The following is a 115,343-nucleotide window of genomic DNA, read 5'->3' on the forward strand; positions in this document are numbered from 1 at the left end:
CGGGATTCGAACCTGCGACCAATTGATTAAAAGTCAACTGCTCTACCAACTGAGCTAACGACCCATTATGTTTACTACGGACCATAATTTCCTGTTGCTTTAACGTTTTACAAGTTGTCTTGGCAACGGCGGCATATATTACTAATTTCTCTTCACAGTGCAACTTAAATTTCTGTAAAGACGTCTAACTGCTTGTTCTTCGTTCGCCAAAGCCCAGAAATTAGTCAATAAGACCGGTTCCTGGGCTCGAAAAAGGCTAAAGAGCAGATAAACGTTTCTGTGCCTGTTTAGCAGCATCAGTGTTGGGATATTGCTTGATCACTTGTTGATAAACCGCCTTCGCTTTATCGCTTTGGCCTTTATCCTGCATGATCACCCCAACTTTAAACATCGCTTCTGAACTTTTTGGAGACTTTGGATAATTTTTTACTACAACAGCATAATAATACGCAGCATCGTCTTTCTTACCTTTGTTGTAATACAACTGTCCTAACCAATAATTGGCGTTAGGTTGGTAAGTCGACTTTGGATACTGTTTCACAAAGCCTTGGAAAGCAGTGATCGCTTGATCGTATTGCTTTTTTTCAAGAGCCAGAGAAACGGCTGCATTATAATCGCTGTTTTCATCACCAGTACTGGCTGCAGGTGCCGCTGTAGCTGCTGCTGCGCCTGCTGCGGCAGTATCAGAACTTCCAGTCGCTGCATTATCCGTCGCAGCGCCAGCAGCCGCAGGCGTTGAAGTAGACGCCCCCTGACCACCGCTCAGACTATCCATCTGCTGGTAGATCTGTTTTTGCCGCTCAACAATTTGATTGAGCTGATACTGATTTTCTTGGATCTGACCGCGTAAACTATCTACATCGCGTTGCGAATCTGACAGTTGTTGCTGAAGTTGAGTTAATAGTTGGCTGTGAGCGTTGGAAATACGCTCAAGTTGAGTGACTCGATCTTCTACCGAGCCGGAGCCGACATTACTGATTGGCGCTTGGGCAGTAGCGGCCCATGGGACCGCTACGCCAACCAGTAACGACAGACCCACTAAGTGACGTCTGAAGTTACTGTTCATGCGATTCTCTTAGTAAACCAGAACTGCACGACGGTTTTTAGCAAATGCGGCTTCGTCATGGCCCAGTACTGCTGGTTTCTCTTTACCGTAAGAAACGATAGAGATTTGGTCAGCAGAAACGCCTTTGCCTTGCAGATACATTTTCACTGCGTTTGCACGACGCTCGCCCAACGCGATGTTGTATTCTGGCGTACCGCGTTCATCCGCGTGGCCTTCAACAACAACTTTGTAAGATGGGTTGCTACGCAGGAATGCAGCATGTGCATCCAGCATTTGAGCGAAGTCAGAACCGATATCGTATTTATCGAAACCGAAGTAAACGATATTGTTCTTTTGCAGTTCTTGCATCTGAAGACGCGCTTGCTCTTCGGAAGACAGGTTGCTGCCGTTTTCTGTACCAGTGCCAGCGCCCATGCCAGATTGGTCATTATTTGCGCTTTTGTTGGAACTACAAGCCGCTACAGCCAGAACTGGCAAAGCCAACATTAGCCCTTTTAGCACTTTGTTCAGTTGCATCTCTTTGATCCTTTTTTATAGTTTGCCATACATACGTATTTACACATGCATCACAGATACGGCGACCAGGCAGGAAATTTGACCTGTCCATCAGTTGCCGGAAGACGCGCTTTGAAACGCCCATCAGTCGAGACCAGCTGTAACACGGCTCCCAGCCCTTGTGTCGAGCTATAGATAACCATGGTGCCGTTAGGCGCGATACTAGGCGTTTCATCCAGGAACGTGTCCGTTAATACTTGAACGGCTCCCGTTACCAGATCCTGTTTGGCGATGTGTTGTGCCCCACCATTGGAACTAACCAATACCAGGAATTTACCATCAGGACTCACATCTGCGTTCTGGTTCTGAGAACCTTCCCACGTGATTCGCTGTGGCGCACCGCCATTAATATTCACTTTATACACTTGTGGACGACCGCCCTGATCCGAGGTATAGGCCAGATTCTGGCTATCCGGGAACCAGCTTGGTTCAGTGTTATTGCTACGGCCATCAGTCACCTGGCTAATTTGGCCAGAACCTAAGTCCATAACATACAAGTTCAAGCTACCGCTTTTAGACAAAGCGAAGGCCAATTTGGTACCGTCTGGTGAGAAGGCTGGTGCACCATTATGACGAGGGAATGAAGCCACTTGTCTGATTGCACCATTTGCCAGCGTCTGAATAACCAGTGCTGATTTGCCACTCTCAAAAGTTACATAAGCAATTTTGCTACCATCTGGAGACCAGGCTGGTGACATCAAAGGCTCTGGAGAACGGTGAACCACAAACTGGTTGTAGCCATCGTAATCAGAAACCCGCAATTCGTGTGGGAACTTGCCGCCATTGGTTTGCACAACATAAGCAATACGGGTACGGAAAGCACCTTTAATCCCAGTCAGTTTTTCAAATACTTCATCACTGGCGGTATGCGCGGCATAACGTAACCACTGTTTGGTCACTTTATACTGATTTTGCGCCAAAACGCTACCGGCGGCACCAGAAGTATCGACTAACTGGTAAGAAACCACATAGCTGCCATCAGCACTCGGCTGAACCTGACCCACCACCACGGCATCAATACCGAGCGCAGTCCAGGCAGCAGGGGTGACTTCAGCTGCTGTAGAAGGTTGTTGTGGCATACGCGCCGCATCAATTGGGTTAAATTTGCCACTATTGCGCAAATCCGCGCCAACGATCGCACCAATCTCTTCCGGTGGTGTACCTGGCCCCATCCATTTGAATGGAACAACGCCAATTGGACGAGCAGAGTCTACCCCTTGGGTAATCTCAATTCGAACTTCTGCGTGTAAAACAGAAGCCCATAATACTAAAAAGCCTAGCGCAACTCGAAATGCCTGCTTCATCTTATCTCCCTTATCCGAGCGGGATGCCCGCGATAATTAGCAGAATTTTAACAAACCAACGCAAACAAAACTACATAATCCACGGTTGATTAACAGAATTATACCCTGTCAATCAAACCTTATTGAGGCTTAAATACAAGCGGAGCATTCTTAAACACCTCATACACGTCCTGACTTGGCGGTTTAGGTATTTTAGCGAGTTTCGCCGCAGCGATAGCCGCCTGGCACAATGCCGGATCGCCCCCTTCCTGTGTAACATCAATTAATAGACCATCTGGTGCCAGTTTAATTCGCAGATTACAGGTGCGACCTTTGTAAAGATCGGCATCATAAAATTTACTTTGGATTGCAGCAGTGACCTGGCCTAAATAGCCGCTGATATCACCTGCTGACGCCCCACTCTTCTTGCCACCACCTTTACCGGCAGCAGCAGCGCCTGCACCGGAACCACTTTTCGGTGCATTCTTGGAATTTGCCAGCCCACCGAACAAATCATCAACATCTGTTGCTGCTGAGGCTTCTGCGGCAGCCTTCTTCTTGGCCTCAGCGGCAGCGGCTTTTTTAGCATCTGCGGCCGCTTTCTTCTCAGCATCAGCTGCTGCTTTCTTTTCAGCTGCGGCTGTTGCAGCCTTTTCGGCAGCATCTGCGGCTTTCTTCGCATCTGCATCAGCTTGTTTCTTCGCAGCAGCGGCTACAGCGGCCTCTTTTTTGGCCTCCGCTTCAGCTTTTTTCTGTGCTTCTGCCTGTGCTTTCACCAACTTATCCGCTTCTGCTTTAGCTTGCGCGGCAGCGGCCTCGGCCTGCTTTTGCTCTTCTTTCGCTTTTGCAGCGGCGGCAGCGGCAGCTTTCTGTTGCTCAGCGGCCTCTTTCTGCTGTTCAGCTGCTTGTTTTTTCTGTTCTTCAGCCGCCTGTTTCGCATCTTCCTGTGCTTGCAGACGCTCTTTTTCTAATTCCTTCAAGCGTTGTTGTTCTGCTGCCTGCTTTTGCTGTAATTCTTCAGCTTGCTGTTCAGCTTTCTTCTGGCGTTGCTGCTCCGCGCGTTTAGCGTCCGTCTGCTGCTGTTGCTGACGGTTATACTGCTCTGTCACTGCGCCCGGATCGACCATGACGGCGTCAATAACTTCACCGCCAGCACCGCCACCGCCCATTTCAGTCGTCTGCGTCAGAGAGCCCCAAATCAACAGGGCAATCAATATGATGTGCAGAACCACCGACACTATAACAGCGCGATTCAGCTTATCATTTTGCTCGGTTGCCTTACCCACGCTCGATTTCCACACTCGATGTCCGCGATCTATTGCTAAAAAACGGAACTGCCAAAAACAGGGTATCTACTGGCCAGACTGATTATTAGTCCAACCAATATCAACGCAAATTTATATCGGTTGAGTCATTAAACCCACCGATGTCACTCCAGCCTGATGCAGCATATTAAGGGCCTTAATGATTTCATCATAAGGAACCTCTTTCGCGCCGCCGATCAGAAATACAGTTTTCGGATTCGATTTCAACCTTGCCTGAGCCTCTGCCACCACTTGTTCTGAAGGCAATTGCTCCATCCGATTATGGTCAATAACCAACGAATATTGACCGACGCCGGATACTTCGACAATCACCGGAGGATTATCATCGCTGGAGACCGTTTTGGAATCCGTCGCGTCAGGTAAGTCCACCTCAACGCTTTGCGTGATAATCGGTGCTGTCGCCATAAAGATCAGCAATAGCACCAGCAGCACATCAAGCAAGGGAACAATATTAATTTCAGACTTAAGCTCGCGCCGTTTACGACCACGTACTCGCGCCATATAACCCCCTACTTATTTGCTCTCGGCGCTGGCAAAAGCCTGGCGATGCAGAATAGCAATGAACTCTTCCATGAAATTGTCATAGTTTTGTTCAAGTTTATTCACACGCTGATTCAGGCGGTTATAAGCCATAACAGCAGGGATAGCGGCAAACAGACCGATTGCTGTGGCAATCAGTGCTTCAGCAATACCCGGTGCGACCATTTGCAATGTCGCCTGTTTGACTGCACCCAGAGAAATAAAGGCATGCATAATCCCCCATACTGTACCAAACAGGCCGATATACGGGCTGATGGAACCAACAGTACCAAGGAAAGGAATATGAGTTTCCAGCGCTTCTAATTCACGGTTCATCGAGATGCGCATGGCACGGGAAGCACCATCAATCACGGCTTCAGGTGCATGGCTGTTTGCGCGATGTAAACGAGCAAACTCTTTAAACCCAGAATGGAAGATTTGCTCAGAGCCACCCAGCGTATCACGGCGAGCCTGACTTTCTTGATACAGGCGAGACAGCTCGATGCCGGACCAAAATTTGTCTTCGAAAGCTTCAGCATCGCGGGTGGCAGCATTCAGAATACGCGTTCGCTGAATGATGATCGCCCATGAAGCAATAGAAAAGCCCATCAATACCAGCATGATAAGCTTAACGAATAGGCTTGCCTGCAGGAATAAATCCAGAATGTTCATGTCAGCCACTACTTAAACTCCGCGACAATAGACTTAGGAAGCGCTCTTGGCTTCATTTGGTGTGGATCGATACATGCGATCAATACTTCTGCACTACTCAGAAGATTGCCATGTGAGTCGAGAATTCGTTGAGCAAACGTGAGAGAAGCCCCACGCATTGCGGTAATTTCACTCTGAACTTCCAGCATATCATCTAGACGTGCAGGCGCCAGGTATTCTACCGTCATGCGGCGGACAGCGAAAGCGACATGCTCACTGAGCAATTGCTGCTGGTGAAAATTGCGTTGGCGCAACATTTCAGTGCGCGCCCTTTCGTAAAAGGCAACGTAGCGTGCATGGTAAACCACGCCACCTGCATCAGTGTCTTCAAAATAGACACGAACCGGCCATCGAAACAACGTATTACTCACTCTACTTCCCAGTAATGCAGTTAACGGACACACTATACTGAAGAGCGTTAAGCTTTGGAATCACTTGCGAGAATAGAACGAAAATAATTATGGGCCAGGCGGCCCATAAGGAGAGATTGTGTTCAGATTAGGCGAAACATGACCAGATTAGACAAAAAAGTAGAATAATCCCGCGCCCAAGATCACAATTGCTGGAAGTGGTGAGAAAAAAGCACGCAACCACATCCGTTTTGGGCGAAAACCTACGCCATGAATCACACCGGTACAGACGGCCCACACAATAAAGGCCTCTTGCCAGACTTCAAGTGAACTGGTGGCCGCCGCAAAACGCGAAGGGTCCCAGAACACACAGAAAGCCACAGCAAATGCGAGTACCAGTGAAAGGGCCCGTAACGGGCCCTTGTCCATGAGATCGTATAGCTTATCGGACAACATCATCTTTGCCATTATTAGCAGCTTTCGCTGCTGCATTGGCTTCACTCTGCTCCAGCGCCAGAGCAGTAATGATACCAAAGGAGCAGGCCAGAAGTGTCCCTAGAATCCAGGCAAAATACCACATGCTTTATGCTCCTTAGTACAGTGAGTGCTTGTTGTTTTCGATAAAGTCTTTATCAATACGCCCGAACATCTTGTAGTAACACCAACTAGTGTAAATCAGGATGAGAGGAACAAAGATTATCGCAACAACGGTCATCACTTTCAGCGTTAACAGGCTAGATGTCGCATCCCACATTGTCAGGCTGACATTTGGCACTGTGCTTGACGGCATGACGAATGGGAACATCGTTACCCCAGCAGTCAGGATCACACAGGCAATAGTCAGTGATGAGAATACGAAGGCCCAAGCCCCTTTTTCAAAGCGCGACAACAAGATGGTGAACAATGGCAGAATCACGCCAAGTGCTGGCAGCGCCCATAAGCTTGGATACTTGTTGAAGTTAATCAACCATGCACCTGCCTGATGAGCAACTTCTTTACGCATCGGGTTAGATTCAGCTGCTGTATCCAATACTGAAGTCACTACAAAACCATCAATACCTTTAACTAACCAGATACCGGCCAGCAGGAAGGCGACGCCCATCACCAAAGCAGAAATCTGCGCGGCAGCACGAGAGCGCAAGTGCAGCTCACCACGGGTACGCATTTGCAGATAAGTTGCACCTTGAGTCACCAGCATGGTTAAGCTGACCACCCCCGCCAGTAAGCCAAACGGATTCAGCAACTGGAAGAAGTTACCGGTGTAGAACAGGCGCATATAGCTGTCCATATGGAACGGCACACCTTGCAACAAGTTGCCGAACGCCACACCGAACACCACCGCAGGCACGAAGCTACCGACAAAAATGCCCCAGTCCCACATGTTGCGCCAGCGGTTGTTCTCCAGCTTAGAGCGGTAATCGAAACCGACCGGGCGGAAGAACAACGCAGCCAACACCAGAATCATCGCAATATAGAAGCCGGAGAATGCCGCTGCATACACCATTGGCCAGGCAGCAAACAGCGCCCCACCCGCAGTTATCAGCCAAACCTGATTACCATCCCAGTGGGGGGCAATCGAGTTAATCATAATACGACGTTCTGTATCATTCTTACCGATGATACGCAGCAAGATACCGACACCCATATCGAAACCATCGGTGACTGCGAAACCAATCAGCAGCACACCGATCAGCAGCCACCAGATAAATCGTAATACTTCATAATCAAACATAAGTGGACTCCTGTTTACCGTGCTTCCTGCACTGGTGCAGTCGGCTGTTCAAAATGATAGCGGCCAGTTTTCAGGCTGCTAGGCCCAAGGCGCGCAAATTTGAACATCAGGTACATTTCTGCCACCAGGAACAGCGTGTACAAACCACAAATCAACCCCATGGAGAATAGAATATCCCCGGCGGTAACCGATGAGTTTGCAATTGCTGTCGGCAGCACTTCACCGATGGCCCATGGTTGGCGGCCATACTCTGCCACAAACCAACCTGCTTCCACTGCAATCCACGGTAATGGAATACCGAACAAGGCAGCGCGTAATAGCCATTTCTTCTGACCAATCCGACCACGAACCACGTTATAGAACGACAGGCCGATGATCAGTAACATCAGGAAGCCACAAGCCACCATGATGCGGAAGGCGAAGTACAGCGGCAGAACACGTGGAATAGAGTCTTTGGCGGCTAACTGAATTTGCTCTTCAGTAGCATCCGTTACGTTTTGCGTATAACGCTTCAACAACAGACCGTAGCCCAAATCTTGCTTAGCCTTACTGAATGCTTCACGTACTGCGGGATCAGTATTACCTGAACGTAATTTTTCCAGCAGACTGTAAGCCTGGATACCATTACGGATACGGACTTCGTGCTGAGACATCAAGTCACGCAAGCCGATAACAGGGGTATCCAATGAACGCGTCGCAATTATTCCCAAAGCGAATGGAATCTGAACCGCAAACCGGTTCTCCATAGTTTCCTGATTTGGGATGGCAAACAGCGTAAATGCAGCTGGAGGTGGCTGAGTTTCCCATTCGGCTTCAATTGCAGCCAGTTTAGTTTTCTGCACGTCACCCATCTCATAACCGGATTCATCACCCAGCACGATAACAGACAAGACGGCAGCCAAACCAAAGCTTGCAGCAATAGCAAAGGAACGTTTGGCGAACGGAATATCACGGCCTTTCAACAGATAGTAAGAACTGATACCCAGAACAAACATCGCGCCAGTGACGTAACCTGCTGCAACGGTGTGAACAAATTTCACCTGAGCAACTGGGTTTAGCACTAACTCTGAGAAGCTCAGCATTTCCATACGCATGGTTTCAAAGTTGAAGTCAGATGCAATCGGGTTTTGCATCCAGCCGTTCGCAACCAAGATCCACAGCGCAGAGAAGTTAGAGCCTAACGCCACCAGCCAGGTTACGGCCAAATGCTGGTGTTTACTCAGACGATCCCAACCGAAGAAGAAGAGACCAACGAAAGTAGATTCTAAGAAGAACGCCATTAAACCTTCGATTGCCAGAGGGGCACCGAAGATATCACCGACGTAATGAGAGAAATATGACCAGTTAGTCCCGAATTGGAACTCCATAGTCAGACCAGTGGCAACACCCAGGGCAAAGTTAATCGCGAATAACTTACCCCAGAACTTGGTCATATCTTTATAGATTTGTTTGCCAGACAGCACATAAACCGATTCCATAATTGCCAACATAAACGCCATACCCAGCGTTAGTGGGACAAATAAGAAATGGTACATTGCCGTTAAGGCAAACTGTAACCGTGACAGTTCGACAATATCAAACATCTTGACTCCTTGCTCCTCGCAGGAAGACTCCGACTTGCGGCAACTTGACCTCCGCTATATTGGAAGTTTAGTAATTACCCGCAGTGAATGCCCAAAAAAACACAACAAAAATAACAATATCAACTACCCAGTATTACACCGCGGTAATAGTACGCTTCTAATCCCACACAATAAATAGGATTTTACGTGACCCAGCTTCGAGTTCTGGATACAGGTCAATAAATAGGCCGTTCGCCTATCATGCCGTAATTTGATCCAGAACAATTTAAGCCCATATGAACATTATTGCCATATTCAAAAGTTGATTTAGAACAATTAATTCTTTTTCATGTTAATTAAAAGTTCGATTGTTTTTATATAATCCATTGCTGTTAATAAAATGTAATTTTATAGTTTAGTTAATGCTTTATTACATCGTTATTATGCGATCCAGGTTAACTTTTAAATTTATTATTTTCAGAGTGAGTTAAATCACATTTCCAAGTTTTATATCAATATAGTAGTTCATATAGTAGTTCATCCTGAGGGAAGCGTTCGCAAGTGTTGCCATTTTGTTGCATGATGAAGTGCTATGACATTATAAAAGATTGAATCCTCTACAATGAAAAAAATAGCACTCACCACTTTACTCTGTATCAGTACCCCCGTTCTCGCCGCTCAACAAGTTGATATCACCATCTTGGGAACCTCTGACCTGCACGGCACTTTTGTGCCGTGGGACTACGCCAGTGACAGTGAAAACTTGGCTGGCAGCTTGAGCCAAATTGCCACCAAAGTGCATAAAATACGCGCCGAACAGCCGAATATTATTTTGGTCGATGCCGGAGATACCATTCAGGGTAACTTTGTCGAAACTTTTAAAAATGAACCTATTAGCCCGATGATATTGGGCTTCAATGCCTTAAAATATGATGCATGGGTGATGGGAAATCACGAATTTGATTTTGGCTTAAAAGCCCTTTCTACCTCGCTCAAGCAATTTGATGGCGCTGCGCTGGCGGGTAATATCTTCTGGGATTCAGGCAAACCCTACCTCCCCTCTTATAAAATCATTGAACGCCAAGGGGTTAAAATCGGCATTATCGGCATGGATACACCCATGACTGCCGAGTTTGCCCAAGGCACGGATCGCATCAATGGCATCCATTTCACGGATCCGGTGCAGGAAGTGAAAAAAGTCATTCAGCAGATCCAGCCACAGGTCGATGCCATTGTTCTGGTCGCGCATATGGGGATCGATAATGAAAATCAGCGCCCTGGAACCGGTGTTGGTGATATTGCCCAGGCTAACCCCGAGCTTGCCGCCATCGTCGCCGGTCATATGCACGTGAAGATTGATAAGGCCGTGGTGAATGGTGTCATTATCACTGAACCGGATAAATATGGCCGCGCACTGTCACGTATTGACCTGAAATTTGAGCAACGAGACGGGAAATATCACCTGATAGAGAAAGACAGCTACACCTACCCCATCAAGGGCATTGAGTCCGATAAGTCACTGGAATCACTCTATCAGCCTTACCACGATATTTTACGCGCCAATGCTAATCGTGTGATTGCGACACTAAGTGGCACGAATTTAGTCCCGCCGGATGAGATTAAAGGCATTCCGCAAGTCCATGTGCAAGACACTGGTATCAGCGCACTGTATCAAGAAGCGGCCCATTATTACGCTCCGCTGGCGCAAGTCATTGCCTTACAAATTGATAATGACCGGCCAAAAATGGATGTAGGTAATATCACGGCTAAAGACATTGCATTTAACTATCAATATGCCGGTGGGGAAATTACCGTTTATGCTCTGATGGGCAAAGAACTGAAGCAATATATGGAATGGTCGGCTGATTACTTTAACCAGGTTAAACCAGGGGATGTGACCTACAGTTTTAACCCACAGCGCCGTGCCTCTAAATATTCCACCAATGATTTCTTTGACGGTGTGACTTACACCATTGATTTACGTCAGCCAGTCGGCTCACGTATCACCGACCTGCGCCTCAATGACGGCACACCCGTTACGGATACCACGCCGATTCATCTGGGCATGAACAGCTATCGAATGGGTCATTTGACGCAAAAAGGTGGCGTGCTCGAGGGACAAACATTCCCAGTGCTGTCAGACAGTAAAGTCCAATATGGAGAAGAAGCAGGCACTATCCGTAATTTGACCATTCGTTATCTGACTGATGTTAAGGCGGGTAAATATGAGGGCAAACTGCAACAGCGCTGGCATTTAGTGGGATTGGAAGGCTACGAGAAAGAGCGGCAAATTGTTAAACAGCTGATTAATAACGGCACCCTTGCTGTGCCCGCGACGGCTGATGGCCGCTATACCAACATCGCGTCTATCAATGTCAAAGATAAGATATTTAATGATAAAGCCAGCTACCAGGCTGCTTTAGCAACATTGCAACAGCAAGCCACCGCAGCAAGCAGTGAGCTGGCTAAACAACAGGCTCAAACTGATATTGCATTAATTACCGCGTTAAATAAGTTCTGATTAGATATTAAAAAGGCCACCGCAAGGTGGCCTGAGGAGTCGAACTAACACTGAAACCAGTGCACTCGATGTTATTTATTACTTTGGTAAACAGCTTTCACGGCATTGCCGATTTCAGCCAGGCTACGGACGGTTTTCACGCCAGCAGCTTCCAGCGCAGCAAATTTATCATCCGCCGTTCCTTTACCACCGGCAATAATGGCACCTGCGTGGCCCATACGTTTACCTTTTGGTGCAGTTACACCGGCGATATAACCCACCACAGGTTTGGTTACATGCTCTTTAATATAAGCAGCCGCTTCTTCTTCTGCGTTACCACCGATCTCACCGATCATTACGATGACTTCAGTTTGTGGATCTTCCTGGAATAACTTCAGGATATCGATAAAGTTAGAACCCGGGATCGGGTCACCACCGATACCAACACAAGTTGACTGACCGAAACCGATATCAGTAGTCTGTTTTACTGCTTCATAGGTCAGTGTGCCGGAGCGGGAAACGATACCTACTTTGCCAGGCAAGTGGATGTGACCTGGCATGATACCAATCTTACATTCACCTGGGGTGATAACACCTGGGCAGTTCGGACCGATCATTCGCGCATCAGACTGTTCCAGTTTGACTTTGACCACCAGCATATCCAGAGTCGGGATGCCTTCGGTAATACAGATAATCAATTTGATACCTGCGTCGATAGCTTCCAGAATCGAGTCTTTACAGAACGGCGCAGGAACGTAGATAACAGATGCAGTCGCACCGGTCGTTTCTACTGCTTCGCGTACGGTATTGAATACTGGCAGGCCCAAATGCTGGGTTCCGCCTTTACCTGGCGTCACACCACCAACCATCTTTGTGCCATAAGCAATAGCTTGTTCGGAGTGGAAAGTCCCTTGGCTACCGGTAAAACCCTGGCAAATAACTTTGGTGTTTTTATCAATTAAAATAGACATTATTTAGCCCCCACTGCCGCTACAACTTGCTGAGCCGCATCTGTCAGGCTGGTCGCAGCAATGATATTCAAACCGCTGTCTGCCAGTTTCTTGGCACCCAGCTCGGCGTTATTCCCTTCCAGACGCACTACAACTGGCACGTTGACACCCACTTCTTCAACTGCACCAATAATGCCGTCAGCAATCAGGTCACAGCGCACAATCCCGCCGAAGATATTAACGAAAACTGCTTTCACTTTGTCATCAGACAAAATGATTTTGAACGCTTCAGTCACGCGCTCTTTAGTGGCACCGCCCCCCACATCAAGGAAGTTAGCGGGTTCACCACCGTGCAGTTTCACGATATCCATAGTACCCATTGCCAAGCCGGCACCGTTTACCATGCAACCAATGTTGCCATCCAAGGCGACATAGTTCAGTTCCCACTGTGCAGCCTGTGCTTCGCGCTCATCTTCCTGAGATTTATCACGCATTTCACGCAGTTCTGGTTGACGGAACAAAGCGTTGCCATCGGCACCCAGTTTGCCATCCAAACAAACCAGATCACCCTGTTTGGTGATAACCAGCGGGTTTATCTCAACCATCGCCAAGTCACGTTCCAGGAACAGAGTCGCCAGCCCCATAAAGATCTTGGTGAACTGAGCCACTTGCTTCCCAGTTAGACCCAGTTTGAATGCCAATTCGCGACCTTGATAAGGCTGCGGGCCAGTCAATGGATCCAATGCGACCTTATGGATCAGTTCTGGTGTTTCTTCGGCCACTTTTTCAATTTCAACGCCACCTTCGGTGGATGCCATAAACACCACACGACGGGAGCTACGGTCAATAACCGCACCCAGATATAGCTCTTTGTCGATATCAGTCGCCGCTTCAACCAAGATTTGGTGAACCGGTTGACCATGCGCATCTGTCTGATAAGTAACCAGCTTTTTACCCAACCACTGTTCAGCGAAAGCACGAATATCTTCTTTGCTGTTAACCAGTTTCACGCCGCCCGCTTTACCGCGACCACCAGCATGTACCTGACATTTAACCACCCACGGGCCAGCACCGATTTTAGATGCGGCTTCTTCTGCTTCACGCGGTGTGGTACAAGCGTAGCCAGTTGGTGCTGGCATGCCATACCGAGCAAACAGTTGTTTTGCCTGATATTCGTGTAAATTCATGATGTTCTATCCATATAAGGTCTGAGTTGGGCCGAAGCCTACCAGGTAGCCTGATTGCGCGGAGGCAGGTTATCAACACCTTGCAATCAGGCTGGCCTTGTTATTTATCTTTTTTATACATCCAGCAGTAAGCGAGCTGGATCTTCCAGCATCTCTTTCACCGTCACCAGATAGCCAACGGATTCGCGGCCATCGATCAACCGGTGGTCGTAAGACAGTGCCAGATACATCATTGGCAGAATCACTACCTGACCATTGACCGCCATAGGCCTGTCTTTGATAGCATGCATACCAAGGATCGCGCTTTGTGGTGGGTTAATGATCGGAGTCGACATTAATGAGCCGAATACGCCGCCATTGGTAATAGTGAAATTACCGCCAGTCAGTTCTTCAACCTTCAGTTTGCCGTCACGGCCTTTTACAGCCAGTTCTTTGATTTTCTTCTCAATATCAGCCATACCCATAGTATCTACATCACGTAATACAGGGGTAACCAGGCCGCGTGGGGTAGAAACAGCAATGCTGACATCAAAGTAATTATGGTAAACCACATCTTCGCCATCGATAGAAGCATTCACTTCTGGATAGCGTTTCAGCGCTTCAACCACGGCCTTGATATAGAAGGACATAAAGCCCAGACGCACACCGTGACGCTTCTCGAAAGCCTCACCGTACTGCTTGCGCAGATCCATGATTGGCTTCATGTTGATTTCGTTAAACGTAGTCAACATTGCGGTGCTGTTTTTAGCTTCCAGCAGGCGCTCGGCAACACGTTTACGTAGACGCGTCATCGGAACACGTTTTTCGCTGCGACCAGCAAGTGCGGCAACCGGTGCGGCGGCTTCAACTTTGTTTTCCACGGCAGCGGGTGCTGATTTACGCGTTGCCAAATGGTTATCAATATCTTCACGCGTGATACGACCACCCACACCACTGCCTTTAATGGCGGAAGCATCAAGAGAGTGTTCTGCAATCAGACGACGGATCGCCGGGCTGAGAGTATCGTTGCTTTCTTCTTCCAGGCTGGCAGTTTGGCGCTGAGCAGGGGTGGACTCGGTGCTTTGGCTTTTTTCTTCGGTCGGCAAGCCAGAGCTGTCACTTGGACGAATACGACCCAACACTTGACGCGAAGTCACAGTGGCACCTTCGTCTTCCAAAATGGCATCCAAAATACCGTCCTGGCTGGCCGGAACTTCCAGAATCACTTTGTCTGTTTCAATCTCAACCAGCACTTCATCGCGTTTGACGCTATCACCCGGTTTTTTGTGCCAGGTTGCTACCGAGCCATCGGCGACAGACTCAGGGAGGTCAGGAACATTAATATCTACGCTACTCATTCTCTATCCTTTATGTGTTAACCGGTCGCTATTCAACAGTCAGCGCGTCATTAACCAGAGCTTGTTGTTGTTTCTGGTGCACGGAAATGTATCCCACTGCCGGTGAAGCTGAGGCTGGGCGACCTGCGTAACGCAAGGAAGCACCAAATGGAATCACTTCACGGAAGTTGTGTTGGCTGCAATACCAGGCACCCTGGTTGAGCGGCTCTTCCTGACACCATACGAAATCATGAACATGCGCAAATTGTTCCAACACCGCTTGTACCGCGTGGTGTGGGAATGGATAAAGCTGCTCGATACGCACGATGGCGACATCGGTTTGCCCGTTTTTGCGGCGCTGTTCCAGCAGGTCATAATAAACTTTGCCTGAACACATCACGACACGTTTGACGCCTTTCGGGTCCAGCTCATCAATTTCACCAATGGCTGGCAAGAAGCTGCCATTGGCCAATTCATCCAATGACGATACTGCTAATGGATGACGCAACAATGACTTAGGTGACATCACCACCAGAGGGCGGCGCATACCACGTAATGCCTGACGGCGAATCATGTGGTAAACCTGTGCTGGTGTTGACGGAATACACACCTGCATGTTTTGTTCAGCACAAAGTTGCAGATAGCGCTCCAACCGAGCGGAGGAGTGCTCCGGGCCTTGACCTTCATAACCGTGCGGCAGCAGCATAACCAGACCACACATGCGGCCCCATTTCTGCTCGCCGGAGCTGATGAATTGGTCGATAACCACTTGAGCACCGTTGGCAAAGTCACCAAACTGCGCTTCCCAGATAGTCAGAGTGCGCGGTTCTGCGGTAGCGTAACCATATTCAAAGGCCAAAACAGCTTCTTCCGACAGTACCGAGTCCCATACCTGGAAATCGCCCTGCCCGCTGTGAATATTCGCCAGTGGCACATAGACAGAGCCATTTTTCTGGTTATGAATCACAGCATGACGATGGAAGAAAGTCCCGCGCCCGGCATCTTCACCCGACAAGCGAATGGGGATTCCTTCATCTACCAGTGTGGCGTAAGCCAGTGTCTCAGCTCCGCCCCAGTCAAATGGCTTCTCGCCGCTTGCCATTAAGGCGCGATCGCCATAGATCTTGGCAACACGGGATTGCATTTCAATGGCATCTGGTGCGTGGCTGATACGGCGCGCCAAATCTTGCAGGCGTTTCATATCAACTTTGCTTGGATATTCTTCATCCCATTCATGGTTCAGATACGGTGACCAGGTGAAGGATTGCAGATTCATCGGACGCCACTCTTCCACCACACAGTCACCGCGATCCAATGCATCGCGATACAGGTTGACCATTTCCGTGGCATCTTCCAAGCTGGCGATATTTTGCTCGGTCAGCTTGTCAGCATAGATCTTGCGCGGCGTCGGGTGTTTTTTGATCTTCTGATACATCACTGGCTGTGTTGCACTTGGCTCATCGGCTTCGTTATGCCCATGGCGACGGTAGCAAACCAGATCGATCATCACGTCACGTTTAAAGGTGTTACGGAAATCCAACGCCAGACGGGTTACAAACGCCACAGCTTCAGGATCATCAGCATTCACATGGAAAATAGGAGCCTGTACCATTTTGGCGATATCAGTACAGTATTGAGTAGAGCGCGCATCCAGTGGGTTCGAGGTGGTGAAGCCAATCTGGTTGTTGATAACAATACGCACTGTCCCGCCCACTTCATAACCACGGGCTTGAGACATGTTCAACGTCTCTTGCACTACGCCCTGCCCGGCAATCGCCGCATCACCATGAATGGTGATTGGCAGTACCATATTGCTGCGCGCTTCATCCAGGCGGTCACGGCGTGCCCGCACAGAACCGATAACCACTGGGCTAACAATTTCCAGATGCGATGGGTTAAAGGCTAACGCCAGGTGAACCAGGCCGCCTTCGGTTTCTACATCAGAAGAGAAACCTTGGTGATATTTAACGTCACCAGTACCCAAATGCTCTTTATGCTTACCAGCAAATTCATCGAACAAATCTTCCGGTTTCTTACCCAACACGTTTATCAATACGTTCAGGCGGCCACGGTGCGCCATACCCAAAACCACTTCACGTGTGCCATTTTTACCGGCATGGCGAATCATTTCTTTCAACATGGTGACCAGCGAATCGCCGCCCTCCAGTGAGAAACGCTTGGCACCAGGGAATTTAGCCCCTAAATAACGCTCCAAACCTTCAGCGGCAGTCAGTTCGCTCAGGAAGCGGCGCTTCTCTTCATCGCTGAAAGTGGGTTTCCCAACTACCGACTCAATACGCTGCTGAAGCCAACGTTTTTCTTCGGTGTTGGTGATGTGCATATATTCAGCGCCAATCGAACCACAGTAGGTTTGTTTCAGGGCTGCATATAGGTCAGACAGCTTCATGGTTTCTTTGCCAATAGCAAAAGAACCAACATTGAAGGTGTTCTGGAAATCGGCTTCAGTCAGATGGTGATAGGCAGGGTCAAGGTCAGGAACAGACTCCTGCTTCCACAAACCGAGTGGGTCAAGATTGGCATGTTGATGGCCGCGGAAGCGGAAGGCGTTGATTAACTGCAACACCTTAACTTGCTTGGCATCATTTTCAGGATCGCTGATGGATGAGTTATAACGAGAGGGATCCTTCGCCAGGCGACGGAAATACTCGCGTGTTTGAGAGTGGAACTGATCAGGTTTTACACCCGTTGTAGGTAGTTGTAGAAAAATTGAACGCCAACTATCATCAACGGAACCAGGATCGGTTAAAAAGTCTTCATAGAGCTGCTCTATGTAGGACTGGTTCGCGCCCGCCAGATAGGAGGAATCCAGCCAGGCCTTCATTGCGCCGTTCTGCATCATGATCCCTTAAGCTTTGAAGCTTCAGTTTTCGCCGTGGTTAACATATACACCGTAATATCAACGGTTTGCCGTAAAAACGGTTCACTCGACGTGCTCAATGCACGTTCTGTTATGGACCTTAACGGTCCCGTTCAAGGAACCTCTAAAAACGGACAGCTTGCCGGTTTTTAGAGATTCCCTACCTTTAAGCAACCCGGGGGAAACATTCCCCGGGTTAATAAACTCACATCATCCACTATGTTGCAACTATGATCTGTTGTGAAGCGCTTATCATGCGCTACGCTGTAACTATCATGCACTACGCTGCAACTATCATGCGCTACGCTGTAACAACATAGACTTAATGTGGCCGATTGCTTTGGTCGGGTTAAGGCCTTTAGGACACACACTGACACAATTCATAATGCTATGGCAGCGGAAAACACTAAAAGCGTCGTCCAGATCATCCAAACGTGCTGTTGTTTCCGTATCACGGCTATCTATCAGGAAGCGATAGGCAGCCAGTAACCCTGCCGGCCCCACAAATTTATCCGGATTCCACCAGAATGACGGGCAAGATGTGGAACAACAAGCACATAGGATGCATTCATACAGGCCATCCAATTTCTCGCGTTGTTCTGGCGATTGCAAATGCTCGCGTGCTGGCGGATTTTTGCCGTCGTTCAACAGGTAAGGTTTAATTTTCTCGTACTGAGTATAAAACTGCCCCATATCGACCACTAAATCCCGCACCACCGGTAAGCCCGGCAATGGGCGAATCACAATCTTCTTATTGCCTTTTTGCAAAGCTGAAACTGGCGTAATACAAGCCAACCCATTTTTGCCATTCATATTCAAACCGTCGGAGCCACAAACCCCTTCACGGCATGAACGACGAAACGACAACGTCGGATCTTTTTCTTTTAACTGGATAAGTGCATCCAGCAACATCATATCCCGACCTTCTTCCGCTTCTAACGTGTAATCCTGCATATGCGGCGCGTTATCGACGTCCGGGTTATAGCGATAAATTGAGAACTCAAGTTTCATGACCTTTTCCTCCGCAGCGGGTTAGGTTTAACCCTATCAACACGACACATGCATTAATAAGAACGCACTTTCGGCGGGAATGCCGCGCGTAACTTAGGTTGCATGTTTACCTCACGGCGGGTCATGCTTTCAGTGCCTGGCAAATAGAGCGAATGGCACAGCCAGTTGGCATCATCACGTTCCGGGAAATCGAAGCGGCTATGCGCGCCACGGCTTTCGGTACGGAAGTTTGCTGACACGGCAGTGGAAAACGCAGTTTCCATCAGGTTATCCAATTCCAGACATTCAATACGCTGGGTATTGAACTCGCTAGAAGTGTCATCCAGACGGGCATTTTGCAGACGTTCGCGGATAGTTCTCAGTTCTTCTAACCCTTTAGCCATTGCATCACCTTCGCGGAATACCGAGAAGTTATGCTGCATGCAGGATTGTAATGCTTTGCGGATCTCAACCGGATCTTCACCTGAGCGAGTGTTATTCCAGCGGTTCATTCGATCCAGTGATGCTTCAATATCAGAATCACTGGCATCGCGACTCGCGCCCTGCTCCATCAAAGACTCTTGCAGATGCATACCGGCTGCGCGACCAAAGACCACCAAGTCCAGCAATGAGTTCCCCCCCAAACGGTTGGCACCGTGGACGGAAACACAAGCAATTTCACCCACAGCAAACAGACCTGGGATGACAACATCTTCACCCTTTTCATTTACTGTGATGGCCTGACCGGTCACCTTGGTTGGGATCCCGCCCATCATGTAATGGCAAGTTGGAATCACCGGGATAGGTTCTTTAATGGGGTCAACATGTGCAAAGGTGCGAGATAACTCAAGAATACCCGGCAGACGGGATTCCAGCACATCTTTACCCAAGTGATCCAATTTCAGTTTGGCATGCGGACCCCAAGGGCCATCGCAACCACGGCCTTCACGGATTTCAATCATAATAGAACGCGCAACCACATCACGACCGGCCAAATCTTTGGCGTTCGGTGCATAGCGTTCCATAAAGCGCTCGCCGTGTTTATTCAGCAAGTACCCGCCTTCACCACGGCAACCCTCGGTAACCAACACGCCCGCCCCGGCAATACCTGTCGGGTGGAACTGCCACATTTCCATGTCCTGCACCGGTACACCGGCACGCAAGGCCATGCCAACACCGTCACCGGTATTAATGTGCGCATTGGTTGTTGATTGGTAAATACGACCGGCACCACCAGTGGCCAGCACGGTGGCCCGCGCTTTGAAATAGACCACTTCGCCGGTTTCAATGCAGATAGCCGTACAGCCCACAAAAGCGCCATCCTGATTCTTCACTAAATCCAGTGCATACCACTCAGAGAATATAGTGGTGTGGTTTTTCAGGTTTTGCTGATAAAGGGTGTGTAACAGCGCATGCCCGGTACGGTCAGCCGCAGCCGCAGTACGCGCCGCTTGCTCGCCGCCAAAGTTGAGCGACTGCCCACCGAATGGTCGCTGATAAATGCTGCCATCTTCTAAACGGGAGAACGGTAACCCCATGTGTTCCAATTCAAGCACCGCTTCAGGGCCTGTTTTACACATATATTCGATGGCATCCTGGTCACCGATATAATCGGAACCCTTTACCGTGTCATACATATGCCATTCCCAGTTATCTTCATGGGTATTACCCAGTGCGACAGTAATACCACCCTGCGCAGATACGGTATGGGAACGGGTTGGGAATACTTTTGATATCAGGGCGCAAGACAGCCCCATTTGTGAAATTTGCAGTGCCGCGCGCATACCTGCGCCACCCGCACCAATAACAACAGCATCAAACTCTCTGACCGGCAGTTTCATTTAAGCACCCCACACCACAATTGTTCCATACAAGAGGTAGACCAGCAGCGTAATCACCACGGCCAGTTGTAACACCAGTCGTACCGCTAGCGGCTTGATATAGTCCGTTAATACCTGCCATAGACCAATCCAGGCATGAGCCAGAATCGACAGCAATGTCAGCAGGGTAAATACTTTTGTGATGTGCGAAGCAAAGAAGCCACGCCAGATTTCGTAGGTGATGTCTGGGACAATAACAACGAAGCCCAGAATATAAAGAATATATAGAGTGATGACGATTGCAGAAGCACGCAGTAACAGCCAGTCGTGTACTCCATTACGCCCTAACGCAGAAGCATTGCTTACCATACAAGGACTCCAGCTAAAACTGACAGCACCAGGGTTAACACCATTACGACTTGGGCGGAGCGGGTCCCCGCAGCCAAGCTCTCTTCGACATAGCCAAAATCCATCAGCAAGTGGCGGATGCCACCGCAAACGTGATAGGCCAGTGCGGTGAGTATTCCCCAGAAGATGAATTTAACAAAAAAGCTATTCATGACAGCCGCTGCTTGCATGAACCCTTCTTGCGAGGATACAGACAAACCTAACAGCCAGAGGAGGATACCAACAGCAACGAAAGTCATTACGCCAGAGACTCGGTGTAAAATGGACGCTATCGCAGTAACAGGAAATCGAATCGTTTGCAGATCCAAATTGACAGGTCTTTGTTTTTTCACGGTTTTGCCCACACAGCTCTTATTATTTTCCTTCCTCCGGGCCTGGGCGTGGATCAGACAGCGTTAAGAGCCGAAACCCTTCACATCGCACATTTAGACATAACATCCTGAATGCTTAAATGGCGTGTTCTGTATAACGCTGGGTGCTCCTACTTCAGGGTAATCCGGAGACCTGGCGGCAGTATAGGTGGTTCACATTCTTATTACAATTCCCACACAAACTGATTGGTAACATTTCCCCTGAACAGTGATTAGGATCACGATTTACACAATTTATATAAAATTAATTATCTGATTTGACAAAGAATAAACATTTCCATTACAACTAGGGTAGAAATAAGCCCTATGATGCACTAAAGGTCTGCGGATACACTTCCCCATAAGCTTAAGTTATGCAACAGTGTAGTGAGTGAATATCCCCATAGATATCGTAGGCAATGAACCATAAACGATAAGTATCCGACAAATCGTTAACAACTCTGTAACGTTGACATCAATCCGACCCCACGGATTGTTGGCCGCATTGGCGAGACACTCTGTACCCTAAATCATGTTTTTATAGTGAATAAAACAGAGCAGTGCTGGTGAGGAGATGGCCCCAGGGGCATCTAAGACATTTCAGTTGTTAAGGGTTTTATAATAAGCGCTAAGGAGACTGTAAATGGCTGACAAAAAAGCGACGCTGAACATAGGCGAAGCTACGATCGAACTGGGGGTTAAATCCCCAACCATCGGCACTGATGTGATTGACGTCAGTACCTTAGGTTCCAAAGGGTATTTTACCTTTGACCCTGGGTTTACCTCTACCGCGTCCTGCGAATCAAAAATCACTTTTATCGATGGTGATAAAGGGATACTGCTACATCGTGGCTATCCGATTGATCAACTAGCAAAAAATTCTACTTATCTGGAAGTTTGCTACATCCTGCTATACGGCGAAACGCCAACCGCAGAAGAGTATGAAACTTTCAAAGCAACAGTCACACGCCACACTATGATCCACGAGCAGATAACCAGTCTGTTCCGCGGGTTCCGCCGCGACTCACATCCTATGGCGGTTCTCTGCGGTGTGACAGGCGCGCTGGCTGCTTTCTACCATGATGCGCTGGATGTCAACAATGTGCGGCATCGTGAAATCACCGCCTTCCGTCTGCTGTCGAAAATGCCGACGGTCGCCGCAATGTGCTACAAATACTCCATCGGCCAGCCGTTTGTTTATCCGCGCAACGACCTGTCCTATGCCGGTAACTTCCTGCGCATGATGTTCTCTACACCCTGTGAAGAGTATGAAGTTAACCCAGTGCTGGAACGCGCGATGGATCGTATTTTCATCTTGCATGCCGACCACGAACAGAACGCCTCAACCTCGACCGTGCGTACTGCCGGCTCATCGGGCGCTAACCCGTTTGCGTGTATTGCCGCAGGGATCGCTTCTCTATGGGGGCCAGCTCACGGCGGTGCGAACGAAGCCTGCCTGAAGATGCTGGAAGAGATTAAAACCGTTGAACACATTCCAGAATTTATCCGCCGCGCCAAAGATAAAAATGACTCGTTCCGCCTGATGGGCTTTGGTCACCGCGTGTATAAAAATCATGACCCGCGCGCGACTGTCATGCGTGAAACCTGCCATGAAGTATTGAAAGAACTGAAACTAGAAGATGATCTGCTGAAAGTGGCGATGGAGTTAGAGCATATTGCGCTGAACGACCCGTACTTCATCGAGAGAAAACTGTATCCAAACGTTGATTTCTACTCAGGTATCATCTTGAAAGCGTTGGGTATTCCTTCTTCCATGTTCACCGTAATCTTTGCCATTGCCCGTACTATCGGCTGGATTGCTCACTGGAATGAAATGCACGATGAAGGCATCAAAATCGCGCGTCCGCGTCAGCTTTACACCGGTTACGCCGAACGTGATTTCAACAGTCAGTTGAAGAAATAAGTAGATTTTCTTTTCTGTTTAATCAAAAAACGCCACCTTAACGGTGGCGTTTTTTATAGTAGAATCAGTGGATTGCGCCACCGGCAATGTGCGAATCATGATCAATTTGTAAGGCGATGGAAATGGCCAGTTCCAACGCTATCACTACCGAATGCGCTGACATACTGGGCGCACCAGGATGATTGACTGCCTGCTCAGGTAAATAAGGGATATGAATGAAACCGCCCTTAATTTCGTCATTTGTCTGATGTAACCGATGCAATAACCCGTACATAACATGATTACAAACATAGGTTCCGGCAGTTTGGGATACGGAGGCCGGGATACCCGCTTCACGAATGCCCTGCACCATGGCTTTGATGGGCAAACGGGTGAAATAAGCCGCCGGGCCATTTTCGACAATAGGCTGATCGATTGGCTGATTCCCTAGATTATCCGCAATACGCGCATCATCGACATTAATAGCAACCCGCTCGATGCTGATATCAGCACGCCCCCCAGCCTGACCAATGGCTAACACCAGCACTGGCTGAATTTCATCTATCGCGGCATTCAGCGCTGTCAGCGCTTCGCCAAAAGCACAAGGTAATTGACGGGCCACCACTTTGACCCCACCTAGCATGAGATCATTTAATTGTTTAACCACTTCCCAGGAAGGATTAACCCGCTCGCCACCAAATGGCTCAAACCCGGTGATTAATACACTTTTCATCGCCTCTCCTAGAGGAACATCAGGAAATACAGTAAAAATACGTTAACAATCAAAAGAGTGATCCCGGTTGGGATCTGGGCTTTGATCACTGCATTTTTATCTGGCAGTTCCAATAATGCAGCAGGAACAATGTTAAAGTTGGCTGCCATTGGGGTCATTAGCGTACCGCAATAACCAGAGAACATGCCGATAGCGGCCATCACTGCTGGGTTACCACCATGTTGCAACACTAAAATAGGGATACCAATACCGGCGGTGACAATAGGGAAAGCCGCAAACGCATTCCCCATAATCATGGTGAGTACCGCCATGCCAATAGCATAGACTGCCACTGCAATAAAGCGATGATCTACCGCCAGATATTCCTGTGTCAGATGGGCAATCGCCGTCCCGACACCCGCAGTGGTAAATAGCAGGCCAAGTGTCGCCAGGATCTGCGGCAAGATAAATGCCCAACCGATAGAATCCAGTAACCGACGCGCTTCCTGCACCGGCTGAGCGGCAGTTTCGCGGGTCAGGAACACCGCAATCAGCAAGCCGAGCACACAGCCGACCGTCATCGAGAATAAAGTCACCAGAGTGGCATGGTTACCGGCACCAAATAACCACAGATCCAGAGCTGGAATATTATTAAACAGCAGCACGCCGATAACAGTAACAACCGGAATGGTCAGTGCCGGCAGGAATAATCGGTTACCGAGGCGCTTGGCGCTCACTTCGCGCTCTTGCTCGGTGCGCTGGTGATAACTCCCCAGTTTTACCCCACCGAAACCAGCAATTAACGCCATGATAATGACCACTACACCGACAGTGATATTCAGAACCCGTTTCTCATCTGGCCCTTCGCCCGCCAAGGTATTTGCCAGGCGATATGTCCAATCTCCGACCAGGAAAATCAGCCCGTACAACCCCCAAAACAGCCCGGTTGTTATACGGCGCGGGTTGGCTTTATCGCGAAATGACATCACGGCAACTATCAGCAATACGGCGCCAGCCAGCCAATATAAATATTGTTGTTGGAAAATCATTTGGCGTCCCCCTTGGTAGCCAGGGCAGACTGATTCAGTGCGGTTAATTCAGCAGCGAGATGTTTATCTAAACGTTGTAACCGGTATGCATGGATAAGGAAGGCACAGATAGCCGTCGGAATCCCCCACAAGGCAATATGCAGCGGTTCGGTTTGGATACCACCGGACTCCAGCATAAAGTTATGCATAAAAATGATGGCACCAAAGGCGACAAAAATATCTTCACCAAAGAACAGGCCAACGTTATCGGTTGCCGCTGACATGGCGCGCAGGCGATAGCGCACTTTCTCCGGCAACTCACCATAACGTGTCTTGGCAGCACCTTCTGCCATCGGGGCCAATAGCGGCCGGACCATCTGTGCATGACCACCAAGGCTGGTTAAACCCAGCGCTGCCGTGGCTTCACGAACAAACAGATACACAATCAATAAACGACCAGAAGTGGCACTTTTAATTTGTGAAATCCACGCCTGCGCCCGCTCTTTCAAGCCATGACGTTCAAGTAAGCCAATAACCGCCAGTGGCAGTAACAAAATCAAGGGCAGATTACGGGTATTCAGAAATCCTTCACCCAGTTTTTCTAAAATAGTGGCCATTGGCATCAGTGCCGCCAGACCGGTGATAACACCAGCGCTAATAACCACTAAGACTGCGTTTATGCGCAGTAAAAATCCTATTACAATCGCCGCGATCCCAATCAGCGGCCAAAGGTTTACCGTTTGTTCCAAGGTGACTCTCCTGTCCTAAAATAGAGTTATAAGTATCTAACTTATGATGCATTCCACCTGGGCCAGGCGGTTATGGTTTTTACTACCCAGTTATTGCGCCGTAACGGTGATATTTTCCTGCTGAAAACTGTCACGCAAACGGCGGGCAAAATTCAAAGCATGCACACCATCACCATGCACACAAACCGTGTCCGCCTGCACTGGCACCCAACTGCCATCACGCGCCTGCACCTGATGATGCTGCACCATCGCTAAGGTTTGTGACAAAGCCAAGTCGTCACTTTCAATTAATGCATCAGACTGACTACGGGGTACCAGCGTGCCATCGGATTGATAGCGGCGATCGGCAAACACTTCCTGGCGCGTCACCAAACCCGCTCGTTCACCCGCACGAATCAATGCGCTGCCAGCTAGCCCCACCAACCGTAATGTCGGGTCGACAGCCTTGACCGCTTGGGCAATAGCATCTGCCAGTAGCGGGTCTAGCGCCGCCTGGTTGTACAACATACCGTGAGGTTTCACATGCTGCATGATCCCCCCTTCTGCTTTCACGATGGCGGCCAGCGCACCGAGTTGGTAAACCACTTGGGCGTAAACTGTCTCAGGAGGTAACTGCATGGCCGTGCGGCCAAAGTTTTCGCGATCCGGGAAGCTCGGGTGTGCACCAATCGCAACGCCATACTCAATGGCCCAGCGCACCGACTGGCGCATGGTTTGAGCGTCGCCGGCATGAAAACCACAAGCAATATTGGCTGAACTGACCAATTGCAGCAGCGCCTGATCATTGGCACAGCCTTCACCTAAATCTGCGTTTAAATCCACCTTCATTTGGCCTCCGTGCATTTAGCCTCCACAGTATCGAACCCTTGCTGTAAGCCCCATTCAATCTGTTGCAGAAAATGTTGTTGTTCTGACTTGGCACGAAGTGCTTCTTCTACAGTACAGGGCACAAAATGCACCGATTCTCCGAGGCGAAGTTGTGCCAAATGGTAGAGATCAGCTTCAATCACACAGGCAATTCGCGGGTAACCGCCAGTAGTTTGCGCGTCAGCCATCAGCACAATGGGCTGGCCGTTATGCGGCACTTGCACCACTCCGGGCAATAAGCCGTGGGATAACATCTCGCGAGAAGTAGTACGCGTTAACTCGCGCCCGGTCAGGCGATACCCCATCCGGTTACTTTGCGGGCTGAGTTGCCAGGCTTCACGCCAAAAAGCGCCCTGAGAAACAGGGTCAAATTCATGATATTCCGGCCCTGGCACGGCACGCACACGGTTACCAAATAGCATTTGTTTAATGCCGACAGATTCACGCGGTAAACGTGTCGGTTTGCCTAATGGCAGACAGTCGCCTTCTTTAATAAGTCGCCCCTGATAACCACCAAAGCCCGCTTTCAGGTCTGTGCTGCGTGATCCCAGCATTTCCGGTACATCAATACCGCCAGAAATCGCCAGATAACTGCGCATGCCACGGTGCGGCACACTGAGTTTTAACTGCTGGCCCGGCTTGACCGGATAGCGCCACCCAGTCCAGAGCAGTTGATCACCCAACATCGCTTCACAACCCGCACCCGTTACCGCAATCCAGCCCGGTTGGGTAAACTCGGCGGTAAATTGGCCCAATGTAATTTCCAGACCAGCGGCCCCCGCCTCATTGCCCACCAGCATATTCGCCATACTCAGCGCCGGTAAATCGAGAGCTCCGCCCTGGCTGATGCCTAAGCGACGAAAACCACCACGGCCACTGTCTTGCACCGTGGTATAAATCCCTGAACGAATAATCTTCAGCATACGCCCTCCTTTGAAGGCAAGAAGCGCACATTATCACCAGGCCGCAACAAGGTTGGCGGCATCTCTAATGGATTAAACAATGCCAGCGATGTGCGGCCAATGAGTTGCCAGCCACCCGGCGTTGCCAGCGGATAGATACCGGTTTGGCTGCCCCCAATCCCGACAGAACCCGCAGGAACTACCAGACGTGGCTCAGCGCGCCGTGGTGTTGCCAGTTGTTCCGGCATGCCACCCAGATAGGAAAAACCCGGTTGGAAGCCAAGGAAATAGACGATATAACTCGCCCCTGCGTGGCACTCAACCACCTGACGTTCAGTCATACCGGTATGACGCGCCACCTCTGCCAAATCTGGCCCGGCTTCACCGCCATAAATCACCGGGATAGTGACATCACGCGATTCAGGCACTAATGACTCGCTCTCTTCCCACCAACGTTGCAGCCGTTCAATAGCATCCAACGCAGTATTGTCTGGATCTGCCAGCAATAGCGTCAGGTTATTCATTCCGGGGATGGCTTCAAGTACATCGGGATGATGAATCAGGCGATCAGCTAACCCCCAAATCCGTTGCTGACTTGCTAATGTAACCGGCGGTTCCAGCTCCAGAACTACCGCACTTTCTCCCAGTAAATAGCATCGAGCTCGTTGCACTCCCGTCCCCCTGATTAATTTCTAGCTTTCATTTTTTATATAAATACTCGTTATAAGTTTATATTTATGCGTTAGCGTCTGGTCGCTGTCAATAGAACTGAATTATCTAATAGCTATGAGCAATCACTAAACCTGGCGGAAAGGTCAATATTAACGTCTGAAAATGCTTATTTTTATAGTTTTTTCACCATAATAGGAGGGTTGATGCGATTTTTTTCTTATTTAGAATCAGAGTACAGCGAGAAGATATTCTTAAAAATCGTCGTCTTATCATTCATCCATAACCAGATGATGATTTTAAAAGGCCAGCAAGAGAATAAGACCTTGTTTTAAGTATGGTTTAATGATGCTTTGAGAAGGAGATATCAGGAGCAGGTTACGCACCGATACTGATTACCGGTGCATAATGTCACATTGGGTCAGGCTGGATTAGGGATATCGATAAAGATAACGTCAAGTTGATGATGGTTCGCGAGCCATTCACCTAATGCTTTAATACCGTAACGTTCCGTCGCATGGTGTCCTGCCGCATAAAAATTCACCCCCATCTCACGGGCAATATGAATTGTCTGCTCAGAAACCTCGCCAGTGATAAATGCATCAACACCAAATTCAGCCGCTTGCTGAATATATCCTTGCCCACCTCCGGTGCACCAGGCAATACGGCGTACATCTGTTGGTGCACGATCACCACAATGTAAGACCGGACGCTCCAGCAACTTTTCCAACCGTTCACGCAAAATGATCGCATTTAAGGGTGTATCAAATTCACCATAGGGTAATAGGGACTCAATTTCTCCCCGCACCCGAATCTCCAGTAACTTCGCCAACTGCGCGTTATTGCCCAATTCTGGATGTGCATCTAACGGCAAATGGTAACCATACAGATTAATATCGTTGGTCAGTAACGTTTTCAGTCGGTTACGTTTCATTCCCCGCACAACCGCCGGTTCGTTTTTCCAGAAATAACCGTGATGAACCAAGATAGCATCGGCCTGTTGCCCAACCGCCGCATCCAGCAATGCCTGACTGGCCGTCACGCCAGTCACTATGCGCCGAACCTCCTCACGCCCCTCAACCTGCAATCCATTGGGTGCATAATCCTGAAATGCCGAGGTATTCAGCTGGTTGTTGAGTAAAGCTTCCAGTTCTATATTGCGCATTTTATCAATCTCATTAAATACCCGTCATCTTTCAAGCTTCAGGTGTGTTGGCCGCTCTCGCTCGCCCGAATCACTTACCTGTGTAAGCTCATCGGGACTCCCTCCTTTGCCGCCTTCCTGCATCTTGAAATCTATAGGGTATGTCAAAAATATAAACGGGCAGTTAAAAACGACGACTATCACCTTGATCCATCAAGATAAAATCAACCCCCGTATCATTACCTTGAACTAGCTCGGTCGCAATCACTTTTCGCACATCCTGACCCTGTTGGAATGAGGGTTTGATATGGCTGATAATCACTGGCAAGCCTTTTAACGGTTGCCCTTCACCGCTGTATTTCTCAAGATTTTTCAATTCCTTCAGCAACCACTTGGGAGTCATGTGGCCGTACAACTTGCCATCATCCACCTCGTTCGGATAAGAAACTTCAATAATCATCCCTTTCAACTGCTGCTGTTTGACCTTTTCTGCTAATTTACGCCACACCGTGTCCAGATTTTTCGACTGCTCTACCTCATCCGGGCCCGTATCCCCAAAATAGGCAAAGGCCTCATTATTACGGGTGATAAGCAACATTGAAGAAGGCGATTTGTCATGGCTCAAAGGATACATCTCGCCGGTTAAACGGGTCAGTCCCAGGCTTAATGATTGAGCCGGACGTAGCAGTTGCATCCGGTAGGTGCCTAAACGCGTGCCACTGCCACTGTCGGTAAAATTGGGCCAGACGCGCCAGTTAAAATAGTAGTTTCTCAGTACATCGATAGTATCAGCTGAGGCATAAATGGTTTTTTTGCTGTCTTCTGGTGAGCCGATAATCAGGCCAGATACATGATCAAGATGGGCATGACTGATGAAATAGCTGTTAATACGCTGACGAAAAATATAGCCCTGCCGTGTCAACGGCGCAGCGATTTCATCCGTAATATCAGAGAAATTGCCTTTATCTAATGCCTTGGCTATCCCCGGCAGCACCGAACCGGCATCCAGCGCCAAATACACTGGCTGGCTATCATCACGTATCAGGTAAGACGTCAGGTTGCCATCACTGACGCCACCATCCACACCAAGTGCCACCACTTCAAACCCTGCCGCAGCCAGAGTACTATAAAGGCTAATCGAGAGAACCAACCCGGCGTTAAACAGCCTGTTACTGCGCTTATTAGTGCTGGTTTTACTGGCTGCCAATACTGGTTGAGTCGAAATATAGGTCAAAAACATGAAGGCTCCTTGTTGTTAGGGATCCTTGCTGCCATCCCGCTTAGCGGCTTCAAACGCCGCGAGTGTCGCCAATCTGGCTTGCTTATGGTCCACCAGCGGTGGGGGGTAATCCAATGATTGCTGTTGCCGCTCGGCCCAACGCCACGGCTGATGGATATCACTGTCTGGTACTGCCGCCAATTCAGGCAACCAGCGGCGAATAAACACGCCGTCTTGGTCAAAACGCTCACCCTGGGTAGTGGGGTTAAAGATACGAAAGTAAGGTGCGGCATCGGTCCCGGTAGAAGCAGCCCATTGCCAGCCGCCATTATTCGCAGCCAGATCACCGTCCAGCAGTTGCGACATAAAATAGCGTTCGCCTTGTCGCCAGTCGATAAGCAAATCTTTAACCAGAAAACTGGCGCTGATCATTCGCAGGCGGTTATGCATCCAACCGGTTTCATTGAGTTGCCGCATGGCTGCATCGACAATAGGATAACCTGTTCGCCCTTGCTGCCAGGCGATTAATTGCTGTTTGGAGTGATTCCATAGTACTGCATCAGTCCAACCAATAAAGGGATGATGCTGGCATAATCGTGGATAAGCTACCAATAAATGGCGATAAAATTCACGCCAGATCAATTCATTAAGCCAAATAAAAGCCCCGCCATCGGCATTTTCCAACACCTCCGGACACTCAGTACGCAGGCGATTAACACATTGACGGGGTGAGAGTATTCCCAGCGCAAGATAAGGTGACAAGCAACTGGTGCCCGCCACAGCGGGAAAATCACGTTGCTGTTGATAGTCCTGAACATCTTCGCGACAAAAACTACGCAAGCGCTGTAACGCCGCTTCTTCACCCGCCGGAAATAGCTGGCTGTCTACTGGTTGTTGCGGGTAATCAAACGGAGCCAAGAGCTGTGAGGGGATCACCGCTGCGGTGGTACGAGCTTTCGGGGCAGGGACACTGCGGCAATCACTCATCATTAAACGCTGGATAAAAGCACGGCGAAACGGAGTGAACACTTTATACATTTCATTATTACCCGTCAGGACACTGCCCGGCGGCAATAACACACTGTCATGAAAACCATGACAAGCAATCGCACGATGACTCAGCTTTGTCATCAATGCCTCATCGCGCATCCGCTCATTCAGCTCATACTGATGGTTATAAAATAGTGCATCCACTTGCTGTTGCTGACAAAAATCATCCAACCAGGTAATCGAATCCTTAAAATCATCACACTGATGATAGTGCAGTGGGATCGCCCGCGCAGCGAGTGCATCCTGTAGCAATTGCAGGTTTTGCAGCAAAAATGCGGCCTGCCGCGGTGCCATATCATGCGCAGCCCATTGTGCGGGGGTCGCAATAAACACCGCAATCACCGTCGCTTGTGGGTCCTGACACGCCGTATGCAATGCTAAGTTATCAGTGACGCGTAAGTCATTACGAAACCAGACCAGATGCGTTGCCATTGCTTATCCTTGCTCTGAGTAAAAAGTAAAATAGTGCTGACTGGCCAGATAGTCATTTGGAAACTCAATCATATAAGCTGTTATCTGGGCGATAGGCGCACTCAGGGGCAATTCACCTAAGCGATATTGGTCAATCAGTTGCGCTAGCGCCTGACGCTGAGTAGAGGTGAGATAAGGTCGGAAATAGCCCTGCACATGCATCAATACATTGGTATGGTTCGCCACTGTTGGAGAATGAGAGAGTAGCTGTAGCAAACGCTGGCGATACTCAGCGGTAAATTCAATCAGTGATGACCATTTATCCATTGACGCAATAAAAGGTCCAATTTCACGGTATTCCGGTTGTGAATGTGCCAATAACACTAATTTATAGCGACTATGAAACGCCATCAATTGGCCTCGAGTGATACCTGCTGCGCATAGTGCATCAAGTTCATCGCGCGCATGGCAATATGCAACACTCTGTTTCATCTGATTGTTTTGCGCCATCTCATTCTCCAGCAACTTTGCCATGTCGAACAATTTATTTCATCATAACAGCTGTCACTGAAAAGCCGTGGTATTGGTTGATATCTTTATATAAAAGTACCTTGTATGAGTCATAAACAGCTGGGCAATAAAAATGCCACTCAGAGTTAACTGAATGGCATGGTGAATTTATCTACCGCGCACTATCAATAGGCTTTATCACTACCCCGCATGCTGAATCGTGTTAGCCCACAGCCCGGCTATCTGCTGTTGCATTCGGTTATCCATCTGCCCAACCAAGCTGGATGTTCCATCGGAAACAGAGAAATTGTTCATATTATCAATCAAACCATCAACGGCCGAGTCTGTCAGGGCCTCATAACCACCAGGTGAGCCATTGCTCCCTTTATCACTGACGACAATCGCGGCACGTTTGTCATTAAAGTAATCATTAAAGGTGACTGAACCGACGCGCTCAAAATCGCCCTGTGCCGAATCATCAGCCACTGGCCGCCTGACCAAAATGGTTAAATTATTTTCACTGCGCTGGAGCCACAGGTCACGCCAACTGACATTATTAATCAGAATCTTATCTTCGCGGCTGATATCGGTAACTGCACAATCAATCACTGAGGTGCTGACGACAAAGCTATCAACCCCGTCCTGGCCTTGGAAGTTGTTCTTATAGCCGCCGAGCTCAAGAGTATCCTCACCGCCGCCGCCATAGAAATCACTGTATTTTGAAATAACATCGGCAATCAGATGATCATTCCCATCTCTGCCCATAATGATGCTCGAGTAGCCCATCAGTTTTATCGTATCGTTACCTTCATCTCCTGACGCGGTATTTTCATTCCCCAAAACGACACAGTGGTCATCGCCTTGCCCTAACTCAGCAACGTTAGCATTGCCCATCAGAACAACGTAATCCTGCCCTTGATCACCATTAACCTGATTATAGTTACCCGCCATGACGGCATAGTCGTCCCCAGCCCCCATGTTGGCAGTTCCAGCCTCGCCAAAGAGGAATGCTTTATCATTACCCGATCCCAGCTCGGCATGATTAATCCGCCCGGCAAGAACCGCAGTGTCTTCACCAGCCCCGCCAAACATCGTATTTTCACGGCCCATCAAAACGCCAGCATCATTGCCCTGACCACCGGTGAAGACATTGGAAATTCCGGTGCCATAGAAGGTATCGTCTCCCTGCCCCCCCCAGAAATTATTATTGTCGCCCAGATAGGCACCTAAGTCGTTACCATGCCCGCCGAAGGTGAAATTGTAATTCCCCAAGGACCAATTCAGGTCGCCATCGCCACGTAAAAATCCACTATTACGCAAGAAATCGAAAGTTTTTTCCTCCATATTAAGCAGATCTTGAGCCATATTCTGTTTCAGATTATCGACCATATCCACCATTTCAGTTTGCTTGTCTTTATTGAAGAGCGTGGCAAACAAGTTAGGTAAATTAAGGGAATTGAAACCAAATGGCTGATCTTTATTTCCCGCAGGTTGGGTAGTTGTGGATCCTAATCTATTAACAGTCGCTGTCTCATCGACTTCGGTTGGTGCCTTATCTTGCAAACCATGCGCTTGGGCGAAAGAGGTAATCGCATTTTCGCCCATATTTAAATTCGCTTTTAAGCCATTGAGTAATTTCTGCGGATCACTCAATACTTTCAGTTTCTCACCACCAAACTCAGCCACCACCTCGAGGATTTCTTTTAATATTTTTTCTCCATCGATAGCTTCGCCAGTACGGGAAATAATATTTCCCTCAGCATCATAATCAACGCCAAAAATATCACCTAACGTCATATCACTTTCGACTAACGATAATTTATGGAGTAACTTATTTTTAATCTGCCGTGGCAGATCCGTAGGGCTATAAGTCATCGTCGTTTTAACCCTGCCCGATTGGGTAACCTGCTGAGTACTGATAGCAAACAACGAACCCAAATTAATATCCATGATCGACTGGATATTATCGCCAAAAGTAAAGTTCCAGTTACTGTTGGTGACAATAATATCGGCCCCTTGGCCAGCGATAGCAATATTAAACACCATGGTGTCATTTAACTTGCGTAATTTATCTGCTTTAGTAGTTTTTGCTTGATTGCTATTTGTTGTAGCAGCTGGCTTGCTAATATATTCATTATATTTTTTGTTAAACATCATAGTAAAATCATGCTGCAAGCCACGACTACTACGAAAATCAATAGATCTATTAATCAGTTCAGGATCTATTTCAATCAGATTATTATAATCTACACTGCTGCTACTGTCTAACAGCGATAAATCGTTGAGATACTGCCTGGCGCTAGAGGGGGTCCATTGCTGATACTGGGCTTTCAGCCAATTATCACCATGCCCTTCATTGGCAATATCTTCAAGTGTTACGCAGATTCGTGTCGCACCATCAAATGGATTAACCAATGGCGGAGATAGCACAGTTTTTTCCGTCATAAATATCAGATCATTACTGTGACCATGGTTAAAGCTAATATTGCGGGTACCCATAAACACTTGTACGCCTTCAAAGGCCTGATAACCGCCAATATTAACGCTGTGTTTACTCATACCATCACCAATATGGACCATGATATTATTATCACCAAATACTAAGGTTTTAAATCCGCCATTGCCGACTTTTATCCCTAGATTTGAGGTGCCCCAATTGATCGAGGTAAATTCATCATCACCAATCTGAATATTGATATTACCAGAGTAACTTACCGCCTGATCTTTATCCGTTGATTGAGGGGCAGTTTCAATCCTTGGTTTTGTTTCCGGCGGGGTAAACTCTTCAGTATTACGGCCAATAGCCCCCGTCGCGGGTAAATCAACGGCCTTGGCCCCAATGCGATGAAGATCAATTTCAGATTCATTCACATTGTTATTGACGCTTTCGGAACGAGTCACTATCTCCCCATCTTGATTAAAGCTAAATTTAACTTTATCTTCGCTTGCTTTATGCCTGAAATTACCATCAGTATCCTCGGTTAATTTACGCCCTTGCGCATCAATAAGAATACGAGAACTGCGTGCGGCAACTTCAGTATGGATATCTCTATTATCTAATTCTCTCAGCAACGATTGGGCAAAGCCTTGCTGTTTATCCTTATTGACCAGTGAGCACCCTACCAGGCTAATATAATTTGGCGAACTTTTGATGCGATAATCACTATCTATTTTATCTTTAAAAGATTTAACTCTTGTGGCTAAGCCAGAAGCAGAGTCATTAGCCATGGTTTGATTACCTTGACCATTATTGTTATCACGCCCATGGCCAACTAACTGCCAGCGGATATTACCTTGTAATGAAGTCGGATCACCCGATATCACTCGGTACTGCCCATCGGAATCAAGCTGAACCAAAATAGAACCTGGGTGTTTAGCCGCTAAATTAGCCGCCGCTTCAGCAACAACAGGGTCATTTTCTAATTGGACAATAATTTGGGAATGGTAGCGAGTGGTACTGTTCGTCTGACCATCCTTCACTGTACTATTATCCCATTCATTGACTTTTAGGGGGTTATAAACATCATCACCCAAAGTTTTTAAGCGGGATAATGGTATAGTTAATACTTCTTCAGCTTGCCCCTGAGGATGATTATTAACGAACCGAACACTGTCTTGGTTCGCAATCATAAGCAAATGTCTATTGCCCTTTAATTTATTTATATTACCAATGTAGGGGGTTAGTTTATTGGTGGCGCTAGCAATATCAGATTCCTGCACCTGAATACGGTGCGTGAAACTATTTTTTTTATCTGATAATTCAATCGTCACTGAGTCTACATTTAAATTATTATCAGCATCTTTACGTGTGGTAAAGTCAACTACCTTGCCATTGGTTTTTTTATCAAACTTAAATACAGCCCCGGAATTCTTAAACTCATTGACTATAAACGCGTTCTTACCTTTGTGCCGTAAATCCCAAACACCTTCAATTTTTTGAATTTCTTCATTTGATGTAAATATATTATATTCCATAGAAATACGCTCATTTTTCGTATTTTTCAACGTATACGAGTTTCTATTCTTCGTAAAACTATCCATAAATTTTTTAAATGACTCATAATCATGAAATGAAACACCACCATAATTAGGTTCGAAGAAAGACCAAACATGCCCACCTTCTTTTTTATTAATAACAATAGACATAGCATGATCTGTAGATATCATTGAAACAAATGTATCTTCTTGCGGTTTTTTTAGCTTCCCCATCGTGTATTCATAACCACCTTCAAATGCATCAAGAGCATCACCTATATTCAGAGATTTTAATCCATACTTTGCTAACTCCCCACCATAATCCTTATTAGCTTCGATATTTTGAAGTGTAAACTGCTTAGCCATCTGTGCACAGATATCTCCAGAACTCGCTGTCTCACCTAAATGGCTTAATAGTCTCTCATCAAAACCTGGCTTTTTTGTTAAACCATATGAGGCCATATATTTATTCAAACCACTAAGGTAGATTTTAGTATTAACTTTGTCTTTCTTATTGCTAACCTCGTAATTATATATATCATCAATAATATCTTTATGCGTGTAAAAAAACTGACTATATTGCAATTTTAAAGTACTTATTAAATCTATCTCTCTTGTTTTTTTATCATAATCACGGGAAATGCTATCATACAGTTTTCTAACATCACCATTAACAATACTTTTAGTATTTTTAGTATTCGACTCACTCAGACTTTCAATATAAGAAAAATATTTTTTCGCGCCCCCTAGGCCATAATTACGAGCTACAATCATATTTTGGGCTGACAATCCGAAACAAATGCCAGAGAGCAGATCTACTGCACCTTTGCCGCTTCCATTCGTCACATGCTGCTTACTTAGATTATAAATATCCACCTTTCTCGGCCATATTATTGCACTTCCTTGCGTGAAACCGAAAGATAGCTCTTTATCATGTTTGTTATAAACATATTTACCCATCATTTTCTTACGTGCCAAATTCATCAAATAAGATGAATGGTGAGCTGTAGGGAGTGGCGAGTTAGATATGCTTACATAGTCAGTATTGCTGTTTGCAGTAGCCCTTAACGGCGAGATACTTGCTATATTCGATTTACCCGTAGCAAGACCGTTTGCCGCCGAACTATTGGATATTTTATTGGTGATTCTCCCATCAGCCACAGCCATAGGATGGCTGTCAGATATAATACTTTCATCTGGAGAGATAGCAGCATCAGAGACGACTTTAACATCGGTGTGGTAAGCTTTTTGGCCTTGCTTCAGACCGCTGCCCTTAGCTTCCTTTCTATCATTTGGCGTATCACCTTCACTGCGTTGAACGCTTTTGGCTTTTTTTGACGCCTTTTCTGCCTCGTTATTAGCATTATTAAGATGGTCATCACCACGACGTTGAGCGCTATCGACGCCTTTTAGCGCTTTTCTATGCGCTTCATACGCCTCGTTATTCTGTTGCTGAGCGTCTTTTTTTCTTTTGCCGGCCTCTAACTGAGCAGTAGCTTGTTCAGTATTAGCTCTCTCTTTATCCTGCTCACCTTTTGCCAGGGCAGATTCAGACCGAGCAACCGCTTCATTCACCCTGGATGTGTACTCATTAACTTTAGCTTGGGAGTTATATATATTTTCATGCGCGCTGTTAACTGATTTATTCAGTTTTTCGTTGATATCCTGCAAAAATTTTCCGGCAAAGTATTGTCGGTAGCCTTCGCCCGTTTCTGTATTTTCATCAGCAGAAATATTACTAATACTCTGAGCTATTTTTTGTTGCTCAGTTAATAACTCATTTGCCTGTTGCTCCATTTGTTTCTGGTATTCTGCACCGGTGGTTGCCAATTCTGCTTTATCCGTGCTCTCTAGTTGCGACTGGATAACAGATGCATTTGCCGTGTGTTTTTCCTGATGGCGTTGAAGCTGCCGACTATCCTCCTCTGCCCGCTTTTTATCGCCATCAACTTTATTCTCAATATCAGAATGCGCAGTAGAACCCTGAATATCATTGCGTATTTCCGTATTATCAGAACCACCTAATGCCTTTGATGCATTATTTTTTACACTCTCTAAGTTGGGTGCATCTATATTAGTAACATTATCGCTTTTAGCATTAAAATCATAAGACGCACTCCCAGAATCAAACTTTCCACTGACCGCAGTCTCATTTAAGTTGAAACCATTAATATTATTGACCTCTGGTAAATTAAAGCCACCATGGCCATTACTGAATCCCGTCGTCTGCCCTTCATTACCATTAACCAGATAGTCAATTGCCTGACTACCAGTCCGGCCCAGTAGATTTTGTTTTATATTACCAAATAGTGCTGATAACTTATTACTCTGAGTGTTACTGGAGGCCACAGATAAATTATAATAATCTCCATTACCCACTTTAACAGAAACATTATTACGCCCATAGGTTGCCACAACAGACAAGCCATCACCAATATTAATATTAACATTAGCTTTACCCTTCATCACGGCAACATGTAACCCATCACCCACCTTGGTGTTAATATTATATTTACCCCAGGCGGCATTCACTGAAGTGCCATCGCCGACTTTAGTGTTGATATTGGTATCACCATAAACAGCGGTAACATTCAATCCATCACCAACATCTGTTGTTACATTCACTTTCCCTTTAGCTACCGTTATTTTTTGCCCCTTACCGACGGTAGTAACAATATTGTTATCTGCCAATAATATATTATAAGCATCTCCATCCCCCACTTTCGTCACAACATTATTATCGGCCTTTGCCACAACCACATTTCTGCCGCTACCAACCGCAGTAATAACATTCTGTTTACCCCATGCGAAGGTATAATTATCAATATCCCCCACAGCACTGATAATATTAGCATCACCTTTTGCCACGGTGACTTCCTGCCCCTTTCCTACTCGGGTAATAATATTGCCTTTACCTTTGGCGAAATTATAGCGTTCCCCATCACCAACCTGTGTAATGATATTAAACTCTCCCCATACCGCGTTGATACCAACACCATCCCCCACCTTACTAATAATATTCCCTTTTCCTTTAGCAATACCAATGGTCAAACCATTACCAACATGGGTCATAATATTGCCGGTTTGGGAAATTAATAAACCGATAGTGGTATCATCACCCACCTTAGTGAGAATATTACCTTTTCCGTGCAAGGCAACGGCGGTGACGCCAGTGCCCACATGTGTGATCACATTTCCTTCAGCTTTTGCCAAAACTCCCATAAAACCATCACCGACTTTAGTAATGATATTCCCTTTCGCTAAAGCTATTCCACCAGTCACACCGTTACCAATATGGGTCATAATGTTGGCTTTGCCGACCATAATAGCGAGTGCAGTGCCATCGCCAACCTTGGTCATTACATTCAACTTACCAATGAATATACCAATACCTATAGCTTCATTTTTATGATTATTTATCTGAGAATAAATATTAGCATTGCCAACCATGACGCCAACCGTTAAGCCAGAACCTACTTTGGTAAATATATTCGCCTTTCCGATCATTAACGCAAAAGTTTTCCCATTACCAATATGGGTCATCACATTGGCAACACTGATCATAGCTGCTAATGTCGTGCCATTACCCACTTTAGTGAGAATATTCCCCCCTTTAGCCAGCATTAAAGCAAAGGTTTGGCCATCACCTACTTGGGTTAAAATATTTCCTTTGGCAATCATTAAGGCTAAAAGATCACCGTCACCAACCTTCGTTATCACATTCCCCAAAGCAGCCATTAATGCATAGGTATCACCATTGCCAATCTGGGTCATAATATTACCGGCGGCAAGCATAGCTGCAATCGTGGTTCCATCACCTACTTTAGTATAGATATTTCCACCGCCAGCCATCACACCTAAAGTCTGACCATCCCCCACATGAGTAAATATATTCCCTAAGCCAAACATAATACCGTTAGTGTTGCCATCACCGACTTTGGTTAGAATATTGCCACCACCTAACATGATTGCATCGGTCTTACCGTTACCAACATGGGTTAATACATTCAAGCCACCGGCTAGAATAGCCTGCATATCGCCGCGGCCTTTCTTAGTCACAATATTGGCCGCAGCTACAGTAATAACCATTGTCCTGGCAGAATGTTCATCATCGCTAATATGGGTGATGATATTCCCCAAGCCAAGGGCCACGATGGTCAAATCGCCCTGGCCAATGCTGGTTACCACATTGCCGCCGCCACCAACAACAGAAAACAGTGATCCCTGCCCTTTTTTGGTCAGCACATTTAAACCACCAGCAGCAATCCAGAAAGCTTCTCCATCGCCAATTTGAGTATGCGTATTTAATCCACCTAGCATCTTCACAATACTATTTCCAGCACCACTGTGGACAGAAATATTACCCAAAGCGATCAGTGTTACATCATATTGACCACTGCCGATACGCACCATGACATTAACCGCACCGCCAGCGTTAACTTTCATATCCCCTTTTTGACTTTTATGCACTAATACATTAGCCAACCCACCGCCGTTAAATGTCAGGTTACCTTCACCGCCACTCTTAACAATAATATTGGCTATCCCGTCACCGGTAAAATCGGTATTACCTTTAACTGCTGCATGGGTGATGATATTTGCTGCACCGCAACCTTTAAAAGTAACATTTCCAGTAAAAACATCAGACTCGATAACATTGGCAATACCGCCGCCGTCAAAGTTTATATCATCACTTGAGTTAATTAAGTTCATATTTGTGATATTTGATACTGCATTAGGTTCTAGTCTATTTAATTTTTTATCTACCATAACCTCTTTATCAATGTTATATGAAACACTGTCAATACTCGGTACATTGGCTATGTCCACAACGCGTTTATACCGACCAATATCAGTAGAGCCAGTACGTTCTACTAATCCATCAGGAATTTTATTTATTTTAGCGTTGCGCCTAAAAAACCGTCCTCTTGGTACGGAACCTTGATGTTGATAAGGTATAATTTTCATTCCCTGACAGGGTGTCAATATCGTCTCACCGTCAATATTGACACGCGTATAAGCATCACTTATTATAATTTCATAAATATAATTTTTACTCACAAAATAATAAGCACCTGGCTTGCCTATTGATTTGATTGCCGAGAGTGAGTTACCATCTGAAAGCTTAATTGCATTTAATGTTAAATTATCCTTTTTTAAAAGTAGTTCATCTTCATATTTCAACAGTATGCTGTCTCCTCCAAACCATTCTTTCGGCAGTTCACATGAATAATAACTTACTATCTTTGTTTCTTTAACCTTATAATTAATATCAACCAACTCAGGCTTTTCGTTACTAATAACATTACGCCATTTTTTACGGGTATAATCATAAGCTTTTGAAAAATTATTCATTTCAGCCTTGATGTCTCCTGTTTCTTTATCAACAAACAGGGTCACTCTAATGGTATCAGTATATTCTCTACCATTATGGGTATACCATCTTTTATAGACATATTTGCCATTCTCTTTTGTAGCCGATACTGGATCTGATATAAAACTATTAGAGATATTTTTAATGCGGGCACTACCTAATACAATATCGTCTAATATTAACTTGCCATTAGTACCATAGCCTTTTGATTTACGAGTAATTTTATTATATGCACCTATAGCAAAAATATTCATGCTGCCACTGTTTCCAGTGTGGTTTATAATATTAGCACCAGCAACTACAGTGGCATCAATATCACCGTCTCCCTCCTTATTAATATTCATTGCCCCTGCTGCACCTTGCACGGTTAATGCCCCAGTAGTATCTAAAACTTCCAGATATGCGGCTCCTCCTTTTATCGTATCATCACCGCTCCCAGCTTCGACCTTTGCAGCAATAGATCCGACCAAAATATCATCATCTCCGCCACGGGCATATATCATTCCACCAAGGCCGATCGCATCAATATCATTATTACTATCATCGCCATTATAAACACCGGTAAAAAAATACTCTGCACTTCGATTAGATGCTTTACTCATGATATATCCTTATTAAGTTAAATTTTAAACCACTGAACCCTGGGTTTAGCTAAAGAATTTTGTTTATTAGGTTGCCCCCGGATAGCACACACCCTTTCTCCCTTTCTGGAAGAAAGTATATTCCTGCGCAAATCAGTTGCCATCATCTTTGCATGACCATAGGGCGCGATCATTTCTGGGAAAAACATATTACTGCCAGACTGCCAATCTTCTTTTCTAATATCACGCTCACCTGACAGTATTTCGTTCATGTTTTTTTTAGATAAAAATGCCCAATTGCAAAATGCAAGTGGATTGCCATGTTCGTCTGTATAATAACGAAATTGGTTTAACGTAATTGCTGGATAAATTTGCTGATACCACTCCGAAACCAAATAAGCTCTATGCAACGGAGAACGCTGTGTTAACAGCATTACTCCGCCCATTATTTCTTGTATTTCGGATGATTCTAGCAATAGGACTTTATTATCACCTTGAATCACCAACTTACATCTCCATTGATTGATATTTTATTTTTTGTTTTTTTCTCCATTGCTTTCAATTACCAGCTGCCCCTCCTCATTTCTTTCCTCATTACAACCAGTCGGTAATAAATTGGCATTCATCATATTCTCAATTTCCTGCTGCATTCGCGGATCTTCCAGCATATTTTTTACCATTGAGACCATATACATGAAGCCCGATGCTGGCATATGAATAACCTGTTTTAATTCAAGCTCGTTATCGTTTTCAGCCGCAATACCCTTTGCCATTTGCTGCTGATTTTGACTAACAAAGTAGAGAGAAAAAATACCTTTGTTATAGTTGACTAACGATGTTGTTTGTACGTAAGTTTCCATATTTCATCCATATCAGATTAATTAATAATATTAATGTTAATTAGCTAACCATACCTAGCAAGGTTATGATGCATGATAAGGGGGCCTGGCTGAATGGATGAAAAATAGATAATAATGATATTAATTAAATCAAATCATATTAGTTTGATATTTAAATCGATATTTAAATCGATATTTAATATGGATATTTCAATACTCACGGGCCAATCAAAAAAAGCCCGTGAGCACATGATGCTCACGGGCCTTGCGTTAACTTATTTTTACCAATACCGTTCAGCTATTCCTCTAAACGGGTAATTGCATTTTATCTCAGTAAAAATATTGTGGTGCCGTTTCTGACTGTGCTAACCACACCGGTTTATCACTGGTTTTGACCCAGACACGGTGCAAATAGCTATAAAAACGGGCGCGATCCTTGCGAAATAGCATGACAGGCAGCGCCAATAACCCCACCAGAATCACAGCGATACGACGCAAGATCACTTGATGTAATGGGTATGCGTTGTAAATGGACATGATAACCCTCCTTTAAAACGCCTTTGTGTAACAGCTAACCCTATTAACCGCAGGCCTATTACCGCTTGGCGTTGAAAGTAAAATAAACAAATTGGAAACTGAACAAAATTTTACCGCATTGGTTGAAACTTTACCACTCATCCGACCACTCAATCGCACAAAAAAAGAAAAAAAATACCCATTCTGTAATTTTGTTACAGCAAAGTTAATCGCAATTTATAATTTGTTGCACTGGCGTTACTGGCAATTTATCAATTAGAAAACTGGGTGTATTTACCCAAGGAATATCTACTCCGCTAACTCAATTGAATACTGCACACCGCCATTGAGTAATTTACACTCTTTTTTCGGTTATTTTTTGCTCGTTTTTATACTTTTTTTACACGCCTTCCCATTTTTTTATCAAGAACTTTTCTTACAACTTCCTAAGCTGTTGTTATCAAAAACTGAGTTATCAAAAAACTGAGTTATCAAAAACTGGGTTATCAAAAACAAGACCTGTGGAGGTATATCGTGAGTGTCAGCATCATTTGTGGTGGATTGCTGGTTCTGCTGCTACTGGGCTATCTGGTTTATGCCTTATTTAATGCGGAGGACTTTTAAATGGCGGCATCAGGATTTCTGCTTATCGCCAGCTTTATGCTGGTGTTGTTGGTGCTAGCCCGTCCATTGGGAAGTTTTCTGGCACGCCTTATTGAAGGCGACCCCTTTATGCCATTGCAAAAAATTGAGGCCGGTTTATGGCGTTGTAGTGGTGTAAAAAATGTCGAGATGAACGGCTGGCAATATGCGCTGGCTATTCTCCTGTTTAATATTCTGGGCATTGCGCTGCTGTTCGCATTGTTAATGATGCAAGGTTCATTACCCCTGAATCCGGAAAATATGCCGGGGATGTCGTGGCATCTGGCACTGAATACGGCGGTCAGTTTTGTGACTAACACCAACTGGCAAGCCTATAGCGGTGAAAATACCCTCAGCTATCTCAGCCAAATGGCCGGCCTGACCGTACAGAACTTCCTCTCTGCCGCCACCGGTATTGCGGTTGCTTTTGCACTGATTCGTGCATTTGCCCGTCATTCGGCAGCCACCTTAGGTAATGCCTGGGTCGATTTGGTGCGCATCACGTTATATGTCTTATTGCCGATTGCACTGATCATCGCTCTGATTTTTGTCAGTCAGGGAGTATTACAAAATCTGGATGGCTACCTGCATATCACCACATTGGAAGGCGTAAAACAGACCTTACCGATGGGGCCAGTGGCCTCACAAGAAGCAATAAAAATGCTGGGAACCAATGGGGGGGGCTTCTTTGGTGCCAACTCTGCCCATCCGTTTGAGAACCCGACGGCATTTAGCAACTTTGTCCAGATGCTGGCTATCTTCCTCATCCCCTGTGCCCTGTGCTTCGCTTTCGGCCAGGTGGTTGGGGATACCCGCCAAGGCCATGCGCTTATCTGGGCTATGTCACTGATTTTTGTGGTGGCGGTAGTGGTGGTGATGTACGCCGAGCTGGCCGGTAACCCCCATCTCATCAAGCTGGGCGCGGACAGCAATATCAATATGGAAGGTAAGGAATCACGCTTCGGTATTCTCGCCACCAGCATGTATGCCGTAGTCACCACCGCAGCATCTTGTGGTGCGGTTAACGCCATGCACGACTCCTTTACCGCGCTAGGTGGCATGGTGCCGATGTGGCTGATGCAGATTGGCGAAGTGGTGTTTGGCGGCGTCGGTTCTGGTTTATACGGCATGCTGTTATTCGTGCTACTGACGGTGTTTATTGCCGGACTGATGATTGGCCGCACCCCAGAATACCTTGGTAAAAAAATTGACGTTTTTGATATGAAAATGACCGCGCTGGCGATTCTGGTCACGCCCGCAGTTGTGCTGCTTGGCACCGCACTGGCACTTTGCACCGATGCTGGCCGCGCAGGCATTCTGAACCCCGGCGCACATGGCTTTAGTGAAGTGCTCTACGCCCTCTCCTCAGCAGCCAACAACAACGGCAGCGCCTTCGCGGGCCTGAGTGTCAACACACCGTTTTATAACCTGTTGCTGGCTGCGGCGATGTTTCTGGGGCGATTCGGGGTGATTTTGCCAGTGTTGGCAATTGCCAGCTCCTTGGTGGCGAAGAAACGCCAACCGGCGGGCAACGGCACCCTACCGACTTCGGGGCCACTGTTTATCGGCTTGCTGGTGGGCACCGTGTTATTGGTGGGCGCATTGACCTTTATTCCAGCACTGGCCTTAGGCCCGGTCGCCGAACATCTTCAAGTTTGGTTAACACGTTAATTATTTTAACAAAAAGAGAGAATGACGATGACCCGCAAACAACGTGCAATTTTTGAGCCTGCACTGGTTCGCACTGCACTGCTTGATGCCGTGAAGAAACTGGATCCTCGGGTTCAGTGGCGTAACCCGGTGATGTTCGTGGTGTATCTGGGCAGTGGGCTGACCACCCTGATTTGGCTGGCTATTTTAAGCGGACAAACCACCGGCAACGCCCTGTTTACCGGCAGTGTTGCCTTGTGGCTGTGGTTTACCGTACTGTTTGCCAACTTTGCTGAAGCACTGGCCGAGGGGCGCAGTAAAGCGCAAGCCGAAAGCCTGCGTGGTGTGAAAAAAACCAGTTGGGCGAAAAAACTGTCCGCAGCTCGCTTCGATGCGCCACAAGAGAAAGTCTCTGCCGACAGTCTGCGCAAAGGCGATGTGGTACTGATTGAAGCGGGCGACACCGTGCCCTGCGATGGTGAAGTGCTGGAAGGCGGTGCTTCAGTCGATGAAAGCGCCATTACCGGTGAATCTGCGCCGGTTATCCGCGAATCCGGCGGCGACTTCTCCTCCGTCACCGGCGGCACTCGCGTACTGTCAGACTGGCTGGTGGTCGAGTGCAGCGTTAACCCCGGCGAGACTTTCCTCGACAGAATGATTGCCATGGTTGAAGGCGCGAAACGGCGCAAAACACCAAACGAAGTGGCATTGACCATTCTGCTGGTGGCACTGACCATCGTCTTCTTACTGGCTACCGCGACGTTGTATCCATTCTCAGTCTTTAGTGTTGAGGCTAATCAAGCTGGCTCACCGGTCACTATCACCGTGTTGGTGGCACTGTTGGTTTGCCTGATCCCAACCACCATCGGCGGTTTGCTCTCTGCCATTGGTGTCGCCGGGATGAGCCGCATGCTCGGGGCTAACGTCATCGCCACCAGCGGGCGCGCCGTTGAAGCGGCAGGAGATGTTGATGTGCTGCTGCTGGATAAAACCGGCACCATCACTTTGGGTAACCGCCAGGCATCCGAGTTTTTACCGGCACCAGGTGTGACCGAGCAACAACTCGCGGATGCCGCGCAACTCTCATCTCTGGCCGACGAAACACCGGAAGGCCGCAGTATTGTGGTGCTGGCGAAACAGCGCTTTAACTTGCGCGAACGCGACTTACACAGTCTAAATGCCACCTTTGTGCCCTTCTCCGCGCAAACACGGATGAGTGGTGTCAATGTTCAGGATCGGATGATTCGCAAAGGGGCTGTCGATGCTATCCGCCGTCATGTGGAATCCAATCAAGGCCACTTCCCACGCGCAGTAGAAGATGCCGTAGAAAGTATCGCGCGCACCGGGGGGACGCCATTGGTGGTTGCTGATGGCCCTCGCGTGCTGGGTGTGGTTGCACTAAAAGATATTGTTAAAGGTGGCATTAAAGAACGTTTTGCGGAACTACGTAAAATGGGCATTAAAACCGTGATGATCACCGGCGATAACCGGCTAACAGCAGCTGCCATTGCTGCTGAAGCGGGAGTAGATGATTTTCTGGCCGAAGCTACGCCAGAAGCCAAATTGGCATTGATTCGTCAATATCAAGCAGAAGGCCGACTGGTAGCAATGACCGGCGATGGCACCAACGACGCCCCCGCGCTGGCACAAGCTGACGTGGCGGTTGCGATGAACTCGGGGACTCAAGCCGCCAAAGAGGCGGGCAATATGGTGGATTTGGACTCTAATCCGACCAAGTTGATTGAAGTGGTTCATATCGGCAAGCAGATGTTGATGACCCGTGGTTCATTGACCACCTTTAGTATTGCCAACGACGTCGCCAAATATTTTGCCATTATTCCGGCTGCATTTGCGGCGACTTACCCGCAGCTCAACGCCCTGAATGTGATGCAGTTGCACTCACCGGCCTCAGCAATATTGTCGGCGGTTATCTTTAATGCGCTGATTATCGTGTTCTTGATTCCGTTGGCCCTAAAAGGGGTCAGTTATAAGGCGATGAGCGCCGCCGCCCTACTGCGCCGTAATCTGTGGATTTATGGTTTGGGTGGCTTATTGGTGCCATTTGTCGGTATCAAACTCATCGACCTGGTGCTAACCGCCTTGATAATGAGTTAACTGCCCGACTCACCCTATTTTGCAATGGCCACCGCGCTTTGACGGTGGCCGGTTATAAGACTCAAATTGAGGTAATAGAAGATGTCATCGACTAACAATATGTCATCCACCACCCGCATGTCATACCTGCGCCCAGCTCTGGTTTTACTGATATTACTGACACTTATCACCGGAATAGCTTATCCTCTGCTGACCACCGGGCTGGCCAAACTGATGTTTTCACAGCAAGCAAACGGATCACGGGTTATGCTGGGTGATGAAGTGGTCGGCTCCAGTTTGATCGGCCAAAACTTTACCCAACCGGGGTATTTCTCTGGTCGCCCATCAGCGACAGCAGATATGCCTTATAATCCAATGGCATCTGGTGGCAGCAATCTGGCTATCAGCAACCCAGAGTTGGATAAAGCCATCACTGAGCGCGTGAAATCACTGCGTCAGGCAAACCCGACGCAAACAGGGCCGGTGCCGGTTGATCTGGTGACCGCCTCCGCCAGTGGCCTCGATCCGCAAATTTCACTGGAAGCGGCCTATTATCAAGCGCCGCGCATTGCCAGCATTCGCCAGATGCCGCTGTCTGAGGTGAAACAGTTGATTGATAACAATGTACAAAAAGCGACACCTAATTTCTTTGGTGAATCCGTGGTCAACGTACTGAACCTGAATATGGCGCTGGATGCCCAAAGCCATGTGAAAGTCCCGGCGACTTCGACAAAATCTTAAGGACATAACATGGTGGATGCAGAACCAACCCGCCCAAACCCTGACAGCCTGCTTGCCGTTGCGAATGAAAAGTCTCGCGGTCGGCTAAAAGTCTTTTTTGGGGCTTGCGCGGGGGTAGGCAAAACCTACGCCATGCTACAAGAAGCCCAGCGCCTGCGTGCTCAGGGGCTGGATGTGTTGGTCGGCGTGGTAGAAACTCACGGACGCAGCGAAACGGCCGCATTACTGGCGGGGCTGGATATCCTGCCACAAAAGCGGATTCATCATCGCAATCGCCAGGTGCGCGAGTTTGATTTGGATGCTGCCCTCGCCCGCCACCCAGCCTTGATCCTGATGGATGAACTGGCACACAGTAATGCTCATGGCTCGCGCCACCCAAAGCGCTGGCAAGATGTGGAAGAGCTGTTGGATGCCGGTATTGATGTGCTCACCACTGTCAATGTGCAGCACTTGGAAAGCCTGAATGATGTGGTTGGGGGGGTAACGGGTATTCGGGTACGGGAAACTGTACCTGACCATATGTTTGATGAAGCCACGGAAGTGGTTTTAGTCGATCTTCCCCCCGATGACCTGCGCCAGCGCCTCAATGAAGGCAAAGTGTACATCCCTGGGCAGGCGGAACGGGCGATTGAGCATTTCTTTCGCAAAGGCAACTTGATTGCATTACGTGAACTGGCCCTGCGCCGTACTGCTGATCGGGTTGACGACCAGATGCGCGCCTTTCGCGACACACAAGGGCGCGAGCGTGTTTGGCACACCCGCGATGCCATCTTATTGTGTATCGGCCATAATAGCGGTAATGAAAAACTGGTGCGCACTGCTGCCAGATTGGCAGCGCGGTTAGGATGTATCTGGCATGCGGTCTATGTTGAAACGCCTCGTTTGCATCGCCTGCCCGAAGCTAAGCGCCGTGCCATTCTGCGCACCCTCAAACTGGCACAAGAACTCGGAGCTGAAACAGCAACCTTATCTGAGGCCGGTGAAGAACAGGCGATATTACGTTACGCCCGCGAACATAATTTGGGCAAAATCATTATTGGCCGCCGCACGGAAAAACACTGGAAATTACGTGGCAGTTTTGCCGATCGCTTGGGGAAACTCGGGCCAGATTTAGATCTGGTGATTATTGCGCTGGAGGGCGATAACCCGACCAATACAGTGAAAGAGACGGACTCGCGTACTTTCACTGAAAAGTGGCGTATGCAATTACGCGGCTGTGCCGCCGCCATCGGCTTGTGCGCACTGATCACTGTATTATCGCAATGGCTAATACCGGGATTCGACCAAGCCAACCTGGTGATGGTTTACTTGCTGGGTGTGGTCATTATTGCGCTGTTCTATGGCCGTTGGCCTTCGGTATTGGCGGCTGTTATCAATGTTGCCAGTTTCGATCTGTTCTTTGTCCAGCCACACTGGTCACTGGCGGTCACTGACGTGCAATATCTGCTGACTTTTGCTGTCATGCTGATTGTCGGTATCGTGGTGGGGAACTTGACTGCTGGCGTGCGTTATCAAGCCAGAATTGCCCGTTACCGCGAGCAACGCGCGCGACATCTGTATGAAATGTCTCGTGGATTAAGCCGCGCCCTGACCCCGGCGGATATTGCTAAAACCAGCCGTCATTTTCTTTCCAGCAGTTTTCAGGCCAAAACGGACTTGTTACTGCCACAAGAGGATGGGCGTTTGCAACAAATCACTACCGACGAAGGTGCGGCACTTTCCGTTGATGAGGCCATTGCCCGCTGGAGCTTTAATAAAGGTGCTCCCGCCGGTGCCGGCACCGATACCTTGCCGGGAGTGCCTTATCAATTACTGCCACTCACCGCAGCTAAACAAACTTATGGTGTACTGGCGATTGAACCGGCCAACCTGCGCCAACTCATGGTGCCGGAGCAACAGCGTTTGCTGCAAACGTTTACCAGCCTGATTGCCAACGCATTAGAAAGGTTGCATCTGGCCCGCAGCGCCGAATTGGCCAAGCTGGATGCGGAACGCGAGCAACTGCGTAATTCTCTGCTCGCCGCGCTTTCTCATGATTTACGTACGCCACTGACAGTGCTATTTGGTCAGGCGGAAATCCTGACACTCGATCTGGCAGCTGAAGGCTCACGCCACGCGCCGCAAGCGAACCAAATCCGTCAACAAGTGCTGAGCACCACCCGACTGGTCAATAATTTGCTCGATATGGCCCGCATCCAATCAGGTGGATTCAATCTGCGTAAAGAGTGGCAGTCACTGGAAGAGATCGTCGGTAGCGCGCTACATATGCTGGAAACCACCTTGAATCATCACCACATTCGTGTCGAGTTACCGGATGAAATGGTGTTGATCAATTGCGATGGTAGCTTGCTGGAGCGGGTATTTATCAACCTATTGGAAAATGCCCATAAATACGCCGGTTACGACGCATTGCTGGGTATTCGTGCCACAGTGCAAGGTGAGTGGCTCAATGTCGAAGTCTGGGATAATGGCCCTGGGGTCACCGCTGGGCAGGAACAGCTAATTTTTGATAAATTTTCTCGCGGTAACAAAGAGTCAGCGATTCCAGGGGTGGGCTTGGGTTTAGCCATTTGTCGTGCCATTATTGATGTACATGGTGGGCGTATCTGGGTTGAGAAGAGTCAAGAAGGTGGTGCGAGTTTCCACTTTACCTTGCCACTAGAGAAAGCACCGGAAATTGAAGGTGAAAATATTGATGCTGAAAAATGACTATATCGCCGACTAACATCCTCATCGTCGAAGATGAAAAAGAGATCCGCCGCTTTGTCCGCATTGCGCTGGAGAGTGAAGGCTGGCGCGTATTTGAAAGCGATACCCTACAACGGGGTCTGATTGAGGCTGGCACACGCAAACCGGATCTGATCATTTTGGATTTGGGTCTACCGGATGGCGATGGCCTGACTTATATTCAGGATCTGCGCCAGTGGAGCGCCATCCCAATTATTGTGTTATCGGCCCGTAGCAGCGAAGAAGACAAAGTCGCAGCGCTGGATGCTGGTGCTGATGACTATCTCAGCAAACCTTTTGGTATCAGTGAATTACTTGCGCGAGTACGGGTGGCTTTGCGCCGTCATAGTGGCGGCAGCCAGGAAAGCCCGTTGGTGAATTTTGCCGATATCAGTGTGGATTTAATTAACCGCCAGGTCACACGAGCCGGTGTTGACCTCCACTTGACCCCCATCGAATTTCGCTTACTTTCAGCATTATTGGCTAATGCGGGTAAAGTCATTACCCAGCGCCAATTACTCAACCAAGTCTGGGGGCCTAATTATGTCGAGCACAACCACTATCTGCGCATTTATATGGGTCACTTGCGCCAGAAATTAGAAAGCGATCCTACCCGACCGCAGCACTTAATTACGGAGACCGGTGTCGGCTATCGCTTTATACCATAACGATTTATTCACTATAAAATGCCTTTATGGCTGTTAATAATAAACCTAACGGCGTAGCATCAGGATTTTAATGATGATAGGTCTTATTTATTATGAGCACTTGGTTGATTTACGCCCTGCTGTCTGCCCTCTCCGCTTCTCTGGTCGCTATCTTCGGTAAAATAGGTTTGCAGCATTTGGATGCCAATACCGCAACCGCGGTTCGGGCTGTGGTAATGGCACTATTCTTAGTTGGCGTGGTGGTTATTCAAGGAAAATTCAATCTGGTCGGCACCGTATTAGCAGATAAAAAAGCGCTCTTGTTTGTGGTGTTAAGCGGTGTTGCTGGCGCATTATCCTGGCTGTTCTACTTTATGGCTATCAAAAATGGCAATGTCTCGCAAGTCGCGCCAATAGACAAACTCAGTGTGGTCTTCGCGGTTATTCTGGCGTTTATTCTGTTTGGCGAGAAAATTTCGTTAATTGCCGGACTAGGCGTGGCACTGATTACTGCTGGCGCTTTGATGGTCGCATTGGGATAACGCATTATTTTTCGCTCATATAAATAATCTTTATTAGCTTGTTATACAGGCATGGCTAATGTTAGTGGATAAGAACACAGGAATACTTAAATATATTTAATTAAAGAGCAGAACATGAATTTTAATGTTATATAACTTCATCCGCCCCCAACAGTTCATTAAAATCCCACAGGAGCACTATCACCCACATCTCGACAAGAGGAAATGACCTTGCCACAACATAAAATTAGCAATAAAAATAAAAGAAAATCGACTATTGGTGAAATATTAGAAATCTACACTGGTGAAACTAAATCAATTGCAATTTATGGTATATCCCTCAAACGAATTTTTTTTCAAAACTCAAAGTCTGGATTTAAAGTAAACATACTCAATAATAAAAACAAAATCATCAACAGAAAAATTTATAAAATTATAGAAAATGAAAAATTAACCATTAAATCCATAATCATTCATGATAAAGAAAATGAAAAACATGAATTATTTTTAGCTTTAAAGGAAGATAAAAGAAAAGGAAAATCATACGATGGATTAAGTAAAGAACTCCTCCTCACCAGAAAAGATTTAAAATTCACTTCTGCATATCATTTAATTCAAAATACTACCCCATCAGAAAAATTCCATCTGAGTAAAAATGATAGCTTCATCGGAAATAAATGTATTAAAAATAATGTTATTGGCGGGAGTGGTAACAATCTTATTACTGGTAGTGATAAAAATGATAATTTAGCCGGAGGTGACGGTAACGATGTTATTATTGGTCATCGATCTTTTGATGCCATTTTTGGCCAGGCGGGTAATGATATATTGATTGGCGGAGAAGGTGATGATGGACTGGCAGGAGGTGCGGGCAATGATATTCTTGACGGCGGTGATGGTAACGATGAATTGCATGGCGATGCAGATGGCTTTGGCCCTTATGCCTGTGAAAGTAACTGGCGCGGCAATGATATAATATTTGGTGGTCGTGGTGATGACCGAATCGAAGGTGGCAAAAACCATGACTATTTGGCTGGAGGACTGGGTAATGATCGTTATATATTCTCCGAGTATGATGGCATTAATCTAATTGTAGAATATGGGGGGGAGGAAAATACCATTTACATTAATGATTATTTTTTCTATCAGCTAACTTTTGAACGTTATGGTAATCACCTGGTCATTTCTAGCAAGGAACAACATGCGAATAATCTGGTTGTCGTTATTAAAGATCAATATACTGAGGATGGCTATAAAGTTAAATACTTACAGACCAAACCATATCTTAGCGATGATAAAGATAGTTATAAAAACCATGAAGCCATGATTAAGAATATTATAAAAACACACGCCCAAAACCCTGAAGAAATGTTAAATAAATTGAGTTATATAAAAGATATTTGTAATGACTATCAAGTTGATTTATCAGACATTTTTTGTGAAAAAATACCGGATAGTGAAAAGCTGACAGGAAAAAAACTCAGTGACCTGCTAATTGAAAAACATAATGCATTACACGAGATGTATGCAAACAACATGCATTATTTTGGTGAAAACTTACCTGATATAACTCATATTATTGACGCTCTATCATCTTTTTCTCCGAAAGAAGCATTACAAACCAATATTCCCTATTTAAAGAAAGCATTATCCATAGATAGCTTTTCTGGCCCCCTAGCCCCAATAGTAAATTAACCGCAGGAGTAACTTAATTGCAAATAAGAAATAGCGCCATCAGGCGCTATTTCTTACCCATTGTTATGACTTACCTGCCAATACGTCGCTGACAATATCGACGGCTTCCTGCTCTATCTTTTCGCGATGCTCTGCGCCGAGGAAGCTTTCACAGTAAATCTTGTAGGCGTCTTCGGTACCCGATGGGCGCGCCGCAAACCAGCCATTTTCCGTCATCACTTTCAGACCACCAATGGATGCGCCATTACCCGGTGCGGTAGTTAAACGCGCGGTGATAGCGTCACCCGCCAGGGTATTGGCTTTCACCATTTCAGGGGACAATTTGGACAAGGCATTTTTCTGTGCCTGTGTTGCCGGAGCCTGAATGCGGTTATAGCTTGGCGCACCAAAGCGTTGCGCTAAACCATCATAGTGTTGTTGTGGATTTTTACCAGTCACCGCGGTGATTTCAGCCGCTAGCAAGCACATGATAATGCCGTCTTTATCCGTCGACCAAGGTGTGCCATTAAAGCGCAGGAAGGATGCCCCAGCGCTCTCTTCACCACCAAATCCGAAGCTGCCATCGAATAAACCATCAACAAACCATTTGAAACCCACCGGCACTTCCACCAGCTTACGGCCCAAATCAGCAACTACTCTATCTATCATCGCACTGGATACCAACGTCTTACCCACCGCCACATTTGCACCCCATTGTGGGCGATGCTGGAACAGGTAATTGATTGATACCGCTAGATAATGGTTCGGATTCATCAAACCGGCAGGGGTGACGATACCGTGACGGTCGTAATCGGGATCGTTGGCAAAGGCCAAATCGAATTTATCACGCAAAGCCAGCAAACCCGCCATCGCGCATTCTGATGAACAATCCATACGGATCACGCCATCATGATCCAGATGCATAAAGCGGAATGTCTGATCAATGGAATCATTAACCAGTGTCAGATCTAACTTATAATGCTCAGCAATACGTTGCCAATAAGCAATACCGGAGCCACCAAGCGGATCAACGCCTAGCTTCAAGCCAGCATTTTGAATAGCAGGAATATCAACGACATCGACCAAACCCTCGACATACGGCGTAATCAAATCCTGCGCATGCAAATAACCAGAGTCCCAGGCTTGATCCAGTGTCTGGCGTTTAACGCCCTCTAATTTCAGGCTGAGCAACTGATTGGCGCGTTTTTCAATCACCGAGGTAAGATTGGTATCGGCCGGGCCGCCATTGGGTGGATTATACTTGATACCGCCATCTTCCGGCGGGTTGTGCGACGGAGTGATAACAATGCCGTCAGCCAGATCTTTGCCTTGCGCGTTATAGCACAAAATCGCGTGGGAAATAGCTGGGGTTGGCGTGAAACCATTATCTTGCTGCACCACCACATCCACGCCATTAGCGGTCAACACTTCCAATACGGAAATAAAGGCGGGTTCAGACAGCGCATGAGTATCTTTACCCACATAGCACGGGCCGGTAATGCCCTGCTGGTGACGAACTTCAGCTATCGCCTGAGCGATTGCCAAAATATGGGCTTCATTAAAACTGTGGCGCAATGAGCTGCCACGATGGCCTGACGTCCCAAATTTGACCGCATGGGCCTGATTTTCAGCATCAGGTTGCAACACATAATATTGCGACGTCAACTGAGCAACATTAATCAAATCGCTTTGCTGGGTCGCTTGCCCGGCACGAGGGTGATTAGCCACAGTTACTACTCCCTATCTATCCATCATTGTGCAAATTGCAGGAGTATTCGCGGCCTGCAACTCCAACTTCTTGGGTATCGTTTCAACGAAATTAGATAGTTCCACACACCTTGTCAGTCAAATCCGGCGGGAACTGCATCGCCAGCATGATATGTTGCACCATGCTGCGTTTACGCTCGGTATTGGTATTGGTAATAACCCAGTATGGCGTACCAGGTACGTGTTTAGGTTTGGTGTGTGTCCCGTTTTGCAACAAAGTCTGTTGGTCACCGGCAAAATAGACCCGGGTGCGACCATGTAAAGACTCCGTTGCCTCGGCAAATGCCTGAGCATCTAAGGTATATAAGGTGGAAAGCACCAACATAAAACGGTTAACCGCCCGATTTTGCTCAGCATACTCATCAGATAACAGTAATTCACGTACCGCGCGAACCCTATCCTTTGGTGCTGGAGCCGTCGCTGTCTTGGCGACATCATGACCGGCAACATTATGGGTAGATAAGCCAGGTACCGGCTGACCGGCCGTAAACTTCAACATGCGCCGTAAAATGTCGGACGCACTCTCACCAATGTGTTGCGTATGGCTGGCAATATAGCGATAAAGTTCTTCGTCGAGTTCAATAGTTTTCATCTTTATCCAGTACGGTTTTCTACTTTCTTATGCATATCTTAGGATTATAAAGTCAAAGCGCGCTAACGAGTACCTTTATCATGGCTTTATCCGCGATAAATCCCTAATACATCAGCCACGACTGAATAATCCACATGAACCCTAATCGTGAGCAGCACACCCTCGCGTAGTCATGATACCCTAACCACAATATCTCTCAGTATGAACTTCGCCATGAAATTAAACTTCCGCCAACAAAACGCACTTTCTCCCACTTCTTCCCTGCCGATCATCTTGATTCATGGGTTATTTGGTAACCTCGATAACCTCGGTGTATTAGCTCGCGACTTACATAAAGACCATGATGTTATCCAGGTCGATTTGCGCGATCACGGTTTATCCCCGCGATCACCCGAAGTGAATTACCCCGATATGGCACAGGATGTGCTGGAACTGATGGATAGGCTTGAGATAAAAAAAGCGATTATTATTGGGCATTCCATGGGGGGAAAAGTGGCGATGGCCATGACAGCAATTGCGCCCGACCGCATCGAAAAACTGATAGCCATAGATGTCGCACCCATCGATTATCAAGTGCGCCGCCATGATCAAATTTTCACCGCTATCAATGCAGTAAGTGCTGCGGGTGTGACTCAACGCCAGGAAGCCGCTCAACTGATGCGCGAATCAATAAAAGAAGAAGGTGTTATTCAGTTCTTATTGAAATCATTCCATAACGGTGAGTGGCGGTTTAACGTGCCCGCATTGTGGGATCAATACGAAAATATTGTTGGCTGGCAACCCATTCCCCCCTGGCCACATCCCATTTTGTTTATTCGCGGTGAACTGTCACCTTATATTCAAGACAGCTATCGCGATGAGATTGCCCGTCAATTCCCACAAGCACGCGCCCATGTTGTCGCCGGAACCGGACACTGGGTGCATGCAGAAAAACCAGATTCTGTCTTACGCGCCATTCACCGCTTTATTGATGAAGAGAGTGACGAAGATAGCACTGGCGAAAAATAGCGCTGAGCAAAAAACGAACCGCGCGCGATGGATGTTGATTAAAAATCATACCCTGGGGAAAAGAAATGTATTTCCTGTGGAAAAATTGTGCAAAAAAGAGTGAATTAGCCCAATCTAATCACAGTAAGGCATTGTCGTTGCTCGGTTGGCTAGGGTATTATGGCGCGCTATAAATTTGCTCCGATATTGGGTAGCAAATGCAAATTCAGGCTGTTGGTTCATACCCAACTGAAGGGTTGTTGTGGTGTTATAAGCAGCATCAACTCAGAAAGGTATCGGCCTGAAACGTGTAAACCGAATCGTCAGAAATTTCTGATGTAAATCCCTTGTAGTACCGCTACCTATGGCAAAAGAACAAACGGATCGCACGACGCTGGATCTGTTCGCAGATGAACGCCGTCCGGGGCGCCCGAAAACAAACCCATTATCGCGTGATGAACAGCTTAGAATTAATAAGCGAAATCAACTACGGCGCGATAAAGTACGTGGTTTACGGCGCGTGGAACTGAAAATTAATGCCGATGCCGTCGACGCTCTCAATAGTCTTGCAGAGCAACGCAACATCAGCCGTAGTGAACTGATTGAACAGATGTTGTTGGCTCAATTGGCACATTCACAAGAAGGGTTTTAACCCTATCGGTTATCACGACGGCGTGGCGTAAGTGATTACGCCACGCCAATATCCCTACCCCAAATTTTAGAAAGTTTCCCAGTTTGCGTTGTTGTCTACCTTGGCAATAGGCGCTGTCGTTAATACCGTAGCCCGAGGTTTAGCTACCGATTTTGTCCGCACATCATCTGATTGTAATTTAAACACTGCCACTGCTTGGTTTAACTGAGTCGCCTGTTCCTCTAGCGCGGCAGCCGCGCGTGAGGCTTGCTGCACCAACGCGGCATTTTGCTGAGTCACACAGTCCATTTCAGCCACTGCCTGCCCGACCTGAGTGATACCTTTGCTTTGCTCATCTGACGCCGATGCTATCTCACCCATTAAATCGGTGACATTGGTGATGGAACGAACAATTTCATCCATAGTTATCCCGGCACTTTCAACCAAAGCCGAACCACTACTCACCCGGCTAACGGACTCGGTTATCAAGCTATCAATCTCTTTTGCCGCTTGAGCACTGCGCTGGGCCAAATTACGGACTTCACTGGCAACCACCGCGAAACCGCGACCTTGTTCACCTGCTCTGGCCGCTTCGACGGCAGCATTCAGTGCCAGAATATTGGTCTGGAAAGCGATACTGTTAATCACTGTTGTAATTTCAGCTATCTTGCGTGAACTGGCTGAAATCTCATCCATGGTATGAACCACATCAGCTACTAGCGCCCCGCCTTTTTTGGCGGTAATAGAAGCATTAGCTGCCAGTTGGCTGGCATGATGCGCATTATCTGCATTATGTTTCACCGTTGCCGTCAACTGCTCCATACTGGCGGCCGTCTCTTCCAATGCGGCTGCCTGCTGCTCAGTTCGCGATGATAAATCCGTATTACCGGCTGAAATTTCTGCCGCTCCGTGATAAATCCCATCAGTGCTACTGCGGATAGCTTTTACCGTATTGGCCAAACTGGCTTGCACATCACGTAGCAGCGGAAACAATTTCCCAACGCAATTACGACCAAAATCGGTAATAGGCTGGCCCAGTTGGCCGGAAGCAATCACGCGAAAATGTGCACGAATATCATCCAATGGGCGAACCAGGTTAGCCAACAGGTAACGATCGGTTGCCAGTAAAATCACTAATCCGGCCACTAAAGCAGAAATTAATGTCATGCTGCTCACTTTTGTCAGGTGAGCAAACTGCTCTTTAGCCACCCCGATAGCCTTGGATGCTGCTTGATTAAAATTCTCTGCAACAGAGCCATATTGCCGGCTCAGCGCTGGCACTGTCTTTTTGGCTAAATCCTGATAGGCCGCGCTATTGTTCGCCATTGCCGCCTGATACAGCGGAGTGACACCCTGATCAATTAACCCACTCCACCCATCAATCACCCCATTTACCAATGTGGGATCAATCTGTGCATGGTCAATGGCTTTAAACTGCGCCAACTTCTGTTTCAGATTTTCAAGTGCTGCATTGGATGATTTGAGTTCCTTATCTGCATCCGCAATGTTGCCGTTCTGACGGTAATCGACTGAGCGAGCAAGACGTGTCACCATCCGAAAATATTGATCCGTCCCCTGATTGACCAAATTCATGTTTTCAACCAACACACTATTAGCATTAGAGGATTGAGTCAGTTGATTCAGCGATAGCAACGTATAACCAGATACACCGCCCCATAACAGGCAAAATGCCCCAAGCACCCAAAGTAACGCGGCTCTGATAGAAATATTTCTTAAAAACTGCATGTTTGTTCTCCTTCACTGCAAATTGCAACCATTCGGTTACATCGCTGTTATCGGCAATGAGGTTATAAGGTTGAGCCACTCACAAAAATTTAATATCGCATAATCTTGATATCGGCCGGACGAGGTTTTCTGGCATTATATGGCCCTATACATGTGTTATATTATTGGGCCAAACGCTCAGTAATTTGCATAACAATTTGAATTTAAAAGGTATTAAGTTATATGGCAACTGTAGGCATTTTCTTTGGCAGCGATACTGGCAATACCGAAAACATTGCCAAGATGATCCAAAAGCAACTGGGTAAAGATGTTGCTGAGGTTCACGACATTGCCAAAAGCACTAAAGAAGATTTAGAAGGCTTTGATATTCTGCTCATCGGCATCCCAACCTGGTATTACGGTGAAGCTCAATGTGATTGGGATGATTTCTTCCCGACACTGGAAGAAATTGATTTCAACGGCAAATTGGTGGCTATATTTGGCTGTGGCGATCAGGAAGATTATGCAGAATATTTCTGTGATGCGATGGGAACCGTGCGCGATATCATCGAACCACGCGGTGCTGCTATCGTCGGTCACTGGCCAACCGCTGGCTACCACTTTGAAGCGTCCAAAGGCTTGGCGGATGACGATCACTTTATTGGTTTAGCCATTGATGAAGATCGTCAGCCAGAATTGACAAATGAGCGCGTTGAAGCTTGGGTAAAACAGATCAGCGAAGAACTGAATCTGGCCGAAATTACCGGTTAATTTGTCATGTCGGAAACGCGAGGATGAAATTTAATATTGCCCCGCGTTTCCGTTGCTTCTATCCCTCTGGTTATACTCTGTTAAGCCACCCACAAATCCGCACTTTCATCCGTGCAAAATGAAAATAAACTGCTACAAATTTGTAACCTTATACTTTGCAGTCATATACTTAAATTATGCAACAATCCCATTCATCAATACATTGCATGATTAATCGGGCAAAGTGTGCAATTATATCTTTGTTAACAACCACGGTTTTCATTTGGGGCTAGCAGTTCTATAATGAGACGCAATTGAGAATATTGCGCCACGGATGTCATAGGCTGAACAGCCTTAATTTGAATCGATAGTAACAGGACTGAATCCGCATGACTGACAACAACAAAGCCTTAAAAAACGCAGGCCTTAAAGTAACACTGCCACGGCTTAAAATTCTGGAAGTGTTGCAAGATCCGGTGTGCCATCACGTCAGCGCGGAAGATCTTTATAAAAAGCTGATCGATATCGGTGAAGAAATTGGTTTAGCAACGGTTTACCGTGTACTGAACCAGTTTGATGATGCCGGTATTGTTACCCGCCATAATTTCGAAGGCGGCAAATCAGTCTTTGAGCTGACGCAGCAACATCATCACGATCACCTGATTTGCCTGGATTGCGGCAAAGTGATCGAATTTAGTAATGAATCCATTGAATCGCTTCAACGTGAAATTGCTAAACAACATGGTATCAAGCTGACCAATCACAGTCTGTATCTGTATGGCCACTGTGAAAGCGGCGATTGCCGTGAAAATGAATCTGCGCACGATAAAAGATAATGTAGTTTTATCGCGTTGACTTATAAAGATTTTAAGCGCTGCTGAAATAAATAATCCGCAAGATGGCCGCCTTTCCCGCTCAGTCACTCAAGTGCAACTCGGTTGGGAGTCAGGTGGTCATTCTTATTTATGCCCTTCACCCTTGAAGCCACAGGGTTGTTAGTTACTCTCATTCACCCGAATCACTGACGTACGTGATTTATTCGCTTGCCACCTATCTGCAACTCCAATGACCTTGGGTATACACCCTATTGCTACCTCCATAAATTTAAAGCAAAAAAAACCCCGGACTTGCCGGGGGAAAACCATCAACTCAACTTCACTTAATAGTGTTTACCTAAACCTCAGCAAACAGGGGTTAACATCAGACACAGCACTTTGACAGCAATAATCAAACCTTAACCGGCTCCGCACGACTACTACGTTTACCATCCGGACTGGTGGAACGAATCAATACGTCGCCACTGACTTTCGGTTGTGCTTTGGCATCATATTTCTGCCATTGCTTACCGCCATCGGTGGAATACTCAATTATCAACCCCGGCAAGGAGATGTTAGCTTCCAACGCCCCAGCGACAACACGAGCTCCCGGAATCGGTAAGCGGTAAGCCACACCCGCTTTATCCAGTTTTGCTAATTCACGTTGGCCCATGATGTTGGCAAAGCGCTGCCAATCGGTACTCAACGCCTTAGTGTCAACCCTATGCGTTTCACCACCTTTGTACTCACGACCGGCTTTATAATCCTGCTCCCAAGACGCACGATGCCAGGCACGTTCGGCCAGTGGTAATACTCGAGGGAAAATCATGTATTCCATTTGTTCATCAGTTCGTACTGTTTCATTCCATGATTGACCGGAAATACCGTGCACACCCGGCCAAGGTTTATCACTTTTAGCACTGAAATGATTACCGTCACGGTCAACCGATGTTTCCGCGTTTTGTGGCATGTTATCCGGCGCGAAACTAAAGACTTTAGCTTCGTCGCTGAAGCGAGTTGCCCAGTAATAACCGCGCTCATTTGGGTTAACTTCATATGGCATGTCGAAGTAGACATAATCCGGATTCGACGCGACCACTTCATAGCCTTTATTGGCCCAATCATTGATTGAATCAGCACCGCCCCAATAGAGGGTATCCCAGAAGTTAACGCCCACCCGTTTCGTGGCAAAGTCTTTCGACGACTGGGCATCTTTAAGACCGTCTTGCCAGGCTTGCATTTTTTCAATGCCATGAGCATTCACCAGTTTGCTGACTTCAATAGCAAAGTGGCTGGAAAGGTGCTCAACATCCTGAATTTTTCCTTGCTTGACCATATCCTGACAAACTTGTGATTTGGCCCACGGCTTATCTTCAATACTCTTATCAATAATGCCTTTGCCCGGCTCAATCGTGCCATTTTTGTCCTGGAAGCCTGCACCCAGGCGGATATTTTTCGCCTCATCACCGCCAAAATGCCAAGTTTTCAGCGGCATACCCGCTTCTTTGTGCATTTGAGCCATTTCGCCGATCACTTTGTCGACAAAGCGTTTAGACGAATCCAGACACGGGTTGAGATAACTTTTGCGTTCATAGAACTGAACAGAAGTCGTGTTGGAATCATCTGTCGGGTCAACCAGGCGGAATTCGTTGGCTTCTTTTTCTTTACCCTGCTTCATCAAATTGTTGTAACGAGCTTCCATCGAGACCACGGCTGCACGCGCGTGGGCGGGCATATCAATCTCAGGAATAACCTCAATTTGGCGGGCTTTAGCGTATTTCAAAATGTCGATGTAATCATCACGGGTAAAGTGACCCGAGCCCAAATTATTGCTATCCGGGCCAGAGCCCAATTGTGGCAGTAAGCAGGTGTTTTCCGTTAAATCGTGGCAACGCTTGCTACCCACATCGGTCAGTTCTGGCAGGCCGGGTATCTCAATACGCCAGCCTTCATCATCACTCAGATGGAAGTGGAATTTGTTCAGTTTGTAAGCGGCCATCTGATCGAGCAAACGCAATACTGCATCTTTAGTTTTGAAGTTGCGCCCGACATCCAGGAAAACACCACGGTATTCAAAGCGTGGCGCATCTTTGGCATCCAATGTCGCAATCTTCTTGCTACCATCGGTCGGAACTAAAGAAAGAATGGATTGCAGGCCGTAAAACACACCGGTTGGGTCAAAACCAATGACTTGCGCGCCCTTTTCACCAATTTTCAGCTCATATGCTCCTGAAACGGCTAAGTCACCTTTAAAGGCAGACGGCTGAATTGAGGTTTTAATCGGGAACCCAGTTGAACCCACCTTCAAGCCAAGTAATTCAAAACGCTGCGCCGCCGCCTCTGCAGCTGACTTTGGTAAAGTACTCAGATCAAGCGCCACACCTTGACTCAAGTCGGCATCTTGTCGGTGAACCTGCACTTCCATTGGGGTCGGGATAATCTGCCCGCGCAGGTTAGCCGCCGCTAATGTTTTCACGGCCTCATTTTTGACGAAGCGAGATTCCGGCGTCATTAATACGTTATTGTCGTCTCTAGTGCGTTTCCACTGATCGCCCGTAAACTGAGTCAGATATTCATTAATATCTTCAGTATCAGTGCTTTTCAGAACTTTTGGTTTTGCATCACCCGAAGTGGCATACCAGCGCGGCATAAAATCGGTGGCAAATAACTGCCAGTATTCGCCGGTGATCGGGATTTCAACCGCCTGATTAGCAGGGAAACCAGTAAATTTGGCGGTAGGTTCAATTTTATGTAGATCACCCGTCAGGTGAGTAATTTTAAACTGATCATTATCTACGGTGAGAATTTGACGAATACTATGGAAGTAAATAGCCCAGTCCTGGCCTTTGATCTCATCCCCAGTGTTGGTCAGAGTAATCAATACTTTATTACATGATGCCCAGTCAGCTCCCAACTTGGCACAATCTACGCCATTCTCAGCAGCGCGGTTATCCAACACTTTATAATTAACTTTCAAAGCGCTGAGTTGATCAACAATCTGTTGATTGGTGGCATCGGCATGGGCAGCGCCCATCAAGCCAAAGGTGGCGGTGATTGCCGCTAACGCATTTAATCTGAATTTGTTCATCACTAACCTCATCCATAATGAATAACCGCTGCCAAAGTCGCTACTGAAGTATTGCCGCTGACAGAATTATTGTTAGATCAATTTGTTGTTAAATAACTTACTGTTAAATCAATTATTGCTGCGAATTTCTTGCCAAAGTTTGCCGCACTGCGCGTCATAGGCTTGGCCATTGCCAGTGTGGGCCGCATCAATACAGCGCTGGTAATCCAGTACCCGTACTGTTTCTTTGTCGGTAAAGGCTTGATGCGCCTTCTCTTGTTTCAAAACGTTCAGTACCGCTTTGCAAGGGATCAGCCTTTCTGGTTGACCTTCGCTGGCATTGATACAAGCGCTGTATGCTTGCTTAAGTTTGCTGTCTTCCGGCTGAACGGGAGTTTGTGGGGCACAAGCACTTAATCCCATGACTGCGGTGATGATAAAAAGGATTTTTTTCATGGTGGCACTCCATTATGTCCCCGGCACAGCGGCCGGGGATGGCAATCAAAAGGGGAAAAATCAGAAGATGGTAAAGGGTGCAATCACGATGAATTTAACGTCTTTTTCATCCTGGAATACGTTGCCGAAACCGCCACCATAGCTTGGGATATTGGTGTGGTTGTCGTACATGGTGTAATGCAGTTTGAATAATGTGCCTTTCGCACGGCCTTCTTGCAGGGTGTAAAGAATGTCAAAGTTCCATGCAGATTCTTTCAAACGGGTATTTTGGTCATAAATTGGATTGGTGCTCGGTTTGGCATCCCAACCATAAGCATAGGAAGTCCCGACTGACCAACCGGCCAAATTCCAGTTTTTCAGGTCATACATCACACCACCGAATAACGCTTTTTCACCGTTAGCGTTAAAGTCAGAGCGCGAATCCCACCACACGTCTAAGCGGCCATTGGAGGTGGCGTAGCCCGGAGTCATACGTTGCAAGAAGTAGCCTTGGTTGCCGTCAGCTTTGGCCCAGGTACCTTCCAGACGCAAATCAAATGGTCCGGTGGTGTAACCCAGAGTCAATGCTTGCAACCAGGCAAGACCGTCATAGACGTCATTAACATCTTTGAAGCCGCCATCAACTTTGTCTTTTGCGCCATAGAACTGATAAGACGTCCGCAGATCATTACCCGCAACCGGGAAAGCATAAGAGGCTTTCGCAAAGTATTGGTCCATGTAATCTTTGGCTTGACCGAATGCTGCTTCCAGTACTAGCTTGTTTTTAAAGTCATATTTTGCGCCAATTGAGTGCAGATAACTGATACCAGTTTTGCCATCAGCTTGACGGAAGTTGTACATGTTCTGATACCACGGCGCTTTATATTCATCAGTCCACATGTATGACATGGACAGTGCGCCCGCCGTATCAAAATCAAATTTCGCACCACCTTCAGCACCGCGGTAGGTACCCGGCATAAAGCTCCAGTGTGGGGCTAGCAGGGTCTGGCCCGTGGGTTGGATATAACCACCACGCGCCCAGAAATCACCTAATTTGAATTTGGCTGCGGCTTTGTAAATACTCACACCACTCTTATCGCCGGTCCATTTTTCGTCCCAACGGGTTTTGGCATCACTGAAACCAATTTCGTTTGGTGCAGCAGGGCCACTGTTGGTCATTTCAACTGCGCCGAAAGCGGCTAAATCGATACCGAACATATCTGCGGCATAACCGGAAGAGAAGTCCAGGTTGGCGTTAAATGTGGAGTGATGCAGGTTAGCGACATACTTGCCATACTCTGCGCTACCTGGCGTTAAATCCTTACGGTCACGCTGACGCTGCCAATAGTAAATACCACCCGTCAGTGATGAATCATCAACAAAGCCTTCTGCCTTGGCCTCTGGGGCTGCCATAAACCCCGTTCCTAACAATGCACCCGCGACTGCGAGCGCTAATGTTTTACGTTTAGCACCGTGCGTAACCATATGAAAAAATTCCTCTTTGACATCACATTTAAAGTGCCGCCCCTGTGTCCACCACAGCTCACAGGTTTAGCCTCAAAAAACCCTAGTGGGTAAAGTTTTGCTGGGAAGAAATCTCCACCAGCAGTTGTTCATAAAAAAACCAACTTTGCTGTCGAAATACATACTGGCGAAGATTGCTGCTGGAATACAGACTATTTTTCGCGACGCGAATTATCAATCAAAAATAAAGCTAATTATTCAAAGTATGACAACGAGCACATAACTGTGAAAAAATATTACAGAGTTCACAAAAGCTTAAAAAACAATGCATAACATGATATTTTAAAAGGGAAATAGTCTCATATTGACATCTTGAATGGTTTCAGCTGAAGCAATAAAACAGAAGATTTATCCAGGATAAATAGCGTTATTTCTTTAGTTAATTCGTAAAGCGAATATTTAAGAAAGACTTACAGACAGCCACTCAAAGCAGAGAAAAGAATGCAATCTGTTGAGATTGACCAAAGAATAGGAGGGGATGGAGAGAAAACTGCAAGGATAGGGCCGTGTTTAGTAAAACTAACAATAGCTGTTCGACAGAGATAAAAAAGGCGTGGACTAAGCCACGCCAATTAAGGTAAATCCAGCAACTAGATTAGTTAGTCGCTTTAGCAGCCCAGGTATCACGCAGACCCACAGTGCGGTTAAACACCAACGCATCGGGGCGTGAGTAGTGGCTATCAGCACAGAAATAACCTTCACGTTCAAACTGATAAGTTTTTTCTGGCACCGCATCAGCCAGGCTTGGCTCAACAAAGCCCTGACGGATAATCAAAGACTCTGGGTTGATGGTAGACAAGAAGTCTTCCGCCGCCGCTGGGTTTGGTACACTAAACAAACGGTCATATAAACGGATTTCAGCAGGCAATGCATGCTTAACAGAAACCCAATGGATAACCCCTTTCACTTTACGGCCGTCGGCAGGATCTTTGTTTAAAGTTTCTGCGTCATAGCTGCAATAAAGTGTCGTGACATTACCTTCGGCGTCTTTCTCAACACGCTCGGCTTTGATGACATAAGCATTACGCAGGCGCACTTCTTTACCCAGCACCAGACGCTTGTATTGCTTATTGGCTTCTTCACGAAAATCAGCGCGATCGATATAAATCTCACTGTCGAAAGGTACCTGACGGGTGCCCATATCCGGATTATTCGGGTGATTTGGCATGGTCAGCCACTCTTCCCCTGCCGCACGATTCTCGATAACCACTTTAATTGGATCCAGAACAGCCATAGCCCGTGGCGCATTTTCGTTCAGATCATCACGGATACAGGATTCCAGTGCCATCATCTCAACGTTGTTATCCTGCTTGGTTACACCGATACGGCGGCAGAATTCACGAATTGATGCTGCGGTGTAACCACGGCGACGTAAACCAGAAATGGTTGGCATACGCGGGTCATCCCAGCCCTCGACGACCTTCTCGGTCACCAATAGGTTCAGCTTACGCTTAGACATAATGGAATATTCGAGATTCAGACGAGAGAACTCATACTGACGTGGATGGCATTCAATCGAGATATTATCCAGCACCCAATCATACAAGCGACGGTTATCCTGGAACTCCAAAGTACAAAGTGAATGCGTAATCCCTTCAATCGCATCAGAAATGCAATGGGTGAAGTCATACATCGGGTAGATGCACCACTTGTTACCAGACTGGTGATGTTCGGCAAATTTAATGCGGTACAACACCGGATCACGCATCACAATGAACGGTGACGCCATGTCAATTTTTGCGCGCAAGCATGCGGTGCCTTCAGCAAAGCCACCGGCACGCATTTTTTCAAACAGCGCCAGGTTCTCTTCCACACTGCGGTCGCGATACGGGCTATTTTTACCCGGCGCAGTCAGTGTGCCGCGATATTCGCGCATCTGCTCAGGCGTTAATTCATCAACATACGCCAGGCCCTTGTTAATCAGCTCTACAGCGTACTGGTACAATTGGTCAAAATAGTCTGAGGAGTAACGTACATCACCGCTCCAGGTGAAGCCCAGCCACTCTACGTCGTGTTTAATTGACTCCACAAACTCCACGTCTTCTTTCACTGGGTTGGTGTCGTCGAAACGCAGATTGCATTGCCCCTGGTAGTCTTGGGCAATACCAAAGTTCAGGCAAATAGACTTCGCATGGCCAATATGCAAGTAACCATTTGGCTCCGGCGGGAAGCGGGTATGAACCGACGTGTGTTTGCCGCTGGCTAAATCTTCGTCAATGATCTGACGGATAAAATTACTTGGGCGGGCTTCTGCCTCACTCATTGTTCTATTCCTCAATGCAAACGCAACAAATATAACCGCATATAATCCAACAAGCCCGGCCCGGAAACAACCGTTTGTTACAGTAAATAAAACAAAAAAACGGGAAGAGATCACTCTCTTCCCGTTGGTTCAGCTAAAAGTTAAATCGGTTATTCAGGACAGCCGTCCCTTTTCGCCGTCAGGCTTAAGCCGATTATTTGCTTTGAATCTCAAACAGCTGGCTTTGACCGGCAACCACCGAACCACCCGCCAACACCGAGATACCGGCATAGTCATCAATATTACTGACAACAACTGGGCTAATCATTGAGCGCGCATTAGCGTTCAGGTAGGCCAAGTCCAGCTCAAGCACCGGTTGACCAGCAACTACAGTGGCACCTTCTTCAACCAGACGTGCAAAGCCCTGGCCGTTCAGTTTCACCGTATCAATCCCGATATGTACCACAATTTCAGCGCCGGTTTCAGTTTCCAGGCAGAAAGCATGGTCAGTGTTGAAGATTTTTACGATGGTGCCGTTTGCCGGAGCAACCACAGTTTTATCCGTTGGACGGATGGCAATACCCTCACCGACAGCTTTGCTGGCAAAGGCTTCATCAGGAACCTCTTCCAAAGCAACCACATCACCGGTAATCGGAGAAACCAATACCAAAGAGGCGGCTTTCGCGGTGTTAATGACAGCCTGAGGCTTGGCCGCAGCAGGAGCAGTGGTGCTACTTGCCGCAGGAACCGGGCCACCGGCCAACACGTTACGCATTGCCGAAGCAATCAGTTCCGCACGGGTACCAACAATCACTTGCACACTTTGTTTGTTCAGGCGAATAACACCAGAAGCGCCTAAGCGCTTGGCAACACCGTCATTCACCAAGGCAGAATCTTTAACGTTCAAACGCAGACGGGTGATACATGCATCAATCCCTGTCAGGTTGTCTGAGCCGCCGATGGCTCCAATGTAACGACGCGCCAGACCATTGATTTCGCTTTCGTTAACTTCTGGAGTTTTATCAACATTGACGTCATAACCATCTTCTTCACTACCTTCAACTGCCAGTTCACGACCTGGAGTCAGCAAGTTGAATTTCTTGATGGTGAAACGGAATACCACGTAGTAAATCGCGAAGAATACCAGACCTTGTGGGATCAACATGTACCAGTGTGTCGCCAGCGGGTTGCGGGAAGACAACACCATATCCACCAGACCGGCACTGAAACCAAAGCCTGCAATCCAATGCATACTGGCTGCAATGAACACAGAAATCCCGGTCAGCACGGCATGGATAAAGTACAACACAGGGGCAACGAACATGAAGGAGAATTCAAGTGGTTCAGTGATACCGGTGAAGAAGGCTGCAAATGCCCCCGCCAACATGATACCGGCCACTTTTGCTCTGTTTTCCGGACGCGCACAGTGATAAATCGCCAGCGCAGCACCAGGTAAACCAAACATCATGATTGGGAAGAAACCAGCCTGATAACGACCCGTGATACCGACAACAGCTTTACCGCTATCGATGGACTGTTGGCCACCCAGGAAGTTAGGGATATCGTTAATACCGGCAACGTCAAACCAGAACACAGAGTTCAAGGCGTGATGCAGGCCGACTGGGATCAGTAAGCGGTTGAAGAAGGCATAAATACCTGCACCCACAGACCCCATATCTTTGATGTATTCGCCGAAAGTCACCAATGCGTTATAAATCAGTGGCCAAACGTACATCAGGATGAAGGCAACCACGATCATCAGGAAAGACGTCAGAATCGGAACCAGACGGCGACCACTGAAGAAGGAAAGTGCTTTTGGCAATTCAACGCTGCTGAAGCGGTTGTACAACTCAGCTGAGATGATACCCACAAGGATACCCACGAACTGGTTGTTAATTTTGCCGAAGGCAGCTGGAACCTGATCAACCGGAATCTTTTGAATCATCGAAACCGCGGCTGGCGAACACAGCGTCGTCAACACCAGGAAGCCGACAAAGCCGGTCAGTGCAGCAGCACCGTCTTTATCTTTTGACATACCATAAGCCACACCAATGGCGAACAGCACGGACATATTATCGATGATGGCGGCACCGGACTTGATAAACAATGCCGCTAGCGCATTATCACCACCCCAGCTGACTGGGTCTATCCAGTAGCCCACACCCATCAATATCGCGGCTGCAGGCAGTGTGGCCACTGGGACCATCAAAGCCCGACCCACTTTTTGCAAGTAACTAAGAATATTCACCTTTCCCCCTATTCGTCCGATATCGGACCCTTTAAGTAGTTTATTTATTTGATTCACTACCTTTTAGAAAAACGCATGGCACATCTTTATTTATTCACGGCACGTATTACTCACTCGGAGTGTAAAAAAATTATTTCGTAACGCAAATTAAAACCCCCTATTTTGTGATAAATGTCACCAAAAACCAGTCAAAAAGCACCAATAGACTAGCCATGACACAAAACTTATTTTATCATTCGAAAAATGAACAAAGCATTGTACCAACGCATGAGTCAAAATCTGAGTTACGCTTAGCTGAATGATTCAATCCGCGTAGAGTATAGCCACTATTAGCAATCAAAGAGGTGCAAGATGAGACTTATCCCACTGAAAAACACCACAGAAGTTGGTAAATGGGCCGCACGTTATATCGTTAACCGCATCAATGCATTTAAACCGACCGCTGATCGCCCATTTGTTCTGGGGCTGCCAACTGGCGGCACACCGATGGAAGCGTATAAGCACTTGGTTGCGCTGTATAAAGCCGGTGAAGTGAGTTTCAAAAATGTGGTCACTTTCAACATGGATGAATATGTTGGGCTGCCGCAAGAGCACCCGGAAAGCTACTACACCTTCATGCACAGCAATTTCTTTGATCATGTGGATATCCCTGCTGAAAACATCAATCTTCTTAATGGTAATGCGCCTGATATCGATGAAGAATGTCGCCGTTACGAAGAAAAGATTAAGTCTTATGGCAAAATTCACCTGTTCATGGGTGGCGTAGGCGTTGACGGCCACATTGCCTTTAATGAACCGGCGTCCTCTTTAGCTTCTCGAACTCGCATCAAAACGCTGACCGAAGAAACTCGCGAAGCAAACTCACGTTTCTTTGGTGGTGATGCAAACCTCGTGCCGAAATATGCACTTACTGTGGGTGTGGGCACTCTGTTGGATGCAGAAGAAGTGATGATTCTGGTGACTGGCCGTGGCAAAGCACAAGCCTTGCAAGCCGCAGTTGAAGGCAGCATCAACCACATGTGGACCATCAGTTGCCTGCAACTGCATGCGAAAGCCATCATGGTGTGCGATGAACCTTCGACTATGGAATTGAAGGTTAAAACTGTAAAATATTTCAGCGAATTAGAAGCTGAAAACATCAAGAATCTGTAACAGTTATTAGGGGGTTAAGATGTACGCTTTAACTCACGGCCGTATTTATACCAGCCATGAAGTACTGGATAATCACGCTGTTATCGTGGCTAACGGATTGATCGAACGTATCTGTCCTGCCGATGAACTTCCGGCTGGCATTGAGGTACGCGACTTGGGTGGCGCCATCCTGGCCCCCGGTTTTATTGATGTTCAGCTTAATGGCTGCGGTGGTGTGCAATTCAATGATTCGCTTGATGCCATCTCCGAAAAGACGCTGGAAATTATGCAGCGCGCGAATGAAAAGTCAGGCTGCACCAGTTTCCTGCCGACACTCATTACTTGCAGTGATGAATACATGAAGCACGGCATTGATGTCATGCGTTCATATCTGCAAAAAAACCAGCATCAGGCTTTGGGTCTGCATCTGGAAGGGCCTTATATCAGCCCTCAGAAGAAAGGGACTCATAACCCAGCGTTTATTCGTAAACCTAGCGCTGAAATGATTGATTACCTGTGCGCCAATGCCGATGTGATCACTAAAGTGACCTTGGCACCTGAAATGGTTGATGCCAAATATATTCGTCAACTAACAGAAGCCGGTATTTTGGTTTCCTCCGGCCATTCAAATGCGACGTATCAGCAAGCTCGTCAAGGTTTTGCTGCCGGTATCCGCTTTGCAACGCACCTATATAATGCAATGCCTTACATTTCCGGACGCGAACCGGGCCTGATTGGGGCGATCTTTGATACGCCAGAAGTGTATACAGGTGTCATTGCGGATGGTTTGCATGTGGATTGGGCCAACATCCGCAACGCTAAGCGATTGAAAGGTGAGAAATTAGTACTGGTAACTGATGCAACTGCACCAGCAGGTGCTGAAATTGATCAATTTATTTTTGCTGGTAAAACAATATACTATCGCGATGGTTTATGTGTGGATGAAAATGGCACATTAAGCGGTTCAGCACTGACCATGATAGAAGCGGTCCAAAATAGTGTTGAACATGTGGGCATCGCGCTGGACGAAGCATTGCGTATGGCCACACTTTATGCGGCCCGAGCGATTGGCGTGGATAAGCAGTTAGGGAGTATTGAAGCCGGCAAAGTGGCTAACCTGACTGCCTTTACCCGCGATTATAAAATCACTAAAACCATCGTTAATGGTAACGAGGTTTTAAAATAAGCGAGTAATTTTATTGATGAGCACCGGCGGACAGTCACAAATTGGTAATGTGGATCTTGTGAAACAACTCAATGGTGCCGTGGTATATCGGCTCATTGACCAGCAAGGCCCGATTTCGCGCATTCAAATTGCCGATCTCAGCCAGCTAGCTCCCGCCAGTGTCACCAAGATTACTCGTCAACTGTTGGAGCGCGGGCTGATCAAAGAAGTCGATCAGCAAGCCTCCACCGGTGGCCGCCGCGCGATTTCTATCGTGACAGAAAACCGTCAGTTCCATACCATCGCGGTCCGCCTGGGCCGCCATGATGCCACTATTACGCTGTTTGATATGAGCGGCAAGTCGCTGGGTGAAGAGCACTATTCCCTGCCAGAGCGCACGCAAGAAACTCTCGAACATGCATTATTTAATATCATCAGTCAGTTTATTGAAGCTTATCAGCGCAAATTACGTGAACTGATCGCTATCGCCGTCATCCTCCCTGGTCTGGTTGAACCGAGCAAAGGTATCGTGCGCTATATGCCACATATCAGTGTTAGCAATTGGCCGTTAGTCGAAAATCTGCAAAATCGTTTCAATGTCACCAGCTTTGTCGGCCACGATATTCGTAGTTTAGCGCTGGCTGAGCACTATTTTGGTGCAACTCGAGACTGCGAAGACTCTATTTTGGTTCGTCTGCATCGCGGTACCGGTGCCGGAATCATTGTTAACAGCCAAATATTTCTTGGCAGCAATGGTAACGTAGGCGAAATAGGTCATATCCAGATTGATCCATTGGGCGAGCGCTGCTATTGCGGTAATTTTGGTTGCCTGGAAACTGTCGCATCGAATGCAGCAATTGAAAACCGCGTACGCCACCTGCTCGCGCAGGGGTATCCAAGCAAGTTAACATTGGATGATTGCCATATTAGTGCCATCTGCAAAGCTGCTAACAAAGGTGATTTGCTGGCAACTGAGGTGATTGAACATGTAGGCCGCTACCTGGGTAAAGCCATTTCTATCGCCATCAACTTGTTCAATCCGCAAAAAGTGGTAATTGCCGGTGAAATCATTGAAGCTGACAAAATCCTGCTCCCCGCTATTCAAGGTTGTATTAATACGCAAGTGTTAAAAAACTTCCGCCAAAATCTACCGGTAGTCACCTCGCAGCTTGATCATCAATCAGCTATTGGGGCTTTTGCACTGGCCAAGCGCGCTATGTTAAACGGCGTATTATTGCAACGCCTGTTAGAAAACTAATCATTTATGTACCCAATAGATTTCGAGTTGCAGGTAGGCGGCAACGGAATAAACCCAAGGAGTTGAGATAACTCAATGAGTTGGGTAAGTGATGGCAGCCAACAGCCCTGTATTTTGAAAGATGACGGGCATAAGATAGTGGCAGGGTCAGTTTCATTATCGGCCATGTTATAGTGACTCATTGCTGCGGCTAAAAGAGTAATTCAAACAATGACAATTAAAAGTGTTATTTGCGATATCGATGGTGTTTTGTTGCATGATAATCATCCCGTCCCCGGCGCCGATGTTTTTCTGGCCCGAATTCAAGAAGCCGGCATGCCGCTGGTTATTTTGACCAACTATCCGTCACAAACCGCTCAGGATCTGGCTAACCGTTTTAGTTCTGCCGGGCTGGAAGTGCCAGAAAGTGCTTTTTATACCTCGGCGATGGCAACAGCTGATTTTCTGCGCCGCCAGGACGGTAAGAAAGCTTATGTGGTAGGTGAAGGCGCATTAGTTCACGAATTGTATAAAGCTGGCTTTACCATTACCGATATAAATCCTGATTTTGTGATTGTGGGTGAAACCCGCTCATACAACTGGGACATGATGCATAAAGCAGCCTATTTCGTCGCCAATGGTGCGCGCTTTATTGCTACCAACCCCGATAGCCACGGCCACGGCTTTGCACCTGCCTGTGGTGCGTTGTGCGCGCCTATCGAGAAAATCTCTGGTCGTAAACCATTTTATGTCGGCAAACCTAGCCCGTGGATTATCCGCGCTGCACTCAATAAAATGCAGGCACATTCGGAAAGTACCGTCATTGTGGGTGATAACCTGCGTACCGACATTTTAGCCGGTTTCCAAGCGGGTCTTGAGACTATTTTGGTTCTTTCCGGCGTATCGACATTAACAGATATTGAAGCGATGCCATTCCGCCCAAGCTACGTTTACCCATCTGTTGCAGAAATTGACATCATCTAGTTTCTCGTTGGCGGTTCCGGCCGCCATACACCTTTTTGTGATACTCCCCTTATCGCGCAGCGCCCTTTTTTAGTGCAGCGCACCAAAGTTTCTTGCTAATTCTCCCCATTTTGGCGCATTTTCGTTATGTGTGTTCACCGCCATGCCAGCTATAGCGACAAATCTATCGCGCTCTAAATTGGCGTGTTTTTTGCATTACTTTCTACAAATTATTCGGATGAATGCATCGTCATGGGGCACAGCTTGCATCAATCAAAAGCAAGTGCACGAAAAACAGTTCCAGCGATGAACGACTCAAACTCAACATCATCACCGCCAAAGCAGAGAAGTTAGGGAGATTACTATGTGTTCTATTTTCGGGGTCCTCGACCTTAAAACTGACCCCATTGAGTTACGCAAAAAAGCGCTGGAAATGTCACGCCTAATGCGCCACCGCGGCCCGGACTGGTCAGGTGTATGGGCAAATGATAAAGCCATACTCGCCCATGAACGCTTATCTATTGTTGACGTCAATACTGGTGCACAGCCCCTGTTTAACGCGGCGCACACACATATTCTGGCGGTCAATGGTGAAATTTATAATCATCAGGCATTACGCCAGCAATACGGCGACCGTTATAAATTCCAGACCGGGTCTGACTGTGAAGTCATTCTGGCGCTGTATCAGGAGAAAGGGCCTGAATTCCTTGACGACCTGCAAGGTATGTTCGCTTTCGTCCTATACGATACGGAAAAAGACGCTTACCTGATTGGGCGTGACCATCTGGGTATTATCCCGCTGTACATGGGCCACGACGAACACGGTAATATGTTTGTGGCTTCAGAAATGAAAGCCTTGGTTCCGGTTTGCCGTACCATCAAAGAATTCCCAGCCGGAAGCTATCTGTGGAGTCAGGATGGCGAAATCCGCGAGTATTATCATCGCGACTGGTTTGATTTCGATAATGTCAAAAACAATGTCACCGATAAAGTTGAACTGGCAAATGCGTTAGAAGATGCGGTTAAAAGTCATTTGATGTCCGACGTTCCTTACGGCGTGCTGCTCTCTGGCGGTCTGGATTCCTCGGTTATTTCAGCTATCACCAAAAAATTTGCAGCTCGTCGCGTAGAAGATGATGAACGCAGTGAAGCCTGGTGGCCACAATTGCACTCCTTCGCCGTGGGTTTAATAGGTTCACCTGATTTGCGCGCCGCGCAAGAGGTCGCCAACCATTTGGGTACCGTGCATCATGAAATTCACTTCACCGTGCAGGAAGGTCTGGATGCTATCCGTGATGTGATTTATCACATTGAAACTTATGATGTCACCACTATTCGCGCCTCAACACCAATGTACTTGATATCACGTAAAATCAAGGCGATGGGTATCAAAATGGTGCTATCAGGTGAAGGTTCTGACGAAGTATTTGGCGGTTACCTCTATTTCCACAAAGCGCCAAATGCCAAAGAATTGCATGAAGAAACCGTGCGCAAACTGTTAGCCCTGCATATGTATGACTGTGCTCGTGCCAACAAAGCGATGTCTGCCTGGGGTGTTGAAGCACGAGTGCCATTCCTGGATAAAAACTTCCTTGATGTGGCGATGCGAATTAACCCGCAGGATAAAATGTGCGGTAATGGCAAAATGGAAAAACATGTCCTGCGTGAATGTTTTGAATCCTACCTGCCACATAGCGTCGCATGGCGTCAGAAAGAACAATTCTCCGATGGTGTGGGTTACAGCTGGATTGATACATTAAAAGAGAAAGCTGCCGAGCAAGTCACTGATCAACAGATGGAAACTGCGCACTTCCGTTTCCCATACAACACGCCGTCCTCTAAAGAGGGCTACTTGTATCGAGAAATTTTTGAAGAGCTATTCCCACTGCCAAGTGCAGCGGAATGTGTGCCTGGCGGCCCTTCAGTAGCATGTTCATCTGCTAAAGCAATTGAATGGGATGAATCATTCAAAAGCATGGATGACCCTTCTGGTCGCGCTGTAGGTGTGCATCAGGATGCTTACAAATAACTGAACGTGATAGCAGGGGAGTCTGCCTGCATCAACCATTCAGCTCTCAAGGCCGCCTTCGGGTGGCCTTGTTTTTTTTGCTGGCAAATTCAACAATTAATCATCATAAGTGCTGCTTTAATCACCAGACTGTTCACAAGCCAAACAAACGAACCCCTTCAACGCTTTTTTGGGAAAAAATTAGTTGACGCAAATCGGCCATATACGCATAATGCGCCCCGCAACGCCGATGAAGGTTGTGCAGAAAAAAGATGGCTACGTAGCTCAGCTGGTTAGAGCACAGCACTCATAATGCTGGGGTCACAGGTTCGATTCCCGTCGTAGCCACCATCTTTTTTTATGTATGCGGGAGTGGCGAAATTGGTAGACGCACTAGATTTAGGTTCTAGCGCCGCAAGGTGTGCGAGTTCAAGTCTCGCCTCCCGCACCATTTTCATCGGTTGTCACAGTAGATGGGATATCGCCAAGCGGTAAGGCACCAGGTTTTGATCCTGGCATTCCCAGGTTCGAATCCTGGTATCCCAGCCATTTTTCTGAAATGGTTTGTTGTTAAACAAGAAGACTGTTAAACACAAACACTGTTAGACACCAGTTGTGCTAAGTCAGTAAAAAGAATTGTATTTCAGTTGGGATATCGCCAAGCGGTAAGGCACCAGGTTTTGATCCTGGCATTCCCAGGTTCGAATCCTGGTATCCCAGCCATACAATTTCTTAAGGTTAAAGATTTTAAGATGGCTACGTAGCTCAGCTGGTTAGAGCACAGCACTCATAATGCTGGGGTCACAGGTTCGATTCCCGTCGTAGCCACCATCTTTTGGGGTATCGCCAAGCGGTAAGGCACTGGATTCTGATTCCAGCATTCCGAGGTTCGAATCCTCGTACCCCAGCCAAATTTAGAAAAGCTCGCTTCGGCGGGCTTTTTGCTTTTCTGCATTTTGTTTTTTTGCTGTGATAAGATTTTTTCGCTGCGATAAAATTTGAATTTTGTTTTTCAACAAAAGAACAAGAAACGTACCCCCGTCGCCAAGAAACAACTATTTCTGGCGACGAGTTATAAAATACCTACAGCCCTAGCGCATACTTCAATGCATGCTCCTTGAGCTTACCCGCACGTTGAGCCGCCATCAGCGCCAAATTACGCACAAATTTTACCGCAGGTAAGTCATTACTGAATGCGGTGTAAAACACATCCATACCACTTTGCATAATCAAATTATCAGTACGGCGGCGGCGCTGATAACGCTGCAATACCTGCTCGCTATGCCAGGATTCAGCCTGTTCACGCGCCTGATTTAACACCTCCAGTAACGCCTCGACATCCCGATATCCCAGATTAACCCCCTGCCCCGCCAATGGATTGATGGTATGCGCCGCATCGCCCAGTAATACCAACCCCGGCTGCACATATTGCTGCGCATGGCGGCGAACCAAAGGGAAAGAACCGGCGGCAATAGCGTTGACAGTTCCCAAACGGGATGGGAACGCCGCAGCAACCTCTTGATTCAATTGTGCCAACGGCAACGCCTGAAGCTGACGGATACGCTGAGGCCTGTCGTACCAAACCAATGATGCCCAGTTATCAAATAATGGCAGGAACGCTCTTGGGCCAGAAGGGAAAAACTGCTGCCAGGTGGTGTCTTGCTGAGCAGTATCGGTCTCGACAGTAATTAACATACAAGACTGGCGATATTGCCAACCGCTGGTGCCAATCCCAGCTAAACGGCGTACCAGAGAATTAGCTCCATCCGCACCCACCACTAAATGGCTCTGTATCTCTCGCTGTGCATCTAACGTGATTTTCCAATAGTCATCTACTCTAACCATTGTTTGCAGTCGTGACGGGCACAGTAACGTCAAATTAGGGCATGTTGCCATCTGTTGCCATAGCGCCAGTTGCAAAACTCGGTTCTCGACCATAAAGCCCAGTTCAGGCAATAACAGCGACGCCGCATCAAAAACAACTTGAGAACCCGGCTGTTCCCATGTTTCCAATCGACGATAAGGTGCATAGCGCATCTGTTGCACTTGCGGCCAGGCGCCGAGCTGTTTCAGCAAGGATACCGAGGTGCATCCAATCGCGGAAACCCGTAAGTCCGGCACACTTTCAACCTCAAACGGCTGCGGAGCCTCATGTTCCAGTAACGCCACTGACCAGCCAGTTTGTGCCAGTCCAAGCGCGGCAGCGGCACCTACCATGCCTCCGCCCACGACCACAACATCATAATTTGGTTGCGATTTATCCATTTTGGCCATTCTTAGAAGTTAAAATACCGCCTATATTTTGTCAGCAGACAGTGTACCGGATTTTTCATTACTCCACAGGATAAGTAAGCCGTTATGCGGTGGTCATCGTAACGGCAAATGACTACAATAGCCCTATAACTACGGAGCCTTTGTGCTACCCACTATTCGATGACGGAACACTGCATAGAGCATTGCGCCACGCGATGTGACTTTTATGATGAATTTTTTGGCGGTAGATAGGCTATGACTAAAAAACTACACATCAAAACCTGGGGCTGCCAGATGAATGAATACGATTCATCTAAAATGGCTGATTTGCTGGCCAGCACCCACGGCTACCAATTGACAGAAATCCCCGAAGAGGCGGATTTACTGTTACTTAATACCTGCTCAATCCGCGAAAAAGCACAGGAAAAAGTATTCAGCCTGCTTGGGCACTGGAAACTGCTGAAAGAGAAAAATCCAGAGCTCATTATTGGTGTGGGTGGTTGTGTGGCATCTCAGGAAGGTGAGCATCTGCGCCAACGTGCTCCTTGTGTCGATGTCATTTTCGGTCCACAAACCCTGCATCGTTTGCCGGAAATGATTAATCACGTGCAAGGCACCCACAGCCCTGTGGTGGACATCAGTTTCCCAGAAATTGAAAAATTTGACCGCCTGCCGGAACCCCGCGCTGAAGGGCCGACAGCATTTGTCTCCATTATGGAAGGTTGCAATAAATACTGCACATTCTGTGTCGTACCTTATACCCGTGGCGAGGAAGTTAGCCGGCCAAGTGACGATATCTTGTTTGAAATCGCACAGTTAGCAGCCCAAGGCGTGCGGGAAGTGAACCTGCTTGGCCAGAATGTCAATGCATATCGTGGTGCCACTTATGATGGTGATATCTGTAGTTTTGCCGAACTATTGCGGCTAGTTGCCGCCATTGATGGTATCGATAGAGTGCGCTTTACCACCAGCCATCCTATTGAGTTTACTGATGATATTATTGACGTTTATCGGGATACCCCCGAACTGGTGAGTTTCCTGCATTTACCGGTACAAAGTGGCTCTGATCGCATTTTGACCATGATGAAGCGGGCGCATACCGCGCTGGAATACAAAGCTATCATTCGTAAACTGCGTCAGGCTCGGCCTGATATCCAAATTAGCTCTGATTTTATTATCGGTTTTCCCGGCGAAACTCAGCAAGATTTTGAGCAAACCATGAAACTGGTGGCAGATGTCCGTTTTGATACCAGTTACAGCTTTATTTACTCTCCACGCCCTGGCACGCCAGCGGCTGATCTTCCGGATGATGTTTCAGAAGAGGAGAAAAAGCAGCGCCTGCATATTTTGCAACAACGGATTACTCAGCAAGCGATGGAAATCAGCCGCGAAATGGTGGGTACTGTGCAACGCATTCTAGTGGAAGGAACATCTCGTAAGAATGTGATGGAATTGGCGGGGCGCACTGAGAATAATCGGGTCGTGAACTTTGAAGGTACACCAGAGATGATCGGTAAATTCGTCGATGTTGAAATCGTTGATGTTTATGCCAGTTCACTGCGCGGCATTTTGCTGCGCACCGAAGACCAGATGGATCTACGTATTCATGAATCGCCGCAATCAGTGATTGCCCGCACCCGCAAAGAAAATGAGTTAGGTGTCGGCCTGTACCAACCCTGATTGCAATTTTGCGAACCAGTCCGCACCAGCAGGCGCTGCATTGTCAGTGCCTGTTTTATTTTAGCGGGACGTTATGCAAATTCGTTTTTTTTAAGTTGCACCATCTGCTGGCCGCTATTTCAATAGGAGCCGAAGGCACAGATTCATAAGCCGCACACTTGCGTCCACACGGTGCACCATGAATAATTCACAGATGACATGTATGATTGACGTTATATCAGCGAATAATATCCCCCTATAGTGGGAATGGCAGTCAGGCTTCAAATAAACCGGCCCTTAGTGACCCAGAGGAACGCAGTGACTCAGAGAAACAGTTTGCACGTAGTGACACAAGAAATCTTGCTGGAACCCGCCGATAATCAGCGTCTGCTGAGTTTATGCGGTCCTTTTGATGACAACATCAAGCAGTTAGAACGCCGGTTAGGTATTGAAATTAATCGTCGTGATAACCGTTTCAAGTTAGTCGGTAAGAATATCTGCGTGGTTGCAGCGGCAGATATCCTGCGCCATCTGTATGTTGATACGGCACCTATCCGTGGTGTTATCCCCGATATCGATCCCGAAGCTATTCACCTCGCGGTGAAAGAAAGTCGCGTGTTAGAACAAACCGCCGAGAGTGTGCCGGATTACGGCAAAGCCGTTAACATTCGCACTAAACGCGGGATGGTCAAGCCTCGCACACCCAATCAGGCACAATACATTGCTAATATTCTCGATCATGATATTACTTTCGGGATTGGGCCAGCCGGTACGGGTAAGACCTATCTGGCCGTTGCCGCAGCAGTTGATGCTCTGGAGCGCCAAAACGTACGACGCATTTTGCTCACTCGCCCGGCGGTTGAAGCCGGTGAGAAACTGGGTTTCTTACCCGGTGATCTCAGCCAAAAAGTCGATCCTTATCTGCGCCCACTCTATGATGCTCTGTTTGAAATGCTGGGCTTTGAGCGAGTGGAGAAACTGATTGAGCGCAATGTGATTGAAGTGGCTCCGCTGGCGTATATGCGCGGCCGCACACTGAATGATGCGTTTATCATTTTAGATGAAAGCCAGAACACCACCATCGAACAGATGAAAATGTTCCTGACCCGCATGGGCTTCAACTCTAAAGCGGTAATTACCGGTGATGTCACGCAAACTGACTTGCCACGCCATCAGAAGTCCGGCTTAAGCCATGCCATTGAAGTGCTATCCGGGGTAGAAGAGCTGAGCTTTAACTTCTTCCATAGCGAAGATGTGGTGCGCCACCCCGTCGTCGCCCAAGTGGTCATTGCTTATGAAGCCTGGGAAGCTGCCGAACAAAAACGTAAAGATGCCATCGCCGAACAACGTAAGCGGGAAACTCACACCCCGTCTGAGCAGGAGGCTCCGTGAGCCAGGTTATTCTCGATTTACAAATTGCCTGTGCTGACAGCCAGGGTTTACCGACCGAAGCAGATTTTCAGCATTGGTTGGAAGCAGTATTACCTCAATTTCAGGAAGTCTCTGAAGTCACCATCCGTGTGGTTGATGAAGCAGAAAGCCATGAGCTGAATCTCACCTATCGCGGTAAAGATAAACCGACCAATGTCTTGTCTTTTCCATTTGAGGCCCCACCTGAGATTGAGCTGCCACTACTGGGTGATTTGATCATTTGTCGTCAGGTAGTTGAACAAGAAGCGGTTGAGCAAGAGAAAGCACTATTGGCTCATTGGGCGCATATGGTTGTTCACGGCAGTCTGCATCTGCTAGGGTATGACCACATCGTTGACGATGAAGCAGAAGAAATGGAGTCGATTGAGACTGAAATAATGCAAAGTTTGGGCTACCCAGACCCGTATATTTCAGAGAAAGACCCCGAGTAACCCCGTTATACAGGGTGTATACCACCCCGTTAATTGGGGTAAAGCTGTCGGCAGTGTGTGTTTACCACTGCCGATAAAATATAATCTTACATGGGTAAACTTAACTAAAACGCCATGAGCGACGACCACTCACAAAACAATGATAGCCCCAGTCCCAAGAAAGGGTTCTTTACTCTCATCCTTAACCAGTTATTCCACGGCGAACCCAAAAACCGTGGCGATCTGGTAGAGCTTATCCGTGATTCTGAGCAAAACGATCTGATCGATCCCGATACCCGCGACATGCTGGAAGGGGTGATGGATATCGCCGAACAGCGCGTACGGGACATCATGATCCCACGCTCTCAGATGGTCACATTAAAGCGTAATCAAACGCTGGATGAGTGCCTGGATGTCATTATTGAATCTGCTCACTCCCGCTTTCCGGTGATCAGTGAAGATAAAGATCACATTGAAGGCATTCTGATGGCCAAGGATTTGCTGCCGTTTATGCGAACAGATTCTGAGCCATTCAGCATTGATAAAGTCTTACGGACGGCAGTTGTTGTGCCAGAAAGTAAGCGTGTCGATCGGATGCTGAAAGAGTTCCGCTCTCAACGCTATCACATGGCTATTGTCATTGATGAGTTTGGTGGCGTTTCTGGCCTGGTGACCATTGAAGATATTCTTGAGCTGATCGTTGGCGAAATTGAAGATGAGTATGACGATGAAGAGGACAGAGATGTTCGTCAACTCAGTCGGCACACCTACACGATTCGCGCGCTGACACCCATTGAAGATTTCAATGAAGTCTTCAACACCCATTTCAGCGACGATGAAGTGGACACCATCGGTGGTTTAGTGATGCAGGCGTTTGGTCATTTACCTGCTCGCGGTGAAACCATTGAAATTGAAGGTTACTTATTTAAAGTTGCCATGGCGGATAGCCGACGTATCATTCAGGTTCATGTGAAAATCCCGGATGATGCTCCGCAACCCAAACTGGAAGAATAAATCCTCAATGCCTATCGCTTCATACCTTCAACGCCAGTGGGTTCGCGCCCTACTGGCGCTATTTTTTGGCGCCTGCGGTACGCTGGCCTATTCCCCATTTGATAGCTGGCCTGCGGCCATTGTTTCGCTGTTCGGCTTACTCAGCCTGACATTGAATCGCAACACTAAACAAGCTGCGTTTATCGGATTTTGTTGGGGTATGGGGCTATTTGGCACAGGTATTAACTGGGTCTATGTCAGCATTTCCGAATTCGGCGGCATGCCAACAGCCATCAATATCTTTCTGGTGGTGTTACTGGCAGCCTATCTCTCGCTCTACACCATGCTATTTGCCGGTTTGTTAGCTCGCATATGCCCTAAAACAACCTGGTGGCGACTGGCTATTGCGGCACCTGTGGTATGGCAGTTAACTGAGTTCTTGCGCGGCTGGGTATTAACTGGCTTCCCGTGGCTACAATTTGGCTACAGCCAAATAAACGGCCCACTGCGTGGTATTGCACCTATTCTCGGTGTCGATGGCATCACCTTTATACTGATGTCGATCAGTGGATTGCTGGTTTACGCCTGCTATCAACGCCGTATCACTGCGGCAATAATTGCCATAGCAATGTTATTGTTACCCTGGCCGCTGCGCCAGTTGCATTGGTTCACACCGGAGCCAGAACGCGCAGTTAATATCGCGATGGTGCAAGGTAATATTGCTCAGTCAATGAAGTGGGATCCCAAAGTCCTGCTCAAAACATTACAAATTTATCTCGATGAAACCCGCCCATTTATGGGGAAAGCACCCATTATCATTTGGCCGGAATCTGCTATCCCTGATATTGAAACCGATCAAACTACCTTCCTGACGATGGTTGATGGTCTGATGCGGGCAAACCACAGCAGCCTGATTACCGGTATTGTTGATGCCCAGCGCCGCCCAGAAGGCAAGGGATACCACTTCTTCAACAGTATTATCGTATTGGGGGATAAAGAGCCTTACCAGTATCCAACTCGCAACCGCTACAGCAAACACCACCTGGTGCCCTTTGGCGAGTTTGTGCCGCTGGAAACACTGCTGCGCCCACTCGCGCCGTTCTTTGATTTACCGATGTCATCTTTCAGCCGGGGTGGCTATGTGCAACCACAGCTTAATGTGGCTGGATTTAACCTAACGGCCGCTATTTGCTATGAAATCGTCTTGGGTCAACAGGTTCGGGACAACTTCAACCCTGATACCAACTTCTTGCTGACGGTCTCCAATGATGCATGGTTTGGTCACTCTATCGGCCCGTGGCAGCATTTCCAGATGGCACGTATGCGCGCGCTTGAATTGGGTCGTCCTCTGTTGCGCAGTACCAATAATGGTATAACAGCGGCAGTTGGCCCAAGCGGTGAAGTCCTGGCGCAAATTCCACAATTTACTCAGCAAGTGCTGGAAGTTAAGGTCACACCGACTACCGGTATTACCCCTTATGCTCGGTTTGGTTCGTGGCCAATGTGGATTATCACGCTGATACTGGGGGCATTGACGCTATACCGCGCCGCCCGTTGTCGCTCTGACAAAAAATGTCGAGCTGATAAAAATAACCCCGTAACTTGAGCATCGTTATGTCACTGAAACCTGAATTTATCCTCACAACTGAAGCGCAATTAAGCGAACATTACGCCGCGCCTAATAAGAATGTGTTGAAGAAACAAATTGATCATATTGATGATTATGCCAAAAAACTGATTGCCGCCGCACCATTCGCGGTATTGGGAACGCTGGGTGCTAACGGAATCGACTGCTCACCTAAAGGTGGCGAACCGGGTTTTATTCATGTGCAGGACAGCAAGACACTGATGCTACCAGACCGACCAGGCAATAACCGTCTGGATGGTATCCGCAATCTGTTGCATAACCCTTTTGTCGGCATTTTGTTCCTAATCCCTGGCTGGACAGAAGGTTTTCGGGTTAATGGCCGGGCAAAAATTTCCGTCGATCCTGAACTGTGCGAGCGTTTTAGCCAAAATGGCCAACCGGCCCGCAGTGTGTTAGTGATCGACGTCGATGAGGTATTTATCCACTGTGGCCGCGCAATCACCTTTGCCGACCTGTGGAACCCAGAGAAACATGCCGGTAAAGAAAGTGTTCCAACGGCACTGGAAGTTTTTAAAGCCCATCTGGCAATCAATAATCACCAGTTAAGTTAACCTGCCGTAAAAATGACCAATAGTTAAACTAATCGATAGTATGCCACCTTCGGCGACTGATTAATTAACCCACCTCCCCCGCATGATATTTCATAGCCCTGATAAACAGGGCTATTTATCCTCCCTATTTCCGCGACTGGCACAGACCTTGCATCGTTTCTAATCAAATAGTGTTAGCTATACACCAATTTCTGCTTTGTATTAAGTAATCAAAGGGCATAGCCCCGCTGTATAGATGAGGTCTGTTTTAAATGAGGGAATTGCCATTCCTGGCATGCACATTTATGGGGCGAACCACGCACCGCATTAGTGCGCTAGTGTTTTATTGCCTCTCTTTGGTGCGATTTGCGTCTCAAAAAACAAACATTTATTCATCATTTGCATAACAATTAGCTATTTTTTAAAGATAATCTGATACAAGTAACAATGAAAATAGCCTGTTAACCAACAAATATCTGTGGTTATGCAAGCGCAACAAAATAAGACAGTTTTTGGCATTTCACGTTTGTCACATGACTACATTTTAAGTATCACAACATCGAGTCAGAAAACATTAAGTAAAAAACAACATCAAAGGAGTTGGACATGCATATGCGTAAATTGGCGTTAGCGCTACTGTTAGCTGGGATGGCAAGTGGTGTTGCCCATGCAGAAGATGCAGCAAAACCAGATGCTTCGGTTGACACACTGAAGAAGATCAAAGATAACGGCGTTATCGTCGTCGGTCACCGTGAGTCTTCCGTTCCATTCTCTTACTACGATAACCAGCAGAAAGTCGTGGGTTATTCACAAGATTATTCCAATCTGATCGTCGATGCGATCAAGAAAAAACTCAATGCCCCAGACCTCCAGGTAAAACTGATCCCCATCACTTCGCAGAACCGTATTCCATTGCTGCAAAACGGGACCTTTGATTTCGAGTGTGGTTCTACCACCAACAACCTGGAACGTCAGCAACAAGCCGCGTTCTCTAACACCATTTTTGTTGTTGGCACGCGTCTGCTGACCAAAAAAGGTTCTGAAGTTAAAGATTTCAAAGATTTGGCAGGGAAACCAGTGGTTGTTACCTCCGGTACCACCTCTGAAGTGTTGCTCAATAAATTGAATGAAAAAGATAAAATGAACATGCGCATCATCAGCGCCAAAGACCACGGCGATTCTTTCCGTACCCTGGAAAGTGGCCGTGCTGTCGCCTTTATGATGGATGATGCCTTGCTGGCAGGCGAACGTGCCAAAGCCAAGAAACCAGATCAGTGGGATATCGTCGGTACGCCACAATCGCAGGAAGCCTACGGCTGCATGTTACGTAAAAACGATCCAGCCTTTAAAACACTGTTGGATGAAACCATCGCAACCGCACAAACCTCTGGTGTGGCTGAGAAGTCCTTTGACCGTTGGTTCAAAAACCCAATTCCACCGAAAAATCTTAACCTGAATTTCTCACTGTCTGATGAGATGAAGGTGCTGTTCAAAGCCCCTAACGATAAAGCATTGAACTAACAATAATAATCAGGGCCAGCTCTGCTAGCCCTACAGATTGATGATGGACCGATTGGTAGACAGGATGCGGGGTGGCCGTTCCCCACTCCGCATTTTTTTGTTCACCCTCGGGAGGCCGCGACGCATTGAATCATCAGTCATCAGGGTGGCTTACCCATCCTTTTAAGGGAGTTTTTTATGTCAATAGACTGGAACTGGGGCATTTTTCTGCAACCGGCCCCTTTCGGTAATACCACCTATCTTGGCTGGATCTGGTCCGGCTTTCAGGTCACTGTCGCATTATCATTATGCGCCTGGGTTATCGCTTTCTTCGTCGGTTCTTTATTTGGGATTTTAAGAACAGTCCCCAACCGCATTTTATCGAGTATTGGGGCCTGTTACGTAGAGCTATTCCGTAATGTGCCGCTGATTGTACAATTCTTTACCTGGTATTTGGTGGTCCCTGAATTATTGCCAGCCGATCTTGGCATGTGGTTCAAAAGCGAATTGGATCCGAATATACAGTTCTTCCTCTCATCAATGATGTGTCTTGGCTTATTCACTGCCGCCCGTGTTTGTGAGCAGGTTCGAGCCGGGATCCAATCACTACCTCGAGGCCAAAAAGCGGCCGGTCTGGCGATGGGATTAACTCTGCCACAGACTTATCGCTATGTTTTATTGCCCAATGCTTATCGGGTAATTATTCCCCCGATGACTTCAGAAATGCTCAATCTGGTTAAAAACTCAGCAATTGCTTCCACCATCGGGCTGGTAGATATGGCTGCGCAGGCGGGTAAATTGCTGGATTACTCAGCTCACGCCTATGAGTCATTCACCGCCATCACCCTTGGTTATGTACTGATCAATGCTGTGATCATGCTGTTGATGCGAATAGTTGAAAAGAAAGTGCAGTTACCCGGCAATCTGGGGAGTAAATAATGTACGAATTTGATTGGAGTTCCATCGCACCCAGCCTGCCATACCTGCTGCAAGGTTTGGCGGTTACCGCCAAAATAACCCTCATCGCCATTGTGTTCGGGATAGTGTGGGGCACAGTTCTGGCGGTGATGCGCCTGTCGCCGGTTAAAGCTATCAGCTGGTTCGCTACCGCCTATGTCAACGTGTTCCGCTCTATCCCGTTGGTCATGGTGCTGTTGTGGTTTTATCTGGTCGTGCCGAGCTTATTACAAAATGTGCTGGGCTTATCACCAAAAACTGATATTCGCTTAATCTCTGCCATGGTAGCCTTTTCATTATTTGAAGCGGCTTATTACTCAGAAATTATCCGTGCCGGGATCCAAAGCATCTCTCGTGGGCAATCCTCTGCGGCCCTGGCTCTGGGCATGACCCAAGGCCAGTCAATGAGATTGGTTATCCTGCCGCAGGCTTTCCGCGCCATGGTGCCATTACTGTTAACCCAAGGGATCGTGTTATTTCAGGATACATCGCTGGTGTATGTCCTTAGTTTGGCCGATTTCTTCCGCACCGCGACCACCATTGGCGAGCGGGACGGTACTCAGGTCGAAATGGTGCTGTTTGCCGGTTTGGTGTATTTCGTTATCAGTTTTTCCGCGTCGATGCTGGTTAACTATTTGAAGAAAAGGACTGTTTGATGATTTCCCTGAAAAATGTTTCTAAGTGGTACGGCCACTTTCAGGTGCTGGCTGACTGCACTACCGAAGTTAAAAAAGGTGAGGTCGTGGTGGTTTGCGGCCCTTCCGGCTCAGGCAAATCAACCTTAATCAAAACGGTTAATGGGCTGGAACCTATCCAAAAGGGCAGCATTACGGTAAATGGCATTGGTGTGAATGATAAAGGCACCAATTTGGCGCAATTACGCTCTAAAGTCGGCATGGTATTCCAGCATTTTGAACTGTTCCCACACCTGTCTATTATTGAAAACCTGACACTGGCGCAAGTTAAAGTACTCAAACGCGACAAAACAGAAGCAAGAGAAAAAGGGCTGAAACTGTTAGAGCGTGTCGGCCTTACCACCCACGCGGATAAATTCCCCTCACAATTATCTGGCGGCCAGCAACAGCGTGTCGCGATTGCCCGCGCACTTTGTATGGACCCTATCGCCATGCTGTTTGACGAACCGACTTCGGCCCTTGACCCTGAAATGATCAACGAAGTGTTGGATGTTATGGTCAAACTGGCGCTGGAAGGCATGACTATGATGGTCGTCACCCACGAAATGGGCTTCGCACGTAAAGTGGCTAATCGCGTTATTTTTATGGATGAAGGCAAAATCGTCGAAGACAGCAACAAAGATGATTTCTTTAACAATCCTAAATCTGATCGCGCTAAAGACTTCCTGGCGAAAATCCTGCATTAATTCAATCTAATAATATCATGATGACACCCAGCCTATCCTTCTGTGGATAGGCTATATTTGTATGCATTATTTTTACATCGCCATATCACTACTTCCATCCTTATATTTTATTACTTTCTTATATAAATAATAAAATATAATAATTAAAATAATCAATTAATGATAAATAGTACATCGTGAGTATCATCACGAAGATGAAAATCATTAGAACAGAGCACTTAAAAAACTCAACTGTATTATATCAAAAAGGATAATATACATGAATGATACAAATAAAGACGTGATAGGACAAATTATCAATAATACATGCACATGGGAATTCAAAAGTAACGAAGAAATAGTCCTTTATTATTCTTTTGATAATATTCAACCAACTAATATTATTGAGCACTTTGAAAAATACGATAAAAACATTCCTGATTTAGATAAAAGATTATACTCTGATGTAGAATTAACAAATGCATCAGACGATTTAATAGGCAATGTTAGAGAAATATTATCTGACCTTGCAAAGCATACTGCTTTTGAATTTATTGAAACGCAGGATACCGCTCAAAGCAATATACACTTTCATAACTATAACAATGGAAGTTCAAAAGCAGAGGAGATCGGTTTAACGCTTATACTAAGCGAGGAGAACATGTCAAACAGCATAGTGACCATTAAGACGGGGGCAAGTAATGACGTCGCGCTTATTGCCCATGAAATTGGACATGCTCTGGGGCTTGAGCATCTAAAGGAAGATAGGCGCGGGCTCGGGACAGTTATGAGCAACAAAGACAGGAAATTCCCTGATGGGGTTTCAAAATATTACTCAAATAATGATATAGCAGCTTTACAAATCATCTATGGCGGTGACCTACCTGACACTGAAGCAATACGAGAAAATAAAAAGGCTACAAGCCCCCTGCCAGTACCAAAACCTGATATAACGCCACCAGAGCCTGAATTTGTTAATTATGATGCTTATCAAGAGCCTCCGATAACCCAACTCCCCCCACCCGTTATTACTCAACCGCCAGCGATAACTGCACCTCTTTCACCAACCTTACCTGTATTACTTTTAGTATCTAATGAAATAACAGACACAACTAAGGTAGATAAAACATTATCTCATGCAGATATGGAATATCTTTATCTCAATACCACGGGGGATAAAAGCGCTATACACGAATTATGGAATAAAATTTCTCAATCAAATTACCAACTCGATATCCCCACTCTCAGCACCGGAGAGATTGACATTGTTAATTCAGCACTAAACTTCAAAAATAATTTACAAAAAAAAAGGAACGTTTGGAGCGACATTGCAAGTTCAGAAATAAACGTCAAGGGGGCCAACGACAATGACTACCTGAGAAATAGCATAGGAAATAAAACTCTGGCCGGGATGAGTGGCAGTGATAACTATATGTTTACTTTACTTCCCAATCAAGAGATCACCATCGACTCAACTGGTAATACCCAACATGACTGGGACACCCTGGACTTGGGCGATATTTACGTGAATCACCTAAAGTTTACACAACAAGAGGAAGATTTGGTAATAAGCCATAACCGTTTAAATAGTAAATTGACCGTAGCAGATTATTATAAGACGGGAGAGAATACCATTAAGCAAATAACAGCTTCCGATAAAATGCTTACGGAATCTGGTATAAATGGTTTGGTCTCAGCAATGGCTGCATATGAAACATCAAACAAGGGGGCTGTTGCCCATAATCAATTAGTAACCGCTAACCAATCATTATGGATAACCCTTCCACAATCTAATCATTTCAATGTTAGTTAGATAACTCGTTAATAATAAGAAATTAGGGCTATCTCTTGATTGATAGCCCTATAAATCGTGGGATTATCTGTACTTAGCCCCTAGGGCTGGAATGGCCGACGCGTAAACTGGTCATGGCCGCATTTTGGGCAGACCGGCAGCACTTCGGGGGTATAGAAAGCCAGATGATAGTGGCATTTTTCACAGACAAGATTACCCAACCCAACCACCTCTCCGCTGTGATAAACCCCATGATGACTGACATCTTTAAACACCTCACGCCACTCTAATTGCGTTTTATCGGTGATATCAGCCAGCTCTTGCCACAAACTTTCTTTGATAACGCGCATAAACACACTATCAGTAAATTCATCCTTACTTTCTTCATAGCTACGAGCAAACTCTTCCAAATCACGCCGCACCGCCTGAATGATTTGCTCAACTTCACTACGGGATAACTCTTCTACGGCATCCAACCGCTGTTCAGCGCTGTCCACCAGCTTATCGATATCACGTTCACCATTTTTCAAGCGTTCAGTCAGTGATGTCACCAACTCACGATAATATTGAGCTACCTTGTTCATACAGTCTCCTCGATCCACGGTTGTGATAAAGCAAATTGTGATAAAGCCAAAGTTGTGACAAAGAAAATAGGGCTTTCCATCTTCTTGAGTTACCCGTCTCTGTTATCTGCACGTACTTACTCTGATATTAAAGCTAACGTTAATTATTTTAGTCGTAAATGACTGAAGTCACGTCATCATCAGGTTGTTCTCACGCCACTTTGATAATTTCTGCCATTCACTGCGCAGAAAAAGCCTCCAGTAGGATGCTGAGTGTTGTTGCCGCTGCCGCTTATCAGCTATGCTATGCGGATCTCTCTTTATGATATGAAACAGATGATGCTACAGGCGTAGCTGTTTTTCACTATAGGACCACCGGCCGCCATGCAAGAGCAATACCGCCCAGAAGATATCGAAACGCAAGTACAGCTTCACTGGCAAGAGAAGCAAACTTTTAAAGTCACTGAAGATACCAGCAAAGAAAAATATTACTGCCTATCCATGCTGCCGTATCCGTCAGGACGCCTACATATGGGGCACGTTCGTAACTACACCATTGGTGATGTTATCTCCCGTTACCAGCGCATGCTGGGCAAAAACGTGTTACAGCCGATCGGCTGGGATGCATTTGGTCTGCCAGCTGAAGGCGCTGCGGTAAAAAACAACACCGCACCGGCCCCCTGGACTTACGACAACATTGAATACATGAAGAACCAGTTAAAATTACTGGGCTTCGGCTATGACTGGGATCGCGAGATTGCCACCTGCTCACCCGATTACTACCGTTGGGAACAGTGGTTCTTCACCAAATTGTATGAAAAAGGCATGGTCTACAAAAAGACCTCAGCCGTTAACTGGTGTCCACACGACCTGACCGTTTTAGCTAACGAGCAGGTTATCGACGGCTGCTGCTGGCGTTGTGATACCAAAGTTGAACGCAAAGAAATCCCACAGTGGTTTATTAAAATTACTGATTACGCTGATCAATTGCTTAATGATCTGGACACGTTGGAAAGCTGGCCAGAACAAGTTAAGACGATGCAACGTAACTGGATTGGCCGCTCTGAAGGGGTTGATATCGTTTTCAACGTCGCGGATAGCGAAGAGAAACTCTCCGTTTACACCACGCGCCCGGACACCTTTATGGGTGTGACTTACGTAGCTGTTGCTGCTGGTCACCCGCTGTCATTACAAGCCGCAGCGACCAACCCTGCACTGGCTGATTTTGTCGCTGAATGTCGTAACACCAAGGTTGCCGAAGCTGAAATGGCCACCATGGAGAAAAAAGGCATGGCCACCGGCCTGTATGCCATCCATCCGCTGACAGGTGAAAAATTACCTATCTGGGCAGCTAACTTTGTCTTGATGGATTACGGTACCGGTGCGGTCATGGCGGTTCCGGGCCACGATGCCCGCGACTGGGAATTTGCCACCAAATATAATTTGCCAATCAAACCGGTTATTTTGGCCGCTGATGGCAGTGAGCCAGACTTGAGCCAGGAAGCCATGACCGAGAAAGGCATACTGTTCAACTCCGGTGAGTTTGATGGTCTGAATTATGAAGATGGCTTCAATGCGGTTGCCGACAAACTGGTCGCCCTCGGTGTGGGTCAGCGCAAAGTCAACTATCGCCTGCGTGACTGGGGTGTTTCCCGTCAGCGTTATTGGGGTGCGCCTATCCCGATGGTGACACTGGAAGACGGCACCGTGGTACCGACTCCTGAAGATCAACTGCCGGTTATCCTGCCGGAAGATGTGGTGATGGATGGTATTACCAGCCCAATAAAGGCCGATCCTGAGTGGGCTAAAACCACCGTTAATGGCGTGCCGGGCCTGCGTGAAACTGATACCTTTGATACCTTTATGGAATCATCATGGTATTACGCGCGCTACACCTGCCCACAATTTGATAAAGGCATGCTGGATCCAGCCGCCGCCAACTATTGGCTGCCGGTTGATCAATATGTCGGTGGTATTGAACATGCCATCATGCACCTGATGTACTTCCGCTTTTTCCACAAATTGCTGCGTGACGCAGGTTTAGTTGACTCCGACGAGCCAGCCAAGCGCCTGCTGTGTCAGGGTATGGTTCTGGCAGATGCCTTCTACTACAGCGGTTCCAACGGTGAGCGTATCTGGGTTTCACCGGTGGACGCCATTGTTGAGCGTGATGATAAAGGGCGCATCATTAAAGCGACTGATGCCGAAGGCCATGAACTGGTTTACGCTGGCATGAGCAAAATGTCGAAATCGAAAAATAACGGTATCGACCCGCAAGTCATGGTAGAAAAATACGGTGCTGATACCGTGCGCCTGTTTATGATGTTTGCCTCACCAGCTGAAATGACGCTGGAATGGCAGGAATCTGGTGTCGAAGGAGCTAACCGCTTCCTGAAACGCGTCTGGCGTCTGGCTTATGATCACACCGCCAAAGGGGCAACTGCACCACTGGATGTGGCCAACCTGACGGAAGAGCAGAAATCCTTACGTCGCGACCTGCATAAAACTATTGCCAAAGTCACTGATGACGTGGGCCGCCGTCAAACTTTCAATACCGCGATTGCTGCGGTGATGGAGTTGATGAACAAGCTGGGTCGCGCACCTCAGGAAACCGAACAAGACCGTGCTCTGCTGCAAGAAGCATTATTGGCAGTGGTTCGTATGCTTTATCCATTCACGCCTCACGTTTGCTTTAGCTTGTGGCAAGCGCTGGGTGGCGAGGGTGATATTGATACCGCACCATGGCCAATCGCTGATGAACAAGCGATGGTCGAAGACTCTAAATTAGTGGTCGTACAGGTTAATGGTAAAGTGCGTGGCCGCATTACTGTGCCAGCCGATGCCACTGAACAGCAAGTACGTGAACGTGCTGGTCAGGAACACTTGGTGGCTAAATACCTGGATGGAGTTACCGTACGTAAAGTCATCTATGTCCCTGGCAAACTGCTTAACCTGGTTGTGGGTTAAGGCAAGGAGGAGTTGTGCGACATCGTATTCTGATGCTGTTGCTGGGGTTGGCGGTGCTGGTTACTGCTGGCTGTGGCTTTAATCTGCGCGGCACCACTCAGGTGCCACCTGAGCTACAAAAACTGTTACTGGAAAGTGGTGACCCTTATGGCCCATTAACCCGTGCAGTACGTCAACAATTGCGTTTAAGTAACGTCACTATTGTTGATGACCCGATGCGTAAAGATTTGCCAACGCTGCGGATTATCGGTTCATCCGAAAATCAGGATACCGTGTCTATCTTCCGCAACGGCGTGACAGCCGAGTATCAGTTGGTATTACACGTTCAGGCGCAAGTATTGATCCCTGGTCATGATATCTACCCAATTCGGGTAAATATCTTCCGTACCTTCTTCGATAACCCGTTAACCGCACTGGCGAAAGAAGCTGAAGCCGAGGTGCTGCGTCAGGAAATGCGTGACCAGGCAGCGCAACAGTTAGTGCGTAAGCTGTTAGTGGTACATGCTGCGGAAATAAAAAATGCGCAGGAAAATGGCGATACACTCACTAGCAGTAAGACTGCTACCGGTGCCGCTAAAATAGCTGATGTCGAAGAAATCAATATTGGCAAACCTGCCGTCAGTACCCCTGCCCAATGATTCGAGTTTATCCTGAACAACTTGTCGCGCAGCTCCATGAGGGGCTGCGCGCTTGTTATCTGTTGTGTGGTAACGAACCCTTGTTATTACAGGAAAGTCAGGACCATATTCGCCGTGTGGCAGCAACGCATGATTTCAGCGAGCATTTCAGTTTTGCGCTGGATGCTCACACTGAATGGGAGAATATCTTTAGCCTTTGTCAGGCGCTGAGTTTATTTGCCAGCCGACAGACACTGCTATTGAGCTTCCCTGACAGTGGGTTAACCGCACCGATGAATGAACAATTGGTCAAATTATCCGGCCTTTTGCACCCAGACATTTTGTTGATATTACGTGCCAATAAGCTAACAAAAGCGCAAGAAAACAGCGCATGGTTTAAAGCTCTCAGCCCAAGTTCGGTGTTTGTCAGTTGCCAGACACCAGAACAGGCGCAGCTCCCTCGTTGGGTAAGCGCGCGCGCCAAAAGCCTAAATTTAGATATTGATGATGCCGCCATTCAGCTACTTTGTTACTGCTATGAGGGTAACCTGCTGGCGTTATCACAGGCATTGGAACGCCTATCATTACTCTATCCGGACGGTAAATTAACCCTGCCCAAAGTAGAGCAAGCCGTCAACGATGCCGCACATTTCACCCCTTACCACTGGCTTGATGCTTTGCTGGCGGGGAAAAGCAAACGTGCCTGGCATATCCTGCAACAATTACGGCAAGAAGACAGTGAGCCGGTTATTTTGCTACGCACGCTCCAGCGCGAGCTATTACAACTGCTAACACTAAAGCGCCGCATGGAGCAGGTGCCACTGCGAACATTATTCGATCAATTTAAAGTGTGGCAAAATCGTCGTCCGATGATGACTCAAGCGTTACAACGTCTTTCTATGCCACAACTGCAACAGGCCGTGCGTTTATTGTCACAGATGGAAGTTCGCCTGAAGCAGGATTACGGTCAGTCAATCTGGCCGGAGTTAGAAACACTATCTATGCTGATGTGTGGAAAAATTTTACCTGAGAGTTTTTTTGATGCCCAATAAATCCCCGACTCGCACCCTCTATGCCCTGTTCGGCGGTACTTTTGATCCCATTCATTATGGCCATTTAAAGCCAGTTGAAGCATTGGCTCAACAAGCGGGTTTACAACACATTATCTTGTTACCTAACCATGTCCCACCTCATCGACCTCAACCTGAGGCCAATGCACAGCAGCGGCTAAAAATGGTCGAACTTGCCGTGGCCGGCAACCCATTGTTCAGTGTTGATTCACGAGAGTTATTGCGTGATACCCCATCATTCACCATTGATACCTTGGAATCACTTCGTAAAGAACGTGGTGCTGAACGCCCCTTAGCGTTTATTATTGGGCAAGATTCATTATTATCGCTGCATAAGTGGCATCGCTGGCAATCATTGTTAGATGTGTGTCATTTGTTAGTGTGCGCTCGCCCAGGCTATGCGCAAACGCTGGAAACACCAGAGTTACAGCAATGGCTTGATGCTCATCGCGTTGTTGATCCACAGGCGCTGAGCCTGCGGCCGCATGGTGCAATCTATCTGGCAGATACGCCTTTACTGGACATTTCTGCCACAGATATTCGCCATCGGCGTCATAACGGCGAAAGTTGCGATGATCTGCTGCCACGTGCTGTACAGCGATATATTGAGTTACAAGGTTTATATCGTGGCTGAGGGTTTATATCGCGATGCATTGACCCATGTTATACTCCGCCGCTAAATTTCAGGTATTCGCTGAAAACCCCTGTGAATTAGCATAAACAGCTGGCTTTCAGCGGCATCCTGCCGATAAATACATCATAACCGTTCGCTACCGGTAACTGTCCACGGGGTATCCTGTGAAGCAGTACCTGAGAACGTTATAGACAGAAATCACCCGAGGGGGAACCTTTGCAAGGTAAAGCGCTCCAAGAATTTGTTATCGACAAGCTCGATGATTTGAAAGGCCAGGACATTATTACTCTGGATGTTCAGGGTAAGTCCAGCATCACTGATTACATGATTATTTGTACCGGTACCTCCACTCGCCATGTGATGGCGTTGGCTGATAACCTGGTTCAAGAGTCCCGCGCGGCAGGCATGATACCTTTTGGTATCGAAGGTCAGGGTGTCTCTGACTGGGTCGTGGTCGATTTAGGCGAAGTGATTGTGCATGTGATGCAAGAAGAAAGCCGCCGTATGTATGAACTGGAAAAACTCTGGAGCTAAGCGGTGAAACTGCAACTGGTAGCCGTCGGCACTAAAATGCCAGACTGGGTGCAGACAGGTTTTATCGATTACCTGCGCCGCTTTCCCAAAGATATGCCCTTCGAGCTGGTAGAGATACCAGCAGGTAAACGGGGCAAAAATGCGGATATCAAACGCATTTTGGAAAAAGAAGGCGAGCTGATGCTGGCGGCGGTTGGCAAAAACAACCGCATTGTCACGCTGGATATCCCAGGTACTCCCTGGGAGACCCCGCAGTTAGCTCAGCAATTAGAACGCTGGAAGCAGGATGGCCGTGATGTCAGTCTGCTGATTGGCGGGCCTGAGGGGTTAGCCCCGGCCTGTAAAGCCGCCGCAGAGCAGAGCTGGTCGCTCTCTCCGTTGACGCTACCTCATCCTTTAGTGCGCGTTTTAGTGGCGGAGAGCCTCTATCGTGCCTGGAGTATTACGACCAATCACCCTTATCATCGGGAATAAGCGGGCGATGAACCTGAGTAAAGTGATGGCTCTGAGTAAGATGCTGATTTTGGGCAAAATGAAATAGCAGTGGGATGAAAAAAGAACCTAATCCTTTTCGCGACTATTCGGCTGAGTCAGCCTTGTTTGTCCGCCGTGCCCTTGTGGCTTTCCTCGGTATCCTGCTGCTAAGCGGGATATTGGTCGCAAACATGTACAATTTGCAGATAGTCCGTTTTGAAGACTATCGCACCCGTTCCAATGAAAACCGGATTAAGCTGGTTCCTATCGCCCCTAGCCGCGGTATGATATTTGACCGTAACGGCACTCCGCTGGCAATGAACCGGACGATTTATCAGTTAGAACTGATGCCGGAAAAAATAGAAGACCTCCCCGCGACCCTCAATGCACTACGCCCGATAGTGGATCTGACAGATGAGGATATCGCCAACTTTGAAAAAGAGCGTAAGCGCTCACGTCGCTTTACTTCTATTGCGGTTAAAACGCCGCTTACCGAAGTGCAGGTCGCTCGTTTCGCGGTTAACCAGTTCCGCTTCCCTGGCATTGAGGTCAAAGGCTACCAACGCCGCTTCTACCCTTATGGCTCAGCACTGACTCATGTTATCGGCTACGTTTCCAAGATTAACGACAAAGACGTTGAGCGGCTGGATAAAGAAGGCATTCTGGCGAACTATGCCGCCACCCACGATATCGGCAAACTGGGTATTGAGCGCTATTATGAATCCGTATTACACGGCAAAACCGGTTATGAAGAAGTTGAAGTCAATAACCGTGGCCGGGTGATCCGCCAATTACATGAGCAACCACCGCAAGCCGGTAAAGACATTTATCTGACTCTCGATTTGCACCTGCAAACCTATATTGAGCAGTTGTTAAGTGGTAGCCGTGCGGCAGTAGTGGTAACGGATCCGCGCACCGGTGGCATATTGGCCTTAGTGTCAAACCCAAGCTATGACCCGAACTTGTTTGTCGATGGTATCTCTAATAAAGATTATCAAGGGTTATTGAACGACCCGAACCGCCCATTGATCAACCGCGCCACTCAAGGGGTTTACCCGCCCGCCTCGACGGTAAAACCCTATATTGCAGTTTCGGCTCTCAGCGCCGGTGTTATTACCAAAAACACCAGCCTGTTTGATCCCGGTTGGTGGCAGTTGCCCGGTTCGGAAAAACGTTTTCGCGACTGGAAGAAATGGGGTCATGGCCGGCTGAATGTCACCAAAGCGTTGGAAGAATCGGCCGATACCTTCTTCTATCAGGTGGCTTATGACATGGGGATTGATCGTTTATCCTCATGGATGAGCAAATTCGGTTACGGTGAATACACCGGCATCGACTTATCTGAAGAGCGGGCTGGCCTGATGCCGACCCGTGAATGGAAACAAAAACGCCATAAAAAACCTTGGTATCAAGGGGATACCATCCCCGTAGGTATCGGTCAGGGCTATTGGACTGCCACACCTATTCAGATGGCAAAAGCCCTGATGACCCTGATCAATGATGGTGCAGTTAAAACACCTCATTTGCTGCAAAGCACTCGGATTGATGGCGTTTTAGTGCCTTATAAGCAGGAAGACAGTACTCAGATTGGCGATATTCATTCTGGTTACTGGGAAATTGCCAAAGATGGCATGTATGGCGTGGCCAACCGCCCGAACGGAACGGGGCGTAAGTTCTTTGAAGGTACGCCATATAAGGCAGCAGCCAAATCCGGTACCGCGCAGGTTTATAGCTATGAAACCTATAATGCCCACAAAGTGGCCGAACACTTACGTGACCACAAGTTAATGGTTGCGTTTGCCCCCTACGAGAATCCGACGGTATCTGTCGCTATGATTTTAGAAAATGGCGGTGCCGGGCCTGCTGTGGGGACGATTACCCGTCAAATTCTCGACCATATCTTATTGGGCGATAACAACACTGAACTACCGGATGCAGCTCCTCTGCCTCCGGGCGTTGAAGCAGACTAGCTAAAGCAGATTAGTTGCAGCGGATTAAGGTAACTCATGACTGATAATCAACAAAAAGGCTCTTTGTGGTACAAAATGCACATTGACCTGCCGTTTCTGCTTTGCGTACTGGCGCTATTGGCTTATAGCGCCTTCGTGATGTGGAGCGCCAGCGGGCAAGACATGGGTATGATGGAACGCAAGGTCGGTCAAATTGCAATGGGCCTGGTTGTGATGCTGGTCATGGCGCAGATCCCGCCTCGCGTCTATGAAAGCTGGGCACCTTATCTCTATTTTGTCTGTGTCATTTTACTGGTCTTGGTTGATGCATTTGGTCAAATCAGTAAAGGTGCGCAGCGCTGGCTGGATTTAGGCTTTATTCGTTTCCAACCCTCTGAAATTGCGAAAATTGCGGTTCCCTTAATGGTCGCACGCTTTATGAACCGCGACGTCTGCCCCCCGTCATTGAAAAATACCGGTATCGCGCTGATTTTAATCTTTATGCCAACTTTATTGGTAGCCGCACAACCCGATCTGGGCACCTCTATCCTGATAGCAGCATCCGGATTATTTGTTCTGTTCCTTTCCGGTATGAGCTGGCGTTTGATTGCCATTGCAGCCATTTTGGTTGCGGCATTTATTCCTATTCTCTGGTTCTTCCTGATGCATGGCTATCAGCGAGATCGCGTGATGATGCTGCTAGACCCAGAAAGCGATCCGCTCGGTGCGGGTTATCATATTATTCAGTCAAAAATTGCTATTGGTTCCGGTGGGTTATCAGGTAAAGGCTGGCTGCACGGAACTCAATCACAGCTGGAATTCCTACCAGAACGCCATACAGACTTTATCTTTGCCGTACTGGCAGAAGAGTTAGGTTTAATCGGTGTGCTGGTATTATTAGCTCTCTATCTGTGCCTGATTATGCGGGGTTTGGTGATTGCAGCTCATGCACAAACCACCTTCGGCCGAGTCATGGTTGGCGGGCTAATGCTGATACTCTTTGTATATGTGTTTGTTAACATAGGTATGGTAAGTGGAATTTTACCTGTGGTTGGCGTACCTTTGCCTTTGGTCAGCTACGGAGGCTCGGCGCTGATAGTGCTGATGGCCGGGTTTGGTATCGTGATGTCGATACATACTCATCGAAAAATGTTATCTAAGAATTTATAGAGGTGAGCAATGCGTAAGGAATGGCTTTGGATCGGCATCGCAGGTGTATTGCTATCAGCATGTACCAGTCAACCTCCTGCCCCCCAGCAACAAATGCAGCAGACATACAATGGCCCGGTGGTAGAAATAGGCGGTGCAGAGCCACGCTATGAACCTTTCAATCCTAATTTTAATCAGGATTATAAAGTGAATGGCCAGTCTTACAGCATCGTTAAAGACCCACAAAACTTCAGTCAAGTGGGTCTGGCGGCATGGTACGGTGAAGAGGCTAATGGCAACTCTACAGCAACGGGCGAAATCTTTGATCCTAATGCATTGACGGCAGCCCACCCTACGCTGCCCATCCCAAGCTATGTGCGAGTCACTAACATTAGCAATGGTCGCCAGATTGTGGTGCGCGTCAATGACCGCGGCCCTTATACCCCTGGCCGGGTGATTGATTTATCCAAAGCTGCCGCTGACCGCCTAAATATTTCGAATAATACCAAGGTGAAGATTGATTTTATCAATGTAGCACCTGATGGCTCATTATCTGGCCCCGGAATGGTTGGTACCACCATCGCGAAGCAAAGCTATGCATTACCCAGCCGACCAGACCTCACTTCCAGCGGTATGGGTACCCCGATTCAACAGGATGCTCCGGCAGTAAGTGCGCCTGTACGCCCTATCGATAATAGTCATTTGTCCGGTGCCGATGCGACCCAGCCGGTTGCGCCACAAAGCAGTGGCTTCCTGCGCGCATCTACCCCCGTGCCCGCAGGAGTGCTCGAAAGTTCAGAACCCGCGCTGAGTTCACAATCGGTACAGCCACCGGTAGTCACTAACCCCGGCCCAGTGACCTCGTCAGTGGCAGCAGCACCGGCCGCCGCCCCATCATCATCTGGTGGCTATGTGGTTCAAGTGGGCGCACTGAGTGATGCAAGCCGTGCCCAAACCTGGCAACAAAGTCTGAGTCAACGTTTTGGTGTACCAGGGAAAGTCGCCACCAATGGCAGTGTCCACCGTGTTCAGCTTGGGCCATTTAGTAGCCGCCAACAGGCAGTTGAACTGCAACAGCGCCTGTCGAGCGAAGCTCAACAGCAGTCATTTGTGGTTGCGGCACCTTAAATATACATAGCTTGTAGCAATTTAAGTCTAACCAAACAAAAATAACCGTAACTCCCTGTGCTAACAGAATGTTACGGTTGAATGCATAAGCGCCACATGAGTTTATAGCCAAATTAATTAGCGTTGTAGCAAGGCAGCAGCGTCAAGTCAGAAGGCTATGGTATGATGTGGCACGTTTTTTAACTTACTCCCACGGATGTTGTTGTCCTGATCATGAAATATGTAACTACTTCTCGTATTATCAAGAGCCTGGCGCTCGGCACTGTTATTGTTATGAGCGCAGCATCTGCTGCAAACGCTGATGACGTCAACTTAAAAACCATGATCCCCGGCGTACCACAGATCGACGCGGAAGCCTACGTTCTGATTGATTACAACTCCGGCAAAGTATTAGCAGAAATGAATGCCGATGCGCGCCGCAATCCTGCCAGCCTGACCAAAATGATGACCAGCTATGTCATTGGGCAAGCCATCAAAGCAGGTAAAATCGGGCCAGAAGATATGGTTACCGTGGGCAAAGATGCGTGGGCGACCGGCAATCCTGAGTTCAAGGGCTCTTCGTTGATGTTCCTGAAGCCAGGTGACCGTGTGCCAGTGTCAAAACTGACCCGTGGTATCAACCTGCAATCGGGTAACGATGCTTGCGTTGCTATGGCGGATTACGTTGCTGGCAGCCAGGACTCATTCGTAAACCTGATGAACAACTACGTTAAAGCGCTGGGCCTGCAAAATACCCAGTTCAAAACCGTTCACGGTTTAGATGCTGAAGGGCAGTACAGCTCTGCGCGCGATATGGCGTTGATTGGTCAAGCGCTGATTCGCGATGTACCAGATGAGTATGCCATCTACAAAGAGAAAGAATTCACTTTCAACAATATTCGCCAGATGAACCGTAATGGTTTGCTGTGGGATACCAGCTTAAATGTTGATGGTATTAAAACCGGCCATACCGATGCTGCTGGCTATAATCTGGTGGCATCTGCTACCGATGGTCAAATGCGTTTGATTTCAGCCGTTCTGGGTGGTCATACTTATAAAGGCCGTGAAACTGAAAGCAAAAAACTGCTGACTTGGGGCTTCCGTTTCTTTGAAACCGTAGCACCATTGAAAGTCGGTAAAGAGTTTGCTTCAGAGCCAGTTTGGTTCGGTGACAGTGACCGGGTGCAGTTGGGTGTGGATAAAGACGTCTACCTGACTATTCCACGTGGCCGAATGAAAGACTTGAAAGCCAGCTATGTTCTGAATACTCCAGAAATCCATGCACCACTGGCGAAAAACCAGGTTGTCGGGATGATTAACTTCCAGTTGGATGGTAAAACCATCGATCAACGGCCACTGGTTGTCATGAATGAAGTGAAAGAAGGCGGGATCTTCAGCCGCATGGTGGACTACATCAAACTGATGTTCCACCGCTGGTTTGGCTAATCGCTGGCCTTGAAAAGCCGAAGTCGACCCCCATATTATAAATAATGTGAAACTCCCGCTCCGGCGGGAGTTATAATTTTATAGTCGGGTACTTTTTATCCTAACAGCAGTCCGACAACAATCTGTCCGTCAAACCCCAGGAGCGCACATGAAAACTAAACTGAACGAACTGCTTGAGTTCCCTTGTCCCTTTACCTACAAGGTAATGGGCATTGCTGAACCTCAACTGGTTAACCAGGTGGTTGAAGTGGTACAGCGCCATGCTCCGGGCGATTATACCCCCGAAGTCAAACCGAGCAGTAAAGGCAACTATCACTCTGTTTCCATTACCATTACAGCGACCCATATCGATCAAGTGGAAACGCTGTATGAAGAATTAGGCAATCTTGAATTGGTCAGAATGGTGCTGTAATACCGTTCAAATACTGACCACTCACCTATGGCCCACACTGCTTACTCAGCCGTCGGGCCTTATTTTTTTACGGCCAAATAATCGCTTTCATCCGTCAAAATAGTGCCTCCACACAGCTGGACTGGTATACTGACGCCACCATTTCTGTAACCAGATGATGCCTCGCTTGCAACAACACAAGATCATTTTACGTCAGCTAGGGCTACAACCCTATGCCCCCGTATCTCAAGCCATGCATAATTTCACTGAGTTTCGCACCGATACCAGCGCAGATGAAATCTGGCTGGTTGAACATCAACACGTCTTTACTCAGGGTCAGGCAGGAAAAGCCGAACATGTTCTGATGCCCGGTGATATTCCGGTTATCCAAAGTGACCGCGGGGGCCAGGTCACTTATCATGGCCCAGGCCAACAAGTTATGTATATCATGATTGATCTCAAGCGGGCCAAATTGGGTGTGCGACAGCTAGTGACCGCCATTGAAAATACCGTGATTGAGACGCTAGCCCATTTAGGCATTGAATCACAAGCTCGCCCGGATGCCCCCGGTGTTTATGTGGGTCAACAGAAAATTTGTTCATTAGGTCTGCGCATTCGCAGGGGCTGTTCATTCCATGGTCTGGCATTAAATGTTGCAATGGATCTGGAACCCTTCCAGCGCATTAATCCCTGTGGCTACGCAGGCATGCAAATGACGCAAGTCAGCGCGCTGAAAGCGGGTACTACTATGGCCGATGTTCAACCAATATTAGTGCGCGAATTTACCCGTCAGCTAGGTTATCCCGATGCCAAGCAGCAGCCGTGGTCATTGGCTGATTATTTACCACCAGACGCTCGATAGCCCGGCAATAAGCAATGTGAAGTATGAATAACGCCCCCACAGCCACTCAATACGGCGCTATTTACAAACGCCTACAAAATTGGGGGCTGAATGGGACAGGCTAAAGATGATATAATTTTTAAACAAATTTCAAAATTTTTTTAACGACGCCATATCCCGTTGAATTTAATTAAAAATCTCAAGTTGAGAGATTCAGAACTGGAACCTGCACGATTATGAGTAAACCGATTCAGATGGAACGCGGCGTCAAATACCGCGACGCAGATAAAATGGCGCTAATCCCGATTAAAACCGTGGTTACTGAACGCCAAGAGCTGCTGCGTAAACCCGAGTGGATGAAAATCAAGCTTCCTGCTGACTCTAGCCGCATTCAGGGTATTAAAGCAGCAATGCGTAAAAATGGTCTGCACTCGGTTTGCGAAGAGGCCTCCTGCCCCAACCTGTCGGAGTGCTTTAACCACGGTACCGCGACCTTTATGATCCTCGGCGCGATTTGCACCCGCCGTTGCCCATTCTGCGACGTTGCCCACGGCCGCCCAGTGACACCGGATGCCAATGAGCCAGAAAAATTAGCTCAAACAATCAAAGATATGGGTTTGCGCTATGTGGTTATCACCTCGGTTGACCGCGATGATTTACGTGATGGCGGTGCCCAGCATTTTGCAGATTGCATCTCAGCGATTCGTGCCAAAAACCCAACCATTAAAATTGAAACATTAGTGCCAGATTTCCGTGGCCGTATGGATCGCGCGTTAGATATTTTGACTGTCACACCACCAGATGTCTTTAACCACAATCTGGAAAACGTTCCACGGGTATATCGTCAGGTTCGCCCAGGGGCTAACTATGAGTGGTCACTCAAATTATTGGAGCGCTTTAAAGAAGCTCATCCAGATATTCCTACCAAATCTGGTTTGATGGTCGGTTTGGGTGAAACTAATGCTGAAATCGTGGAAGTTATGCGTGATTTGCGCCGTCATGGAGTCACTATGCTGACGCTGGGCCAATATTTGCAACCTAGCCGTCACCATTTACCGGTACAGCGATATGTTAGCCCAGCGGAGTTTGATGAAATGAAAGCGGAAGCAATGGCGATGGGCTTTACCCATGCAGCTTGTGGCCCATTTGTGCGCTCCTCTTACCATGCTGACCTGCAAGCAAAAGGGTTGGAAGTAAAATAAGCCAAATTAGTCTGAATAGTTGTTCAGACTAATTTGATTGAAATATTTTATTACATCTTAAATAGCAGATAATCAAAAACGGATTTCCACTGGAGATCCGTTTTTTAGTTTCTCAGCCGGTTTCTATTACCTGCCGATATAATCAGTCTTTATGCTCGATAGGCGGCTTGGCTTCTGTTGCGACTTTAGTAGACTCAGCAGCCGTGTTGGCTGGAGGAGCATCGTCATTACCCATCGCCTTTTTAAAGCCTTTCAGAGCCGCGCCTAAATCCGCACCTAACGTGCGCAATTTGCTGGTACCAAACAACAACACAATCAATATGCCGACTACCAGCAATTTGGTAATACTGATACCTTCCATACACACCTTCTTGATTAGTACTGTTCATTAAATCATGCGCTATTTACGAATAAATTGCTGATTAAAACAAGAGTAATATGTAACAGATTTCGTTAGTGAACTATGATTTACTCAAGAGTCTATTCTCATTTATTTTGACTCATTCCGGATGAGACATTGCCGTTAACATCCCCCCAAAGCAGAAAGAACGAGGGAGCCGCCAATTGCCTTATTCAAGTAGAATCAATACTCGCAGATCCGGGTTAAGTTTCGCTAAAAGGACTTATTTACCCCGCGCATTTGGTTTAGGTATTGGCATGTTTTGTGTAGGCTCCGTGCTCTACACACAGAATGCTCCATTATGGCTATGGCTAATGCTGGTGCTTAATGGATTGGTATGGCCACATATTGCCTACCTACTGGCCTCACGCTCTGAACAACCGTTTGAGCAAGAAATCATAAACATGAAAATAGACTCGGCGCTGGGAGGTGTCTGGGTTGCAATAATGTCATTCAATGCTCTGCCATCAGTCGTTATTCTCTCCATGATGAGCATGAACAATATTGCTTCTGGTGGGAAAAATGTTTTTTGTAAAGGGCTGGCTTTACAGATAGCCTGTAGTTTACTGACTGCATGGATATTTAATTTGCCCTTTAAACCTGAGACCTCGCCACTTCAGGTATATGCCTGCCTACCGATGATAATTATTTACCCTTCCCTGCTTGGATTAGTCACCTATCGAACCGCAAAACGCCTGGCTGAAAATAAAGAAGAGTTATTGCGTATTAGTGTCAGGGATGGATTAACTGGGCTGTATAACCGTAGGCATTGGGAACATCAGCTACATAATCAATTTGATAGTTGCCGACGCTACCAACATGGTGCCACGCTAATTTTACTGGATATTGATAATTTTAAATCTATAAATGATACCTTTGGTCACGCCGTTGGTGATGAGGCTATTACTGTTCTTGCCGAAGAATTACTGCTGGGGTTGCGAGCCATTGATATTGTTGGCCGCTATGGTGGAGATGAGTTTGGTGCTATTTTACCCAATACAACTGCCGAACAAACGCGGGAAGTATTAATGCGAATTCAGGAAAGGTTAGCCGATTTAGTTTTTACCCAAGCACCGCCCCTGCAACTCAGAGTCAGTGCCGGTATCGCGGATTACCGTCATGACATGATTAACTATCAGCAATGGTTAAAAGCCGCCGATTCTGCACTATATTTGGCAAAAGATAATGGCCGTAACCGCATTGAGCTGGCAAGCTGAATAACGGTAAAATTCCGATATAGTGGTATCCCTAAAGAAAGGTGTTTATGTTTAATACATTGCTTGCAGTATTTATTGGTGGTGGTGTGGGCAGTGTCGCCCGTTGGCTGGTCAGTCTGAAGCTAAACAGTTTTTCCCCCAATATCCCGGTTGGAACACTTATTGTAAACCTGGTCGGTGCTTTTATTATCGGCCTGACATTAGCACTGTTCACCCGAATTGCACACATTGATCCTGTTTGGAAATTACTCATTACTACTGGCTTTTGTGGTGGGCTGACGACATTTTCAACCTTCTCCGTTGAAGTTGTCTATTTACTTCAGGATGGGAAATTAGCTTGGGCTGCGGGCACAGTTGCACTTAATCTGGCCGGTTCACTTGCCATGACAATGCTAGCTTTCATATTGGTTAATTACTTTGCTGCTCAATAATCGTGGACCAAAGAGCACCACTGTTTACTGCATCTTAATGTTTTCTTAATCTACGAACCGGATAATTATTTAGCAGAGAACAGTTAGCCAATGGGGTGACTGATGTGCTGGATAGATCCTATGTTTAGTTTACCCAAAACAGGAACTGAATGGCTGGCAGTTATTTTTTGCCTGGTTATCACCGTTGCCTTTTTAAGGGCATATCTCTTTTAGCCCACTCTCACGTCAATGCTTGTTGACACGATAAATAAAAAACCCGCCTGATAACAATGAGGCGGGTTTTAAGAGATATGGGCTACTTAGATAGCGATAACATTAGCAGCTGATGGCCCTTTGGCACCGCTCGTGATTTCAAATTCTACACGCTGGCCTTCAGCAAGAGTTTTGAAACCGTTGCTAGCGATGGCTGAGAAATGAACGAAAACGTCCTTGCTGCCATCTTCTGGGGTAATAAAACCAAAGCCTTTAGCTTCATTGAACCACTTAACGCTACCTTTAATCTTAGACATCAAACTTACCTTTACGTGAATGTTGGACACAAAATGTGTGTCAAATACAGTACAGCAATAGAACTGTTTTTTGTCCACGGCAGAGATCACAAAAAACAGAGAAAAAGTGAAAACCTCAGCTTTTATGCTCAATTTTTAGCACAGAAATCCATGTTTCGTTCTTTTACAGCTCACCCGCACTGGCCCTAAAAAAGTCCCAGACTGTATCTGAAAGCGTTTCACCTGTATTATACTTGTCCATTGGATACGCTAATACGAGATGCATGATGAACGGTAGAATAACAACTTTTTTTGAAGATAAAGGTTTTGGTTTTATCACCGATGAGAACGGAGATAACCGTTATTTTCACGTTATTAAAGTTGCTAATCCCGAGATGATTAAAAAAGGTGCGGAAGTGACTTTCGAGCCAACAACCAATACCAAAGGGTTGTCAGCATTTGCGGTGAAAGTGGCCATTGAGAGCAAATACATTTTTATTGCCAATGAAAGAATCAAACTCACCAGTATCAAATCTTTCAATACTTTTACTAAAGAAGTGCCTGCACAGGCTGAAGTTGATAAAGCCAATACCATCCTTTCAGTCAATTTGCTGATGAGTAAAATCCGGCCGCAGGAAGAAGATATTTCAGAGAAAACTGTGCCATTAAAAATGTTATCGATAACAACATTCCAAAATGTCACTTACACATTCTCAGAGCATGAAGTTGATATTGACAGTACGATTGCCAAATTGAAGAGTATTTAATCCCGATTTGATTTTACTAAAACGCCGCGATATCCCCATAAACAGCCCCAAATAGCTTTGGGGCTGTCCGGGTATTCCCGGATTTTGAAGCTGGCATCCCTGCCCGCTAGCACTAGACAATCCCTTTAGTATTCTCTGATGTTGACGGGAAAAGTAACCAAAAATCCAGTCCGTTATTTATATTAACTATTTGAACATAAACATTTTAATCAATTCAACGTCAGTACGGGCTCCCAGTTTTTTCATAGCAGACCGTTTTTGCCCACTGACTGTTTTCTCACTCTTTTTCAAAATCCTAGCGATATCACCGCCGGAAAAACCTTCATTAAATAATTTCAACACGATATTTTCATTGGGTGTCAAATACTGCCGCTCCGACGACGGTAAACTCAGAACTCTCGTAGATTTACGCTCAGATAAGTTATCTTTAAGCCCGCGAAGCTTACGTTTGAAAACAGTCGTAATTTTATTAGTAACAGTATCAACGCAATCTTCTCTGAAGATCATCGTCACATTGCCGAATCTTGGGATACCCTGTAAAAAGCTATTCAAACGAGCATCACAAATCAAAAAAACATCAGCTTCTGAAGGTGCTTTATCCAAACGCTTTAGAGCATCAAAAAAACTGAACTCATCAACCCCAATAAAAATGATATCTGCTGAATAAAATGCTTTTCGATAGAATTTGATCTCTTTTTTAAATCCTAGAGATGTAAATATCTTTTTTACGATAGCTACCATACCTAGTGTTTGATATTTATCGTTATCAACGATCATACAGCTTATCATATTGGCCACACCCGCTAGTGCTTCAGCACTCTATGAATTGTTAACTCACATCTGTTTGTGATGAAATAAAAATTATTAAATATTATGAAGATAGACCAGAAACACCTTACTTTTGAGTAAACCATAGAGGCGTCATGAGATATATAGGAAGGCAACACCGGAGGGTGTAGGAAACGTCTTTTTTTCAAAAGAATATTTCTCGTTCATTTATTTATAGTTAAATCTGTCAGGCGTGACAGCATTTAGATTGTATGTAAAAATAGAGAAAAATTAGTGGCCTAACTAGGAAGGTTCTAATGCTATACCTACGCCATATACAGCTGGATATCTCATTTAACCTTATTTCAAGCCGAACGATTATATGAGAAACGTCGGTTTACATGCGCTAAAGACATTAAGCTGCTTTTCTGCCGTTACCTTTTATTCTGCCAGCAAAACCTGTACCGAACAGTGCTTTTTAGGTGGAGAAGTAATGGGGGTTTTGTACTTTTTGTCGATCATCGCCACCCCACTGTTTTTTATGATTATCGGTTATATCGATTCGAGCGATGAGATAGATCAAGCAGATATACTCAGAAAATTAAAATCTATCATAACCATTATCATTTTCTGGAACGTGCTTTTCTACTTTATCAATGAGGATGGCTTCAAGCGAGGCTATTTCCTGCAAAGCTGGCTTTTATTCAGTATTGCTATTATTTATCTGATCAACCCGATAATCTCGAAAGTACTACAAAGTAACAGAACGGCTATCATCACTCTCTCGTGTCTGGTTATATTCTCTATTTCTATCGATTTAATCAGCGCGTTCAGTGAAAGACCATATTTAATTGATTTTCCACAATATTTTAGACTATGGACGTGGGTGTTTTATTATATGACTGGCAGGTTCCTCTGCTCAAAAATTTGCCAAAAAATAACCAAATTGCCAAGGATCCGTCTTGTCGCAAAAGTACTTCTTATCCCGACGGCAGTTTCAATGTATTACTATGAAAGCTTTATGTCGATACATGTATATAAAACAGTGAATGCAGGCTACTTCCTCGATAACTTGCATGTTTTAATTCTGAGCTTATGTTTATTTGTAATATTTGATAACTTTGACACTAAACATGAATGGATAAAGAAAACACTGGCCTATATCAGTCCATCCATGATCGGGGTGTATATCTTGCATGATGGGATTTTCTATTTTATTGCCAGCGCATATAACTTATCTGATGTCACATTGAGGTTCACATTACTGTTGTCAGTATTTGCGGCCTCAGTCCTGTTATCACGAATTCTATTACTTAATAAATACACATCACGTTTTATCTCGTTTTGATAGATATTACCCGCTTCCATACGAAGTGGTGGCGGGTCAGATATGCAGCAACAACAAAACTCGCGCAAGATAAAATATACTAGCAGAATCACCTATATCGGAGACAACAGGCGATGGGTGGTAGCAGGCGCTTCTGTCCAACACTTTTCATTATTGAATCTGAATCAAGGTCAGGGTATTGCCGAATACTGCGCCAGTATCAATATAGAGCTGGTTTTTAAATAGTGATGGTTTTACCAGCGGCGTGTGACCAAAAATAAATTTATCAGCCCCGGAGATCTCATCACTTTCTCCCTTCATAGCCGCGTTAAGGCGCTTACGATTCCATAAGACTAAATGCTCATCAACAAATTTGCCGTAAACATACTCATCTGAAGGATAATCAGCATGAGCGATAACATATTTCCCGTTGTCAGTCGTAACCTCAATTACCAGTGGTAGCTGTTCGGCCTGTTTAATCAACTGTTCAACCTGATATCTATTATTTCCTTCCAATAAGAAGAACCAGCGCCCGCCATTGGCTATCCAGGTATCAGCCTCATCACCGGCCAGTACATCAATAGCCATTTGCTCATGATTGCCACGAACAGCACGAAACCAATATGCATTAAGCAGTTCATAACATTCCGTATTCTGAGGGCCGCGATCAGCCAGATCTCCCACAGAAACAAGTAAATCAGACGAGCGATCAAAGGCAACTCGACCCAAACTATCCATCAACTTTTTATAGCAGCCATGAATATCACCAACAACAAAGATACGCCGGTATTCACCGCCATTTATTTTTTGGTACATAGTAGGCCTCACAGTCAGTGTATTGCCTACTTTAATTTTAGCTTAATTGCTCAATTTATGAGCACAAATGCGGGGTTTAGTTAAAAATAGAGGGGGAATGTGGTGAGTTTCAACACACGGCAATTTTTTGTTGATAGATGCACGTCACTCTCGTACTGCGGGAATTCTTTATAAATGCTATTTCAAAAATAGAATAAACCGCCCTCAAGCGGCTTATTCTACGTTGAAAGGACAACAAACCGCCTTAGGATCACTGAGGCCGATATATGTCTCTGTAGTGGGCTAATCTTTCCCGGAAAAAATCGAGTTCATCTGATGAAAGTTTTGCTTCAATTTCGTCAACTTTAATTTTCTTTTTTTGGTTTTCCATAAAAGCAACCGTGGATGCCACAAAATCCAGGCTGGTATGGCAATATGCCGAAACAAGTTTTTCAAGTGCTGACATGTTACCCCCCCTTTATCTGACCTAGCACACTGCAAAATTTAACACAAATAATTATATTAAAACCGAGACACAGATCAACCAAAAAGGAAATAGCCAACCGCAGGCCCCTGACGCCAGCAGTGTTATTGATTTTAAACTGAAGTCAGGTATTTTGTCGTGGGTCGATGTTTTTTAGCGGGTTTTCCGTTATGGTTTAGATAACCCAGCCAAAACTTACCATTGATAATGAGATCAGAATTGAAATGAGAAAAACAACAATGATTATGATAGCAATTGCCCTCGCGGTATTTGCTTACACGCATTTTACCGGAGCCTAACGCTATCAAACCTATGCTAAAAGTTATCGCACAAGACTTTATCAAACCAGAAAACATCAGTGATGTTATGCCGCTCTATAAAGAATTAGTGGAAAAAACAAAGCTTGAACCCCTTTGTATTTCCTATGATTTGTACATTGATGATAAAGACCCTGGTAGCTTCGTTTTTATTGAAGAGTGGCCAGACCAAGCGGCATTAGATACACATTGCGCAACAGAGCATTTCAGACGGTTGGTTCCGCAGATCAACCAATATCAGCGAAAAGAGTGCACATTCATCTTTATGCACCCTTTTGAATAGCGTTTCAAAGCAACCGGTTACAATACCTGTTGCTCTTCTTCATGATATTGATTCTGCCACATAGCTGAGTACCCACCATTGTGCAGCAATAATTCCTCATGCCGCCCGCGTTCAACTATTGCGCCCGCTTCCATCACAATAATTTCATCAGCATCAATAATGGTGGATAAACGGTGAGCAATAACCAACGTCGTGTGATCACGGCTAACTTCTCGTAAATGGGCCTGAATCTCGCGCTCAGTATGGGTATCTAATGCACTGGTTGCTTCATCAAAAACCAAAATAGCCGGATTTTTAAGAATCGTACGCGCAATCGCTACCCGCTGTTTCTCACCACCAGATAATTTAAGCCCGCGCTCCCCGACCCGCGTCTCATAGCCATCAGGTAAGCTAATAATGAAATCATGGATATGCGCGAGTTTCGCTGCTCGTTCTATCTCAGCAAAACTTGAAGAGGTTCTGCCATAAGCAATGTTATAACGCAGCGTGTCATTAAATAGCACCGTATCTTGAGGCACGATACCAATAGCCTCACGTAAACTTGCTTGAGTCACATTGCGGATGTCTTGATCATCAATATAAATCGCACCATCAGTCACATCATAAAAACGAAACAGCAAGCGAGATAGTGTCGATTTACCGGCTCCTGATGCCC

General features: G+C 46.9%; 97 protein-coding genes and 6 tRNA genes (1 of these 103 running past the window's edge). 54 read left to right on the forward strand and 49 right to left on the reverse strand.

Features of this window, described 5'->3' with window-relative positions:
- Positions 1-256 precede the first annotated feature (256 nt).
- The 11 genes from cpoB to cydA form a co-directional block, all read right to left on the reverse strand.
- Entirely contained in the window at positions 257-1,066 is an 810-nt protein-coding gene (gene cpoB / locus QSV56_RS02320) for a cell division protein CpoB (RefSeq protein WP_005165506.1), read from the reverse strand.
- Positions 1,067-1,075: 9 nt separating this feature from the next.
- Complete coding sequence (pal, locus tag QSV56_RS02325) at positions 1,076-1,582, reverse strand: peptidoglycan-associated lipoprotein Pal (protein ID WP_005278500.1); 507 nt, start codon at positions 1,580-1,582, stop codon at positions 1,076-1,078.
- A 50-nt stretch (positions 1,583-1,632) separates the two neighbouring features.
- The gene (gene tolB, locus QSV56_RS02330; RefSeq protein ID WP_005165502.1) at positions 1,633-2,925 is read right to left on the reverse strand and encodes a Tol-Pal system beta propeller repeat protein TolB; all 1,293 of its coding nucleotides are present in this window, start codon (positions 2,923-2,925) and stop codon (positions 1,633-1,635) included.
- A 119-nt stretch (positions 2,926-3,044) separates the two neighbouring features.
- A complete protein-coding gene (tolA, locus tag QSV56_RS02335) occupies positions 3,045-4,190 on the reverse strand; it encodes a cell envelope integrity protein TolA (RefSeq protein ID WP_046051328.1) in 1,146 nt (381 codons plus the stop codon).
- A 111-nt stretch (positions 4,191-4,301) separates the two neighbouring features.
- Positions 4,302-4,730 carry a colicin uptake protein TolR gene (gene tolR / locus QSV56_RS02340; protein ID WP_019081137.1) on the reverse strand — a complete coding sequence of 143 codons (429 nt, stop codon included), beginning with the start codon at positions 4,728-4,730 and terminating at the stop codon, positions 4,302-4,304.
- Positions 4,731-4,742: 12 nt separating this feature from the next.
- Positions 4,743-5,429, reverse strand: coding sequence for a Tol-Pal system protein TolQ (gene tolQ / locus QSV56_RS02345; RefSeq protein WP_004393307.1), 687 nt, complete (start codon positions 5,427-5,429; stop codon positions 4,743-4,745).
- Positions 5,429-5,830: a tol-pal system-associated acyl-CoA thioesterase gene (gene ybgC, locus QSV56_RS02350; protein WP_005165498.1), complete on the reverse strand. Its 402-nt coding sequence runs from the start codon at positions 5,828-5,830 to the stop codon at positions 5,429-5,431. Before ybgC ends, tolQ begins: the two co-directional genes overlap by 1 nt.
- A gap of 147 nt (positions 5,831-5,977) precedes the next feature.
- The gene (gene ybgE / locus QSV56_RS02355) at positions 5,978-6,265 is read right to left on the reverse strand and encodes a cyd operon protein YbgE (RefSeq protein WP_019081139.1); all 288 of its coding nucleotides are present in this window, start codon (positions 6,263-6,265) and stop codon (positions 5,978-5,980) included.
- On the reverse strand, positions 6,252-6,389 hold the full coding sequence (gene cydX, locus QSV56_RS02360; protein WP_005165495.1) for a cytochrome bd-I oxidase subunit CydX: 138 nt from the start codon (positions 6,387-6,389) through the stop codon (positions 6,252-6,254). Before cydX ends, ybgE begins: the two co-directional genes overlap by 14 nt.
- Positions 6,390-6,401: 12 nt before the next feature.
- Positions 6,402-7,541 (reverse strand): cytochrome d ubiquinol oxidase subunit II, encoded by a 1,140-nt coding sequence (cydB, locus tag QSV56_RS02365; RefSeq protein WP_005168027.1) that lies wholly within the window; start codon positions 7,539-7,541, stop codon positions 6,402-6,404.
- A gap of 14 nt (positions 7,542-7,555) precedes the next feature.
- The gene (gene cydA, locus QSV56_RS02370) at positions 7,556-9,124 is read right to left on the reverse strand and encodes a cytochrome ubiquinol oxidase subunit I (RefSeq protein ID WP_005168026.1); all 1,569 of its coding nucleotides are present in this window, start codon (positions 9,122-9,124) and stop codon (positions 7,556-7,558) included.
- A 601-nt stretch (positions 9,125-9,725) separates the two neighbouring features.
- On the opposite strand from cydA, the gene QSV56_RS02375 reads away from it, so the two are divergent.
- A complete protein-coding gene (locus tag QSV56_RS02375; protein WP_050333762.1) occupies positions 9,726-11,624 on the forward strand; it encodes a metallophosphoesterase in 1,899 nt (632 codons plus the stop codon).
- A gap of 71 nt (positions 11,625-11,695) precedes the next feature.
- On the opposite strand, the gene sucD is transcribed toward QSV56_RS02375, so the two are convergent.
- From sucD to sdhC, 8 genes are all read right to left on the reverse strand, one after another.
- Positions 11,696-12,574, reverse strand: coding sequence for a succinate--CoA ligase subunit alpha (sucD, locus tag QSV56_RS02380; protein ID WP_005165487.1), 879 nt, complete (start codon positions 12,572-12,574; stop codon positions 11,696-11,698).
- Positions 12,574-13,740: an ADP-forming succinate--CoA ligase subunit beta gene (sucC, locus tag QSV56_RS02385; RefSeq protein WP_005165485.1), complete on the reverse strand. Its 1,167-nt coding sequence runs from the start codon at positions 13,738-13,740 to the stop codon at positions 12,574-12,576. The genes sucD and sucC overlap by 1 nt, the downstream gene beginning before the upstream one ends.
- A gap of 113 nt (positions 13,741-13,853) precedes the next feature.
- Positions 13,854-15,077, reverse strand: a complete 1,224-nt coding sequence (gene odhB / locus QSV56_RS02390) for a 2-oxoglutarate dehydrogenase complex dihydrolipoyllysine-residue succinyltransferase (RefSeq protein WP_019081141.1) — start codon at positions 15,075-15,077, stop codon at positions 13,854-13,856.
- A 28-nt stretch (positions 15,078-15,105) separates the two neighbouring features.
- On the reverse strand, positions 15,106-17,913 hold the full coding sequence (sucA, locus tag QSV56_RS02395; protein ID WP_019081142.1) for a 2-oxoglutarate dehydrogenase E1 component: 2,808 nt from the start codon (positions 17,911-17,913) through the stop codon (positions 15,106-15,108).
- A gap of 315 nt (positions 17,914-18,228) precedes the next feature.
- Entirely contained in the window at positions 18,229-18,945 is a 717-nt protein-coding gene (locus tag QSV56_RS02400) for a succinate dehydrogenase iron-sulfur subunit (RefSeq protein WP_005165479.1), read from the reverse strand.
- 53 nt (positions 18,946-18,998) lie between these two features.
- The gene (sdhA, locus tag QSV56_RS02405; protein WP_019081143.1) at positions 18,999-20,765 is read right to left on the reverse strand and encodes a succinate dehydrogenase flavoprotein subunit; all 1,767 of its coding nucleotides are present in this window, start codon (positions 20,763-20,765) and stop codon (positions 18,999-19,001) included.
- Positions 20,766-21,113 (reverse strand): succinate dehydrogenase membrane anchor subunit, encoded by a 348-nt coding sequence (gene sdhD, locus QSV56_RS02410; RefSeq protein WP_004700691.1) that lies wholly within the window; start codon positions 21,111-21,113, stop codon positions 20,766-20,768.
- Complete coding sequence (sdhC, locus tag QSV56_RS02415) at positions 21,107-21,496, reverse strand: succinate dehydrogenase cytochrome b556 subunit (protein WP_005165474.1); 390 nt, start codon at positions 21,494-21,496, stop codon at positions 21,107-21,109. Before sdhC ends, sdhD begins: the two co-directional genes overlap by 7 nt.
- 649 nt (positions 21,497-22,145) lie before the next feature.
- Here sdhC and QSV56_RS02420 point away from each other — a divergent pair.
- Positions 22,146-23,426, forward strand: a complete 1,281-nt coding sequence (locus QSV56_RS02420) for a citrate synthase (protein WP_019081144.1) — start codon at positions 22,146-22,148, stop codon at positions 23,424-23,426.
- Positions 23,427-23,490: 64 nt separating this feature from the next.
- On the opposite strand, the gene pcp is transcribed toward QSV56_RS02420, so the two are convergent.
- The 14 genes from pcp to QSV56_RS02490 all read right to left on the reverse strand — a co-directional run bounded on the left by pcp (position 23,491) and on the right by QSV56_RS02490 (position 43,972).
- A complete protein-coding gene (pcp, locus tag QSV56_RS02425) occupies positions 23,491-24,138 on the reverse strand; it encodes a pyroglutamyl-peptidase I (RefSeq protein ID WP_019081145.1) in 648 nt (215 codons plus the stop codon).
- A gap of 8 nt (positions 24,139-24,146) precedes the next feature.
- Positions 24,147-25,166, reverse strand: a complete 1,020-nt coding sequence (locus QSV56_RS02430) for a DUF979 domain-containing protein (protein WP_013649508.1) — start codon at positions 25,164-25,166, stop codon at positions 24,147-24,149.
- The gene (locus tag QSV56_RS02435) at positions 25,163-25,894 is read right to left on the reverse strand and encodes a DUF969 domain-containing protein (protein ID WP_011816814.1); all 732 of its coding nucleotides are present in this window, start codon (positions 25,892-25,894) and stop codon (positions 25,163-25,165) included. Before QSV56_RS02435 ends, QSV56_RS02430 begins: the two co-directional genes overlap by 4 nt.
- 90 nt (positions 25,895-25,984) lie before the next feature.
- Positions 25,985-26,722 (reverse strand): 5-oxoprolinase subunit PxpA, encoded by a 738-nt coding sequence (gene pxpA, locus QSV56_RS02440; protein WP_019082675.1) that lies wholly within the window; start codon positions 26,720-26,722, stop codon positions 25,985-25,987.
- Positions 26,719-27,684: a 5-oxoprolinase subunit PxpC gene (gene pxpC, locus QSV56_RS02445; protein ID WP_019081148.1), complete on the reverse strand. Its 966-nt coding sequence runs from the start codon at positions 27,682-27,684 to the stop codon at positions 26,719-26,721. Before pxpC ends, pxpA begins: the two co-directional genes overlap by 4 nt.
- On the reverse strand, positions 27,678-28,334 hold the full coding sequence (pxpB, locus tag QSV56_RS02450) for a 5-oxoprolinase subunit PxpB (RefSeq protein ID WP_046051332.1): 657 nt from the start codon (positions 28,332-28,334) through the stop codon (positions 27,678-27,680). Before pxpB ends, pxpC begins: the two co-directional genes overlap by 7 nt.
- 419 nt (positions 28,335-28,753) lie before the next feature.
- Positions 28,754-29,497 (reverse strand): type 2 GTP cyclohydrolase I, encoded by a 744-nt coding sequence (locus QSV56_RS02455; protein ID WP_019081151.1) that lies wholly within the window; start codon positions 29,495-29,497, stop codon positions 28,754-28,756.
- 163 nt (positions 29,498-29,660) lie between these two features.
- Positions 29,661-30,716: an MBL fold metallo-hydrolase gene (locus QSV56_RS02460; RefSeq protein ID WP_046695305.1), complete on the reverse strand. Its 1,056-nt coding sequence runs from the start codon at positions 30,714-30,716 to the stop codon at positions 29,661-29,663.
- A gap of 15 nt (positions 30,717-30,731) precedes the next feature.
- A complete protein-coding gene (gene phrB / locus QSV56_RS02465) occupies positions 30,732-32,177 on the reverse strand; it encodes a deoxyribodipyrimidine photo-lyase (RefSeq protein ID WP_046051335.1) in 1,446 nt (481 codons plus the stop codon).
- Positions 32,178-32,180: 3 nt separating this feature from the next.
- On the reverse strand, positions 32,181-32,666 hold the full coding sequence (locus QSV56_RS02470; protein WP_046051336.1) for a YbgA family protein: 486 nt from the start codon (positions 32,664-32,666) through the stop codon (positions 32,181-32,183).
- 201 nt (positions 32,667-32,867) lie between these two features.
- Positions 32,868-42,617: an MARTX multifunctional-autoprocessing repeats-in-toxin holotoxin RtxA gene (gene rtxA, locus QSV56_RS02475; RefSeq protein ID WP_301210575.1), complete on the reverse strand. Its 9,750-nt coding sequence runs from the start codon at positions 42,615-42,617 to the stop codon at positions 32,868-32,870.
- Between the two features lie 17 nt (positions 42,618-42,634).
- Complete coding sequence (locus QSV56_RS02480) at positions 42,635-43,099, reverse strand: toxin-activating lysine-acyltransferase (RefSeq protein WP_227747482.1); 465 nt, start codon at positions 43,097-43,099, stop codon at positions 42,635-42,637.
- Positions 43,100-43,126: 27 nt separating this feature from the next.
- Positions 43,127-43,456, reverse strand: a complete 330-nt coding sequence (locus QSV56_RS02485; protein ID WP_046051337.1) for a hypothetical protein — start codon at positions 43,454-43,456, stop codon at positions 43,127-43,129.
- 309 nt (positions 43,457-43,765) lie between these two features.
- Positions 43,766-43,972 (reverse strand): YbfA family protein, encoded by a 207-nt coding sequence (locus tag QSV56_RS02490; RefSeq protein WP_005163391.1) that lies wholly within the window; start codon positions 43,970-43,972, stop codon positions 43,766-43,768.
- Between the two features lie 513 nt (positions 43,973-44,485).
- On the opposite strand from QSV56_RS02490, the gene QSV56_RS02495 reads away from it, so the two are divergent.
- The 8 genes from QSV56_RS02495 to QSV56_RS02530 all read left to right on the forward strand — a co-directional run bounded on the left by QSV56_RS02495 (position 44,486) and on the right by QSV56_RS02530 (position 54,668).
- A complete protein-coding gene (locus QSV56_RS02495; RefSeq protein ID WP_019081162.1) occupies positions 44,486-44,575 on the forward strand; it encodes a K(+)-transporting ATPase subunit F in 90 nt (29 codons plus the stop codon).
- The gene (gene kdpA, locus QSV56_RS02500; RefSeq protein WP_019081163.1) at positions 44,576-46,264 is read left to right on the forward strand and encodes a potassium-transporting ATPase subunit KdpA; all 1,689 of its coding nucleotides are present in this window, start codon (positions 44,576-44,578) and stop codon (positions 46,262-46,264) included. It begins immediately after the preceding gene.
- Positions 46,265-46,291: 27 nt separating this feature from the next.
- Positions 46,292-48,358, forward strand: a complete 2,067-nt coding sequence (gene kdpB / locus QSV56_RS02505; RefSeq protein WP_050875593.1) for a potassium-transporting ATPase subunit KdpB — start codon at positions 46,292-46,294, stop codon at positions 48,356-48,358.
- 81 nt (positions 48,359-48,439) lie between these two features.
- Entirely contained in the window at positions 48,440-49,078 is a 639-nt protein-coding gene (kdpC, locus tag QSV56_RS02510; protein ID WP_019081165.1) for a potassium-transporting ATPase subunit KdpC, read from the forward strand.
- A 9-nt stretch (positions 49,079-49,087) separates the two neighbouring features.
- A complete protein-coding gene (gene kdpD / locus QSV56_RS02515) occupies positions 49,088-51,787 on the forward strand; it encodes a two-component system sensor histidine kinase KdpD (protein WP_046695308.1) in 2,700 nt (899 codons plus the stop codon).
- Complete coding sequence (gene kdpE, locus QSV56_RS02520; protein WP_019081167.1) at positions 51,784-52,473, forward strand: two-component system response regulator KdpE; 690 nt, start codon at positions 51,784-51,786, stop codon at positions 52,471-52,473. The genes kdpD and kdpE overlap by 4 nt, the downstream gene beginning before the upstream one ends.
- Positions 52,474-52,565: 92 nt before the next feature.
- On the forward strand, positions 52,566-52,994 hold the full coding sequence (locus QSV56_RS02525) for an EamA family transporter (protein WP_019082665.1): 429 nt from the start codon (positions 52,566-52,568) through the stop codon (positions 52,992-52,994).
- A 210-nt stretch (positions 52,995-53,204) separates the two neighbouring features.
- A complete protein-coding gene (locus QSV56_RS02530; protein ID WP_227747481.1) occupies positions 53,205-54,668 on the forward strand; it encodes a calcium-binding protein in 1,464 nt (487 codons plus the stop codon).
- Between the two features lie 63 nt (positions 54,669-54,731).
- On the opposite strand, the gene pgm is transcribed toward QSV56_RS02530, so the two are convergent.
- Together pgm and seqA are read right to left on the reverse strand one after the other, a co-directional pair.
- Positions 54,732-56,375, reverse strand: coding sequence for a phosphoglucomutase (alpha-D-glucose-1,6-bisphosphate-dependent) (gene pgm / locus QSV56_RS02535; protein ID WP_046051342.1), 1,644 nt, complete (start codon positions 56,373-56,375; stop codon positions 54,732-54,734).
- 91 nt (positions 56,376-56,466) lie between these two features.
- On the reverse strand, positions 56,467-57,006 hold the full coding sequence (gene seqA, locus QSV56_RS02540; protein ID WP_019081171.1) for a replication initiation negative regulator SeqA: 540 nt from the start codon (positions 57,004-57,006) through the stop codon (positions 56,467-56,469).
- A 213-nt stretch (positions 57,007-57,219) separates the two neighbouring features.
- Between seqA and ybfF the strand changes: the two genes are divergently transcribed.
- Positions 57,220-58,014 carry an esterase gene (gene ybfF, locus QSV56_RS02545; RefSeq protein ID WP_005167956.1) on the forward strand — a complete coding sequence of 265 codons (795 nt, stop codon included), beginning with the start codon at positions 57,220-57,222 and terminating at the stop codon, positions 58,012-58,014.
- Positions 58,015-58,357: 343 nt separating this feature from the next.
- The gene (gene ybfE / locus QSV56_RS02550) at positions 58,358-58,645 is read left to right on the forward strand and encodes a LexA regulated protein (RefSeq protein ID WP_005163374.1); all 288 of its coding nucleotides are present in this window, start codon (positions 58,358-58,360) and stop codon (positions 58,643-58,645) included.
- 66 nt (positions 58,646-58,711) lie between these two features.
- Here ybfE and QSV56_RS02555 read toward each other — a convergent pair whose 3' ends face one another.
- On the reverse strand, positions 58,712-60,370 hold the full coding sequence (locus QSV56_RS02555; RefSeq protein WP_046051349.1) for a methyl-accepting chemotaxis protein: 1,659 nt from the start codon (positions 60,368-60,370) through the stop codon (positions 58,712-58,714).
- A gap of 222 nt (positions 60,371-60,592) precedes the next feature.
- On the opposite strand from QSV56_RS02555, the gene fldA reads away from it, so the two are divergent.
- Positions 60,593-61,120 carry a flavodoxin FldA gene (gene fldA, locus QSV56_RS02560; RefSeq protein WP_005163372.1) on the forward strand — a complete coding sequence of 176 codons (528 nt, stop codon included), beginning with the start codon at positions 60,593-60,595 and terminating at the stop codon, positions 61,118-61,120.
- 368 nt (positions 61,121-61,488) lie between these two features.
- Positions 61,489-61,935 (forward strand): ferric iron uptake transcriptional regulator, encoded by a 447-nt coding sequence (fur, locus tag QSV56_RS02565; protein WP_005163370.1) that lies wholly within the window; start codon positions 61,489-61,491, stop codon positions 61,933-61,935.
- A 391-nt stretch (positions 61,936-62,326) separates the two neighbouring features.
- Here fur and QSV56_RS02570 read toward each other — a convergent pair whose 3' ends face one another.
- The 5 genes from QSV56_RS02570 to nagE all read right to left on the reverse strand — a co-directional run bounded on the left by QSV56_RS02570 (position 62,327) and on the right by nagE (position 71,430).
- Positions 62,327-65,002, reverse strand: a complete 2,676-nt coding sequence (locus QSV56_RS02570) for a beta-N-acetylhexosaminidase (RefSeq protein ID WP_046695310.1) — start codon at positions 65,000-65,002, stop codon at positions 62,327-62,329.
- 108 nt (positions 65,003-65,110) lie between these two features.
- Complete coding sequence (gene chiQ, locus QSV56_RS02575) at positions 65,111-65,437, reverse strand: ChiQ/YbfN family lipoprotein (protein WP_019081183.1); 327 nt, start codon at positions 65,435-65,437, stop codon at positions 65,111-65,113.
- A gap of 60 nt (positions 65,438-65,497) precedes the next feature.
- Complete coding sequence (locus QSV56_RS02580) at positions 65,498-66,901, reverse strand: OprD family outer membrane porin (RefSeq protein ID WP_005167949.1); 1,404 nt, start codon at positions 66,899-66,901, stop codon at positions 65,498-65,500.
- Positions 66,902-67,535: 634 nt separating this feature from the next.
- A complete protein-coding gene (gene glnS / locus QSV56_RS02585) occupies positions 67,536-69,203 on the reverse strand; it encodes a glutamine--tRNA ligase (protein ID WP_019081184.1) in 1,668 nt (555 codons plus the stop codon).
- 193 nt (positions 69,204-69,396) lie between these two features.
- On the reverse strand, positions 69,397-71,430 hold the full coding sequence (gene nagE / locus QSV56_RS02590; protein WP_019081185.1) for an N-acetylglucosamine-specific PTS transporter subunit IIBC: 2,034 nt from the start codon (positions 71,428-71,430) through the stop codon (positions 69,397-69,399).
- A gap of 351 nt (positions 71,431-71,781) precedes the next feature.
- Between nagE and nagB the strand changes: the two genes are divergently transcribed.
- The 11 genes from nagB (at position 71,782) to QSV56_RS02645 (ending at position 78,845) form a co-directional block, all read left to right on the forward strand.
- On the forward strand, positions 71,782-72,582 hold the full coding sequence (nagB, locus tag QSV56_RS02595; protein WP_005163359.1) for a glucosamine-6-phosphate deaminase: 801 nt from the start codon (positions 71,782-71,784) through the stop codon (positions 72,580-72,582).
- A 19-nt stretch (positions 72,583-72,601) separates the two neighbouring features.
- Entirely contained in the window at positions 72,602-73,747 is a 1,146-nt protein-coding gene (gene nagA, locus QSV56_RS02600; protein ID WP_050158675.1) for an N-acetylglucosamine-6-phosphate deacetylase, read from the forward strand.
- A gap of 16 nt (positions 73,748-73,763) precedes the next feature.
- Entirely contained in the window at positions 73,764-74,984 is a 1,221-nt protein-coding gene (locus tag QSV56_RS02605) for an N-acetylglucosamine repressor (protein WP_005167941.1), read from the forward strand.
- Between the two features lie 210 nt (positions 74,985-75,194).
- Entirely contained in the window at positions 75,195-75,947 is a 753-nt protein-coding gene (locus tag QSV56_RS02610; RefSeq protein ID WP_005167939.1) for an HAD-IIA family hydrolase, read from the forward strand.
- Between the two features lie 343 nt (positions 75,948-76,290).
- Positions 76,291-77,955 (forward strand): asparagine synthase B, encoded by a 1,665-nt coding sequence (gene asnB, locus QSV56_RS02615; RefSeq protein WP_301210594.1) that lies wholly within the window; start codon positions 76,291-76,293, stop codon positions 77,953-77,955.
- Positions 77,956-78,208: 253 nt separating this feature from the next.
- Positions 78,209-78,285 (forward strand) — tRNA-Met (locus QSV56_RS02620).
- A 15-nt stretch (positions 78,286-78,300) separates the two neighbouring features.
- Positions 78,301-78,385: transfer RNA gene (locus QSV56_RS02625), tRNA-Leu, on the forward strand.
- 23 nt (positions 78,386-78,408) lie between these two features.
- Positions 78,409-78,483 (forward strand) — tRNA-Gln (locus QSV56_RS02630).
- A gap of 99 nt (positions 78,484-78,582) precedes the next feature.
- A tRNA-Gln gene (locus tag QSV56_RS02635) sits at positions 78,583-78,657 on the forward strand.
- A 31-nt stretch (positions 78,658-78,688) separates the two neighbouring features.
- Positions 78,689-78,765 (forward strand) — tRNA-Met (locus QSV56_RS02640).
- A gap of 5 nt (positions 78,766-78,770) precedes the next feature.
- Positions 78,771-78,845, forward strand: a tRNA-Gln gene (locus QSV56_RS02645).
- A gap of 172 nt (positions 78,846-79,017) precedes the next feature.
- Here QSV56_RS02645 and ubiF read toward each other — a convergent pair.
- The gene (gene ubiF, locus QSV56_RS02650) at positions 79,018-80,199 is read right to left on the reverse strand and encodes a 3-demethoxyubiquinol 3-hydroxylase (protein ID WP_050298535.1); all 1,182 of its coding nucleotides are present in this window, start codon (positions 80,197-80,199) and stop codon (positions 79,018-79,020) included.
- A gap of 243 nt (positions 80,200-80,442) precedes the next feature.
- Between ubiF and miaB the strand changes: the two genes are divergently transcribed.
- From miaB to QSV56_RS02705, 11 genes are all read left to right on the forward strand, one after another.
- The gene (miaB, locus tag QSV56_RS02655) at positions 80,443-81,867 is read left to right on the forward strand and encodes a tRNA (N6-isopentenyl adenosine(37)-C2)-methylthiotransferase MiaB (RefSeq protein ID WP_019081187.1); all 1,425 of its coding nucleotides are present in this window, start codon (positions 80,443-80,445) and stop codon (positions 81,865-81,867) included.
- Between the two features lie 297 nt (positions 81,868-82,164).
- Positions 82,165-83,238 (forward strand): PhoH family protein, encoded by a 1,074-nt coding sequence (locus tag QSV56_RS02660; protein ID WP_019081188.1) that lies wholly within the window; start codon positions 82,165-82,167, stop codon positions 83,236-83,238.
- Entirely contained in the window at positions 83,235-83,708 is a 474-nt protein-coding gene (gene ybeY / locus QSV56_RS02665; RefSeq protein ID WP_005158419.1) for an rRNA maturation RNase YbeY, read from the forward strand. Before QSV56_RS02660 ends, ybeY begins: the two co-directional genes overlap by 4 nt.
- A 114-nt stretch (positions 83,709-83,822) precedes the next feature.
- Positions 83,823-84,701, forward strand: a complete 879-nt coding sequence (gene corC / locus QSV56_RS02670; protein ID WP_005158416.1) for a CNNM family magnesium/cobalt transport protein CorC — start codon at positions 83,823-83,825, stop codon at positions 84,699-84,701.
- A gap of 7 nt (positions 84,702-84,708) precedes the next feature.
- Positions 84,709-86,286 (forward strand): apolipoprotein N-acyltransferase, encoded by a 1,578-nt coding sequence (gene lnt / locus QSV56_RS02675; RefSeq protein WP_046051355.1) that lies wholly within the window; start codon positions 84,709-84,711, stop codon positions 86,284-86,286.
- A gap of 8 nt (positions 86,287-86,294) precedes the next feature.
- A complete protein-coding gene (locus QSV56_RS02680; RefSeq protein ID WP_019081190.1) occupies positions 86,295-86,879 on the forward strand; it encodes an MSMEG_1061 family FMN-dependent PPOX-type flavoprotein in 585 nt (194 codons plus the stop codon).
- A gap of 585 nt (positions 86,880-87,464) precedes the next feature.
- Positions 87,465-88,379 carry an amino acid ABC transporter substrate-binding protein gene (locus QSV56_RS02685; protein ID WP_005167919.1) on the forward strand — a complete coding sequence of 305 codons (915 nt, stop codon included), beginning with the start codon at positions 87,465-87,467 and terminating at the stop codon, positions 88,377-88,379.
- A gap of 177 nt (positions 88,380-88,556) precedes the next feature.
- Positions 88,557-89,297: an amino acid ABC transporter permease gene (locus QSV56_RS02690; protein ID WP_005158409.1), complete on the forward strand. Its 741-nt coding sequence runs from the start codon at positions 88,557-88,559 to the stop codon at positions 89,295-89,297.
- A complete protein-coding gene (gene gltK, locus QSV56_RS02695; RefSeq protein ID WP_005167916.1) occupies positions 89,297-89,971 on the forward strand; it encodes a glutamate/aspartate ABC transporter permease GltK in 675 nt (224 codons plus the stop codon). Before QSV56_RS02690 ends, gltK begins: the two co-directional genes overlap by 1 nt.
- The gene (locus QSV56_RS02700) at positions 89,971-90,696 is read left to right on the forward strand and encodes an amino acid ABC transporter ATP-binding protein (protein WP_005167914.1); all 726 of its coding nucleotides are present in this window, start codon (positions 89,971-89,973) and stop codon (positions 90,694-90,696) included. Before gltK ends, QSV56_RS02700 begins: the two co-directional genes overlap by 1 nt.
- A 259-nt stretch (positions 90,697-90,955) precedes the next feature.
- The gene (locus tag QSV56_RS02705; RefSeq protein ID WP_046695316.1) at positions 90,956-92,488 is read left to right on the forward strand and encodes a reprolysin-like metallopeptidase; all 1,533 of its coding nucleotides are present in this window, start codon (positions 90,956-90,958) and stop codon (positions 92,486-92,488) included.
- A gap of 80 nt (positions 92,489-92,568) precedes the next feature.
- On the opposite strand, the gene QSV56_RS02710 is transcribed toward QSV56_RS02705, so the two are convergent.
- Positions 92,569-93,051 carry a zinc ribbon-containing protein gene (locus tag QSV56_RS02710; RefSeq protein WP_019081193.1) on the reverse strand — a complete coding sequence of 161 codons (483 nt, stop codon included), beginning with the start codon at positions 93,049-93,051 and terminating at the stop codon, positions 92,569-92,571.
- A gap of 363 nt (positions 93,052-93,414) precedes the next feature.
- Here QSV56_RS02710 and leuS point away from each other — a divergent pair, with 363 nt between their 5' ends.
- From leuS to lipA, 13 genes are all read left to right on the forward strand, one after another.
- Positions 93,415-95,997, forward strand: a complete 2,583-nt coding sequence (gene leuS, locus QSV56_RS02715) for a leucine--tRNA ligase (protein ID WP_050875599.1) — start codon at positions 93,415-93,417, stop codon at positions 95,995-95,997.
- A 14-nt stretch (positions 95,998-96,011) separates the two neighbouring features.
- Positions 96,012-96,635 carry an LPS assembly lipoprotein LptE gene (gene lptE, locus QSV56_RS02720; RefSeq protein ID WP_046695318.1) on the forward strand — a complete coding sequence of 208 codons (624 nt, stop codon included), beginning with the start codon at positions 96,012-96,014 and terminating at the stop codon, positions 96,633-96,635.
- Positions 96,632-97,666, forward strand: coding sequence for a DNA polymerase III subunit delta (holA, locus tag QSV56_RS02725; RefSeq protein WP_046695319.1), 1,035 nt, complete (start codon positions 96,632-96,634; stop codon positions 97,664-97,666). Before lptE ends, holA begins: the two co-directional genes overlap by 4 nt.
- Entirely contained in the window at positions 97,656-98,318 is a 663-nt protein-coding gene (nadD, locus tag QSV56_RS02730; RefSeq protein WP_046695320.1) for a nicotinate-nucleotide adenylyltransferase, read from the forward strand. The genes holA and nadD overlap by 11 nt, the downstream gene beginning before the upstream one ends.
- A gap of 216 nt (positions 98,319-98,534) precedes the next feature.
- The gene (rsfS, locus tag QSV56_RS02735; protein WP_005167894.1) at positions 98,535-98,852 is read left to right on the forward strand and encodes a ribosome silencing factor; all 318 of its coding nucleotides are present in this window, start codon (positions 98,535-98,537) and stop codon (positions 98,850-98,852) included.
- Positions 98,853-98,855: 3 nt separating this feature from the next.
- Positions 98,856-99,326, forward strand: a complete 471-nt coding sequence (rlmH, locus tag QSV56_RS02740; RefSeq protein ID WP_004390602.1) for a 23S rRNA (pseudouridine(1915)-N(3))-methyltransferase RlmH — start codon at positions 98,856-98,858, stop codon at positions 99,324-99,326.
- Between the two features lie 74 nt (positions 99,327-99,400).
- Complete coding sequence (gene mrdA / locus QSV56_RS02745) at positions 99,401-101,296, forward strand: peptidoglycan DD-transpeptidase MrdA (protein ID WP_005167891.1); 1,896 nt, start codon at positions 99,401-99,403, stop codon at positions 101,294-101,296.
- A gap of 36 nt (positions 101,297-101,332) precedes the next feature.
- Entirely contained in the window at positions 101,333-102,445 is a 1,113-nt protein-coding gene (mrdB, locus tag QSV56_RS02750; protein WP_011816839.1) for a peptidoglycan glycosyltransferase MrdB, read from the forward strand.
- 9 nt (positions 102,446-102,454) lie between these two features.
- Complete coding sequence (gene rlpA / locus QSV56_RS02755) at positions 102,455-103,552, forward strand: endolytic peptidoglycan transglycosylase RlpA (RefSeq protein WP_301210614.1); 1,098 nt, start codon at positions 102,455-102,457, stop codon at positions 103,550-103,552.
- Between the two features lie 213 nt (positions 103,553-103,765).
- Positions 103,766-104,977 carry a D-alanyl-D-alanine carboxypeptidase DacA gene (dacA, locus tag QSV56_RS02760; protein WP_005158391.1) on the forward strand — a complete coding sequence of 404 codons (1,212 nt, stop codon included), beginning with the start codon at positions 103,766-103,768 and terminating at the stop codon, positions 104,975-104,977.
- Between the two features lie 148 nt (positions 104,978-105,125).
- Positions 105,126-105,389 (forward strand): DUF493 family protein YbeD, encoded by a 264-nt coding sequence (gene ybeD / locus QSV56_RS02765; RefSeq protein ID WP_005158389.1) that lies wholly within the window; start codon positions 105,126-105,128, stop codon positions 105,387-105,389.
- A gap of 154 nt (positions 105,390-105,543) precedes the next feature.
- Positions 105,544-106,230 (forward strand): lipoyl(octanoyl) transferase LipB, encoded by a 687-nt coding sequence (gene lipB / locus QSV56_RS02770; RefSeq protein WP_019081198.1) that lies wholly within the window; start codon positions 105,544-105,546, stop codon positions 106,228-106,230.
- Positions 106,231-106,445: 215 nt separating this feature from the next.
- Positions 106,446-107,411 (forward strand): lipoyl synthase, encoded by a 966-nt coding sequence (lipA, locus tag QSV56_RS02775; protein ID WP_004712243.1) that lies wholly within the window; start codon positions 106,446-106,448, stop codon positions 107,409-107,411.
- A 142-nt stretch (positions 107,412-107,553) separates the two neighbouring features.
- Here lipA and tatA read toward each other — a convergent pair whose 3' ends face one another.
- Positions 107,554-107,772: a Sec-independent protein translocase subunit TatA gene (gene tatA / locus QSV56_RS02780; RefSeq protein WP_019081199.1), complete on the reverse strand. Its 219-nt coding sequence runs from the start codon at positions 107,770-107,772 to the stop codon at positions 107,554-107,556.
- A 203-nt stretch (positions 107,773-107,975) separates the two neighbouring features.
- On the opposite strand from tatA, the gene QSV56_RS02785 reads away from it, so the two are divergent.
- Both QSV56_RS02785 and crcB read left to right on the forward strand, forming a co-directional pair.
- Positions 107,976-109,028 (forward strand): diguanylate cyclase, encoded by a 1,053-nt coding sequence (locus QSV56_RS02785; RefSeq protein ID WP_020283421.1) that lies wholly within the window; start codon positions 107,976-107,978, stop codon positions 109,026-109,028.
- A gap of 47 nt (positions 109,029-109,075) precedes the next feature.
- A complete protein-coding gene (gene crcB, locus QSV56_RS02790) occupies positions 109,076-109,459 on the forward strand; it encodes a fluoride efflux transporter CrcB (RefSeq protein ID WP_019082651.1) in 384 nt (127 codons plus the stop codon).
- A gap of 299 nt (positions 109,460-109,758) precedes the next feature.
- Here the strand turns inward: crcB and cspE are convergent, their stop codons facing one another.
- Entirely contained in the window at positions 109,759-109,968 is a 210-nt protein-coding gene (gene cspE, locus QSV56_RS02795) for a transcription antiterminator/RNA stability regulator CspE (protein ID WP_004716300.1), read from the reverse strand.
- A gap of 266 nt (positions 109,969-110,234) precedes the next feature.
- Between cspE and QSV56_RS02800 the strand changes: the two genes are divergently transcribed.
- Complete coding sequence (locus tag QSV56_RS02800) at positions 110,235-110,714, forward strand: cold-shock protein (RefSeq protein WP_019082650.1); 480 nt, start codon at positions 110,235-110,237, stop codon at positions 110,712-110,714.
- A gap of 186 nt (positions 110,715-110,900) precedes the next feature.
- On the opposite strand, the gene QSV56_RS02805 is transcribed toward QSV56_RS02800, so the two are convergent.
- The gene (locus QSV56_RS02805) at positions 110,901-111,491 is read right to left on the reverse strand and encodes a LuxR family transcriptional regulator (protein WP_019081202.1); all 591 of its coding nucleotides are present in this window, start codon (positions 111,489-111,491) and stop codon (positions 110,901-110,903) included.
- 373 nt (positions 111,492-111,864) lie between these two features.
- On the opposite strand from QSV56_RS02805, the gene QSV56_RS02810 reads away from it, so the two are divergent.
- Positions 111,865-112,830 (forward strand): acyltransferase, encoded by a 966-nt coding sequence (locus tag QSV56_RS02810; protein ID WP_019081203.1) that lies wholly within the window; start codon positions 111,865-111,867, stop codon positions 112,828-112,830.
- Between the two features lie 150 nt (positions 112,831-112,980).
- Here the strand turns inward: QSV56_RS02810 and QSV56_RS02815 are convergent, their stop codons facing one another.
- Both QSV56_RS02815 and QSV56_RS02820 read right to left on the reverse strand, forming a co-directional pair.
- A complete protein-coding gene (locus QSV56_RS02815) occupies positions 112,981-113,625 on the reverse strand; it encodes a metallophosphoesterase (protein ID WP_019081204.1) in 645 nt (214 codons plus the stop codon).
- Between the two features lie 250 nt (positions 113,626-113,875).
- On the reverse strand, positions 113,876-114,070 hold the full coding sequence (locus QSV56_RS02820) for a glycogen synthase (protein ID WP_005167868.1): 195 nt from the start codon (positions 114,068-114,070) through the stop codon (positions 113,876-113,878).
- A 330-nt stretch (positions 114,071-114,400) separates the two neighbouring features.
- On the opposite strand from QSV56_RS02820, the gene QSV56_RS02825 reads away from it, so the two are divergent.
- Positions 114,401-114,688, forward strand: coding sequence for a putative quinol monooxygenase (locus tag QSV56_RS02825; RefSeq protein WP_019081206.1), 288 nt, complete (start codon positions 114,401-114,403; stop codon positions 114,686-114,688).
- A gap of 17 nt (positions 114,689-114,705) precedes the next feature.
- Here QSV56_RS02825 and QSV56_RS02830 read toward each other — a convergent pair whose 3' ends face one another.
- Positions 114,706-115,343, reverse strand: the final stretch of a protein-coding gene (locus tag QSV56_RS02830; protein ID WP_301210615.1) for an ABC transporter ATP-binding protein/permease. 1,135 nt of this gene lie beyond the right edge of the window; 638 of the gene's 1,773 nt are visible here — the last part of the coding sequence; the start codon falls outside the window, past its right edge; its stop codon occupies positions 114,706-114,708.

It is taken from the genome of Yersinia sp. 22-579 (assembly GCF_030433455.1).
In the GTDB taxonomy this organism is placed as follows: Bacteria; Pseudomonadota; Gammaproteobacteria; order Enterobacterales; family Enterobacteriaceae; genus Yersinia; species Yersinia enterocolitica.

Excerpts from the sequence above, each read along its gene's own strand:
- cpoB (WP_005165506.1), bottom strand. The coding sequence starts at position 1,066 with ATGAACAGTAACTTCAGACGTCACTTAGTGGGTCTGTCGTTACTGGTT.
- pal (WP_005278500.1), bottom strand. The coding sequence starts at position 1,582 with ATGCAACTGAACAAAGTGCTAAAAGGGCTAATGTTGGCTTTGCCAGTT.
- tolB (WP_005165502.1), bottom strand. The coding sequence starts at position 2,925 with ATGAAGCAGGCATTTCGAGTTGCGCTAGGCTTTTTAGTATTATGGGCT.
- tolR (WP_019081137.1), bottom strand. The coding sequence starts at position 4,730 with ATGGCGCGAGTACGTGGTCGTAAACGGCGCGAGCTTAAGTCTGAAATT.
- ybgE (WP_019081139.1), bottom strand. The coding sequence starts at position 6,265 with ATGTTGTCCGATAAGCTATACGATCTCATGGACAAGGGCCCGTTACGG.
- cydX (WP_005165495.1), bottom strand. The coding sequence starts at position 6,389 with ATGTGGTATTTTGCCTGGATTCTAGGGACACTTCTGGCCTGCTCCTTT.
- cydB (WP_005168027.1), bottom strand. The coding sequence starts at position 7,541 with ATGTTTGATTATGAAGTATTACGATTTATCTGGTGGCTGCTGATCGGT.
- cydA (WP_005168026.1), bottom strand. The coding sequence starts at position 9,124 with ATGTTTGATATTGTCGAACTGTCACGGTTACAGTTTGCCTTAACGGCA.
- QSV56_RS02375 (WP_050333762.1), top strand. The coding sequence starts at position 9,726 with ATGAAAAAAATAGCACTCACCACTTTACTCTGTATCAGTACCCCCGTT.
- sucD (WP_005165487.1), bottom strand. The coding sequence starts at position 12,574 with ATGTCTATTTTAATTGATAAAAACACCAAAGTTATTTGCCAGGGTTTT.
- sucC (WP_005165485.1), bottom strand. The coding sequence starts at position 13,740 with ATGAATTTACACGAATATCAGGCAAAACAACTGTTTGCTCGGTATGGC.
- odhB (WP_019081141.1), bottom strand. The coding sequence starts at position 15,077 with ATGAGTAGCGTAGATATTAATGTTCCTGACCTCCCTGAGTCTGTCGCC.
- sucA (WP_019081142.1), bottom strand. The coding sequence starts at position 17,913 with ATGCAGAACGGCGCAATGAAGGCCTGGCTGGATTCCTCCTATCTGGCG.
- QSV56_RS02400 (WP_005165479.1), bottom strand. The coding sequence starts at position 18,945 with ATGAAACTTGAGTTCTCAATTTATCGCTATAACCCGGACGTCGATAAC.
- sdhA (WP_019081143.1), bottom strand. The coding sequence starts at position 20,765 with ATGAAACTGCCGGTCAGAGAGTTTGATGCTGTTGTTATTGGTGCGGGT.
- sdhD (WP_004700691.1), bottom strand. The coding sequence starts at position 21,113 with ATGGTAAGCAATGCTTCTGCGTTAGGGCGTAATGGAGTACACGACTGG.
- QSV56_RS02420 (WP_019081144.1), top strand. The coding sequence starts at position 22,146 with ATGGCTGACAAAAAAGCGACGCTGAACATAGGCGAAGCTACGATCGAA.
- pcp (WP_019081145.1), bottom strand. The coding sequence starts at position 24,138 with ATGAAAAGTGTATTAATCACCGGGTTTGAGCCATTTGGTGGCGAGCGG.
- QSV56_RS02430 (WP_013649508.1), bottom strand. The coding sequence starts at position 25,166 with ATGATTTTCCAACAACAATATTTATATTGGCTGGCTGGCGCCGTATTG.
- pxpA (WP_019082675.1), bottom strand. The coding sequence starts at position 26,722 with ATGAAGGTGGATTTAAACGCAGATTTAGGTGAAGGCTGTGCCAATGAT.
- pxpC (WP_019081148.1), bottom strand. The coding sequence starts at position 27,684 with ATGCTGAAGATTATTCGTTCAGGGATTTATACCACGGTGCAAGACAGT.
- QSV56_RS02455 (WP_019081151.1), bottom strand. The coding sequence starts at position 29,497 with ATGCGCAATATAGAACTGGAAGCTTTACTCAACAACCAGCTGAATACC.
- QSV56_RS02460 (WP_046695305.1), bottom strand. The coding sequence starts at position 30,716 with ATGTTTTTGACCTATATTTCGACTCAACCAGTATTGGCAGCCAGTAAA.
- phrB (WP_046051335.1), bottom strand. The coding sequence starts at position 32,177 with ATGGCAACGCATCTGGTCTGGTTTCGTAATGACTTACGCGTCACTGAT.
- QSV56_RS02470 (WP_046051336.1), bottom strand. The coding sequence starts at position 32,666 with ATGGCGCAAAACAATCAGATGAAACAGAGTGTTGCATATTGCCATGCG.
- rtxA (WP_301210575.1), bottom strand. The coding sequence starts at position 42,617 with ATGAGTAAAGCATCTAATCGAAGTGCAGAGTATTTTTTTACCGGTGTT.
- QSV56_RS02485 (WP_046051337.1), bottom strand. The coding sequence starts at position 43,456 with ATGGAAACTTACGTACAAACAACATCGTTAGTCAACTATAACAAAGGT.
- QSV56_RS02490 (WP_005163391.1), bottom strand. The coding sequence starts at position 43,972 with ATGTCCATTTACAACGCATACCCATTACATCAAGTGATCTTGCGTCGT.
- kdpA (WP_019081163.1), top strand. The coding sequence starts at position 44,576 with ATGGCGGCATCAGGATTTCTGCTTATCGCCAGCTTTATGCTGGTGTTG.
- kdpB (WP_050875593.1), top strand. The coding sequence starts at position 46,292 with ATGACCCGCAAACAACGTGCAATTTTTGAGCCTGCACTGGTTCGCACT.
- kdpC (WP_019081165.1), top strand. The coding sequence starts at position 48,440 with ATGTCATCGACTAACAATATGTCATCCACCACCCGCATGTCATACCTG.
- kdpD (WP_046695308.1), top strand. The coding sequence starts at position 49,088 with ATGGTGGATGCAGAACCAACCCGCCCAAACCCTGACAGCCTGCTTGCC.
- kdpE (WP_019081167.1), top strand. The coding sequence starts at position 51,784 with ATGACTATATCGCCGACTAACATCCTCATCGTCGAAGATGAAAAAGAG.
- QSV56_RS02525 (WP_019082665.1), top strand. The coding sequence starts at position 52,566 with ATGAGCACTTGGTTGATTTACGCCCTGCTGTCTGCCCTCTCCGCTTCT.
- seqA (WP_019081171.1), bottom strand. The coding sequence starts at position 57,006 with ATGAAAACTATTGAACTCGACGAAGAACTTTATCGCTATATTGCCAGC.
- ybfF (WP_005167956.1), top strand. The coding sequence starts at position 57,220 with ATGAAATTAAACTTCCGCCAACAAAACGCACTTTCTCCCACTTCTTCC.
- ybfE (WP_005163374.1), top strand. The coding sequence starts at position 58,358 with ATGGCAAAAGAACAAACGGATCGCACGACGCTGGATCTGTTCGCAGAT.
- QSV56_RS02555 (WP_046051349.1), bottom strand. The coding sequence starts at position 60,370 with ATGCAGTTTTTAAGAAATATTTCTATCAGAGCCGCGTTACTTTGGGTG.
- fldA (WP_005163372.1), top strand. The coding sequence starts at position 60,593 with ATGGCAACTGTAGGCATTTTCTTTGGCAGCGATACTGGCAATACCGAA.
- fur (WP_005163370.1), top strand. The coding sequence starts at position 61,489 with ATGACTGACAACAACAAAGCCTTAAAAAACGCAGGCCTTAAAGTAACA.
- QSV56_RS02570 (WP_046695310.1), bottom strand. The coding sequence starts at position 65,002 with ATGAACAAATTCAGATTAAATGCGTTAGCGGCAATCACCGCCACCTTT.
- chiQ (WP_019081183.1), bottom strand. The coding sequence starts at position 65,437 with ATGAAAAAAATCCTTTTTATCATCACCGCAGTCATGGGATTAAGTGCT.
- QSV56_RS02580 (WP_005167949.1), bottom strand. The coding sequence starts at position 66,901 with ATGGTTACGCACGGTGCTAAACGTAAAACATTAGCGCTCGCAGTCGCG.
- glnS (WP_019081184.1), bottom strand. The coding sequence starts at position 69,203 with ATGAGTGAGGCAGAAGCCCGCCCAAGTAATTTTATCCGTCAGATCATT.
- nagB (WP_005163359.1), top strand. The coding sequence starts at position 71,782 with ATGAGACTTATCCCACTGAAAAACACCACAGAAGTTGGTAAATGGGCC.
- nagA (WP_050158675.1), top strand. The coding sequence starts at position 72,602 with ATGTACGCTTTAACTCACGGCCGTATTTATACCAGCCATGAAGTACTG.
- QSV56_RS02605 (WP_005167941.1), top strand. The coding sequence starts at position 73,764 with ATGAGCACCGGCGGACAGTCACAAATTGGTAATGTGGATCTTGTGAAA.
- QSV56_RS02610 (WP_005167939.1), top strand. The coding sequence starts at position 75,195 with ATGACAATTAAAAGTGTTATTTGCGATATCGATGGTGTTTTGTTGCAT.
- asnB (WP_301210594.1), top strand. The coding sequence starts at position 76,291 with ATGTGTTCTATTTTCGGGGTCCTCGACCTTAAAACTGACCCCATTGAG.
- ubiF (WP_050298535.1), bottom strand. The coding sequence starts at position 80,199 with ATGGATAAATCGCAACCAAATTATGATGTTGTGGTCGTGGGCGGAGGC.
- miaB (WP_019081187.1), top strand. The coding sequence starts at position 80,443 with ATGACTAAAAAACTACACATCAAAACCTGGGGCTGCCAGATGAATGAA.
- corC (WP_005158416.1), top strand. The coding sequence starts at position 83,823 with ATGAGCGACGACCACTCACAAAACAATGATAGCCCCAGTCCCAAGAAA.
- lnt (WP_046051355.1), top strand. The coding sequence starts at position 84,709 with ATGCCTATCGCTTCATACCTTCAACGCCAGTGGGTTCGCGCCCTACTG.
- QSV56_RS02680 (WP_019081190.1), top strand. The coding sequence starts at position 86,295 with ATGTCACTGAAACCTGAATTTATCCTCACAACTGAAGCGCAATTAAGC.
- QSV56_RS02685 (WP_005167919.1), top strand. The coding sequence starts at position 87,465 with ATGCATATGCGTAAATTGGCGTTAGCGCTACTGTTAGCTGGGATGGCA.
- QSV56_RS02690 (WP_005158409.1), top strand. The coding sequence starts at position 88,557 with ATGTCAATAGACTGGAACTGGGGCATTTTTCTGCAACCGGCCCCTTTC.
- gltK (WP_005167916.1), top strand. The coding sequence starts at position 89,297 with ATGTACGAATTTGATTGGAGTTCCATCGCACCCAGCCTGCCATACCTG.
- QSV56_RS02700 (WP_005167914.1), top strand. The coding sequence starts at position 89,971 with ATGATTTCCCTGAAAAATGTTTCTAAGTGGTACGGCCACTTTCAGGTG.
- QSV56_RS02705 (WP_046695316.1), top strand. The coding sequence starts at position 90,956 with ATGAATGATACAAATAAAGACGTGATAGGACAAATTATCAATAATACA.
- QSV56_RS02710 (WP_019081193.1), bottom strand. The coding sequence starts at position 93,051 with ATGAACAAGGTAGCTCAATATTATCGTGAGTTGGTGACATCACTGACT.
- leuS (WP_050875599.1), top strand. The coding sequence starts at position 93,415 with ATGCAAGAGCAATACCGCCCAGAAGATATCGAAACGCAAGTACAGCTT.
- holA (WP_046695319.1), top strand. The coding sequence starts at position 96,632 with ATGATTCGAGTTTATCCTGAACAACTTGTCGCGCAGCTCCATGAGGGG.
- nadD (WP_046695320.1), top strand. The coding sequence starts at position 97,656 with ATGCCCAATAAATCCCCGACTCGCACCCTCTATGCCCTGTTCGGCGGT.
- mrdA (WP_005167891.1), top strand. The coding sequence starts at position 99,401 with ATGAAAAAAGAACCTAATCCTTTTCGCGACTATTCGGCTGAGTCAGCC.
- mrdB (WP_011816839.1), top strand. The coding sequence starts at position 101,333 with ATGACTGATAATCAACAAAAAGGCTCTTTGTGGTACAAAATGCACATT.
- rlpA (WP_301210614.1), top strand. The coding sequence starts at position 102,455 with ATGCGTAAGGAATGGCTTTGGATCGGCATCGCAGGTGTATTGCTATCA.
- dacA (WP_005158391.1), top strand. The coding sequence starts at position 103,766 with ATGAAATATGTAACTACTTCTCGTATTATCAAGAGCCTGGCGCTCGGC.
- ybeD (WP_005158389.1), top strand. The coding sequence starts at position 105,126 with ATGAAAACTAAACTGAACGAACTGCTTGAGTTCCCTTGTCCCTTTACC.
- lipB (WP_019081198.1), top strand. The coding sequence starts at position 105,544 with ATGATGCCTCGCTTGCAACAACACAAGATCATTTTACGTCAGCTAGGG.
- lipA (WP_004712243.1), top strand. The coding sequence starts at position 106,446 with ATGAGTAAACCGATTCAGATGGAACGCGGCGTCAAATACCGCGACGCA.
- tatA (WP_019081199.1), bottom strand. The coding sequence starts at position 107,772 with ATGGAAGGTATCAGTATTACCAAATTGCTGGTAGTCGGCATATTGATT.
- crcB (WP_019082651.1), top strand. The coding sequence starts at position 109,076 with ATGTTTAATACATTGCTTGCAGTATTTATTGGTGGTGGTGTGGGCAGT.
- cspE (WP_004716300.1), bottom strand. The coding sequence starts at position 109,968 with ATGTCTAAGATTAAAGGTAGCGTTAAGTGGTTCAATGAAGCTAAAGGC.
- QSV56_RS02800 (WP_019082650.1), top strand. The coding sequence starts at position 110,235 with ATGAACGGTAGAATAACAACTTTTTTTGAAGATAAAGGTTTTGGTTTT.
- QSV56_RS02805 (WP_019081202.1), bottom strand. The coding sequence starts at position 111,491 with ATGATCGTTGATAACGATAAATATCAAACACTAGGTATGGTAGCTATC.
- QSV56_RS02810 (WP_019081203.1), top strand. The coding sequence starts at position 111,865 with ATGAGAAACGTCGGTTTACATGCGCTAAAGACATTAAGCTGCTTTTCT.
- QSV56_RS02815 (WP_019081204.1), bottom strand. The coding sequence starts at position 113,625 with ATGTACCAAAAAATAAATGGCGGTGAATACCGGCGTATCTTTGTTGTT.
- QSV56_RS02820 (WP_005167868.1), bottom strand. The coding sequence starts at position 114,070 with ATGTCAGCACTTGAAAAACTTGTTTCGGCATATTGCCATACCAGCCTG.
- QSV56_RS02825 (WP_019081206.1), top strand. The coding sequence starts at position 114,401 with ATGCTAAAAGTTATCGCACAAGACTTTATCAAACCAGAAAACATCAGT.